Annotated in this window: 108 protein-coding genes and 1 other annotated feature (1 of these 109 running past the window's edge); of the genes, 77 read left to right on the plus strand and 31 right to left on the minus strand. The window is 29.1% G+C overall.

The features are described 5' to 3' along the window. Positions 1–296: 296 nt before the first annotated feature. From G324_RS07830 to G324_RS0102015, 12 genes are all read left to right on the plus strand, one after another. Positions 297–443 carry an IS3 family transposase gene (locus G324_RS07830; protein ID WP_084027067.1) on the plus strand — a complete coding sequence of 49 codons (147 nt, stop codon included), beginning with the start codon at positions 297–299 and terminating at the stop codon, positions 441–443. A gap of 686 nt (positions 444–1129) precedes the next feature. Further along, a complete protein-coding gene (locus tag G324_RS07940; RefSeq protein WP_156921267.1) occupies positions 1130–1297 on the plus strand; it encodes a hypothetical protein in 168 nt (55 codons plus the stop codon). A 213-nt stretch (positions 1298–1510) separates the two neighbouring features. Further along, complete coding sequence (locus tag G324_RS07835) at positions 1511–1837, plus strand: ATP-binding cassette domain-containing protein (RefSeq protein WP_281172281.1); 327 nt, start codon at positions 1511–1513, stop codon at positions 1835–1837. Positions 1838–1853: 16 nt separating this feature from the next. After that, the gene (locus G324_RS07100) at positions 1854–2126 is read left to right on the plus strand and encodes an ATP-binding protein (protein ID WP_162146815.1); all 273 of its coding nucleotides are present in this window, start codon (positions 1854–1856) and stop codon (positions 2124–2126) included. A gap of 85 nt (positions 2127–2211) precedes the next feature. Beyond that, entirely contained in the window at positions 2212–2475 is a 264-nt protein-coding gene (locus G324_RS0101975) for a hypothetical protein (RefSeq protein WP_025724726.1), read from the plus strand. A gap of 562 nt (positions 2476–3037) precedes the next feature. Then, the gene (locus G324_RS0101980) at positions 3038–4018 is read left to right on the plus strand and encodes a hypothetical protein (RefSeq protein WP_162146816.1); all 981 of its coding nucleotides are present in this window, start codon (positions 3038–3040) and stop codon (positions 4016–4018) included. Continuing rightward, entirely contained in the window at positions 4005–4502 is a 498-nt protein-coding gene (locus G324_RS0101985; RefSeq protein WP_025724728.1) for a hypothetical protein, read from the plus strand. Before G324_RS0101980 ends, G324_RS0101985 begins: the two co-directional genes overlap by 14 nt. Continuing rightward, entirely contained in the window at positions 4492–4956 is a 465-nt protein-coding gene (locus G324_RS0101990; RefSeq protein ID WP_162146817.1) for a hypothetical protein, read from the plus strand. Before G324_RS0101985 ends, G324_RS0101990 begins: the two co-directional genes overlap by 11 nt. Positions 4957–5402: 446 nt before the next feature. Beyond that, a complete protein-coding gene (locus G324_RS0101995; protein ID WP_162146818.1) occupies positions 5403–6086 on the plus strand; it encodes an InlB B-repeat-containing protein in 684 nt (227 codons plus the stop codon). Positions 6087–6677: 591 nt separating this feature from the next. After that, positions 6678–7049, plus strand: a complete 372-nt coding sequence (locus G324_RS0102000) for a hypothetical protein (protein ID WP_025724731.1) — start codon at positions 6678–6680, stop codon at positions 7047–7049. A 336-nt stretch (positions 7050–7385) separates the two neighbouring features. After that, positions 7386–8111, plus strand: coding sequence for a phosphotransferase (locus G324_RS0102005; RefSeq protein WP_025724732.1), 726 nt, complete (start codon positions 7386–7388; stop codon positions 8109–8111). 554 nt (positions 8112–8665) lie between these two features. Further along, positions 8666–9346, plus strand: coding sequence for a DNA alkylation repair protein (locus G324_RS0102015; protein WP_025724734.1), 681 nt, complete (start codon positions 8666–8668; stop codon positions 9344–9346). Between the two features lie 394 nt (positions 9347–9740). On the opposite strand, the gene G324_RS0102020 is transcribed toward G324_RS0102015, so the two are convergent. Continuing rightward, positions 9741–11150 (minus strand): MATE family efflux transporter, encoded by a 1410-nt coding sequence (locus tag G324_RS0102020; RefSeq protein WP_162146819.1) that lies wholly within the window; start codon positions 11148–11150, stop codon positions 9741–9743. A gap of 173 nt (positions 11151–11323) precedes the next feature. On the opposite strand from G324_RS0102020, the gene G324_RS0102025 reads away from it, so the two are divergent. The 8 genes from G324_RS0102025 (at position 11324) to G324_RS07610 (ending at position 23108) form a co-directional block, all read left to right on the plus strand. Next, positions 11324–12358 (plus strand): M42 family metallopeptidase, encoded by a 1035-nt coding sequence (locus G324_RS0102025; protein WP_025724736.1) that lies wholly within the window; start codon positions 11324–11326, stop codon positions 12356–12358. 3 nt (positions 12359–12361) lie between these two features. Then, positions 12362–13621 carry a 23S rRNA (uracil(1939)-C(5))-methyltransferase RlmD gene (gene rlmD / locus G324_RS0102030; RefSeq protein WP_025724737.1) on the plus strand — a complete coding sequence of 420 codons (1260 nt, stop codon included), beginning with the start codon at positions 12362–12364 and terminating at the stop codon, positions 13619–13621. A gap of 201 nt (positions 13622–13822) precedes the next feature. Next, positions 13823–14188: an ArsR/SmtB family transcription factor gene (locus G324_RS0102035; protein ID WP_025724738.1), complete on the plus strand. Its 366-nt coding sequence runs from the start codon at positions 13823–13825 to the stop codon at positions 14186–14188. Positions 14189–14202: 14 nt separating this feature from the next. Continuing rightward, on the plus strand, positions 14203–16545 hold the full coding sequence (locus tag G324_RS0102040; protein ID WP_025724739.1) for a heavy metal translocating P-type ATPase: 2343 nt from the start codon (positions 14203–14205) through the stop codon (positions 16543–16545). A gap of 550 nt (positions 16546–17095) precedes the next feature. Further along, positions 17096–17482, plus strand: a complete 387-nt coding sequence (locus G324_RS0102045) for a hypothetical protein (RefSeq protein ID WP_025724740.1) — start codon at positions 17096–17098, stop codon at positions 17480–17482. Between the two features lie 215 nt (positions 17483–17697). Next, positions 17698–18186 (plus strand): GNAT family N-acetyltransferase, encoded by a 489-nt coding sequence (locus tag G324_RS0102050; RefSeq protein WP_025724741.1) that lies wholly within the window; start codon positions 17698–17700, stop codon positions 18184–18186. 597 nt (positions 18187–18783) lie between these two features. Beyond that, positions 18784–21738 carry a hypothetical protein gene (locus tag G324_RS0102055; RefSeq protein ID WP_025724742.1) on the plus strand — a complete coding sequence of 985 codons (2955 nt, stop codon included), beginning with the start codon at positions 18784–18786 and terminating at the stop codon, positions 21736–21738. Between the two features lie 14 nt (positions 21739–21752). Continuing rightward, positions 21753–23108 carry a DUF4886 domain-containing protein gene (locus G324_RS07610; protein WP_025724743.1) on the plus strand — a complete coding sequence of 452 codons (1356 nt, stop codon included), beginning with the start codon at positions 21753–21755 and terminating at the stop codon, positions 23106–23108. Positions 23109–23159: 51 nt separating this feature from the next. On the opposite strand, the gene G324_RS0102065 is transcribed toward G324_RS07610, so the two are convergent. Further along, a complete protein-coding gene (locus G324_RS0102065) occupies positions 23160–23651 on the minus strand; it encodes a GNAT family N-acetyltransferase (RefSeq protein WP_025724744.1) in 492 nt (163 codons plus the stop codon). 196 nt (positions 23652–23847) lie between these two features. Between G324_RS0102065 and G324_RS0102070 the strand changes: the two genes are divergently transcribed. From G324_RS0102070 to G324_RS0102090, 5 genes are all read left to right on the plus strand, one after another. Further along, complete coding sequence (locus G324_RS0102070) at positions 23848–24840, plus strand: diaminopimelate dehydrogenase (RefSeq protein WP_025724745.1); 993 nt, start codon at positions 23848–23850, stop codon at positions 24838–24840. 398 nt (positions 24841–25238) lie between these two features. Continuing rightward, entirely contained in the window at positions 25239–25508 is a 270-nt protein-coding gene (locus tag G324_RS0102075) for a rhodanese-like domain-containing protein (RefSeq protein ID WP_035357143.1), read from the plus strand. Positions 25509–25521: 13 nt separating this feature from the next. Continuing rightward, a complete protein-coding gene (locus G324_RS0102080; RefSeq protein WP_025724747.1) occupies positions 25522–27153 on the plus strand; it encodes an FAD-dependent oxidoreductase in 1632 nt (543 codons plus the stop codon). Continuing rightward, complete coding sequence (locus tag G324_RS0102085) at positions 27154–27459, plus strand: rhodanese-like domain-containing protein (protein ID WP_162146820.1); 306 nt, start codon at positions 27154–27156, stop codon at positions 27457–27459. Further along, positions 27449–27700, plus strand: a complete 252-nt coding sequence (locus G324_RS0102090) for a metal-sensing transcriptional repressor (RefSeq protein WP_025724749.1) — start codon at positions 27449–27451, stop codon at positions 27698–27700. The genes G324_RS0102085 and G324_RS0102090 overlap by 11 nt, the downstream gene beginning before the upstream one ends. Positions 27701–27808: 108 nt before the next feature. Here G324_RS0102090 and G324_RS0102095 read toward each other — a convergent pair whose 3' ends face one another. Both G324_RS0102095 and G324_RS0102100 read right to left on the minus strand, forming a co-directional pair. Continuing rightward, on the minus strand, positions 27809–28135 hold the full coding sequence (locus tag G324_RS0102095; protein ID WP_025724750.1) for a DsrE family protein: 327 nt from the start codon (positions 28133–28135) through the stop codon (positions 27809–27811). Positions 28136–28138: 3 nt separating this feature from the next. After that, positions 28139–28720: a hypothetical protein gene (locus tag G324_RS0102100; protein WP_025724751.1), complete on the minus strand. Its 582-nt coding sequence runs from the start codon at positions 28718–28720 to the stop codon at positions 28139–28141. Between the two features lie 561 nt (positions 28721–29281). Here G324_RS0102100 and G324_RS08175 point away from each other — a divergent pair. The 9 genes from G324_RS08175 to G324_RS0102145 all read left to right on the plus strand — a co-directional run bounded on the left by G324_RS08175 (position 29282) and on the right by G324_RS0102145 (position 37884). Continuing rightward, the gene (locus G324_RS08175) at positions 29282–29602 is read left to right on the plus strand and encodes a nuclease-related domain-containing protein (RefSeq protein WP_162146843.1); all 321 of its coding nucleotides are present in this window, start codon (positions 29282–29284) and stop codon (positions 29600–29602) included. A 349-nt stretch (positions 29603–29951) separates the two neighbouring features. Further along, positions 29952–31103: a leucine-rich repeat protein gene (locus tag G324_RS0102110; protein ID WP_025724753.1), complete on the plus strand. Its 1152-nt coding sequence runs from the start codon at positions 29952–29954 to the stop codon at positions 31101–31103. A gap of 131 nt (positions 31104–31234) precedes the next feature. After that, positions 31235–32437: a cation:proton antiporter domain-containing protein gene (locus G324_RS0102115; protein WP_025724754.1), complete on the plus strand. Its 1203-nt coding sequence runs from the start codon at positions 31235–31237 to the stop codon at positions 32435–32437. Between the two features lie 87 nt (positions 32438–32524). Further along, complete coding sequence (locus G324_RS0102120) at positions 32525–33622, plus strand: GGDEF domain-containing protein (protein ID WP_025724755.1); 1098 nt, start codon at positions 32525–32527, stop codon at positions 33620–33622. Between the two features lie 79 nt (positions 33623–33701). Then, positions 33702–34328: a peptidylprolyl isomerase gene (locus G324_RS0102125; protein ID WP_025724756.1), complete on the plus strand. Its 627-nt coding sequence runs from the start codon at positions 33702–33704 to the stop codon at positions 34326–34328. A 138-nt stretch (positions 34329–34466) separates the two neighbouring features. Next, the gene (locus G324_RS0102130; protein WP_025724757.1) at positions 34467–35285 is read left to right on the plus strand and encodes a ZIP family metal transporter; all 819 of its coding nucleotides are present in this window, start codon (positions 34467–34469) and stop codon (positions 35283–35285) included. 198 nt (positions 35286–35483) lie between these two features. Further along, positions 35484–35918 (plus strand): MaoC family dehydratase, encoded by a 435-nt coding sequence (locus G324_RS0102135; RefSeq protein ID WP_025724758.1) that lies wholly within the window; start codon positions 35484–35486, stop codon positions 35916–35918. Next, positions 35911–36840: a DUF561 domain-containing protein gene (locus G324_RS0102140; protein WP_025724759.1), complete on the plus strand. Its 930-nt coding sequence runs from the start codon at positions 35911–35913 to the stop codon at positions 36838–36840. The genes G324_RS0102135 and G324_RS0102140 overlap by 8 nt, the downstream gene beginning before the upstream one ends. A gap of 165 nt (positions 36841–37005) precedes the next feature. Next, the gene (locus G324_RS0102145; protein ID WP_025724760.1) at positions 37006–37884 is read left to right on the plus strand and encodes a cation diffusion facilitator family transporter; all 879 of its coding nucleotides are present in this window, start codon (positions 37006–37008) and stop codon (positions 37882–37884) included. Positions 37885–38006: 122 nt separating this feature from the next. Here the strand turns inward: G324_RS0102145 and G324_RS0102150 are convergent, their stop codons facing one another. From G324_RS0102150 to G324_RS0102160, 3 genes are all read right to left on the minus strand, one after another. After that, entirely contained in the window at positions 38007–38672 is a 666-nt protein-coding gene (locus G324_RS0102150; protein WP_025724761.1) for a LemA family protein, read from the minus strand. After that, positions 38673–40514, minus strand: a complete 1842-nt coding sequence (locus G324_RS0102155) for an MAG1210 family protein (RefSeq protein WP_025724762.1) — start codon at positions 40512–40514, stop codon at positions 38673–38675. 194 nt (positions 40515–40708) lie between these two features. After that, complete coding sequence (locus G324_RS0102160) at positions 40709–41548, minus strand: DegV family protein (RefSeq protein WP_025724763.1); 840 nt, start codon at positions 41546–41548, stop codon at positions 40709–40711. A 143-nt stretch (positions 41549–41691) separates the two neighbouring features. Between G324_RS0102160 and G324_RS07615 the strand changes: the two genes are divergently transcribed. The 7 genes from G324_RS07615 to G324_RS07625 all read left to right on the plus strand — a co-directional run bounded on the left by G324_RS07615 (position 41692) and on the right by G324_RS07625 (position 50294). Further along, entirely contained in the window at positions 41692–42279 is a 588-nt protein-coding gene (locus G324_RS07615) for a helix-turn-helix domain-containing protein (RefSeq protein ID WP_025724764.1), read from the plus strand. Positions 42280–42289: 10 nt separating this feature from the next. Further along, positions 42290–44077: an oligoendopeptidase F gene (pepF, locus tag G324_RS07120; protein ID WP_035357146.1), complete on the plus strand. Its 1788-nt coding sequence runs from the start codon at positions 42290–42292 to the stop codon at positions 44075–44077. 63 nt (positions 44078–44140) lie between these two features. Further along, a complete protein-coding gene (locus G324_RS0102175) occupies positions 44141–44353 on the plus strand; it encodes a hypothetical protein (protein ID WP_025724765.1) in 213 nt (70 codons plus the stop codon). Positions 44354–44446: 93 nt separating this feature from the next. Beyond that, complete coding sequence (locus G324_RS0102180) at positions 44447–45142, plus strand: DsbA family oxidoreductase (RefSeq protein WP_025724766.1); 696 nt, start codon at positions 44447–44449, stop codon at positions 45140–45142. 142 nt (positions 45143–45284) lie between these two features. Further along, the gene (locus tag G324_RS0102185; protein WP_025724767.1) at positions 45285–45923 is read left to right on the plus strand and encodes an HAD family hydrolase; all 639 of its coding nucleotides are present in this window, start codon (positions 45285–45287) and stop codon (positions 45921–45923) included. A gap of 1 nt (position 45924) precedes the next feature. Then, positions 45925–48063, plus strand: coding sequence for an ABC transporter ATP-binding protein/permease (locus G324_RS07620; RefSeq protein ID WP_162146821.1), 2139 nt, complete (start codon positions 45925–45927; stop codon positions 48061–48063). Further along, complete coding sequence (locus G324_RS07625) at positions 48060–50294, plus strand: ABC transporter ATP-binding protein/permease (RefSeq protein ID WP_025724769.1); 2235 nt, start codon at positions 48060–48062, stop codon at positions 50292–50294. The genes G324_RS07620 and G324_RS07625 overlap by 4 nt, the downstream gene beginning before the upstream one ends. Before the next feature lie 66 nt (positions 50295–50360). On the opposite strand, the gene G324_RS0102200 is transcribed toward G324_RS07625, so the two are convergent. After that, on the minus strand, positions 50361–50969 hold the full coding sequence (locus G324_RS0102200; RefSeq protein ID WP_025724770.1) for a nitroreductase family protein: 609 nt from the start codon (positions 50967–50969) through the stop codon (positions 50361–50363). Between the two features lie 84 nt (positions 50970–51053). Here G324_RS0102200 and G324_RS0102205 point away from each other — a divergent pair, with 84 nt between their 5' ends. After that, positions 51054–52061 carry an A/G-specific adenine glycosylase gene (locus tag G324_RS0102205; RefSeq protein WP_025724771.1) on the plus strand — a complete coding sequence of 336 codons (1008 nt, stop codon included), beginning with the start codon at positions 51054–51056 and terminating at the stop codon, positions 52059–52061. Here G324_RS0102205 and G324_RS0102210 read toward each other — a convergent pair. Continuing rightward, positions 52054–52545: a QueT transporter family protein gene (locus G324_RS0102210; RefSeq protein ID WP_025724772.1), complete on the minus strand. Its 492-nt coding sequence runs from the start codon at positions 52543–52545 to the stop codon at positions 52054–52056. The two genes, G324_RS0102205 and G324_RS0102210, sit on opposite strands and share 8 nt — an antisense overlap. 109 nt (positions 52546–52654) lie before the next feature. Between G324_RS0102210 and tgt the strand changes: the two genes are divergently transcribed. The 20 genes from tgt (at position 52655) to G324_RS0102310 (ending at position 72206) form a co-directional block, all read left to right on the plus strand. After that, positions 52655–53773, plus strand: coding sequence for a tRNA guanosine(34) transglycosylase Tgt (tgt, locus tag G324_RS0102215; protein ID WP_025724773.1), 1119 nt, complete (start codon positions 52655–52657; stop codon positions 53771–53773). Positions 53774–53828: 55 nt separating this feature from the next. Further along, on the plus strand, positions 53829–54965 hold the full coding sequence (gene ftsZ, locus G324_RS0102220) for a cell division protein FtsZ (RefSeq protein WP_025724774.1): 1137 nt from the start codon (positions 53829–53831) through the stop codon (positions 54963–54965). A 48-nt stretch (positions 54966–55013) separates the two neighbouring features. Further along, positions 55014–56111: a redox-regulated ATPase YchF gene (gene ychF / locus G324_RS0102225; protein ID WP_162146822.1), complete on the plus strand. Its 1098-nt coding sequence runs from the start codon at positions 55014–55016 to the stop codon at positions 56109–56111. Continuing rightward, positions 56108–56701 (plus strand): YggS family pyridoxal phosphate-dependent enzyme, encoded by a 594-nt coding sequence (locus G324_RS0102230; protein ID WP_025724776.1) that lies wholly within the window; start codon positions 56108–56110, stop codon positions 56699–56701. Before ychF ends, G324_RS0102230 begins: the two co-directional genes overlap by 4 nt. Further along, positions 56702–57028: a cell division protein SepF gene (sepF, locus tag G324_RS0102235; RefSeq protein WP_025724777.1), complete on the plus strand. Its 327-nt coding sequence runs from the start codon at positions 56702–56704 to the stop codon at positions 57026–57028. It begins immediately after the preceding gene. A 239-nt stretch (positions 57029–57267) separates the two neighbouring features. Then, positions 57268–59958, plus strand: coding sequence for an isoleucine--tRNA ligase (ileS, locus tag G324_RS0102240; protein WP_162146823.1), 2691 nt, complete (start codon positions 57268–57270; stop codon positions 59956–59958). Continuing rightward, on the plus strand, positions 59955–60686 hold the full coding sequence (gene surE / locus G324_RS0102245) for a 5'/3'-nucleotidase SurE (protein WP_025724779.1): 732 nt from the start codon (positions 59955–59957) through the stop codon (positions 60684–60686). Before ileS ends, surE begins: the two co-directional genes overlap by 4 nt. A gap of 28 nt (positions 60687–60714) precedes the next feature. Then, the gene (locus G324_RS0102250) at positions 60715–61575 is read left to right on the plus strand and encodes a hypothetical protein (protein WP_025724780.1); all 861 of its coding nucleotides are present in this window, start codon (positions 60715–60717) and stop codon (positions 61573–61575) included. Between the two features lie 20 nt (positions 61576–61595). Next, positions 61596–62264, plus strand: a complete 669-nt coding sequence (gene deoC, locus G324_RS0102255; RefSeq protein WP_162146824.1) for a deoxyribose-phosphate aldolase — start codon at positions 61596–61598, stop codon at positions 62262–62264. After that, the gene (gene deoD, locus G324_RS0102260; RefSeq protein WP_162146825.1) at positions 62245–62955 is read left to right on the plus strand and encodes a purine-nucleoside phosphorylase; all 711 of its coding nucleotides are present in this window, start codon (positions 62245–62247) and stop codon (positions 62953–62955) included. Before deoC ends, deoD begins: the two co-directional genes overlap by 20 nt. Further along, positions 62952–64169, plus strand: a complete 1218-nt coding sequence (locus tag G324_RS0102265) for a M16 family metallopeptidase (protein WP_025724783.1) — start codon at positions 62952–62954, stop codon at positions 64167–64169. Before deoD ends, G324_RS0102265 begins: the two co-directional genes overlap by 4 nt. Beyond that, a complete protein-coding gene (locus tag G324_RS0102270; protein WP_025724784.1) occupies positions 64159–65415 on the plus strand; it encodes a M16 family metallopeptidase in 1257 nt (418 codons plus the stop codon). The genes G324_RS0102265 and G324_RS0102270 overlap by 11 nt, the downstream gene beginning before the upstream one ends. A gap of 163 nt (positions 65416–65578) precedes the next feature. Next, entirely contained in the window at positions 65579–65926 is a 348-nt protein-coding gene (locus G324_RS0102275; protein ID WP_025724785.1) for a single-stranded DNA-binding protein, read from the plus strand. An 84-nt stretch (positions 65927–66010) separates the two neighbouring features. Then, positions 66011–66778 (plus strand): hypothetical protein, encoded by a 768-nt coding sequence (locus tag G324_RS0102280; protein ID WP_162146826.1) that lies wholly within the window; start codon positions 66011–66013, stop codon positions 66776–66778. A 55-nt stretch (positions 66779–66833) separates the two neighbouring features. Then, positions 66834–68210, plus strand: a complete 1377-nt coding sequence (pepV, locus tag G324_RS0102285) for a dipeptidase PepV (RefSeq protein WP_035357149.1) — start codon at positions 66834–66836, stop codon at positions 68208–68210. An 18-nt stretch (positions 68211–68228) separates the two neighbouring features. After that, the gene (gene thyA / locus G324_RS0102290) at positions 68229–69095 is read left to right on the plus strand and encodes a thymidylate synthase (protein ID WP_162146827.1); all 867 of its coding nucleotides are present in this window, start codon (positions 68229–68231) and stop codon (positions 69093–69095) included. Further along, a complete protein-coding gene (locus G324_RS0102295; RefSeq protein ID WP_025724789.1) occupies positions 69092–69559 on the plus strand; it encodes a dihydrofolate reductase in 468 nt (155 codons plus the stop codon). Before thyA ends, G324_RS0102295 begins: the two co-directional genes overlap by 4 nt. An 8-nt stretch (positions 69560–69567) precedes the next feature. After that, positions 69568–70362 carry a lysophospholipid acyltransferase family protein gene (locus G324_RS0102300; RefSeq protein WP_025724790.1) on the plus strand — a complete coding sequence of 265 codons (795 nt, stop codon included), beginning with the start codon at positions 69568–69570 and terminating at the stop codon, positions 70360–70362. Then, the gene (locus tag G324_RS0102305) at positions 70355–70666 is read left to right on the plus strand and encodes a hypothetical protein (RefSeq protein WP_025724791.1); all 312 of its coding nucleotides are present in this window, start codon (positions 70355–70357) and stop codon (positions 70664–70666) included. Before G324_RS0102300 ends, G324_RS0102305 begins: the two co-directional genes overlap by 8 nt. A 202-nt stretch (positions 70667–70868) precedes the next feature. After that, positions 70869–72206: an FAD-dependent oxidoreductase gene (locus G324_RS0102310; protein WP_025724792.1), complete on the plus strand. Its 1338-nt coding sequence runs from the start codon at positions 70869–70871 to the stop codon at positions 72204–72206. A gap of 118 nt (positions 72207–72324) precedes the next feature. Here the strand turns inward: G324_RS0102310 and G324_RS0102315 are convergent, their stop codons facing one another. From G324_RS0102315 to G324_RS07630, 3 genes are all read right to left on the minus strand, one after another. Further along, positions 72325–72678, minus strand: a complete 354-nt coding sequence (locus G324_RS0102315) for a hypothetical protein (protein ID WP_025724793.1) — start codon at positions 72676–72678, stop codon at positions 72325–72327. 13 nt (positions 72679–72691) lie between these two features. Continuing rightward, positions 72692–74017, minus strand: a complete 1326-nt coding sequence (locus G324_RS0102320; RefSeq protein ID WP_025724794.1) for a cation:proton antiporter — start codon at positions 74015–74017, stop codon at positions 72692–72694. Positions 74018–74206: 189 nt separating this feature from the next. Beyond that, positions 74207–74776 (minus strand): histidine phosphatase family protein, encoded by a 570-nt coding sequence (locus G324_RS07630; RefSeq protein WP_025724795.1) that lies wholly within the window; start codon positions 74774–74776, stop codon positions 74207–74209. 84 nt (positions 74777–74860) lie between these two features. Here G324_RS07630 and G324_RS0102330 point away from each other — a divergent pair, with 84 nt between their 5' ends. From G324_RS0102330 to G324_RS0102345, 4 genes are all read left to right on the plus strand, one after another. After that, positions 74861–75160, plus strand: coding sequence for a hypothetical protein (locus G324_RS0102330; protein ID WP_156921268.1), 300 nt, complete (start codon positions 74861–74863; stop codon positions 75158–75160). 44 nt (positions 75161–75204) lie between these two features. Next, positions 75205–76503, plus strand: a complete 1299-nt coding sequence (locus G324_RS0102335; RefSeq protein ID WP_025724797.1) for a thymidine phosphorylase — start codon at positions 75205–75207, stop codon at positions 76501–76503. After that, a complete protein-coding gene (gene rsmD / locus G324_RS0102340) occupies positions 76503–77048 on the plus strand; it encodes a 16S rRNA (guanine(966)-N(2))-methyltransferase RsmD (protein WP_025724798.1) in 546 nt (181 codons plus the stop codon). Before G324_RS0102335 ends, rsmD begins: the two co-directional genes overlap by 1 nt. 63 nt (positions 77049–77111) lie before the next feature. Next, on the plus strand, positions 77112–77330 hold the full coding sequence (locus tag G324_RS0102345; protein ID WP_025724799.1) for a YneF family protein: 219 nt from the start codon (positions 77112–77114) through the stop codon (positions 77328–77330). 1632 nt (positions 77331–78962) lie between these two features. Here G324_RS0102345 and deoB read toward each other — a convergent pair. From deoB to lepA, 5 genes are all read right to left on the minus strand, one after another. Then, the gene (gene deoB, locus G324_RS0102350) at positions 78963–80156 is read right to left on the minus strand and encodes a phosphopentomutase (RefSeq protein WP_025724800.1); all 1194 of its coding nucleotides are present in this window, start codon (positions 80154–80156) and stop codon (positions 78963–78965) included. A gap of 1 nt (position 80157) precedes the next feature. After that, positions 80158–81057, minus strand: a complete 900-nt coding sequence (gene xerD, locus G324_RS0102355) for a site-specific tyrosine recombinase XerD (RefSeq protein ID WP_025724801.1) — start codon at positions 81055–81057, stop codon at positions 80158–80160. Further along, positions 81054–82145, minus strand: coding sequence for a radical SAM family heme chaperone HemW (gene hemW / locus G324_RS0102360; RefSeq protein ID WP_162146828.1), 1092 nt, complete (start codon positions 82143–82145; stop codon positions 81054–81056). The genes xerD and hemW overlap by 4 nt, the downstream gene beginning before the upstream one ends. A gap of 130 nt (positions 82146–82275) precedes the next feature. Next, positions 82276–82443, minus strand: coding sequence for a hypothetical protein (locus G324_RS07945; protein WP_156921269.1), 168 nt, complete (start codon positions 82441–82443; stop codon positions 82276–82278). Positions 82444–82736: 293 nt separating this feature from the next. Continuing rightward, positions 82737–84569, minus strand: a complete 1833-nt coding sequence (lepA, locus tag G324_RS0102370; RefSeq protein WP_035357152.1) for a translation elongation factor 4 — start codon at positions 84567–84569, stop codon at positions 82737–82739. 166 nt (positions 84570–84735) lie between these two features. On the opposite strand from lepA, the gene G324_RS0102375 reads away from it, so the two are divergent. Then, positions 84736–85695 carry a hypothetical protein gene (locus tag G324_RS0102375; RefSeq protein ID WP_025724804.1) on the plus strand — a complete coding sequence of 320 codons (960 nt, stop codon included), beginning with the start codon at positions 84736–84738 and terminating at the stop codon, positions 85693–85695. 110 nt (positions 85696–85805) lie between these two features. Here the strand turns inward: G324_RS0102375 and G324_RS0102385 are convergent, their stop codons facing one another. The 4 genes from G324_RS0102385 to G324_RS0102400 form a co-directional block, all read right to left on the minus strand. Further along, the gene (locus G324_RS0102385) at positions 85806–87161 is read right to left on the minus strand and encodes a hemolysin family protein (RefSeq protein WP_025724805.1); all 1356 of its coding nucleotides are present in this window, start codon (positions 87159–87161) and stop codon (positions 85806–85808) included. A 170-nt stretch (positions 87162–87331) separates the two neighbouring features. After that, the gene (locus G324_RS0102390) at positions 87332–87844 is read right to left on the minus strand and encodes a glutathione peroxidase (RefSeq protein WP_025724806.1); all 513 of its coding nucleotides are present in this window, start codon (positions 87842–87844) and stop codon (positions 87332–87334) included. A gap of 35 nt (positions 87845–87879) precedes the next feature. Then, a complete protein-coding gene (locus tag G324_RS07950) occupies positions 87880–88047 on the minus strand; it encodes a hypothetical protein (RefSeq protein WP_156921270.1) in 168 nt (55 codons plus the stop codon). 5 nt (positions 88048–88052) lie between these two features. Further along, positions 88053–89258 (minus strand): ABC transporter ATP-binding protein, encoded by a 1206-nt coding sequence (locus G324_RS0102400; protein ID WP_025724807.1) that lies wholly within the window; start codon positions 89256–89258, stop codon positions 88053–88055. A gap of 295 nt (positions 89259–89553) precedes the next feature. On the opposite strand from G324_RS0102400, the gene G324_RS0102405 reads away from it, so the two are divergent. Then, positions 89554–91122, plus strand: a complete 1569-nt coding sequence (locus G324_RS0102405) for an alpha-amylase family glycosyl hydrolase (RefSeq protein ID WP_025724808.1) — start codon at positions 89554–89556, stop codon at positions 91120–91122. Between the two features lie 58 nt (positions 91123–91180). Here the strand turns inward: G324_RS0102405 and G324_RS0102410 are convergent, their stop codons facing one another. Next, the gene (locus tag G324_RS0102410; RefSeq protein WP_025724809.1) at positions 91181–91540 is read right to left on the minus strand and encodes a hypothetical protein; all 360 of its coding nucleotides are present in this window, start codon (positions 91538–91540) and stop codon (positions 91181–91183) included. Continuing rightward, on the minus strand, positions 91540–94494 hold the full coding sequence (gene pulA, locus G324_RS07635; protein ID WP_051457514.1) for a type I pullulanase: 2955 nt from the start codon (positions 94492–94494) through the stop codon (positions 91540–91542). The genes G324_RS0102410 and pulA overlap by 1 nt, the downstream gene beginning before the upstream one ends. A gap of 313 nt (positions 94495–94807) precedes the next feature. On the opposite strand from pulA, the gene G324_RS0102420 reads away from it, so the two are divergent. The 7 genes from G324_RS0102420 (at position 94808) to G324_RS0102450 (ending at position 105090) form a co-directional block, all read left to right on the plus strand. Continuing rightward, positions 94808–95287 (plus strand): RDD family protein, encoded by a 480-nt coding sequence (locus G324_RS0102420; protein WP_025724811.1) that lies wholly within the window; start codon positions 94808–94810, stop codon positions 95285–95287. Beyond that, complete coding sequence (locus G324_RS0102425) at positions 95287–96102, plus strand: DUF1189 family protein (protein WP_025724812.1); 816 nt, start codon at positions 95287–95289, stop codon at positions 96100–96102. The genes G324_RS0102420 and G324_RS0102425 overlap by 1 nt, the downstream gene beginning before the upstream one ends. A 195-nt stretch (positions 96103–96297) precedes the next feature. Further along, entirely contained in the window at positions 96298–98478 is a 2181-nt protein-coding gene (locus G324_RS0102430; protein ID WP_025724813.1) for an immunoglobulin-like domain-containing protein, read from the plus strand. Positions 98479–98489: 11 nt separating this feature from the next. Next, a complete protein-coding gene (locus tag G324_RS0102435) occupies positions 98490–99878 on the plus strand; it encodes a sugar ABC transporter substrate-binding protein (RefSeq protein ID WP_025724814.1) in 1389 nt (462 codons plus the stop codon). Between the two features lie 87 nt (positions 99879–99965). After that, entirely contained in the window at positions 99966–102410 is a 2445-nt protein-coding gene (locus G324_RS07640; RefSeq protein WP_025724815.1) for a carbohydrate ABC transporter permease, read from the plus strand. A 3-nt stretch (positions 102411–102413) separates the two neighbouring features. Beyond that, complete coding sequence (locus G324_RS07645; RefSeq protein WP_051457515.1) at positions 102414–103805, plus strand: sugar ABC transporter permease; 1392 nt, start codon at positions 102414–102416, stop codon at positions 103803–103805. Positions 103806–103809: 4 nt separating this feature from the next. Then, a complete protein-coding gene (locus G324_RS0102450) occupies positions 103810–105090 on the plus strand; it encodes an alpha-amylase family glycosyl hydrolase (RefSeq protein WP_025724817.1) in 1281 nt (426 codons plus the stop codon). Between the two features lie 50 nt (positions 105091–105140). On the opposite strand, the gene G324_RS0102455 is transcribed toward G324_RS0102450, so the two are convergent. Beyond that, positions 105141–106943, minus strand: coding sequence for a glycoside hydrolase family 13 protein (locus G324_RS0102455; protein WP_025724818.1), 1803 nt, complete (start codon positions 106941–106943; stop codon positions 105141–105143). A gap of 123 nt (positions 106944–107066) precedes the next feature. Here G324_RS0102455 and G324_RS0102460 point away from each other — a divergent pair, with 123 nt between their 5' ends. Together G324_RS0102460 and malQ are read left to right on the plus strand one after the other, a co-directional pair. Continuing rightward, positions 107067–108758: a glycoside hydrolase family 13 protein gene (locus G324_RS0102460; protein WP_162146829.1), complete on the plus strand. Its 1692-nt coding sequence runs from the start codon at positions 107067–107069 to the stop codon at positions 108756–108758. Continuing rightward, positions 108755–110224, plus strand: coding sequence for a 4-alpha-glucanotransferase (gene malQ / locus G324_RS0102465; RefSeq protein ID WP_025724820.1), 1470 nt, complete (start codon positions 108755–108757; stop codon positions 110222–110224). The genes G324_RS0102460 and malQ overlap by 4 nt, the downstream gene beginning before the upstream one ends. A gap of 47 nt (positions 110225–110271) precedes the next feature. On the opposite strand, the gene msrB is transcribed toward malQ, so the two are convergent. The 7 genes from msrB to G324_RS0102500 form a co-directional block, all read right to left on the minus strand. Then, entirely contained in the window at positions 110272–110682 is a 411-nt protein-coding gene (gene msrB, locus G324_RS0102470; RefSeq protein ID WP_025724821.1) for a peptide-methionine (R)-S-oxide reductase MsrB, read from the minus strand. Between the two features lie 12 nt (positions 110683–110694). Beyond that, the gene (locus tag G324_RS0102475; RefSeq protein WP_035357155.1) at positions 110695–111513 is read right to left on the minus strand and encodes an oxidoreductase; all 819 of its coding nucleotides are present in this window, start codon (positions 111511–111513) and stop codon (positions 110695–110697) included. 212 nt (positions 111514–111725) lie between these two features. Further along, entirely contained in the window at positions 111726–112364 is a 639-nt protein-coding gene (locus G324_RS0102480; RefSeq protein ID WP_025724823.1) for a formate/nitrite transporter family protein, read from the minus strand. Between the two features lie 97 nt (positions 112365–112461). Next, entirely contained in the window at positions 112462–113208 is a 747-nt protein-coding gene (locus G324_RS0102485) for an amino acid ABC transporter ATP-binding protein (protein WP_035357157.1), read from the minus strand. Continuing rightward, positions 113198–113875, minus strand: a complete 678-nt coding sequence (locus G324_RS0102490) for an amino acid ABC transporter permease (protein ID WP_025724825.1) — start codon at positions 113873–113875, stop codon at positions 113198–113200. The genes G324_RS0102485 and G324_RS0102490 overlap by 11 nt, the downstream gene beginning before the upstream one ends. A 2-nt stretch (positions 113876–113877) precedes the next feature. Beyond that, positions 113878–114687 carry a transporter substrate-binding domain-containing protein gene (locus tag G324_RS0102495; RefSeq protein ID WP_025724826.1) on the minus strand — a complete coding sequence of 270 codons (810 nt, stop codon included), beginning with the start codon at positions 114685–114687 and terminating at the stop codon, positions 113878–113880. Positions 114688–114908: 221 nt separating this feature from the next. Continuing rightward, positions 114909–115114, minus strand: a binding site (T-box leader). 62 nt (positions 115115–115176) lie between these two features. Beyond that, positions 115177–115343: the 3' portion of an acetate uptake transporter gene (locus tag G324_RS0102500; protein ID WP_035357159.1), read on the minus strand. The gene runs 382 nt beyond the window's last position; 167 of the gene's 549 nt are visible here — the last part of the coding sequence; the start codon falls outside the window, past its right edge; its stop codon occupies positions 115177–115179.

Raw genomic sequence — 115343 nt, forward strand, 5'->3', positions numbered from 1 at the left:
AAGCATAGTATTTATAGGCTCGATATTTAGATTCTAAATTTTTTTGCAGTTTTCACGGGGTGCTAATATATCTAGCAAGGGTGCTAAAGAATATGATGGGGTGCTAATTTGTATTAAAATAGGTAGCATCACACATATTAGCACGACAGTGTTGATACAATGTTATCAACTTAATAGAATTTGAAAATAGGGAGATAATCCCTTTTTTCTTTCGATAACACTAGTTTTTGAATCACTTTATGTATGTTAGTTCAGAACTTTTTAATTTTCATAGTCAATAAAAACACGAAAGGTCAATAAAAACACAAAAGGTTAAATCATTATCTGATTTAATAAGAACAATTGATGAGTATATCTATTGGTATAATCACGAAAGAATAAAATTAACTCTAGGTGGTTATTCACCTATTCAATATAGGTTAATGAATCAACAAATGATATAATAACTACAAAGAACATAAAGTACAAGAAAATGGTATCAATTCACCATTTTCAAAACACTATTGACAACTACATAGCTCAAGAAATAGAACTTGACGCATTCGCATTCACTAAGTACTATCTTGAAGAGTTTGAAAATATAGAAGTAGTTAATAAGATAGATAAATTGGATTTTTATATTTTGGAGTACATAAAAAGGTCAAAGGATTTATTGTAGAGTTTCGTGTAAGATTAAAGAGGTGTTTCAATGGATGAAGCTGTTATAAAACTTATTAAAGTTCTTGTTTTGGAATAGTGGCATGGGCAATATCAGATATAGTTTTTATATTCTCATCTAAAAAGCAAATTGTCTTCAAGTATGCGCTTTTATTAGTTCTTAAATTGAGGTATAATTATAAATATAAATATGTAATAATTCAAAAAAATGGAGGGGAAAATGAAATTAATAACAAAATTTGTTTTGCTACTGGGCATTTCTTTATTTTTAGTTTATGAATCCATAGTTACCTTAAACGATGTAACTACAAATTCTGTACAATATGGGAATCTATACACAAAGTACTTATATAACTCAGTGTTACAATTAATCTTTGCAATAGCGATTCCGATTTGTTTGTCAATCATATATGTTAGTCTCAGTGTAGAATCTATAAAAGAAAAAGTCAATTTATTTAGATTCGGATTGATCATGTCATCTATATTATTGATTACATATATAGCTGGATATTATTACATTAGATATAATCAGATTGAAGCATGGAATGCTATATTTATTGGTCTTTTAATATCAACAGCTTTTCCTATTGCGACGTTTATAACTCAGTTATTAGTAATAAGTCAAAAATCTAGAAATTAATCAAATAATCGATTTTAAAGAATAAAATAGATGTGTTACTCTATAAAACTGCAGTCTTAGATTGCAGTTTTATAATATAATGTAAAAGTAATACAAAGTATAATAAGTTGATATTATTCAAAGATAGAGGTAAAACATAATGATTGATTTATCAAATGTTTAAAAAGCTATATAAATCAAACGAGAATTTCTAAAGGTATAGATGATATATCTATAAAATTTAATATTGGTGAATTTATAGTAATCTTTGGTCATTCTGGAAGCGGAAAGTCTACCCTTCTAAATATGTTAGCAGGATTAGATTATCAAACTGATGGAAGTATGTATGTTGATAATTTTGATACGCAGTATTTTGATGATGAAGATTGGAATAAATATCGTAAAGAAACAATTGCTCTGATTAGTCAAGATTATAATCTTATTGAATCTCAATCTGTTTATGAAAATATAATGTGGGGAATGAATCTTAATAATTCTGATAATTACAAGTTAAAGAAAAAAAGAGTCACTGAAACTAGAAGGTATAAAAACACATCTTGACAGCTACTTAAGCTTAATGAATCAAGGTAATAAAACTACGATAGATGCACTATATGAGTTAACAGAAATTGAAATAGATTTAAGAACGAAAAGAGCGATGACAGCCTGTGTTCGTGTAGCAAACTTTCCATTTATAAAAACATTTAAAGATTTTGACTTTACATTTCAACCATCGATTCATAAAGAGCAACTCATAACTTATCAATATCTGAAATTTATTGAACAAAAAGAAAATATCGTATTTGAATTGATACCATTTCCTTTCAAAAAACAAATGAAAATAAACTGATAAAGATGTTTTAAGGAATTATGAAGGAAATGGCTATTCAAACCTTTTTTATAATCTCTATTTTGGTACTAAAGATGGAAAAGATATGATTTTCTTACACCACTTAGGAAAGCCATATGATATTTTAATTTTTGATAGCAATTTAGATTATAGTTTTCAAAGTATAATCGATGATTTTGAGCTACAATCTGGAATAGCTCTAACAAATGAATTTTTACTTTCTAGTAGATTAGATTCAACGAATAAACAAGTTGGTGGAATAATCATATCATTTAATGAAATTGATGGTATATTACAACCTTTATTTACATCATTTATTGATAACAAAACATATATTGTTTCAAAATAAAAATTGGACTGTATAGGGTAAATGCAACAGTCATTTTCGACAGTTCCCTTTGTTAAGCCATTTTTATAGGGTTAATTTATTTTCTTAAGGGTACGAACTTTTTCTTGGGGTACGAAATTGTATCAAATCAGTCGCCCTACCACATTAGACAAGCATTGGTCTGATACGATAAGTATTAGACCTTTTTTTGTGCTTAAATTTAGCGAAAATAGTCGAGATATGTCAATTTTTAGTCGATTTTCAGAGATATTAGCCTGATGACCTAAATTTGGAGCTGCTAAAGCTAGACAGTAATTTATATCTTCAACTTCAGCTTCTACACGATATGAATGAAGGGGGCTAAAATTCTACACGATATGACACTAGGGTGCTAAAATTTTTACACGATATAAAGAGGGGGTGCTAAAAAGTTACACGATTACAGAATAACGTTTTTAAGACCATTGAATCTCACAATTATTATAAACAGATAATGTGTTATAATTTTAAATATATACTGCATTCTATTTGAACATTTGAAAATGATATTAAAAAGTCTTATTGAGATTGGAGTGGTAAAGCTATGAATTTTGTGTTTTGGTTTATTCTATCAATCGATTTTTTGATTATGATTATGCATTACTTATACTCAATTGAAATGGTTAAGAAGAACAAACTTTTTTCAAAAATAAAAGAAAGAAACGATAAAGTAAGTAAAGACATGGAAGACAAGGTACCGAGCAGTGTGCTTGGGAAGGTTATTTATGGAGTTCTTACATTAATTGTAGTTATCTTATTAATTGCCTTTCTAACATCTATCATTTGGCTTCCAATTATCATGTGGATTATCTTTAATTGGCAATCTGGTCTAATCGCATTCATGCTAATCTCAGCTATATTGTCACTCCTGCTCATATTTATATATGTGAAGCTTGTCCCTGGGTATGTTATAAAAGAAGGAGCTATAGTTAAAGAGGCAATATATGTTTCTTTCTTCATTCTTTTGAGTATTTTTGTTAAATACGGATCCCCTTTTCCTTTAGATCAAATGGTGGAAACTGTATACACACAATCCAGTGTATTTAATTCAACTTTAAGTGTACTAGTGCCTGTATTGATTATCGGGCTAATGACGACCAATATCTATCTATTTATCAATGGTTTAGCCTATACTGTTGACAAGTCAAAGAAGATAGTTAAAGCACGAACCAAAATCATCGACATTCTAACGATATTTACTTTCAGCTCATTTTTCGCATTATTTTATGTGGTAGACAGAGATTGGTCTTTTTTAAACAACTTAAATTCAACAAGACATTACGAGACAATTGATATATTTAAAAACCTATTAGTTGCTGTACTAGTTCCATTAATTTTGTCACGATTTATAAGTACGAATTCTAAGGATTTTCCAATTTCCTCAAATAGTACTTCTGATAATGTTATTAAAGTAGAAAAAGTAGAAACTGATAGTTCTTTAAGTTCAGTTAAAGATATTGAAGAACCTAAAAATGAAAGCAAAACCAAAGATCGAGAAGAGATTGTAACAAATGAAAAATATTGAATATAGATATCCTTATTCTAGAGAACAGTTTATTGAAAATTGCAAAACAGTGTACAGGGAGCATCAAGATAAATACCTGATCAAGTTTAACGGAGATGACGAGATATTATTTGGTGTTGAACGAGCGGGTCATTCTGGAGGATACTGGTTCAAATCGAGATTAGTAGAAAGAGAAAATGGACTTCACATTATTGGAGAAATGATCCTTATGGATTCTGATAATAAGAAAATTGAGTTCTCAAAGAAAGATAAAATTAAAGAGACTCTATTTATGATTATCTTCATCATCTTAACTTGGTGGCTTATCATAATTGTTTGGTTCATTAAAGCAACTAATAAATTATATAACAAGATTATTGGAAAGAAATTAGAGCCACAGCTTACAAAAGAGGAAAAATTAGATAGATTGATGATCAATTTGCTATGCTGCGAAAAAGTACAAGATTTATTAAACGGAGAAATTAAAAATGAAAATGAATACTAGCATATCTGGTTTAGATTATAAAGAGCCCAGCATAAAAATTAATTGGGAACTCAAAGAAGCAGAATTAGTTAGGTTTTTAAAGTGTGCGGAGAATGAGTCACATGCGTACACCTTTGAGGCAAAACTTTCTCCTGAAAATATTGATGTATTTAACGTCGTTACATTTAATGAAAAAGGATTCAAACTCGAAGTAATCGTTTCTCAAACAAAGGTTGAAAGACTACAGGATTCAAAATTAATCTACATTGATGAAAGCAATAATAATACTTTAAAAGAATATTTAAAAGATAGGTTTGGGCAACCAAAATTCTTCTCTAAATTGTTTTCGATACTCAATAAGCCGTTTTATATTCATCGATGGTCATTCAACAATTTGAAAATAACTCATAAATATCAAGATTCTGTTGGTGGATTTTATGAATCTCTTATTCTCGAAGTTATTTGGACAGTTTAGTTTAAATTCAATTGACATTTCAAATGCTTCCCTTTGTTAAGCCATAATTTAGGGGTGCTAAATTTCTACACGATTTAACGTAAGGGTGCTAAAAAATTACACGATATGACACTAGGGTGCTAAAATATTTACACGATTTGAAGGTAGGGGTGCTAAAATTGTATTAAACCTCACAACCTTAGACATTTAGAAATTATAGGTTTGATACAAAAGCGAATTACAATTCGCTCTAAGTGTCAGACCTTTTTTATTTAAATTTACTCGGTTCTTTTTGAAGAGATTTAATCAAATCATAAAGATATGCTATAATTAAGTAATTAACCTAAACATCAAATTATCAAATTCTAGTCCAAGTAGATTTTCCTAGGAATTACGAATAATAGATAAGATTTTAAGTAACGCATCACCTAAGTTATTATAAGATAAATTATAAGAGGGGATTTGAAATGAAGAAAATCATGATTTGTTGTTTTTCGGTATTAATTATTGTTCTTTCAGGTTGCAGTCCTAAAGAAAATTTATTGGAGTCCGAATTGTTTTTTTATACTCTATATGCCGAGGAAGTTACAATTATGGGGTTAACAGAGGCTGGACAATCATTAGAGACACTCATCATACCCATTGAGATAGATGGTTATATGGTAACTAGCATAGGTAAGGAACCATCATTTATGTCAACTGGAGGAGGAAGATTAAGTAGCAAAACAGTTAAGCGAATATATATACTTGGTAACATCTATATTTTTAGATATTCCTTGTCTTTAGAAAACATTGACTACATATTTAGTAATTTTTATTTACCTCACTCAACTTACGATACAGGATATGATGGTAAATATATTGATATATTTTTTCCTAGCTACGTTAAACCAGATTTAGATTTTATAAATCGAGCTAATGTTCAGTTTTTTTACAATCTCTTTGAGGATCCAAGTGAGGACATATATTTAATCGATTATTATGAGAATCAACACATTGAGTTTATCCCTGATGATCCTAAAATTAGCGATAAAACGTTTATCGGTTGGTATAAAGATAAAGAGGGTTTAATCCCTTGGGATTTTACAAATGATATAGTGGTTTATAATGAAGATGAACCTGTATTAAACCTCTTTGCCAAATGGTCATAACAAAAAATACCTGTTTAATGCCAATCTATCTATCGTATAAACTGTTAAACAAGAAACATTCTTATAGTGACATATATAATAGTTACTATAGATTTAATCATTGAATCAATCATTGAGCACAAATAATCATTATTTATAGCCTTGTTAAGCCGTTTTTACAGGGGTACAAAATAAATTGTAGGGTGCTAAAAATCTTGATGAGGTTCTAATTTGTATCAAAATAGTCGCCATAACAGATATTGAATGCATAGGTTTGATACAAAAGTATCGAGCCTTTTTTCATGCAGAAAGGATGAAATCGCTTGTTTTCAAGTTATATAGTGTCATTTGAATGACGAAAACCTGTACTTAGTGTAAACTAATATATACAAGAGGTATCAGATGAAAGACAATATGAAAAGATTGAAAAAATAAGATCAGAATGTCATTAACTTGAATAAAATGCCTATTGTTAAGTTATTAAAAAGTTGCAACAGACGTACCTTTACAAGTTGTAGATTCTAAAGATAGACTACCTAGAGTAATATAAAAATTAGAAGTTCGACTCATATTAGTGATGATTAAAATTTTATTAAGAAGAGGAGATTTAATATGAAGATTGAAGTTATGTTTCATTGTGGGAATGCGCCAAAAATGGAACGCGTTATAAACTTAACTATCGCACTATCTAAGAAAGACATAGATGCGGTTAAGACTCATGTACGAGAAGATTTCACATGGCGAATTGTGGGTGAGAATCATATTGTAAAATTAGATCAGTTATCTCAAACTTTAATGACTAAACCACAAATATTGGAGTTAACAGTTGAGAATGCATTAAGTCATGGAAAAGGAGCTATGAGCGAAGGTGTAATCACTTTTGATAATGGATTAACTTATGTCTTTTGCAATATTGTTCAGTTTGTGAATACTGCTAGTGATGCACTCATAAAAGAAGCACATACTTATTTTATAAAAGTATAAGAAAATGGTATCAATTCAAATAAAAGCAAAAATATGACGATTTGGGTCCGTTTAGGATATCGAAATTGTCTTTTTTGTTAAAAAACTATATAGTATGTAGATATATATAGGTACAAACTAAGAATATTTGACTTTAAAAAAGTAAAAATATTCATTAACTAGTTGCGCGTTTTTTAGAAATCAATAAGAGACTAAAAACAAGGACACGTTAATGTTATTTCAGATTGTTTTACGATTAGTTCAATAAATCTTTGTTGATAAGTGTTATAATATGACTTGTAAACTGCAGGATTTAATTTGAAATTGATTGAATTCGTTGCGATTTAAGGAGTATCCATGAACAATAATCAAAAAGTCCTAATAGGACAGGGCAAAGTATCTAAAGTATATTTAATCGAAGGTGCTGCATATAAGTATTTTCCAACATCTTATCCCCTAAGTTGGATTAAGCATGAAGTGACTATACAAAATGAAATCGTTTCAAAAACTAAACTACCTATATTGAGTTATGATTATGTGAATAATTCGCGTGAGATAAAAATGCCTTACATCAAAGGTGTTGATTTAACTTACCGAATTCGAGTAGAAAAGTATAAAACAGGACTAGAAGATTTGATAGGATTGCAAAAACAAGTCTATGAATATCAAAATCTTAATCTTTTACAAGCACATGATGTGTTTTTTGAAACCTTAAATAAATCAAATCTAGACGAATCGATAAAAAAAATAGGGATTGATGCACTTAATGAAGTCGATATAAAGAATAATCTTTGTCATTTTGATTTACATTTTTCGAATATAATGTATGATCGCTACAATTATTTTATTATTGATTGGGCAAATGCGAAACTAGGAAATCCTATCTTAGATATCGCAAGAACGTATGTGGTTTTGAGACAGTATGCATTTAGATTATCAGATAAGTACTTAAAAATGATTTCAAAAGAGTTGGATATCGAACTAATTTCATTAACCCAAGCAATCAAAGCAATGGCTGTTTTAAGATTGATTGAAATGAGTGACGATGAACCTAAACAAAGGATTTTAGATTTAATTCTATAATACTTTATAATAAATGTTTCGCTTTTATATTTACAGTGAGATTAATTTATTCGGTATAAACAAAAGTGAAGCCGATTGAGAATCTATATAAAAAAAGATGATGTTGTAAGGGAATTACCTTTTTTGTTTTTTTCCTGCGTCAACAGCTTTAAATACTCATCAGGGTTGGGAATATTTGGAGATGCAAATATGACATTAGTTTCATGCGATCCCTCCTGCATACACTTATATTGTATCAAAGTACAGGTTTTTGGTATCAGTTCAAATTCTATATCTATCGCCATATAATGCACCATTTTTTTTAAGCATAATAAACAACTCCTTGTCGACTTTATTGTAACAAATAAAATTAACTAATCAATATTTGATTGATTTATAATGATAATTAATAGATTATTTGAACTATTAAAATAAGTGCAAACATCAACATTTCAGGCTCCAAAGGCAGTTATTAGAATATTAGTATAAATGATAAGTATATATACAATAATGAATATCTGATCACACATTAGTGGGATGAATACTTAATATCAATAGAATATAAGGAGGTAAAAATGTCACCAATTCAAAAAGATCTTTTTACATTACAAGATTTAGAATATAAAGCTTTTAATGCTAGATTAATCCCAACGATTAAAAAAGAAACAATTATCGGAAATAGAGTTCCAGTTTTAAGAAAATATGCAAAAAATAATCAGTTAAATGAAGATTTTAATCTATTTATTTCATCTTTGCCTCATGTCTATTTTGAAGAAAACATGCTACACGCAATTATTATTTCTTCAATGAATGAGTTTGAAAAAGTAATATACAATATAGATAGGTTTCTTCCATTTGTTGATAATTGGGCTGTATGTGATACACTTTCACCTAAAATTATGATAAAACATCGTGATAAACTAATTCATCATCTAGACAAGTGGCTAAATTCCAAACATAATTATACTCAACGCTTTGGTATAAAAATGTTGATGGAACATTATTTGGATGATGATTTTAATGTTGAATTTTTTGATAAAGTCATTTCAATAAAATCAGATGATTACTACGTTAAAATGATGATTTCTTGGTATTTTGCAACTGCATTAGTTAAACAATCCAATCATGCAATGAAAGTGATAGAAGAGAATCTACTTGATCATTGGACACATAATAAAACTATACAAAAGGCTATAGAAAGTTATAGAATCTCTTCAACTAATAAGGAAATCTTAAAAAAATACAAAAGAAAATAAATTTGAAACAGATTATATAAATTGTTTGGAGATCAATATGCAATTTCACTTTTATAGAAATCTTATAGAAACATAGTTTCCATTTCTTAAAGAAGATGTGCGAAAAGGAACAGAAAAATACTATGGTGTACCTGTCTATAGATATAAAATGATTTTATGACAATAAGTCCTTATGAAAAGGCAATTACATTTTCTTTTAGAGAAGTAAAAAAATAGTGATAAATACAATTTACTTAAAGGTGATGGTAATAAAACACTAAATTTAAGAGTATGTCATATTGACGATTATAGTTATGATGACATGAAATATAGTAAATCATGTTTAAATCATTTAAATAAATTTCATATTAAATAAAGATGTTAGTCTATTTAAATTAGACTAACATCTTTTATTTCATGAGACTTTTAATTGATTATCTTCTAATGTTAGATTGTTTAACCATGTGCCTTTTTTCATAATATGGTTAGCAACAATTAATTTTACAATATCGGTTGATTTACTTGCTAAGAATATTGTAAGAATATCTATACCTAAAAAATTTCTGTAAGCACTTAAAATAATTACAACTGGTAGACCTACCAAGTATGTTGGTAATTGATCTAATAAGAATGTTCTTACAGAGTCACCACCCGCTCTTAGTGCATAATAACTCATTGCATTATATCCATAAATAGCAATGAATATAACATTGATTAAAATCAGTTTATAAGCTAACCAATACATAGAATTAACAGGTGTAAATATTAAAAGTATAACGGGTGATAAACCAACAATTAATACCATAATTATAACATTGGTGAGCATCATAATTCCACGTAGTTTTATTAAATAGTCTTTAGCTTTTTCAAATGAATTTTCTCCGAGTGCTTGTCCAAGTATGACACCTGATGCAGTAGCCATACCAGAATAATAAACAAAGAATATGTCAGTAGCATTTTGAGAATATCCATAAGCTGTTACCCATTCATAAACACCACTTGTAATAAACATTGCATATAAAACCATTGCAACAGACCATAAAACTTCATTAATTATAATTGGTCCACCCTTTAAAATATACATCTTGACTAAACGTTTAGTTATTAAAAAATCTTTTAATATATCACTAGCATAATTTTCTTCACTATAAAATATAGCAACTATAAGTAAAACGATTAGTTCAGCAACTTTAGATATGACAGTTGCCCAGGCAGCACCGATTGCCCCCATTGCAGGAAAACCTAAAAAACCATAAATTAATATCATATTTAAACTCATATTTATAATAATTCCAATAACACCAGCTAGTAAAGGTACTTTAGCTCTACCAATTGATCTAAAGTAGGTTGAAATCATAAAAGAAGTTAAAAAGATAGTTGCACCAAAACCGATAATTTTAATATATTGAATTCCAAAGGTGACAGCTTCTAATTGTTCTGGATCATTTGTTGGTAAAAACATTTTTATGACTACAGGGCCTAATGTTGTAATTATAACACTAGATAAAATTCCAAACATGATAGATAAAATTAAACCTAGTTGAAATGTTCCTAAAATACCTTTTTTATTTTTGGCACCAAAATATTGTGAGACAAAGACACTTATCCCAGCAGTTAAACCAATCCAAAAAAAGTTTATGATAAACATAAAACGGTTAGCTGTTGATACACCCGTATAAGCTGTTTGTGAAAATCGATTGATCATGAAAGTATCAATAAGACCTGCGATATTTAAAATCATTTGTTGAATAATGACAGGTATAATGATTGCCAGTGCCATTTTATAAAATGCTTTATCGCTGAAATACTTTTTAAATTTACTCATAATAAAAACCTCAAATTCAATTGTAGCAAACTAAGTATAAAAAGTATATAAAAACTTATGGTTTCAAGATAATATAAGAATTTATGTTATTTACATGATATTACTTTTATGAGATTAATAAATTAATTTATTTTCTTGGTATAATTGTTATATTAATAAGGAGATTTAAACATATGATTTTATTTGATAAAGATTACTTTAAGAAAATTTCAGAAGAAGTTTTTAAAACAGATTCCCCAACAGGATATACAACAAATGTTATTAATCTAGTTAAAAGATATATTGATTCTTATGGTTATGAATCAAAAATATTAAACAGTGGTGCTTTAGAGGTTTCAATAAAGGGAGAAGATTCTTCTAAACTTGTTGCAACATCTGCACATTGTGATACTTTAGGATTAATGGTTAGATCTATTAAATCTAATGGAAAATTAGCACTTACACCATTAGGTGGACCAAGCACACCAACACTAGATGGCGAGTATTGCACAATTCATACAAGAGAGGGGAAAAAATATACTGGTACAATATTATCAACATCACCTGCTGTACATGTATTTAAAGATGCGAATACAAAATCTAGAGAAATTGATGAATTAGAAATTAGATTAGATGAAGAAGTGTTTTCTAAAGAAGATGTAGAAAAATTAGGCATTCAAAATGGTGATATCGTAAGTTACGATACGAAGTTTATAATCACAGACACAGGATTTTTAAAATCAAGATTTGTTGATGATAAAGCTTCAGTTGTCATATTATTGATGCTTTTAAAATACACATCAGATCATAATATTAAATTCAAGCATGATACGAAAATATATTTCATAGTTTATGAAGAAGTAGGTCATGGAGCATCTATAATTGATAAAAATATTTCAGAGTTTGTAACACTTGATATGGGTACGATTGGTCTTGATTTAGCAGGTAATGAATATGCAGTATCTATTTGTGCTAAAGATTCTGGTGGTCCATATGATTATGAACTTACAACAAAACTAATTCAGATGGCTAAAGAAAATAATCTATCATTTACAGTTGATATATTTCCTTTCTATGGAAGTGATGTGGGCGCTGCAAGAAGAGCAGGCATTGATTTTAAAGGCGCTTTAATTGGTAGTGGAGTTAGTGCATCTCATGGTATGGAAAGAACACATATTAAAGGTGTTGAAAATACATTAAAATTAATTTATGCATATTTAGTTAAATAACATATGAATATAAAAGTAATAACAAGTGACCTTGACTATCAAGGTCAAGGTGTAACTAGAATAGACGATAAAGTTACCTTTATTAAGGGTATGTTTCATGATGAAGTTGGTTTAATTGAAATACTAAAATCAAAAAAACATTTCCAAGAAGCAAAACTTACTCAACTCATAAAAAAAAATAAAGATAGAACTTCAGATTTATATTTTGATTATGCCCCGCTATATGGTTTGTCTCTAGCTGCTGAATGCTTATGGCAAGAAAAGATTACAAAAGAAACCATTAAAAAAATCACAGATCTTGATGTACATGTTCATAAAACAATCACAGATGGAAATAAATTAAATTATAGAAATAAAATAACATTACATGTTAAAAGAATAGGTGATTCATTAAAGATAGGTACCTTTGAAGAAAAGTCTAACTTTCTTCAACCAATTACAAGTCATAAACTTGCTTTACCTATCATAAATGATAAGATAAATTTTTTAAATAATTGGATTAAAACCACTCATATAAATAATAGTATAATAAAAAACTTTACACTTAGAACCAATGGTAAAGAAGTTATGTTAATTATAGGTGTTAAATCATCATTTGATGAACTTGATGATATAATTTATCAATTAAAAAATGAATTTCAATCGATCTATATAAATCTAGAAAAAAATAAGTTTGATAATCTATCTGATGAATCTATCCACCTTTATGGAAAAGAAACTTTAAAAATGCCATTTAATCATTTGGAGTTTGAACTTGGACCTGAAAGTTTTTTTCAGGTAAATAAAGAAGTTGCGATTTTAATGTATGAGGAAATAAAAAAACTAACCCAAAATCAAATAGTAATTGATGCATATGCTGGCATGGCAAGCATTGGTCAATATATTACATCAAAAAAAGTATATTCAATTGAATCTAATTTAGATTCAGTCACACAAGCAAATAAGATGCTTATAAATAATCAAATAAAACATCTTGAACTTATTCATGGTAATGTTGAGGAAAAATTAGGATTATATATTAACTTAGCAGATACAATTATCTTTGATCCTCCTAGAAGTGGCTTAACAGAAGATATAATACATTTGGTTAAACTACATAAGGTCAAAGATATCATCTATATATCTTGTGATTTAAAGTCTTTATCTAGAGACATCAATGGATTAAAAGATTTATATGATATTAAAAAAGTAATTCCAGTGAGAATGTTTCCATCAACAATTCACGTTGAAAACATCGTATTGCTTTCTTTAAAAACGGCTTAACAAAACCATTCATATAATAATAGAAGAAGTATCTAACCTCTTAAATCAGGGTTAAATACTTCTTTTTTACTTTTTGCCCAATGTGGAAACATATCGAAATCAATGTGGAAACATCTAAAGAAGTTGTTCATATTGACTCCGTAGTTTATTGTGATACAATATATCTATATGAATGAGCGCTCATATAGATAGGAGATTAGTATGGATCAAAAAGATATAATAGAGTTTTGTGAATGTAATGTTCTTCACCCTGAAAAAATAGAAATAGCCCATAAAAACTTACTAGATAATGAATCTATTTCACTGCTAACTTTGTTCTTCAAAACATTTAGCGATCCCACAAGAATGAAAATCATATTGGCATTAAAAGAAACCGAGTTGTGTGTGTGCGATCTGTCTGCTGTGATCAATGTCAGTCAATCCGCTGTCTCACATCAATTGAAAACCTTAAGAGAGAATCGTTTGGTTAAATACCGAAAAGAGGGGAATGTTGTTTATTACTCGCTTGACGATGACCACGTCCACGTGTTAATAACTCAAGCAATGAATCATCTAAAACATAAGTAGAATGGAGAAAAAACATGAAAGAGATTAAATATAGTTTATCAGAAATTAGCTGTGCGAGTTGTGCAGATAAGATTGAACAAAAGATAAAGAAGTTAAACGGAGTTGAGGAAGGTTATTTAAACTTTGTTACAAAAGAAATCAAGGTACAAGTTGCGGATTCAACTGATACTGCAAGACTATTTGACACGATTAAAAAAATTGTGAAAGATGAAGAGGGTGATGTCGAGGTATGTGAACTAACCCCAAATGTCATTTATGCAATAGATGGTTTAGACTGTGCAAATTGTGCGGCTAAGATTGAAGAAAAATTAAACAAAACCGAAGGAATTTTAGGTGCCAACGTTGATTTTATAGCAAAAAAACTGACACTTCAATTCAAAAATTCGCTAGATCAAAAACGTATAGAAGAAAAGGTTCAAAAAATTATTGATAAAATTGAACCTGGCGTAACGATAGCACAATCAAATGTGAAGAATGAAGATCACGTGGATGAAGAATCATCAATGACGAAAGATTTAATCATCTTCGGTATAGGTATCTTACTATTTATTGGAGGATTATTGATTGCTGAAGGAACGGTTTTTCGTTATGTATTACTTATACTAAGTTATTTCATCATCGGTGGAGAAGTTGTACTGAAGGCAGTCAATAACATATATCGAGGTAAGGTGTTCGATGAAAACTTCTTAATGACGATAGCAACTATGGGTGCATTTGCTATTGGAGAGCATCCTGAAGCAGTTGCAGTTATGATTTTTTATCAGGTCGGTGAATTTTTCCAAGACGTAGCAGTCAATCGATCCAGAAGATCCATAAAAAAATTGATGTCAATCAGACCTGATGTCGCAACGATTAAAAAAGGCAACACTTCTGTGGAAATGCGTGTTGAAGACGTTCAAACTGGAGAGATAATGATCATTAAACCAGGCGAAAGAATTCCGCTTGATGGTGAAGTGTTGTCAGGAGCTTCCACAATTGACACAAAAATTCTAACAGGAGAATCTGTGCCTGTAAATGTTACAAAAGGTGAGATGGTACTCTCTGGTTGTATTAATATCAATGGTTTATTGACCGTTAAAGTTACCAAACTCGCAAGCGAATCAACTGTTTCTAAGGTACTTGAAATGGTTGAAAATGCAACCAGCAAAAAAGCACCAACCGAGAATTTTATCACTAAATTTGCACGAGTATATACTCCAATTGTCACTTCGTTGGCTGTTTTGATTGCGGTAATACCACCACTCGTTATACAAGGTGCAACTTTTGAGGAATGGATCTACAGAGCACTTATATTCTTAGTTATTTCGTGTCCATGTGCACTCGTTGTATCGATTCCGCTTGGTTTCTTTGGTGGTATTGGAGCTGCATCAAGAAATGGTATCTTAGTTAAAGGTGGAAACTACCTAGAAGCATTAAATAACATTGAGATTGCAGTTTTTGATAAGACTGGCACATTGACTGAGGGAACGTTTACAGTGACTGAAATCAATACAGCTAATGGTGCAACACAAGTAGAGTTGCTCGAAAAAGCAGCTTATGTGGAAAGTTTTTCTAATCATCCTATCGCTGTCTCAGTCGTCAATAAATACAATAAAGAAATAGATCAAAGTTTAATAACTGATGTTGAAGAAATATCTGGACACGGTGTAAAAGCAACTTATCAAAATGATATCATTGCAATCGGGAATGCTAGATTGATGAAAAGAGAAGGTGTTGAATTCAAGGAATCTGTTTCGTTGGGTTCAATTATATACATCGCTATCAATGGAAAATATGTTGGAAATATTGTTGTCTCAGATCAGATAAAGAAAGACTCAAAAGCAGCTATCAAAATGTTGAAATCATTAGGCATTAAAAAAACTGTCATGCTAACTGGTGACAAGAAATTAGTTGCTGATACAGTTGGACAAGAGTTAGATATCGATGAAATTCATAGCGAATTGTTGCCTGAAGATAAGCTCAATATTGTAGAGAAGTTATTACTCCAAAAATCGAGCAGAGGGAAGCTGTTCTTTGCAGGTGATGGTATCAACGATACACCAGTATTAGCGAGAGCTGATATTGGAATTGCTATGGGTGGACTCGGTGCCGATGCAGCCATCGATGTAGCTGATGTTGTGATTATGAATGATGAACCTTCTAAGATAGGTACTGCGGTCTTTGTGGCAAAGAGAACCAGAAAGATTGTTTGGCAAAATATATACTTCGCATTAGGAGTTAAATTCCTGTTTTTAGCCTTAGGAGCTATCGGAATTGCAACTATGTGGGAAGCCGTGATTGCTGATGTAGGAGTATCATTATTAGCAGTACTAAATGCAATGAGGGTACTCAAATATAACTATAAAATAAATAATTAACTTAAATTATACTAACTTATTAGTGTTTATTCAATTTACGGTTATGTTTTTTAACAAGTCTCTAATAAAAACAGCTTCATTAAGCCATTAATTAGGGGTACTAAAAATCTACACGATATGACACTAGGGTGCTATAATATATACACGATTATAAAGTAGGGGTGCTAAAATTGTATTAAACCTCTGTACCTTAGACAGTCGAGTAAAGGGGATTTAAACCCAATTGAATATTCTTGGGGTTAAAAGATCAATGATGGTGTTTCCGACAAGATAATTTCAAAGTAAAATCCAAAAAATATGTTGCTTTGGTATTTTAACCACCTGTCTAACCATGTAAGGGGAAACATATTTTAGTCGTTTTTGATGTTACTTCAATACACACAGGGTTGATTTTGCAAGCAATATGGTTTTTTCAACGCATATGGAAACAATTACCTTACTTTCTTTAAAAACCTAAATTAAAACTAGTGGTATCAATTTCAACATTATCATCTATTTGAAAAGGAGCATACTCAAGCTATGATTACAGTATTGAGTTTGATAAATATTCATGCCTACTAAAAAAGAAATAAGAAAACAGTTAAAAGAAAGATTTAATTCGAGGCTTGCAAGTATCTTAGACCTTAATGAAATTCGTGGAGATAGATTTAAGCAACATAGCGCATATAATCATGAGCATATGGACTTAATTGATGTCACAGAAGGTACGATTTATAACACATGGAAAGAACTTATAAATCGCTATGATATTTTTATCTTTGACAGTGAAGAATCCAAAATGATCGATGATTATAAATATGGAGAAAATGATGGTTATACATGTAATTTTCTAGTTGTTGAATATGATGAGCATGATGTGATGACACAGTACTTTATCTGGAATCGTTACAGTAATATTACAAGAAAATTACTTAAGATTTTGTCGACAGAAGAATAAGATTATATGATAAATCCTTGATTCCTTGCGCAACTGCAATGAATTAAGGATTTTTTCTTTTAATATGATAAAAGACATTAGGATATCAATACAAAAATCACTTTGCCTTTGTATCATGTGCATCAGTTCATACTTAGATACATATTGATAGTATTTATAAAAGTTTTGCTATAATGAGTATAAACCAAATTAAAATAATATTAATGGAGATTATAATGAATTTTAACAATATTATTATAGATTATATTAATGTGCTTAACTCCGAACAAATAAAGATGTTAGAAAGATCAGACGTCAGTGAAAATTTTGTAGACTCCTTGGACTCAATTAAAGAATTTACAGATTACAGTTTGGAAAATAATTTAAAAGGACACACATTCATTATCAAGTATAAAAGCGATCTTGTAGGTGTTTTATTAATTGTAGAAGGTATCCACTGGGAAACTGATCCAAAACAATTATATAATATACCGTTTTACCGAATAATGGATTTTATTATTAATAAAAATTATAGAGGTTATGGCATAGGTTCTTATGTATTAGAAGAAGTAATTTCAAGAGTCTATAATGAATTTGGTGAACGTCCTGTAGTATTAGGTGTACACAAAGATAATATTGAAGCTGAAAAATTTTATTTAAAGCACAAATTTATTAAAACTGAATATATGGACGGGGATGATTATTATTTCATCCGTTCAATTTAAAGATAATTAATAAACTGTAGATATTATTTTCTACAGTTTTTTTAATAAAGAATATTTAAATTTTATTTTATTATTGTCTAGAATCAATATATCTTCGCTAGATAGATTAAAATCAACTTCCTTATTCATCATGATTCTATTCTTATATGTTTATTTTTGTAATAGAGCACTACCTTTTTCTAAACAGTAACAAACACATATTTTAAGAAGTTGAAATACTTTATTTATTTCTCATTTATTGTTGGATTGTCAAGTAGACATGCTGTTCCATGTGGAGAATAAACTTCAATAAAGATATTGTATATTTTAAGTGATTCATCACCATCTTTGATTTGCTATGTTCCAAAGCTTAGTTTAAGTATTTTTATAGCGTTAATGAGCGTATAATATTTATTAATTATGTTCATTTAATCTACTCTTTATATTTTCCCTATAATATATGTGAGTACATGATTAATTGATTCGAAAATAATATAGAATTTAATTCATTTAATAAAGTATAGACAAGTAAGGGTTTTCACTTGACTATATAAGTAAATATAAATATAATGAATATGAAATAATTATTAAAATTTAACATATATAAAGGGGCTTTCAATGAAGAAATTAATCGTATCATTATTTTTGATAACAATATTTTCACTTATATTAGTAGCTTGTACACCAAAAGATGATAGTCAAAAACCACCTACCGATCTCAATCCAGATGATAAAGAACCGAATATTGTTGATAATAATGCTCCAATATTTGTTGATGCAGTAGATGGTTTTTTAATTCCAATTGAACACCTGCAACATGTTTATGAAGATCTACTTAAAGATATTATTGTAACAGATAATTATAGTAAAAGTGAGGATATAAAGTTAATAGTATCTGATTTTGGTGGTTACAATAAAGATATTTCTGGACAATATACAATTACTATTTCTGCAACAGATGAATCATTAAATACTTCTTTAATAAAAAGAAAAGTGATAGTCGCTGAAAGTTTTAGTATAGATGAAGCGAAACTATATTTAAATAATAAAGTTACAGCCCATAGTTTTAATGAAGTTGATGCTTTATCATACCAAGCATCTGGTACTAAATTTAGAAGTAAAGATATGATTCAAGTTATGTCAAAATCCTTTTTTATCGAAGAGTTTAATAGACATAAATCAAATCATATAAATAATAACAGTATTCCTTATTTTCCTAATGGCGTCATTATAGTAGTTGATATGGCATCCAATATTAAACATGTTAGATTAGCTATTGGTAAAACTGCTGAAATTAATAGTTTAAATGAAATGAGAACAGGTGATGATCTATCTTGGAAGGTAGCACTGGATGGTGTAAATGGCGGTGGTATGTTCAAAGACTTTGTTCCAAGATTAGACGAGTTTATACCAGATGATGGTTTTATTATATTTGTTGGAACTGTCGGACAAGAGTTAGGAAGAAGACTACTAACGAATACTATTTTTGACAGTACTTATATTACTGGAGCAATTGAATATGAAAAAAGAAACGTTGATATTAGAGATATAAAAATTAATGTAGAGATCACAAAAAACTATTTACCTTTACCGGAAAGATTAACGGCACCACAAATTAATATAGAAAGACATATATTAAGCTTTAAACCTGTTATAAACGCCAAAGAATATATTATTTTAGTTGATCAAAAAGAGGTTTTAAGAACATCTCAAACATCTGTTGAACTTGATAAATTAGATTTAGAATTAACACCATCTGAAGATGCAGGTTATTCAATTGAAGTTATTGCAGTATCAAATGATATATATAAATGGGCATCTTCTTTAAAATCTAACAGTTTAAATTATAAAAAAATAAATATTTTAGATTTAGAAAAACCAGTTATATCTGTAAATGAGAATATATTAAAATGGAATAGCATAGAAAATGCAACATCTTATGAAGTTATTTTAAATGTACTTGGAAATGAAAAAGTAATACATCATACAACATCTACAGAACTTGATTTAAATTTATTTGGTTCATTTTATTATGGGACTTCTGATATATATATTAAAGCGATCGGAAATGATTTTTATAGGGATTCTTTATCATCAAATACAATTGAGGTTTTTCTTGGTGAAGTTGAAACATTTGAAATCGATGGATATATGGTTGATATAATTAGAACCTCTGCATGGAATTATTTTGCTAGAAGAGGAGAAAATTATACATCAAGCAAAAAAGGATTTGCTGCTTCACCCTACTTATTTTTAATAACAGATGCAGTTTCATTACTTGATCCGGAATTTGAACTTGAAGTAACAGAATTATTTAGTACAATCATTCTACTTGAATCAAATGGAAATACAAAAATGATTAACTCTATCTCGCCACTTAAAACATGGAATCTACTTGATGGATGGTATGAAAATAAAGAATATAATACAAACACTCAGCAAATTCCAAGTTTTATGTCCTCATTATATGAAGGAGATATGTTGTTAATTGGGAAAAATGGCAACAAAGTAAATGTTGCAACTCCAGAAAAAACATTGTTAACTGATATAGGCGCAAGAGATTTTCTAGCACACTTCTACATTAAGAAAAATCTAAATAATGATTTTACATTAGAAGCATGGCGTGGTGAATTAAGTACATATTTAGACCCAATCAATGTAAACTTTGAAATAATTGAAAGGTTTGAAATTAATGCAGAAAAACTACCTGCACCTGTTATTACTATAAATGAAGAGCAAATCTCCTGGCAATTAGACACTAGAGTAAAAAATTACATGATATTTGTTGATGAAGTCTTTTATATGTATGCAGAAGGTGAATTTATTACATTAGAAAATCTTAATTTAACTGGTAAAGCAGAAGGTAGTGGACCATATAGTATCTATTTAAGTGCAGTGCCAGTTAATCAATTTGAGTGGGCTATATCAGATATTTCAAATAAAGTAGAATATGAAAAATATTCAAACAACCCAGATCCGATTGATCCGGAAGAACCTCATAAAGAAACATTTGATACTTTAAAAATAGGGCAAAATCAAGTACTTATTAGTTTTAATGCAACTGGAATTTTAAATCATACACCCTCTGGCGCATCATTTAGATCTAAAGAAGTTATACAAGTAATGAGTAAAACACATTTTATTACAGAATACACAGAAGCCAAAACAGCTACAGGGTATCTTTCAAACGGATCAGAAGTATTCTTCCCTAATGGTGTTTTACTAATTGTAGATAAAAGTTTTAATGTTAAACATTTACGCATGGGTGTGGGATCAGCTGTAGAGGTTGATGGTAATAATACCGTTAAAACTTCAGGTTTAAAATGGACTAATGCAACTCAAAATGCCACCACAGGTGGTGGATTATTTGCAGGTCTTCTTGGAAATGTATTAGATGAAATTATTCCAGATGATGGTTATATTATATTTGCACCGGCAACCACTTCAAATACTTCTAGAACTTTCTTAATGAAAAACACTTTTGAAAGTGCTTATGTATCAGGTGGATCTAATGCTTCTAAAAAGGATATTGATATTAGACAAATAGATCTTGAGTTATTAAAAAATACCTAGAACTTGGAGAAATTATGAAAAAAATAATAATTATAGTAACTTTAGTATTAGCTTCATTTATCCTGACTATGAAAATAAATAATGTAAATTACAATATTGTTCAATTTGAAGATAGTAAAATAATTTTAAACGCAGTTACACCAAATGCTATAAACCCTAAAACTACAGGAACTGAGATACCATTAGATCATACTAGATCATTAAAAGTTCTAGCAATAGGAAATAGCTTTAGTGATGATGCATTAGAGTATTTTTGGGAAATCGCTAATGACTATGGAATTAATGAGGTTGTTGTAGGGATTGCTTACATGGCAGGTGCTAGGTTAAGTCATCATATTGAAAACATTCAAAGTAATCCAAATGCCTATATATATAGAAAAGAAGTAAATGGTGGTTGGGTAAATAAAAATGATACATCAATTGAATATGCCTTACTAGATGAAGACTGGGATATAGTTACAATACAACAATCAAGTGGCTATAGTGGCTTATCAAATTCATATCAACCAGATTTAAGTAAGTTAATTGAATATATAAGAACTACAACTAATAATCAAAATATAAGAATCTATTGGCATCTTACATGGGCTTATCAATCAACATATAGTGCAGCTGCCTTTTCTTGGTATGATAGAAATCAATTGAAAATGTATAACGATATTGTAAATGCAGTTGATACGCATATTATTCCAAATGAAGAAATCTATGGAATTATTCCCGCAGGTACTGCTATTCAAAATGCTAGAACTAGTTTCTTAGGCGATAATTTAACTAGAGATGGATATCATTTAACCTATGATTTAGGTAGATATGCTGCTGCATTAACATGGTTTCACAAATTAACAGGTTTTTCACTTGATAATATTAGCTATCGACCTAAAGGTGTCACGATTCTAGAAAAAGAAGTATTTGCTGAAGCTGCTTATAATGCTGTTAAAAATCCTTTCAAAGTTTTAAATTCAACTTATACATCAAGAATTCCTGATACTACAAAATATGAAAAAATTCAGCTAGATTATCAATTAGGTTATTGGAATCCTTTAAGCCTAGAACCAAAGATAACTTCAGATGATCGTTTTGGAAAATATTATGTAACTATGAGTACTAGACTTACTAAAGATATGTTACCTGAAGGATCAATTATAAGTTTTAATGACGAATATAAACTTAAAATTAATTTATGGTCCAAATCAGGTAGTGGCAAACAATCTGAATTTATTAGAGATAAAGATATCCTTATAACAAGTGATATTTGGCAAGACTTTGAATATATTTCGTTTAATTTCGCTGCAGATTATGGAATAATTAATCTAACAAATAAAGTTATTGATGTTTCAAATAATATTAATATTTACTCTCCTAAAAGATAAATAAAAAGGCCATTGGTTAGTGTTAATTTAATAACACATCCAATGGTCTTTTTATATATGTTTATGATAAGCATATCTTAATGAATCTATATCTGTTTTAACATGAACCACACCACATTTAATAAAACCTTGACGCTCTAAAGATTTAATCATTGGTAAATTTTTGGGGTGTGTATCTATTCGAATATCTCTAATATTAAAATATTGGAAAACGTAATCTATCATTTTACTTGTTAAGTTTAACCCGACATAATCATTAGATAGGGCAATTCTATGTATCGCTTTATAAGGGTTGTCATTTAGCCACTTTCCAATAATATCATCATAAACGCTATCTATCGAAAAAACGCTCATAGTACCCACGACTTGTTGATCCATAATGTACACATATAAATGATTATGTGTGATATCTTCTTTGATTATGTCAATGTTTGGATAATTGTTTTGCCACTGAGTCATACCACTATTTTTCATTCTTAATTGCGCTTGCTTAATTACACCCATTATTTGATTTAAATCATTAAAAGTTCCTAAACGTATCATAATTACACCTCTATAAATATTATATCAATAAATAGATTAAACAAAGTTTAATTGATATATACTAACAATGTTAGAATTATACTTTTAAAGTGTTATAAATGTAGTGTAGTGTTTTTTTTTGTATAATAAGAATATCTTTAAAATATAAAGAATTTATCAGTATATTAAACGTATTAAGAAAGTAAGGTATATAAATATGCAAAATAGAATAAAAATAGCAATTATAGGATATGGTAATTTAGGTAAAAGTGTAGAGTCATCTATTTTACAAAATTCAGATATGGAGCTTTTTGGAATTTTTACAAGAAGAGATCCTAAATCTTTAGTACCACTGACAAAAACTGCACGAGTTTATCACCTAGATGATGTTGAAAAATTTAAAGATCAAATTGATGTAGCTATTTTATGTGGAGGAAGTATGTCTGATCTACCACATCAAGGACCATTTATTGCTAACTTAGTAAATACAGTAGATGGATATGATAACCATGCATTAATCAATGATTACTTTAATAGTATGAATATTGCATCATTAAATTCAAATAAAGTAAGTATAGTTGCTAGTGGCTGGGATCCTGGAATGTTTTCAATTAATCGTATACTTGTAGAAGCAATACTACCTATTGGTGAAACATACACATTTTGGGGTAATGGAGTAAGTCAAGGGCATTCAGATGCTATTAGAAGAGTTAAAGGTGTTAAGAATGCAGTTCAATATACAGTGCCTAAAACTAGTGCAGTTGATGCTGTTAAAAGCGGAAAAATGCCTCAATTAACTACTAAAGATAAGCATAAAAGAATTTGTTTTGTGGTTGCTGATGAAAATGAAGATTTATTACGTATTGAAGATGAAATTAAGAAAATGCCAAATTACTTTGAACCTTATGAAACCGAAGTAAATTTTATAACTGAAGAAGAATTGAAACTTAATCATAGTGGATTACCACATGGTGGATTAGTTATTAGACATGGTAAAACAGGTATAAATAAGGAAAATAATCAAATAATAGAGTATAAATTAAAATTAGATTCAAATCCAGATTTTACTGCAAGTGTGTTACTAGCATATGCAAGAGCTGCTTACAGATTAAATAGTGAGGGTGTAGTGGGTGCAAAAACTATAGCAGATATTGCACCAGGATACTTAATTAATAAATCAGCAGAAGAAATTAGACGATTATTAATCTAATTATATATTCTAAAGAGGATAATTTACTACTCTTAATAGTATATTTAAAAATGATGATGTACTATAATATTTTTTTAAGTCTTATAATAAACGGCCCTTTAAAAAATTATGTGGTATACCACACTATAATGGATAGGTATATTGTTACCACACAATAATTTATATATCTATAATTTAATGTACTTAAATGTGTTACTAAATAGACTGATTGATATGATACCTCTAAAGTAGACACAGGAAATAATATAAAGAAATATATATTATTACTGTTAATACTTGGAGGTATTTTTTAATTTGTTAAATTTCTTTTAATTGTTGCATAAATCAACCATACCCCTAAGGGTATGTGTTATAATCAAGCATTGAATAAGATAGAAGAAGTTAAATAGGAGAAAATAATGTTTTTTACAAAATCAGTTCAGTGGAAAGATATTAAATATACAGACTTAGTTATAGATGTTAGAGAGCCTCATGAATATCATGTATACAATCATAAGGGATCAAAAAACATACCATTATCTCAAATATCAAAGTACAAAACAGATAAGAAGGTCTTTGTGACATGTCAATCAGGAATGAGAAGTAGAATAGCTGTTGGTATATTAAAGAAAAATGGTGTTGATGCTGTAAATATTAAAGGCGGCATGATGAAATATTATACAAGATAAAGGAGTTTTTAAATTGAAAAAAATAATAGTAATTGGTGGCGTAGCAGGTGGCATGAGCTTTGCTACTAGATATCGTAGATTGAACCAAAATGATGAGATGATTGTTTTTGAGAAAGGACCATTTGTTTCATTTGCTAATTGTGGGTTACCATATTATATTTCTGGTGAAATAGATAGTAAAGATAAATTATTAGTCGCTAAAGATACCATGTTAATAAATAGATTTAACTTGGTCATTAAACAAAATCATGAAGTCGTAAAAATTGACAGTGATAATAAAATAGTAGAAGTTTTAAATGATGGTATATTACATAAATTTAAATACGATAAATTAATTATTTCAACGGGAGCTAAACCAATCATACCTCAAGTAAAAGGCTTAGATAAAATACCTTATTTTACACTAAGAAACATACCGGATCTAGATTATATTATGAATTTTATTGAAACAAACAACCCTAAAAAAGTTGCTATCATCGGAGCTGGATTTATCGGACTTGAAGTAGCAGAAAATTTAAAAAAACTTGGACTTGATGTCATAATTATTGAAAAAGCGAGTCAGGTATTAACACCACTTGATTATGAAATGAGTCAATTTGCAAAAGATGAGTTGGAAAAAAATGGTATCAGTGTTTATACTTCTAAAGAGCTACTTGAAGTTAAAGAAAATAGACTTATTTTAGACGACTTAGAGTTAAATGTAGATTTTCTAATTAGTTCAATTGGAGTTATGCCTGAATCAAATCTTGCACTTGATGCAGGTATAAAACTAGGTTATAAAAATGGTATTGAAGTAAATGATAAATTTGAAACCTCAATAGAAGATATATATGCTGTTGGTGATGCAATTGTTGTAAAAAACTATATAACAAATGAAGATACATTAATACCTTTAGCAAGCCCTGCAAATCGTCAAGGTAGACAACTTGCTGATATTTTAAATGGTTTAGAAGTAACTTATAAGGGTACACTAGGAACATCAATTGTAAGAATATTTGATCAAACCTTTGCAACTACTGGTTTAAATGAAAAACAACTTGAAAATAGAAACTATAAAGTTATACATCTTCTAGCAAATGATCATGCAGGATATTATCCAGGTGCGACCTCGATTAATTTAAAAGTTATATTTGATCCTCATACTGAAGAAATACTTGGTGCACAAGCAGTTGGCAAAAAGGGTGTTGATAAAAGAATCGATATTATAGCAACCGCTATAAAATCAGGATTAAAGGTAAGTGATCTACAAGAGTTAGAACTTACTTATGCCCCACCATTTGGTAGTGCTAAGGACATAGTTAATTTAGCAGGATATGTTAGCCAAAACATTATTTTAGGACATTCTAAAACTTACCAATGGTATGATGTTGAAAGACTTAAAAGCGAAGGAGCATTATTTGTTGATCTAAGAAGTAAAGAAGAGGTTTTAGCACTTGGAAAAATACCTGGATCAATAAATATAGCTATTGATGAATTGAAATCAAGAATAAATGAAATACCTTTAGATAAAAAGATAATCTTATATTGTCAAAGTGGAACTAGAAGTTACAATGCAGAACAAACTTTAAGACCACTAGGTTATAATTGTTATAACCTAGATGGCTCATATAGTATATATAGTAAAGTGTATAAGGAGGTTAAATAAATGTATCAATCAATTATTGCTCATGAATTAGAACAACTTGTTAGAAAAGAAAACGTTAAAGTAATAGATGTTAGAGAAACATATGAATTATCAATGGGTCATATTAAAAATATGATTCATATGCCAATATCAGAATTTGGAAAACATCTACATAAAATAAACAAAAATGACCACTATTATGTAGTATGTTTAAGTGGTTCAAGAAGCCAGATGGTATCTAATTTTTTAGCTCAGCAAGGTTATAAAATAACAAATGTATTAGGTGGCATGAGTGCCTATAATGGAGATTTAGTTTATGAAGTGTGATATCAGTATCGTTAATCGATTAAAAAGAAGTCAAGGACAGATGAATGGTGTATTAAAGTTAATAGAAAATGAAGCAACATGTGAAGAAATTGTTATGCAACTTAAAGCAATTAGATCAAGTGTTGATAGAATCATCGGTTTAATTACTACATCAAATCTTGTTCAAAAAATAGAACTTGAAAATCAAGTAGATTTAAAGGGCATTGATGAAGCTTTAAATCTGTTAATTAAAAGTATATAAAAAATAAAACCATCAATTTTGAACAGCCCCTTGTCAAGTAGACACGGTAAATAATATTAAATTAGATAGCCATATACCTATATTCTAAAGGTGTGTGGCTTTTTAAATCTATACTTTAATATATAAAAATCCTTCATTTTGTAGTAATGCCAATTTAAAGACACCACTTGCTGTAATTTTAGTACCAGATATTACTTTATTAATATCGATACCATATGAATTTAAACTGTTATTACATAAATAGTATGTAGCGTTCGTGTTAATTTTAATGTTACTATTATCAACAGTAAAATTTCTAACTGCTTCACCATTAATAACTATATTTATAACATTACTATCATCTTCTTTAAGTAAATTGTTAATATTATTTTGCATCCTATTTATTTGATCAATGTTACTTACATGTAAAACGACTTTTATTATATTATCTTTCAATTATTAAACCTCCATTTTATCCTTTTTTAAATCATAATCTTTTAATGCTAAATTTAAATATATACCAACTATAGGCATAAAGCCTAATAAATAATATCTACTAACAGGTTTTAATATTAAAGGACTAATAAATATCATAAATATGAAATCAATGGTCATAATATGTATAAACGAATCATTTAAAAATGCATTTAAGTAGACTTGAAAATTACCCAATATAAGACCAAATATAATGATTATTATAGTAGTAAACATTAAAATGAATGAAGTGTATTTAAACACTCTAATATTTCTATATTTTGGGTTTTTTTTATAAATAAAATAAGGTGCAACAGCAAATCCACCTAAAACAAATCCTAAAAATAAAAATATAAAATCAACTTTATTGAGTTTATTTGTAGTTATAGCAAATAGTAAAAAGGTAAGTGGGAACATACCTAATAAATTAAATACTGCAAGTATAAGTGGATCTACATTCATTGAAAAAATATCAGATAATAAGTTTAGACTAGAGTATTTAAATACTAGATGATAAATCGTATATATAATTAGCAAAACATAACTAAAAGTTATTATTTTTTTCATTTTATACCTCCAAGTATTAATTTAATGATACATTATATTTGTTTATTAAAATCGATTAATGCCTTTATATCATACATAAATATTATATAAAAAGACATAATAAGAGTACATGCTATAATATTATATAATATCCTGTTTAAATAACAGCAATGAGGTTAATTATAGAAAATTAAGAAGAACATATAGAGTATTGATAATTGGGTTTATATTTGAATTCATTTTACTGATGATTAAGCAGCTTGTTATTTATTACTACAAATTAATTATAAGTTTTGATTTATTATTAATAGTGAATGTTCAAATACTTTATTTATAAGGGCTGTTGATATGATTGATATATTTAATTTTATATCGGATTTTAATTTAATAGAACAAAATTTTAAGGCAGATGCAGCCAAGACATCGAAGTTTTACTTCCAAAAAAAATTTTGACTCAAATCGAAATATATATGTAGCTTCTAGTCGGTTAAGGTAGTGCTGAAAGGAGTTTTATTTTACTGTTGTAAAAATTGAATAAAATATCATGAAATATGATGAAAAAGTACAAAATATAAAACAAAAATCAGGCAATGGTTTTTTAAAACTTACTTTAATAAAGGTAATTATGGTGAATTCAAACTATATAAAAAAATCATAAAAACATTTGGTACCAACTATTTTTTTACGAATCTATATTTAGATAATATTAATACTGAGCATACAGAAGTTGATGTTGTAGTAATTTCTAAACATGATATTTATGTTTTTGAAATGAAAAACTATTCAGGTTATATATATGGTTCAAAAAATGATCAATACTGGACTCAAGTATTAAATCGATTTTTAAAGCATAAATTATATAATCCATTTAGACAAAATTATGCTCATCTAAAATCCCCTTGAAAACTATTTAAATATTAGTTTGAATAAATTAGTTCAAATAATTTTTTTTCAAATTATTCAAAAATAAAAGTAAACAAAGATGATTCATTCAATTAGGTACAATTAAAAAACGTAAATAAATATATAAAAATGCATATAAAAAATAACTTAGAAGTTTTTACAAATGAGGAAATTAAACAATTTTCACAATTATTAATTTTGCGTTCCAATATGACAGATGAAGTTAAGAATAAACATATCCAAGAGGTTATGATCAATAAAAAAAAATAAAACTTAAAAGTTCATATTTCTGTTTTATGTAGTCATGATATAATTTATATGGTACAACAAAATTTAGGGGATAACAGCAATGAAAAAAATATTAATACTAATAATAACAATACTGTTTACTGCAATATTAGTTTCTTGTATGGACAAAGAAAATAATCTAAAACAATATAAATTAGAATTAGACTTAGATAATAATTCTTCAAATAAAGTTTTATATACAGATGTTCAATCAATTCTTACGGATCCTGTTATACCAACTAAAGATGGTTACATATTTTTATATTGGGAAAACACCAAAACTTTAAAAAGATTTGATTTTCCAAACCAAATCAACGAAGATACAAAACTAAAAGCCATTTATAGGAAACTAAATATCTATACTGTGACCTTTAATCAATCAAATTTTATGACACAAGAAATTATTGAAGGAAAAACGGCAGTTAATCCAGGTAATGTTGAAATACTTAACTATAAATTTATAGGGTGGGTATATGATAAAACCAATGCTATTTTTGATTTTGATAAGGAAATTAACAATAACTATGTGTTAAATCCATTATGGGAACAAGAATTCAATACTGGTTTAAAATATAGCATGATTTCTACTGATTTTGGTAATTATTATTTCGCACAATTAGTCGATGATGGGCCTAAAAAACTTATTATACCTAATATTTACCAAGGGCATTATATAAATGATCTCATCTCAAGTAGTGGTGGAAGTGGTATTGAATCGATTTTTATACACAAACATGTAATTTCAATTGAAAATAAGTTCTTTTCATCTGCTGATAGCTTAAAAGAAATTGTTGTTGATGAATCAAATACATCTTTTTATAGTCAAGATGGTATATTATATACTAGATTTTATGATGAACTTAAACTTATGTTTTATCCTATTAATAAGGAATCACTATTATATTTAATAGATAGTAATGTGACAACCATTGAATCTAATTCATTTATGAACAATAAAGGTATTCATACATTAAATCTTATAAATGGAAATTTAAAGGAGATTAGGTCACATGCATTTAATTTTTCAAATATTAAAAATATTGTGGTCCCCAAGAATGTTTTAATTAATAATTCGGCATTTTATTTATATGAAAATGGAAATATATTTATTGAGGACGAATCATATAGTTTTGAGGTTCAAAAATCTACAAATGTTTATACTAAAAATCAGTGGATAATGACTCCTGATGGACCTGAAATTATTAGTAAATAACCAACTAACTATTTTGACTGGTTTTATTTGAACTGATAAATATATATAAGTATAACTTAATAAATTAATATAAAAATGATGTCTAGAAATGTAATTAATTAGTACATCATTTTTATAGAAAGTTGATAATTATGGAATTGTTAAGTATAGGAGTTATTTTAATATTAGGTTTTTTAGCGGGTATAATTTTTGATAAAATTAAACTGCCTAAAATAATAGGAATGATTGTTGTAGGCATATTTATTGGTCCATCTTTTTTGAATATAATTGATGACTCTATTTTAAACATATCCACTCACTTAAGGATGATTGCTTTAATAATCATTCTTACCAGATCTGGGTTATCATTGGATATTAAAAAGTTTAAACAAATTGGTAGACCAGCAATTTTAATGTGCTTTGTTCCTGCAATATTTGAGATTATTGGTGTTGTAATATTTGCTACTTTACTACTAAATATTAATATCTTTGAATCTATTTTGCTTGGATCTGTACTTGCTGCTGTCTCTCCTGCAATTGTTATACCTAGAATGATTGATTTAAAAAATAAGGGATATGGAGTAAGTAAAAATATTCCAGAACTTATCATGGCCGGTGCATCTGCTGATGACATTTTTGTCATTGCACTTTTTTATGCTGTATTAAATTTATTAAAAGGTGGTAATTTAAGTTTAATGAATATCATTAACATACCAATTTCCATTATTTTAGGTATACTTTTGGGTATTATAATTGGTTTTATTCTAAGTACATTATTTACTAAATTTAAATTTGATATTATATTTATAACTTTAATCGTTTTAAGTACGTCTTTTATAATGATTGGGGTAGAAATATTGTTGGTGGATTATTTAAGTATCTCTGCACTCTTAGCTATTATTAGTTTAGCTATGACTCTATTTATAAAACATGAAAAACTTGCAGTAAAATTAGAGATAAACTATCAAGGAATGTGGAAATTTTTTGAAATATTATTGTTTGTCTTAGTTGGAATATCAGTGGATATCAACTATGCACTTAGTCAAGGGTTCACACCAATTTTAATTATACTTATAGGTTTAACATTTAGAATGATTGGTGTATATGTTTCATTACTTTTTACTGATTTTAATTTTAAAGAAAAAATGTTTATTATGGTTTCATATATTCCAAAAGCTACAGTCCAAGCATCCATTGGTGGACTTGCTTTAGCTAGTGGACTTCAAATAGGTGCTTTAGTACTTACAACAGCTGTGTTATCTATATTAATTACTGCCCCACTGGGTGCATTAATAATTGATAACACGCATCATATAACATTAAATAAATTATCATACGATGTCGATTCATTATAAATGAAGTTATTTTTTACATATGCTATAATTTATTTATTCACAATAAATTATAATTAAATAGTTTATCGTAATTAGGGGAGACTAATTATGAAAATCAGTCAAGAGATGTTAGATTTATTTTTTACTGATAATAAAAAGAGTTTATATTTTTCCAATCTAAAGATTATCAGAGGAATGTTATTTTTTTTAATGATTTTTATTTCAATGTTTTCATTTGCTTCATTTCATCTATTAGAAAATCAGTTTAGAGTTAATCGTTTATTAATTATATTTTTGACTGTTTTTATATTTTATTTAAGTATATATATATTAATTATAAAATTAATTAAGCATAATATAAATATAGAGTTTCTAAATGTAATTATCAATTACACCATCATTTTAACTTTACTTGCATCAATAATAATTATTGCAATTTTTATTGCACCAATTACTACAAGACCTACATTTTTTTTGTTGATAAATGTATTAACGCCTTCAATGTTTATTTTAAGTAGAAAAGAAATTATATCCATTAATCTTGTTACTTCATGTGTATTTTTATTATTATCATATTTATTTAGGCAAGATGCCTTCATTGATGATTCATATATAGCTATAGGAAGCATTGTTATAGGTTTACCATATAATTTATTATTCTATAGAATAAAAATGGAAGATGCATATATTAAAAAATTATATTATTTACAAGCTTATCAGGATACTTTAAGTGATTTACCGAATAGAAGAGCATTTTTAGCTAAAATTCAAACTTCACTAAATAATTTTAATGATAACACCTTATTGTTTGCTATATTAGATTTAGATAATTTTAAAAATATTAATGATAAATATGGGCATACATTTGGAGATTATATTATTAAAGAGTATTCTTTAAGACTACGTAATTTTTCTGATGAAAATCAAATTTTTGTATCTAGAATCGGTGGCGACGAGTTTATTTTATTTGGTCTAAATTATCCTGAAAAAAAGGCTAAAGAACTCTTGCAAGAAATTGTTGATAGAACAAGATTGTTTTCGTTTAATAATGATGTCAAAATTTCAATTAGTATTGGATCTTTTTTTACAAGAAACCCTAAAAAATATGTATTTGATGAAATATTTAATATTGCAGATGAGTCTTTATATAAAGTAAAAACTACAACAAAAAATAATTATGAAATTATAATTGATAAAACAGATTAGATTAATTGATCTGTTTTTTTTAAAATATGAACTTTAATGTTATAATTTAGAAAGACAATATTTATAGAGGAAAAAGCGCATGAAAAAGACATTAATTTTATTATTTATTTTAGGAGTATCACTCATACTTATCGGTTGTGATAATAAAGAAATCGAAAACCCTGATGATTTAAGTAATTTAGAATATTATAACTATTTAAAGGATACAAATCCTGTGATTACTATAACTGTTAAGGATTACGGTGTTATGAAGGCTCAACTTTTTTATGAAGTTGCTGAAAACACTGTGAATAATATGATTGATTATATTGCAGATAACTCATACGAAAACAGTAGTTTTCATCGTGTGATTAAAGATTTTATGATTCAAGGTGGTATGATAGAATATGTAAAAAATCCAATTAGGGGAGAATTTTCACTAAATGGATTTGAAAATGATTTAAAACATACAAGAGGGGTACTATCGATGGCAAGAACTGGAGAAGTCAATAGTGCAACTTCACAATTTTTTATAGTACATAAGGAAACTGATTTTTTAGATGGTCGATATGCATCATTTGGTGGTTTAATTTATGGTTTTGATGTACTTGATAAAATAGCTAATTTAGCAACAAATTCATCAGATTCTCCACTTAATAAAGTTATTATCGAAAATATTACAGTTGAATATAATGGATATGTACCAAAAACTGTAATATATAACTAAATGATAAGTTTAATTATAACCAGTAAGTCACTGGTTATTTTTATTTAAGTACGAATTAAAAAATATTTTAAGTTTAGACTTAACAAATTAATTATAATATGGTAATATAGTTATATACAATGAAACGAGGTATTTACTATGAACTGGTTTATGTCTTTAGATTTATGGATTCAAGCACTCTTGGGTGGATTATTTACCTGGTTTGTAACAGCTTTAGGTGCAAGCTTAGTATTCTTTTTTAAAAATATTAGTAAAAATATATTAGGAATGATGTATGGTGTAGCGTCAGGAGTTATGGTTGCTGCAAGTTTTTGGTCATTACTATCTCCTGGTATTGAAATTGCTGAATCACAAGGAAAAATTGCATGGTTGGTTGCAGCAATAGGTTTTGGACTTGGAGGCTTGTTTTTGTTTGGTGCAGATAAAATAATTCCACATATGCATTTTGGTAAAGATAATGTTAGAGAAGGCTTAACAACCAAAATGAAAAGGACTATTTTATTAGTTTTTTCAATTACTTTGCATAATATTCCTGAAGGACTGGCTATTGGTGTTGCATTTGGAGCAATTGGTTTAACAACAGGATCAGTAGAGTCAGCAACTATTGCAGCAATGGTCTTAGCTTTAGGTATTGGTATTCAAAACTTTCCTGAAGGGGCTGCGGTATCTATTCCTTTATCACATGAAAAAATGGGACGATTTAAGGCATTTATGTGGGGGCAAGCTTCTGCATTAGTGGAACCATTATTTGCTGTTTTAGGAGCAATTTTAGTAACACAAATGACAGTGATTTTACCATATGCACTAGCATTTGCTGCAGGTGCGATGATTTATGTTGTAGTCGAAGAGCTTATACCTGAAGCTCAGGAAAATGCAAATTCAGGTACACATTATGCAGTTTTTGGATTTATGGTAGGTTTCATCATTATGATGATACTTGACGTAGCTTTAGGTTAAAGGTAAATTATTAATAATCAACCAAAATATATTTTAAAAAAGGACATCAAAAAGATGTCTTTTTTTATCTAAAATAACTTTATATGAACATTTATTCATAATTACTATAACTTTGCTTGACAAACACATTATTAAGTCTTAAGATAGATGTGTAAATACAATTCAAACATAAAAATTAATAGAAGAGGAATGATAAAAATGCATGGAAAAACAATTGATGAAATGTATGTTGGTCAATTTGCTTTATTAGAAAAAAAGATTACAGATGCCGATGTATATATATTTGCTGGAGTTACTGGTGATATGAACCCAGTACACTTAGATGACTTATATGCGAGTTGTTCTATTTTTCAACAAAGAATAGCTCATGGAGGTTTAGTTTCAGGTTTATTTTCGACAGTTTTAGGAACAGTTCTACCGGGAATAGGAACTATTTACTTAAAACAAGAATCTAAATTTGTAAGACCAGTTTTTATAGATGATACAGTACATATTAAAGTTGAAGTAACTAGTTTAGATCCTATAAAAAACAGAGCAACGCTTTCTACAATAGCTACTAATCAACATAATGAAAAAGTAATCATAGGTGAAGCTGTTGTGATGCCACCTAGAAAGGAAGAAAGTAATGAATAATATAAATAAACTATTAGGTATTAAATATCCGGTTATACAAGGTGGAATGGCTAATATCGCAACAGCAGAACTTGCTTCAAGTGTTTCTAATGCTGGGGGACTAGGACTTATTGGTGCTGGTGGCAATGATGTGAACTGGGTACGAGACCAAATACATAAAATTCGAAAGTTAACGGATAAACCATTTGGAGTAAATATCATGTTAATGAGTCCACACGCAAGTGATATTGCACAAATGTTAATAGAAGAAAACGTAAAAGTAGTTACAACAGGTGCAGGAAATCCTGTACCATACATGGAAGCATGGAAAAAAGCTAATATGATTGTTATTCCAGTAATTCCATCTGTTAAACTTGCGATGAGAGTTGAAAAAGCAGGTGCTGATGCAATCATTGCTGAAGGAATGGAAGCGGGCGGGCATATTGGAAAACTTACAACTATGGCTATGATTCCTCAAATAGCTGATGCTGTAAATATACCAGTAATTGCTGCAGGTGGTATTGCAGATAAAAGAGGTGTACTCGCAAGTTTTGCATTAGGTGCTAAAGGCGTTCAAATTGGTACTGTTTTACTGGCAACTAAAGAATGTCCAATACATGAGAATTATAAAAAATTAGTTGTTGATGCAACAGATACAGATACGATTATTACTGGTCCGGAAAAAGCACCAGTTCGTGTCATTAAAAATCAAATGGCTGTAAGTTATGTTAACCTTATTAAATCTGGAGCTAGTTTTGAGGAGTTAGAAAATTTAACATTAGGTTCTCTTAAAAAGGCAGTTTATGAAGGTAATATTGAAAATGGTTCTTTTATGGCTGGTCAAATTTCTGGTTTAGTAAAAGAAATAAGAACTGTTAAAGAAGTCTTAGATGATATGTTTTTAGAAGTAGATAAGTATAAAGATAGCTTACATGTACTCTAATTTTCCATTATAGTTAAAATGCACATAATTTAAATAAGTTTGTTTTGGTAAAGTAATTATTAATTTAATATGATAGAATATGAGATGTATTAGTAACATAGCTACTATTAAATAAAAATGACTGTAAGTACTTAGTGCTTACAGTTTCTTTTGATAAGAGGATTTATGAAAAAAAATGCTATTCGACATGTAGTCATAATAAGTTTGATAGGAAATATCATACTAACATTAATTAAATTAATATTTGGGTATTTAGGCAATTCGGAAAGTTTAATTAGTGATGGAGTAAACTCATTTGTAGATATATTTATTAGTTTAATGCTACTTGTAATATTAAAGGTTGCCCATAAAGATGCAGATGATAACCATCCATATGGTCATCAAAAATATGAGGGAATTATTTATTTACTTTTGAGTATAATCATTATAATTGTAGGTTTTTTCTTAGGTTATAGTGGATTAATCAATTTGATAGATTATATTAAAGATCCATCTTTATTTATAATTCCTAAATACTTTTCAATATTAGCAGCTAGTGTTTCACTTATAATTAAATTATTTTTATTTACTATCAACTATAAAACTGCAAAGAAATATCAATCTGTTGCATTATATGGAGATAGTAAAAATCACCTTTTTGATATTTTTTCAACTTTAATTAGTTTAACTAGTATTATTTTTGCTGTTTCAGGTTTTATTTATTTTGAATCTATCGCTACTATGATAATTGCGATGTTTATACTATATTCAGGTATTAAAATGATCAAAGAAGCAATTTCATTTTTAGTAGATGAAGCACCTAAAGAAAATATTGTAGAATCAATTTATGAACATATAATAAAATGTAATGGTGTTATTAAAATTGATGATTTAAAGGTTAGGAAACATATGAGTGAATTGTATGTAGATGTTGAAATTGCAGTGGATAAGAATTTAAGCTTAAAAGAAGCACATAATATTGCAGAGAATGTGCATGATCATATAGAAAGTAATTTCGATGTAATTCATTGTATGGTTCATGTAAATCCTTATAAATCAAGATAAATTACATTAATAATAATCCTCAAAAAATATATACATTTTATATTTGATGTATAATCTTAATTTGAGGATTTTTTTATAAAAAAAACTCATATTAGTTATGAGCTTTTTTATTAAATATTATATTAGAAGAATACAGAACGTGCTTGTTCTTTAACTTCTTTAGAAGCTGAAAATGGAATTCTAGTTGTATAATTTGATCTAGCAGCTACAATCATTTTAGTTGGCCATGCAAATATATCTGCATTCCATCTTAATACTGTATCATTATAAAGTTCTCGTGCAGCGGTAATTTCTTTTTGTAAATAATTATTTTGTTGCATTGCATCAGCAAGCGCACGATGAGCTTTTAAATCAGGATAAGCTTCAAATGCTACATTGATTGAACGCATTGCACTATCGACATTACCTTGAATTTCATTTCTATTTTCTTCATTTGGATGTACACCACTACGAAGAGCTGCTACAGACTTCATAACATCTTTATCTAAATCAATAGACTTTTGAACAATACCTACAACGTTTTGTAGAACTTGTACTCTTTGTTCTAGGTAGTTATCGATTTGTGATGCATTGTGTTGAAGACGTTGTTGTAATTGGTTGAAATATTTTTTAGCATTAATTTTCATAAATAAGAAAATTAAACCTGGAATAATCCCCAATACCCATAATACGATTTCAAAAATTAATGAACCAACCCCAACCTTTACAGGAAGTTGTTTTTCAATAACATTGATATCACGTCCGTCTGGATTGACTGGACCTTGTAACTCATCTAATTCATTTCCCATTTACTTTATTCCTTTCGTTTCTTTTATTTTATCATTTTTTTTATCATTTAATATGGTTGCAACAAAATTTTTCATTATAAATAGATCTTTTGTATCTATTTTTTTATCTTTAAGGTCTGTTATGATTTGTTTTACTCTTTCTGCATGTGTTAGAGGTTTGTTTTCAATATTAACTTTCACATTGACCTCAGAAGATTTTTCTACAGGAATATATTCATCCCATGGAATAGGTATAGTATGCATTCTACCATCTCGACCTAGTCTAGTTTCATAACTTATTCTAGGAATTGATTTATAACCATAAGCAGTAACTTTTATAATGTCTTCAGCATTTTTACTTTCTGAAACTGAAGTTTTTAATATGTTTCTTGTGACAGACTCACTATGTTTAAACTGATTAATATCCATATTATTAACAATACGTTCATGTTCGAAAAATGAAACATAACTATCATATAAATCTTTATATATATATTCTTGTGTGACTGTTTGTTGATATAAAGGTATAGCTAATAATGGAGCAAATGCAAAGTAGATATGTTTAAAATAAGCGTTTTGATAGTTTTTGAATTTTTGAATAATATCATCAATATCGTAACTAGAATAATAAGATGTTGGCATATTAAGCTTAATTGTTGATAATTGTTCAGGTATAACGATGTTTATTTTTTTATGCTTGATAAAGTTAAAATCATCACCAAAACCAATATTTTTATCTTTCATTAATTCAAGTAACTCGGTTTGAGCAAGTGGAGTGAATAATAGTCTGAACTGAACTTCATGGTTTCTGTCGATTGCATTAAATAAAACTTCAAATTCAGAATTACCAAATACTGTATAATTTGTACCTTGACTTAAACTTTTTCTGGATTTTTTCTCTAATTTTTTGATACTTTTATTAACATGCTTATCAATTTGCTTTTCACTCATATTTTCAGCATCTGAATCTTGTCTAGAAAAAATTAAATCAGGTGCCGCATCATTACCATAAACCAAATAGGACTGTTCAGTATAATATGGATAAGGTTTCGTAATCGAAGCGCTTAATACTTGAGAATGATGATTAGTAACGGTTCTACCATTAACAGTAGAAGTAGTCGTCCAATGTATTGTAATTGATCCAGTATATGTTTTGGTGCCTAATTTATGAACTAGATCCTCAGCAATATAATATGGATTTCCTTTTAAATCACCAGATTGAACATAGAGTGTAGATCTATTATAGTCTTCTAATTCGTCTAATCCAAATTTAGTAACTAAATAGTCAAGCCTTTTTGAATCAAACATAGCATCCATCTTAATGAGTGGTATAGTTTGCTGAAAAAGTTCTTGACTAATACCTTCATAAAAGGAATTATTTAATGGAGCCATTTGTGCCCAAGCCTCATCATATAATAGTTTTATTTTATCAACAATAATTTGTTTATCTGCCTTTAAAGATTTAATAACAGGATTGAGTTTAGATTTAATAATAAATATAAATACTACAAAGAGTATAACTGATGCAGGAATTATGGACCAATAAATAATTGACTGTGTATCAATTGTTAACTGATATATAGAAATAATCATTGCTACAACTAATAAAATCATTAAAAATATTAAAAATGACTTTAATCCTTGTTTTTTACTTATGGATCTAGATAAATTTTCTTTTACTTTTTCCTTAGCTTTTATATCTTTAACAGTTAACCTGTTTGCATCAACATTTACACCAGACTTAAGTATTAAGGAATCTAGTTTTTCACTTACATGCTTTTCATGAAGTGATTTATAGATGTTTTTATATTCATCTAGAGGGTGATTAATCATTATTTGATCTTGGTCAATTGATTGTGCCATAAATTGTACCTACTTTATATAAATATAGTTTAAATATAGTAATTATTAATTTAAGTTTACACCAAAAGCCGTTAATGTCAAATGATTTAAATATATAAAAAAACTAACATGGCTATCTAACTTATATAAATATCTAAGTTATACATTTAATATAATAAAAAACTCGATACTTTTAGTAACGAGTTTTGTAAAAATTATTTATGAAAAAAACAAAGGGATACAGCATCTAAACCAATATGTGCGGTCATAACACTTGCAATACGACCAATTCTTAAATTATTATAACCTTTATTATTTAGTAATTTAATCATACTATTAAGTAAGTTCTCATTTGCAGAGTAGTTAATACCTACTTCAGTATTTTTATTAGGTGCATTTTTTTCTAAATATAGAACTAATTCATTTAATGCGCGTTTAGTTCCAATTGCGGTCTTTACTGATTTTATGCCATCTTCAGTAATTTTTAATAGAGGTTTAATTGATAAAGCAGAAGATATGATTGATTTTACAGTACCAATTCTACCACCTTTTCTAAGTTGAGTTAAATCTTCTAACATCACTACATGATGCATGTTGTTTGCAAGTTTTTCTGCATATGCAATAATCTCATCAAAATTTTGATTTAATTTTGTAAATTCAATGACTTTTTCTAAAATCATAGCATTAGCAAGACCGCCATTTTTAAGATCAACAACAGCCATTTGCGTATTGTAATTTTCTTTTAATTCTTTAACTAATATATTAGCAAAATTGTTTGTACCAGAAAGTGACTTAGAAAATGAGAAGAATATAAATGGTTGATTATCTTTTGCATACTTTTCAAAGATGGGTTGTATATCATCGTATGCTGGTAGCGATGTTTTTATATCAGAATCTTTTCTAATATGGTCATAAAGTGTTTCAATATCCATTTCTATTCTGTCTTTATAGTTTATATTATTTATTATAACTTGAAGTGGTATCATATCAATATTATTTTGTTTAATTTTAAGGTCATCTAGATCACAAGTTGAATCTATAATTAATTTTATCATTTTGTATATACTCCTAACTTTTTCTAATTTTATTATAAAATGATTAGCATAATTTTCCTAACTATTGTTTTAAATCACACAATAGAGTAAAAATTGATGATTCTACCCGTAGTAGAATCATTAATTTATGATAATATATTAATATGGAAAATAAAAAAGAACTAATATCTAAGCAATTAGCTGATAATATCTCATATTATCGTAAAAAAATGAATCTTACCCAATTAGAACTTGCAACGAAGTTAAATTATTCTGATAAATCAGTATCGAAATGGGAAAGGGCAGAAGGTGTTCCAGATATTTTTGTAATTAAAGAATTATCTGATTTTTTTGGTGTATCGGTTGATAGTTTAATATCTAAACGAACAAAAAGATTTTCGCTATTTAAGTATAGATATATGCTAGCATATTTTTATGCTTCAATTGTTTGGTTAATTGCAGGAACCAGTTTTGGAATTATGTCTATTTTAAATACTAATTATACATCTTGGCATTTACTTATTTATGCTATTCCTGCATCTACACTAGTTTTATTATTCTTTTTCTTTTTTTGGAGACAAATTAAATATGTAGTCATTATTTTTACAATATTTATTTGGTCTCTTGCATTTTCAGTTACTTTAATGATTAACGATCCAGCAAATTATTGGATTTATATTATATTTTTACCAGTATATCTGTTTGTACTATTTTTACTATATATTATATATAAACCTAAAAAGATAAAATAAGGAGTATCAAATGAAAAAACAATTACCAAAAAGAAGTGAAGTCAATAAACTACATACATGGAATGTAAATTCTATTTTTGAAGATGAACAAACTTTTGAAAATGCATTAAAAAACTTATCTAATAATGTTGAAGTATTTGTAAAAGCTTTTGAAAATAAGTTAACTACTTCTAAAATAATTGTTCAAGCACTTAATATGTATGCAATAATACAGGCTCAAATTGTCAAAATAAGTGCATTTGCATCATTACAATCAAGTGCTGATGGTAGTGATGAGATAAACCAAATACGAAGTGGAAAAACATCAATTGCACTTCAAAAAATATATAAAAAACTTGATTTTTTTACTAACGAGTTAAAAAATACAAGTGATGATATATTAAGAAGTGTAATATCAATAGATGAATCATATAAAGTATATATAGAAGATATCATTGACAATAAATTACATAGCTTACATCCTGAAGCAGAAAAACTTTTAACAAATTTATCCCCTGTACTAAATGCACCTTACCAAAGTTATAATAGATTTAAATTAGTAGATATGAAATTTCCATCATTTGAAGCAAATGATAAGTTATATCCAAATTCATTTACATTATTTGAAAATGAATATGAATATGAAGAAAATGTAGTTGTAAGAAGAAAATCTTATGAGTCATTTTATAATCAATTAAGCCAGTACCAAAATGGATTCGCAAGTCAATACTATGCACAATTACAAAAAGAAAAGGCTTTAGCTGATGCAAGAGGTTTTGATTCTGTTTTTGATTATTTACTTTATAATCAAAAAGTACCTAAATCATTTATGGATAGACAAATAGATGTTATTATGGAAGAATTATCTCCGATTATGAGACGTTATGCAAAGTATCTTCAAAAAGTACATAATTTAGAAGAAATGACTTTTGCAGATTTAAAGATTGCTGTTGACAGTGAATTTGAACCGAAGGTAGATATTGAAAGTTCAAAAGAATTGCTAATGGATGGACTATCAATATTAGGAGATGATTATGTTAACCTAGTTAAACGTTCATTTGAAGAACGCTGGATAGATTTTCCTCAAAGTGTTGGTAAATCAACAGGCGGATTTTGCTCATCTCCATATGGGGAAAATTCATTTATATTAATAAACTGGAATGGTCAAATGGATGAGGTTATGGTACTTGCACATGAAATTGGTCATGCGGGTCACTTCCAATATGCAAATCAGTTCCAAAATATTTTTAATACAAGACCATCTTTATATTTTATTGAGGCACCATCAACAACCAATGAACTTATCATGAGTCGTCATTTAATTAGTAAAGCTAAGGATGAACGTACAAAACGATGGATTAAGTCGGTAATGATTTCTAGAACATATTATCATAATTTTGTTACACATTTATTAGAGGCTGCCTTCCAAAGAGAAGTCTATAAAAAAATCGATAATCATGAACCAATATCTGCAAATGTATTAAACAAACTCAAACTCGATGTATTAAAAAAATTCTGGGGAGATGCAGTAATCATACCTGATTATGCAGGATTAACATGGATGAGACAACCTCATTATTTCATGGGACTATATCCCTACACATATTCAGCAGGATTAACTTTAGGAACTGTCGTATCTAAACAAATATTTGAAGGTAAAATTAAAGCAAACGACTGGATTGATGTTTTAAAAGCTGGTGGTACTAAAAAACCGTTAGAACTAGCATTAATGGTTGGTGTAGATTTATCTACTGATAAACCACTAAAAGAAGCGATAGAATTTATCGGTCAAACAGTAGATGAAATTATAAATTATTAAAACATTATTAATATACATTTATTATTTTTATAGTAAAATATAATAAAATATGGAGGTTTTATAATGAGAAGATTAATTGGACTTGTTGGTTTAGTAGTTTCAGGAGTCGTTTTTGCATCACTATTCTTAGGATCTTTTGATGCCTATATTAATGCATGGGAATCTAGTTCGGATTTATGGACGCAGGTTCAAGCGGTTGTTAATGTAATATGGAATACTGTTTATCAACCACTATTACTACTCATTGTAAGTTTGATTGCACTAGAAGGTAAATAATTTCACATAATCAGAAGTTACCCAAGCCTGGGTAACTTTTTATTTTATTGGACATGTTAAAATGAAATATATTAATGAAAGAAGGTATATAAGATGAAAATAGAAATATGGAGTGATTTTTCTTGTCCGTTTTGTTATATTGGTAAAGAAACTTTTGAAGAAGTTTTAAATGAATTTCCAAATAAGGATAAAATAGAAGTAGTTTATAAATCTTATCAATTAAATCCTGATGCTCCAATAAATACAAATCTCGATAGTTATACAATTTTTTCACAATTAAAGGGTATAAGTCTAAACCAAACAAAACAAATATTTATGCAAACAGTTGAGCGTGCAAAAACTATTGGACTAACATATAACTATGATGATATGAAAATGACTAATACATTTAAATCACATAGACTTGCAAAATGGGCAAGAACTTTTAATAAAGAAGGCGAAATAAGCAAATTATTGTTTGATGCATACTTTACAAAGGGTAAAAATTTAAATGATAATGATGTATTACTTAACATAGTAAAATCACTTCAATTAAATGAAGAGATTGCATTAAATGTATTAGAATCTAATTTATTTGAAGATGAAGTTAATAACGAAATTGATGAAGCAAGATCAATTGGAGTTACTGGTGTACCGTTTTTTGTTTTAGATAGAAAATATGCGGTATCTGGTGCACAGCCTAAAGAAGTATTTAAACAAGCACTCACTCAAAGTTTTAAAGAGCATCAACCATTTAAAACCTTTGGAAATAATGATGATTCATGTGGTCCTGAAGGCTGTGACATATAATTTAATAATCATTTTATGCGTATTTTAATTAATAAAATACGCTTTTTTTTATTATAAACCCCTATATTATTTAAAAATCAAAGATATAAATCACTCTATGTTATAATCAATTTGAAATGAATGATAAAATAGAGGATGCTAAATGAAAAAAACAATAATTTTTGACTTAGATGGTACGTTACTAAATACGTTAGATGATATTACTAATTGTGTTAACTACACACTAAATAAGCTTAATTTAAAACCTGTTGATACGCTTGAAGTAAGAGGCTTCCTAGGTAATGGGGCTAAAGTTTTAATACAAAAATCACTCAAAAAAAATGCGCACCTAATTGTTGAAGCACTAGATATATACCTACCTTATTTGGAAAAAAATAGTATGATACTTACAAAACCATATCCAAATATACTTAATATATTAAACAAATTAAAAGAAAAATATAATTTAGCAGTTGTATCAAATAAACATCAAAATGGTGTAGATAAAGTGATTAATCACTATTTTCCAAACATATTTGATTTAGTAATTGGTGAAAGAGATAACTTGCCAAAAAAACCAGATCCCAAACCACTTTTATATGCTGTTGAAAAACTAGAATCAACAATTGAAAAATCAATTTTTATTGGGGACTCAGAAGTTGACTTGCAAACTGCAAATAACGCTAAAATGGACGTTATTGGTGTTACTTGGGGATTTAGAGATAAGAATGTATTAATGAATTATAATCCGAAGTATTTAATAGATGATCCACTTAAAATACTTGAAATCTTGGGGGAATAATATGCCACTAATTAAACTAGATAATATTAGTAAATTTTATAAATCAGGTGAAGGTGTTTCAGTTGGTATGCAAAAAGTATCTCTGGAGTTTAATTATGGAGAGTTTATTGCAATTACTGGTGAATCAGGAAGTGGTAAGTCAACACTTTTAAACGTCATATCAGGATTAGATACTTATGAAGATGGTGAACTTTATATTAACGATGAAGAAACATCGCATTTTATTGTTAAGGATTGGGAAAATTATCGTTCTAAGTATATAGGTTTTATATTTCAATCATACAATATTATTGATTCATATACTGTTTATGAAAATGTAATGCTTGCTTTAGAAGTTCAAAACTACCCAAGAAAATTAAGAAAAAAACGTGCATTAGAACTTATAGAAAAAGTTGGATTACTTAGCCATAAAAACCATAAAGCTTCTAAATTAAGTGGTGGTCAAAAACAAAGAACAGTCATTGCAAGAGCACTTGCTAAGGATTGCCCGATTATTGTTGCTGATGAACCTACAGGTAATTTAGATAGTGAATCAAGTAAACAAGTAATTAATTTATTGCGTGAAATATCTAAAGATAAACTAGTGATCATCGTAACACATGATTATGATCAAGTAAAAGACATTGCAACAAGAAAAATTAAGATGCATGATGGTCAAATTGTTGAAGATAAATTAATTAAAGAAACAAGGTTAGTAGATAAAAAAATAGAACCCAAAATAGAGCCAATGACACTTCCTACAGTCATGAAGTTTGCATTAAGAAATCTATTATCAAAACCTAAATTACTCATCTTTTTTACAGCCTTACAAGTTATGATTATCTTAGTATTCACAATTACTTATAGTAATGTCATGCACTCTGCAAGAAATATCAATATAGGTTTTGATTTGGGTTTATCATTCTCACAACCATATTATGATTTTAATAAAAATTATATGTCAGATAATCGAATGAACATCTTAAGAAAAGATGGTAAAGACTTTACCACTGCTGATTATGAATATTTATCTAATCTAAATGGTGGTGACCATTACATATACAAAGATGTTATCTCTATTGATAGTGAAATTGTATATAATATAAGCTATGAGTCAAATGGAAGATATTATTATCCCTCAGGCATAAAATTTGATACCTCATATCATATAGAACATAATCCACAATTTTTAATTGATGGATCATTTAACATAGAAAATATGAATCAAGTTATTGTTTCTAATGCTTTTGATATTCAAGTTGGAGAGCATGTAAGTATGTACCATCAAGCTTATGTAACAATGGTTTTTGATTCAATTCATGAAGGAAATTATATATATACTATAACGGGAAACAATAAAGAATATTTTGATTCTTATACTTATGATGTATATTTTTTAGATGAAAGTGTCTTTACTATTCCAAACTACTTCGATGGTACAATTGATCTTACAAATTTTATAGCAACTGATAAATTACCAATGATTGACTATGTTAAAATCACCACCACTGAATGGAAAGGTGAAGATAGACTTTATGAAGTAGTTGGCATTTATAATGATGCAAATAGGAATGTTATTTATTTTTCTCATGATGACTTAATACCTACAACAAGTAGTTCAAATACATTCTCCCTTTCTGCAAGTAACAATGTGACAGCTAAAAGACTATTTAATTCAATTGATAAATCAGAGTATAGAGTGATTTTTCCAAATGAAGAAGCTGATATAGTCAAAAAGATACTTGCACCATTATACTTTTTATTCTCATTATTGTTTTATTCATTCATTTATTTATTTGCATTATTCTTATACTTTATATTATATTCTGTCATGAAAAATGTAATGAATTCAAGAAAAAAAGACTTTGCAATATTTAGATCAATTGGGACAAATGAAGGTAAATTAGGGCTGCTTGTCATATTCGAACAACTATATATGGTATTAATTGCATTTATAATAGCAATGATCACTTTAAATATTATAAGTTATTATGATTATTCTATGAATGTTATCCTAGAACAAATAACAATTATTGATTATATTGTCTTATTACTTACTTTTACATACCTTTCATTCTGGTTAGCAAGAAGATTTAATAAAAAGACATTTAGAATATCAATTATTGAAAATCTTACTGAAAGTAGAGAAGAAACTATATGATAAAGGTAAGAAATTTAGATAAACATTTTAATCGCGGAAAGAAAAATAGCATTCATGTTCTAAATGATGTTTCCTTAACTTTTCCGGAAAAAGGACTAGTTGTTTTACTTGGACCTTCAGGATCAGGTAAAACTACACTACTAAATGTAATTGGTGGACTAGATAAAGTCCAAAAAGGTGAGATGGAAGTCTTTAATCATCATATCAAACATTACAACTCACAATTTTGGGATAAAATTAGAACAGAAGAAATTGGTTATATTTTTCAAAACTATTATCTACAACCCAATTTAAATGTTTTTGATAATATTGCATTTGTTTTAAAAATGCTTGGTATTTATGATAAAGAAGAAATTAAAAAACGTGTTGATTACATATTAAAGCAAGTAGGTATGTACAGATTTAGAAAGAAATTGAGTACACAATTATCAGGTGGACAACAACAAAGAGTAGCAATTGCAAGAGCGTTAGTTAAAAATCCTAAAGTAATTATTGCTGATGAACCAACAGGAAACCTTGATAGTAAAAATACTTTAGAAATCATGAATATTATTAAATCGATTTCATTAAATAAACTGGTTGTACTCGTTACACATGAAAAAGAAATTGCTCAATTCTATGGTGATAGAATCATTGAATTAAAAGATGGAAAAATCATAAACGATACCACAAATCAAAGTAATAATGATCACGATTTTACAAATGATAACATTATTTACTTAAAAGATTTAAAAAACATTTCAAATTATAAAGATAATCAACTTAGTACATCACTATACTCAGATTCAAATGAAGAAACAAAAACAGAAGTACGCTTAATAATTAAAAATAGAACACTCTATCTTGATATCAACTCTGATATTGACAAGATACAACTTATTAATAATGACTCACATTTAAAAGTTCTAGATGAACATTTTACTAAAAAAACAAGAAAAGAAATGCTTGAAACTACATTTGATGATACCGTACTTGATCATAATAATGTAAATAAGAAAAAGCGATTAACAATTAGTATTAAAAACAGTTTTTGGATAGCTTTTAAAAGACTACTTAACTTTGGTAGAAAAGGTAAGTTAATGATGGTTATATTTGCATTAAGTGGTATGCTTGTTGCATTTTCTACAATAAATATATACTCTATTTTAAGACGTGATTACCATGACATGCTAGTTATCGATGAAAGATATATTGAGGTTAAAAAAGACGAATTTTATTCAACAAATGGGTCAACAAATGGTATATTAGCACAACTAGATAACTTTAATGAACCATATAAAATAGCCTCAAACAGAAATCTTAATAATGCTGTTGGTATTTATTTAGGTAATGGCTACTATAAAGAATTACCTTCTTCAATTAGAATTGAATATGCAGAACAATTAACACTCAATGACTTATACTATGGAACTTTACCTGTAAATGATGATGAAATTGTTATAAGTTATGGCATTTATAGTCAAAATTCATTTCAAGATATGAATTATCAAGAAATCGGAATATGGAGTGCAAAAGATTTTATAGGTGAAAAGATTAGCTATATGAATGATTCATTAGCTATCCTAAAAAACTATAAAATTGTAGGTATTTCTAAAGTAAATTATTTAAGTATTTATACGAATAGTTATAATGAAGCTCTAGACTTAATTGATAGAAACATTAGTTTAACAGAAGAACAGATTGAACCTTACATAATAAATTCTAATACACAATCCGTATTTATATTTACAATAAATAATCATAAATTGTTTAATAGTCTAAAAACAACCGGCTATGATGTAGTATTAACTTCTCAAAATGCAATTGATACGAATAATATGCTCATTGCTCAAGATCTTGCCTCTAATATGTTTATGTCTATTTTCTTAATAGGTGGTGGATTATTAGCATTTTTCTTCGTGATGCGTTCAAGTATGATATCTAGGATCTATGAGATTTCTGTTTATAGGGCACTAGGTGTTAGAAAATATGAAATATATAGTTCCTTTAGTGTAGAAATAGTATTATTAACTTTTGTTTCTTCATTTGTTGGATTTATTTTTATGACTATCATTTTAGGATCTATTTCTAATTCACCTTTAGGTTCATTTTTAAAGTATCAAATTGATTTTATAGTCATTATACTAGGCACCTTATTCTTATTTGCCTCAAATCTAGTTATTGGTTTACTACCAATGGGATTATTACTTAGAAAAACACCGGCTCAAATTATTAGTTCTTACGACATATAATAAAAAAACACTCATTCATACATGAAAATGTATTTTGAGTGTTTTTATTTTATATAAATTATTTAGTTAATCAATAAACTTTGTGACTTCATCAGCACGTAATCTAATGGAGTCATAACCACTTTCATCAGCCTTACCAATAGAAATTATAAGTACTGGAACATAACGTTTATCAATATTTAAGGCATCATTGATACTTTTTTTATCAAATCCACCAATTGCACATGTATCATAACCATACATTCTAGCAACAAGCATTAAATTCATAGAAAATAATCCCGCATCTAGATTAAGTGAATTTAAAAATGCAGTATCATTAGGATCAGCATTAACATTTTTAAAACTCTCTAAGTTTCTAGTTCTGACTTCATGTGGCATTTTTCCAAGTTCTACTGAACGATCAAAAATTATGTGTGCTTCCTCATATTTTTTTGTATCTGCTGTCACTAAAATTAACTGAGATGCTGTATCTAACTGAAGTTGATTGCCAAATAGAGTTGGTCTTAATTTTTCTTTTGCTGATTGGCTTTCAATAACAAAAAGTCTTACAGGTTGTAGATTACGACTAGAAGGTGCACGTAAAGCGTCATTTAATATTTCATCTAATTGATTTCTAGATATTTTATAATCAGTGTAACGTCTAATTGAGCGTCTACCTAAAATAGTATCTTTCATTTTATATAAGTTATCCTTTCATACAAATCATATTGTAGCATCAATAAAAATTAATTTGATAAAATAGACTTTAGGTGATTAATTATGGAATATTTACGACTTTTTAATTGGTATTATGATAATAAAAGGGATTTGCCCTTTAGAAAAACAAACGACCCCTATCATATATGGGTATCAGAAATAATGCTTCAACAAACACAAGTGGATACAATGTTACCTTTCTATGAAAGGTTTTTAAGAATTTTTCCAACTATAGAATCACTTGCTCATGCAAATATAGAAGAAGTTTTAAGAGTTGTTCAAGGTATTGGCTATTATAAACGCTTTAGAATGCTTCATAAGGGTGCTCAATATGTTATTAATAATCATTATGGCAAACTTCCAGATGAGTATCAAGCAATTATTAAAATTCCAGGAATTGGACCATATACAGCCGGAGCAATTTTAAGTATTGCTTTTAATAAACCATTCGCTGCAACAGATGGCAATGTGATTAGAGTACTATCCAGAAAATATCAAATAGATGATGACTTTAGAGTAAATAAAAACAAGATTAAACTAGACAAGTTTAACCAATCATTAATTGAGCAATCTAATGATCCTTACACATATACACAAAGCATGATGGAACTAGGTGCAATGGTTTGTAAACCTCAAAACCCACTATGTAAAACATGTCCATTTGGAAATGTATGTTTAGCAAATCTAAACAATGTTTGGAAAGACTATCCTAAAATGAGTAAACTTAAAGAAAAAAAAGAAATCCATTATTTTGCATTTATCATTAAATCAAAAGACGGATTTCTAATGAGAAAAAGAACAGAAGATCTTTTACACGGATTCTATGAATTTATACAAGTAGAGGCAGATAGTTTAAATGGTGCTTTAAATCAACTGTATGATATTGGCCTAGACATTCAAATCGAAGAAGAATTAAATCCAGTTAAACATATCTTTACTCATCTTGTGTGGCATATAAAACTTTATAGAGCTTTTTTAACTAATAAAACAGATTTATTTGAACGTGTATCCGATTTTAAAACGGTACCAGTGTCTACGGTTGTTAAGAAACAAATTGTTCAAATTAAGTAATATATGGGTGTAAAACACTTGTCTTATCAAGAGATAATTTAAATGGTATACCAAATAATGCTACAACAACTAGTTCACCTAGTAGAATTGTTAAGAAATTAAACCAATAAACATTAAATGTATCAAAATGATAAGATATTTCAAATGAAATAACAAACCCATTGATAATTCCAGGTATTAGAAGTAGTGCTAATAACCATTGTTTTCTAAATGTATATAACAATATACATGTAATTAATGTAGCAAGTGAACCATAAAGGGCATCAATTAATCCAAAGGCACCAAAATAATTGGCTAAGAACGTACCGAAAACAATTCCAATGGTATGTTTTTTATTAAAGAAAACCAAGACCAATAATATTTCAGCAACTCTAAATTGAATGGCTTCAAAACTCATAAAATAAAATACAAAGACTAATACAACATAAATAGCTGCAATAGTCACTTGTATGACTAAATCACGTAACGTTAAACTATTTTTCATTTTTAAACTCCTTGTTTTGTTAAAGCGGGTATTTTCCTAGGCTACCGCTTGTTTTACGTTTCTAATTTTACCATTTTATGGTATAATTTCAACCACGGAAGGTGGTTTTATATTGATTAGATATGAAGTCTTACATGTTTGTAAGCAAAGTGGTGCAAGATTAGGTAAATTAACCACACCACATGGTGTCTTTGAAACACCGATTTTTATGCCTGTAGGTACACTTGCTACCGTAAAAACACTATCAGTTGAAGAAATTAAAGAAGTTTCTGAAGGATTAATTCTGGCTAATACATATCACTTATGGCAACAACCAGGTGAAGATATTGTAAAAGATCATGGTGGTATTCGTGGATTTATGAATTGGGATGGAGCACTATTAACTGATTCAGGTGGATTTCAAGTCTTTTCTCTAGCTAAACTTCGAGATATTAAAGAAGAGGGTGTTTATTTTAAACATCATAAATCAGGTGCACCACTATTTTTAAGTCCTGAAGATGCTATAAGAATACAAGAAGACTTAGGCGCTGATATTATTATGTCTTTTGATGAATGTCCACCACCATATGAAAGTTATGAATATATGAAAAGTTCAGTAGAACGTACAATTAGATGGGCAAAAAGAGGTAAAGAGGCACTTAAAACTGACCAAGCACTTTTTGGAATTGTCCAAGGCGGACTAAATAAGGAATTAAGAACTTATTGTGCAAAAGCTTTAATTGACCTAGATTTTCCAGGGTATTCAATTGGAGGCTTATCTGTCGGTGAAACTAAAGCAGAAATGTATACCATGACAAAACATTTAAATCCAATATTACCTTTTGATAAACCTAGATATTTAATGGGCGTTGGCGCACCGGAAGATTTACTTGAAAATGTTATAAACGGAATTGATATGTTTGACTGCGTATTACCTACAAGAAATGCAAGACATGCAACTGCACTAACAACAAACGGAAAAATCACAATTAAAAACAAGAAATATGAAAAAGATATGACACCGCTTGATCCTAATTTAAATACAAATGTATCAAAATATACAAAAAGTTATATTAGACATTTATTTAAAGCAGAAGAACAACTCGGTCAAAGACTTGTAACTATCCAAAATCTAGCCTATTTAAAAGATTTAATGAAGGATATTAGACAAGCTATTAAAGAAGATAGACTACTTGATTTTAAAAAAGAATTTTACGAAAAAACGAATTATCCGAAAGTAGATTATTAAAGGCTTTATTTTTTAGTGAAAATAGATTACAATTAGTATGAATAGGAGTGATATCATGGTTTTTGGATTTTCAGAAGAATTTAATCAAAAGCCCGTTATCAAAGTCATTGGCGTCGGTGGAGGCGGAAACTCAGCTATTAACCGTATGATCCAAAATGATGTTAAAGGGGTTTCCTATGTTGCAATGAATACAGATGCTCAGGTATTAAAGGTTTCAAAAGCTGATGAGCGTATTCAACTTGGGAAAAGATTAACACGTGGCCTGGGTGCAGGAGCTAAGCCAGAAGTCGGAAGACAGGCAGCACTTGAATCAGAAGAAGAAATTAGAGAAGTATTATCTAATGCTGATATGGTTTTTATTACAGCAGGTATGGGTGGTGGCACAGGAACAGGAGCTGCACCAATAGTTGCTAAAATTGCAAAAGAAATGGGAGTTTTAACAATTGGTATAGTTACAAAACCTTTTGTTTTTGAAGGAAAACTTCGTATGAGTTATGCAATTGAAGGATTAGAGGCTCTAAAACCAAATGTAGATACTTTAATTGTCATTCCAAATGAGAGGTTATTTTCGATTGCTGATCATAAAATGCAACTTTTAGATGCTTTTAGAGAGTCAGATAAAATTCTACGTCAAGGTGTACAAGGTATTGCTGAAATCATTGCTGTACCAGGAATGATTAATGTTGACTTTGCTGATGTGAGAACTGTAATGGAAAACAAAGGTACGGCACTCATGGGTATTGGTATGGCATCTGGTGAAAACAGAGCAATTGAAGCTTCAAGAAAAGCAATTCATTCAAAACTTTTAGAAGTATCAATTGATGGTGCAACAGATGCAATTGTAAATATATCAAGTGGGTCAGAAGTGACTTTATTTGAAATAGAAGCTGCATTAACAGAAATTAGAAATGCAACAGAATCAGACTTAAATGTCATATATGGCCATACTGTAAATGATGATTTAGGTGATGAAATGATTGTTACAATTGTAGCAACTGGCTATGAATTACGTGCAAAAGAAACTGAAGTTGAGCATTTAGCAACGCAAATATTTAAAAAAACTGGATCTGAGCAAGTAAGAATTACTAAAACAGGTTTAGAAACACTTAAAGATAAAAATGAAGAATCAGAAGAACCTGTCAAATCAGAAAAAAAGAAACACAATATACCTGATTGGCTAACTCGTAAATAATTATATAAAAAGGCGATTACGCCTTTTTTATCGAAAGAAGGAATTAAAATGTTAAGTATTGGAATTGTAGGTTTACCAAATGTTGGTAAATCAACGTTATTTAATGCAATTACAAAATCTCAAGTTGTTGCAGCAAACTATCCATTTGCTACAATTGATCCAAATATTGGTGTAGTGCATGTAAAAGATGATAGGTTAGACAAATTAGCCTCAATTTATAAATCTGGTAAAATTATACCTACAACAATTGAATTTATTGATATTGCAGGATTAGTTAAAGGTGCTTCAGCTGGTGAGGGATTAGGAAATCAATTTTTAAGTCATATTCGCCAAGTTGATGCTGTTGCTCATGTAATTCGCTGTTTTGAAGATGATAATATTACACACGTTGAAGGAAAAGTAAATCCGTTACGTGATTTAGAAATTATTGAAATGGAATTAAGACTATCAGATTTAGAATCGATAGAAAAAAGACTATCTAGGCTTGAAAAACAAGTAAAGGTAAAAATCAAAGAAGCAATTGTTGAACAATCAGCACTACTAAAGGTAAAAGAAATGATTGAAACTGATGGTAATGCAAAAGATTTGATTTTTACTGATGAAGAAGAAAAAGTAATAAAAAGTTTTAATCTCTTAAGTTTAAAACCAAATCTTTATATTGCAAACCTTTCAGAAAATGATTTGCATAATCCTTTAGATAATCCCCATTATATAACACTAAAAGAAAAAGCAGAAAAAGAAGGTATTGAAATCATTCCAATTTCTGCACAAGTAGAATATGAAATATCTACACTTGATAAGGAAGAACAAGATATTTTTATGGAAAGCTATGGTTTAACACAATCTGGCTTAGATACTGTAATACAAAGTGGGTATAGACTACTTGGATTAAAAACCTACTTTACTTGTGGACCAATGGAAGCACGTGCATGGACCTTTAAAAATGGTACAAAAGCTCCTGAGGCTGCAGGAATTATACATACTGACTTTGAACGAGGATTTATTAAAGCAGAAGTTTTATCTTATAATGATTTAATTGATAGTGGCACACCACTTTTAGCTAAAGAAAAAGGTAAAGTTCGATTAGAAGGTAAGGAATATGTTGTTGAAGATGGCGACATTATTCTATTTAGATTTAATGTATGAGTTTTCTAGATTATCTAGATAAAACAGTGGTGGCTTCCAAATATTTTTCTACAGATGAGATGGAAAAAATATATAATTTAGGAGCCAGACATTTTGGTGAAAATTACGTTACAGGTTTATTAACAAAAAAAGAAAAATTAAAAGATCATAAAGATATAAAATGGCATTTAATTGGACATCTTCAAACCAATAAAGTAAAAAACATAATAAATGAAATTGATTATCTACATACACTTGATAGAGAAAAACTAGCTATTTTCATCCAAAAATATAGAAATACACCACTTGATTGTCTAATTCAAGTTAATTTAGAAGAAAACCCACAAAAAGAAGGCATATTTTTGAAAGATTTGCCTGAATTTGTACGAACTATAAAAAAATATGATAAAATTAATTTAATCGGGTTTATGACAATTGGTGCAATTGATGACGATAAAAAAACAGATATTATTTTTAAGACCTTAAATGAATTAAAAAATAATTATCATCTTCAAGTAACATCAATGGGTATGAGCGGTGATTATCAAATTGCTTTAAAATATAATAGTGATTTCCTAAGAATTGGATCATTATTTAAAGGAGTAATATAGATGGCCTTTTTTAGAAAAAAGAAAAAAGATAAAGATTTAGTTGAAATTAATACTGCAGACCGCATTATTATGGAACAATTAAAAAATGATGATGATGAATATATTACGGCACTTGCTAAACAGATGATCAATGGTGCGCCGCTTATATTAAATTTTGAGGCATTACATATTGATAGAGCAAATAAGGCGATTGCATTTATTTCAGGTGTTGTTTATGCAATTGATGGACACATTGTTGAGATTAATGAAACAACTTATTTGTTTGGTAATCAAAAACTCTATGATGATGGCACAGTAGAAACCTGGTTAAAAGCAAATCTAAACTAAATATTGCTATGATTAGAACATAGTAACTTTGTAAAGGTTAAAAGCGAGTAAGGGATGGTGTAAGCCTTATTAACAAACACAAATGTTATGATCAACTATGAGCAAAATATAAAAAACTATAAGTGCGTAATTTTTTTAAATTTACGAACTAAGGTGGTACCGCGAATATTTAACATTCGTCCTTAGATTAATTTTTAAGGACGTTTTTTTATTAAAAACCTGACAGGAAGGAAATATATATGGATTATAAAGACACATTACTCATGCCTAAAACTGACTTTGAAATGAGAGGTAAACTCGGAGAAAGAGAACCACTTATTCAAAAAAGATGGGAAGAAATTAAATTATACGAACAAGTATTAAATAAAAATAAGGATAATGAACCTTTTGTATTACATGATGGCCCACCTTATGCAAACAATAATATACATATTGGCCATGCATTCCAAAAGACATTAAAAGATTTTGTTTTAAGATATCAAACAATGATGGGAAAATACACCCCTTATGTACCAGGTTGGGATACACACGGACTACCAATTGAGAATGAAGTTACTAAATCAGGGGTTGATAGAAAAGCACTAACACGTGCTGAATTTAGAAAAATATGCCGTGAATACGCACTTAAACAAGTTGAAGTACAAAAAAACCAATTTAAACGTATTGGTATTTTAGGTGATTGGGATAATCCTTATTTAACTTTGGATAAATCTTATATTGCAGACCAAGTTAAAGTCTTTGCTGGTATGGTTGAAAAAGGTATTATCTATAAGGGATTAAAACCAATTTATTGGTCTCCATCTTCAGAATCAGCATTTGCTGAGGCTGAAATTGAGTATATGGATAAACAATCAAAGTCAGTCTTTGTAGGTTTTGATTTATTAGATAATAAATATCCAAATACACGACTCATAATATGGACTACAACCCCATGGACATTACCTGCTAACTTAGCTGTATCCGTTCACCCTAGATTTGACTACGTATGGTTTAAGGTTGGTGAAAAAAATTATATCGTAGTAAAATCATTACTTGAAAAAGTAACTACAAAACTAAATTTTGGAAATGTTGAAATACTTGATACCTTCAAAGGTGAAACACTTGAAAATATGATATACCAACATCCGTTTTTTGATCGTAAGGGACCAATTATTTTAGGTGAACATGTAACTGATGAAGATGGTACAGGACTTGTACATACTGCACCAGGACATGGTGAAGATGACTATTTTGTAGGTAAAAAATATAATTTAGAACTATTATCACCAGTTGATGAAAAAGGTCATATGACAAGTGAAGCTTTTCAATATGAAGGACTATTTTATGAAAAAGCAAATCTTCAAATTGTTGAGGATTTAAAAACAAGTGGTCACTTACTTTTTGAAGAAACAATTACGCATTCATACCCACATGACTGGCGTACTAAAAAACCTGTAATATTTAGGTCTACACCTCAATGGTTTGCAAGTATCTCAATGATTAAAGATAATCTACTTGATGCTGTAAAAGGTGTTAAATGGCATACATCATGGGGTGAACTTAGATTAACTAATATGTTAAAAGATAGAGATGACTGGGTCATTTCTCGTCAACGTGTATGGGGGGTACCAATTCCTATATTTTATGATGCTGATGGAAATCCAATTTTAGATAAAAAATTAATTGATCATGTTGCTAATATTTTTGAAGAACATGGCTCTGATGCTTGGTATGAATGGGATGTAAAAGATTTATTACCAAATGACTATCCTTATGATGAAAAAATGAGTAAAGAAGTAGATACTATGGATGTTTGGTTTGACTCAGGAACATCTTATTCAATATTAAAACGTCGTGGTCTTAGTTTCCCTGCTGACCTTTATTTAGAAGGTTCAGATCAATATAGAGGTTGGTTTAACTCAAGCCTTACAACATCAGTAGCTGTAGATAATATATCGCCATATAAAGAAATAGTTTCACATGGCTTCGTATTAGATGGTAAGGGAAGAAAAATGTCCAAATCACTTGGTAATGTTATTGATCCACTTGTACTAATGAAGGAACAAGGTGCAGATGTTTTAAGATTATGGGTAGCTTCAGTTGACTATGAATCCGATGTACGTATTTCCAATGAAATGATGAAACAAGTTTCGGAAAGTTACAGAAAAATTAGAAATACCTTTAGATTTATGCTTGGTGTTTTAGATGGATTTAATCCATCAAATGACTATATTGGATGGTCAATGCGTGGTCAATTAAATCGTGTTATGACAGATAAATATTACGAATTAGCAACTAAAGTTAATAAAAGTTATGAAAATTATAAATTTTTAGAAGTAACTCGTGAAATCATACCTTTTGTAGTTAATGACTTATCAGCATTTTACTTAGATTATACAAAAGATAGTCTATATTGTGATTCGGATAATGATTTTGAAAGACGTGCAATTCAATCAACAATTTATGATATCTTATTGGGATTACTAAAACTTTTAACACCTATAATTCCTCATACTACATCAGAAGCATACCAAAGTTTACAATATAAAAATTATGATGATGTATATTTGGAAAAAATGCCTTTAGGTGGTAAACTAAAAGAACCTAAACTACAATCTAATTTTGATCATTTCGATAAATTACGTACGAATGTATTAAAACATCTTGAACTTGCTCGTGATGCCAAGTTAATAGGTAAATCATTAGAAGCGCATCTAGAAATTAAAGTTGACCAAGTAACTTTTGATGCATTAGAATATCTAGATATATTAGATAAACTTGATAAAGTATTAATTGTATCAAGTGTTCATGTAACATTATCAGATAAAAATGAAGTAAATGTAACTAAAGCAGATGGTCATGTTTGTGCAAGATGTTGGAATATTGTAAAAGAAGTAAACTCAAACGATGTATGTAGTCGTTGTCAAAAAGTTCTGGAGGGTCTTAAATGAATATATTAATTGTGAATGATGATGGCATTGATGCAAATGGTCTTCATATACTTACCAAAGCTGCAAGTCATTTTGGAAATGTATTTGTAAGTGCACCAAAAGTGCAACAAAGTGCTAAATCAGCAGCAATTACATACTATGGAACCATCGAAATTGAAGAAATAGAACCATTATTTGGCAGCATTCGAACAATTGTAGTCGATGGATCACCGGTTGATTGTGTCAGAGCTGGCGTCAAAGTATTTGAAACGGAATTTGATTTGGTATTATCAGGAATTAACCATGGAGTTAATTTAGCAACTGACATACAATATTCCGGAACTGTTGCTGCAGCGTTTGAAGCATCAATCATGGGATATCATGCAATCGCTTTTTCTGCATCAAATATCAATTTACCGTATATATATGATGAAACAGCAAAATTACTTGATGAAATCATTGAAAACGAAGTTTACAATGATACAGATATTTTAAATATTAATTTTCCCCATCAATCATTTAAAAAGGTTATTGGCACACGAATTACAACGATGGGAAATAGAATTCAACATTCTGAATATATTAAAACGGATAAACCTAATATCTACCGAATTATAGGTTCAAATATCATCTTTCAAGAAAATGAAGATAGTGATATGAATGCACATAATTCGGGATATGTTAGTATCACACCACTTAGATTTAATCGTACAGATGAATCAAAAATAACAAAACTTTTTAAAGAGTAAATAATAAATCCAGATAGGGGGATTTAAGTTGAGCAATTTCTATATACATTTTTTTAAAGAAAAAAACAGAAGTTTAGACATGGTTGAGGTAATAGATTTTTTTGAAAGCCTAGAAGGATTTGAAATAGAAATGGATGAAAAGTCAGTTAGATTTATCTATACACATCCTAAACTTGGATACCCATGTGCTTTCTATATTACGCCAAAATCTAAAGTACCAAATATACAACGTTTAAGCCCGCAATATCTGGAGGTTAATTTTCATCTAGAATTACCAATACTTAGTCCAAACTATTTTGTTAAATCAATCATTCAATTAGTAAAGAAAATATGTGATCGATTTAATTTCTATGTTCTATCTGAGATGTTTGAAGATGTATTAGTTTTCAATGCTGAAAGAATATTTAGAGTTTATAGAATGGTCAAAAAAGCTTACCTAGAAAAATATCCAGAAAAAGAAAATGACTATCAATTCATAAAAGAAGATAAACTATCTGATATTTTAAGATACATTGATGAAAAAGATGGTTTACAAAGATATTATGATGATTTAAATACTTTGGTACCTAAATATTACTTCTTAAAAGATGAACAAAATATCTCATATATTGCTACAGAATGGAAAGAACATGATACAATTGTATTCCCACCGCATTTAGATTATATTTTGTTTCATGGAGAACAAGGCATTGTTAAAGTAATAGATTATAAACTTTTTTTAAACAAGTTTGGTAAATATTTACTTGATGTGCCAGGTTTCTTACAAGATACAAAAGTAATTCCACCAAAACTAAGCAAAAAATTAAATCGTAAAGTTAAAAAATATAAATGGGAACCTGTATCAAAAAACTTTACTAAACAAAATCTACATGTATTAATGGATATTTAAAAATAGAAAGGATTTCAAATATGAAATTAAATCAATATATTGATCACACAAAGCTTGGACCTTTAGTCACAAGAGCTGATATTGAAAAACTATGTCAAGAAGCACGTGAATTCAACTTCAAGAGTGTATGTGTATCACCTATTTGGATTAGTCTAGCAAAAGAATTATTAGAAGGATCTAATGTGTTAGTATGTACTGTTATTGGATTTCCATTTGGCACACACCTACCAAAAGTAAAAGCCTTTGAAACTAAAGAAGCAATTAAGCTAGGCGCTGAAGAAATTGATATGGTAATTGATATTGATGCAGTTAAAGCTCAAGATAGAAAACGTGTCCTTAAAGATATCAAATCAGTTGTTAAAGCAGCTAATGGTAAAGTAGTCAAAGTAATTATAGAAACTGCATATCTATCAACAAAAGAAATTACATTTGTTTCTAAAATTGCAGTTAAAGCAGGAGCAACATTTGTTAAAACATCTACGGGTTATGCAACACGTGGTGCAAGTTTTGATGATATTGTAACAATTAAAAAAGCAGTTAAAGAAGATGCATTAATAAAAGCAAGTGGCGGTATAAGAAGCCAAGAAGATGCATTTAAAATGATAGAAAAAGGTGCTAACAGATTAGGAACATCTAGTGGCATCAAACTAATTAAAGGAGAAAATACAAATGGCAACAGCTCATATTGAGTTAAATGATAAATCACTAATCGCTAAAACGGTATTAATGCCGGGTGATCCACTACGTGCTAAGTTTATTGCAGATACATATTTAAAAGATGTTGTACAAATCAATGGTGTACGTAATATGTTAGGTTATACAGGAACATATAAAGGAAGAAAAATCACAGTAATGGGTTCTGGAATGGGAATGCCAAGTATTGGAATCTACTCATATGAATTATTTGAATTCTATGATGTAGATAATATTATTCGTATCGGTTCTGCTGGTGCATATACTGATGAATTAAACTTATATGATGTAGTTTTAGTTAAAAACTGCTTTAGTGAATCTACATATGCTAAAACAATGGGCGTATCTGGCCGTAAAAAACTACCTGCAACTAAAGCACTAAATACTAAAATTAAACGTAGTGCTCAAAAATTAAACATTAAGATAACTGAGGGTACAATCCACTCATCTGATGTATTTTATAGAATGAATCCAGATGAATATAAAGAAATTTATGAAAAACATGGTGCATTATGCGTTGAAATGGAAAGTTTTGCATTATTTGCAAACGCAATTGCAACAGGTAAAAATGCTGCTTGTATATTAACTATTTCTGATTCACTTGTCACTAAAGAAGCTACATCAGCAATTGAAAGACAAGAAGCATTTACAAAAATGATGGAGATTGCATTAAACACTAAATTATGATTTTTTTACCAACAAAACAATATCAAACGATACATTTATCGCTTTATTTTATCGATAAGATAGAAGTCGATGCATTTTTGTATCGTTTTTTATTGAGTAGAATTCTAACTTCACAAACAGACAAATATGTGACTAAACAATTACTTGCAAAAAAACTATATAGCTTATATGGTACCTTTGTAACAAGTCATCTTTTTGTTATTGGTTCATACCATATCATGCGTTTTAATGTCGTTTTTCCTAATCCTAATGTCTTAGATGACCAAGCAATAATTACAGAAATTATTGATATTATTAAATCGATGTTTTTTGATAGACAGATTTTTCAAGAAAACATATTTAATGAGGCTAAAAGATATACAATCAATCAAATTCTTACAAGAAAAGACAGAAAATTTGAATATGGTAAGGAACAATTATTTAATTATACATTTTCAAATTCTGCTTATAGTGTACCAATTACAGGTACATATGAAGATGCATTTAATGTAAGTCTTGTTGAACTATATAACTATTATAAAAACTATTTTTTAAAAAATATAATAAAAATTTATGTTTCAGGTGACTTAAATGAATCATTAATTAATGAGTTTAACGTATTAAGCGACTATGAAAATAATAATAAATTAAACGTATATGAAACTCAAATAACACCAAAAAGAATGACAAATCACAAAGAAATACTTCAAATTGGTCAAGCTTATATCTATTTATCATATTACATACCAATTAATAGATCACATGAAAAATACATGAGTGTCCAATTAGCAACAATCCTTTTAGGTGGATATCCTGAATCCAAACTATTTAAAACAATTAGAGAAAAACATGCATTAGCTTATGATGTGGAAGCGCACTATGAACACGATAAAAACTACATTTTTGTCTATGCTGGTGTCAATTTAGAAACTCAAGACGCAGCATATAATTTGCTAATTGATACTGTTAACAACTTTATATTTGATGGAACTACCATCGATCAGCTAAATGAAGCAAAAGATTATTTAAAAAATGAAATATATTCAAGTATGGATTTTCAAGATAGTCTTATTCCAAGGCGTTTTGTACTTGATTTATTTGGATTAGATGAGTCGATTGATAATTTAGTCGATCAAATTAATAAAGTGAGTATTGATGACATAAAGTATGTTTTATCATTAATGCAGCTTACTACAACCTATATACTAAGTGGAGGCTCAAGTTATGAAGAGTAATGCCTTTGACTTAAATCCGGTATTCATTAAAATGAAAAACGGACTTAATGTGCACTTAATAAAATCTGAATCACTTCAAACATATGTACAATATGATATACCGGTTGGATCATTTAATACAAAATATAAAATCGGTAAAAATATTTATGAAATTAAACCTGGGACACACCACTTATTAGAACATATGATTTTCATGATGGAAGATAAAGATGCATTCGAATATTTTCATAAAATGGGTGTGGTGGCAAATGCAATGACTACCTATAGGCAGACGAGCTATAGTTTAATTGGTCATAAAGATATGATAGATGCAACGCTTTATCTGATTAAAATGCTTGAATCACCATACTTTGATCCGCATAAAGTTGAAATGGAAAAACAAATCATCTATGAAGAGATTCAAATGTATGATGATGAAATCGAAACGCAATTATTTCAAAAAATGTATCACCAATTAATACATACACACCCATTAAAAAATGAAATTACAGGTACTAAAAAAGAATTATCGGATATTGATTCTGATGATTTATTTACGTTATTTAATCATTTTTATTGTTCAAATAATAGACAAATTATTATCTATGGTCCAATCGACATAAAAGCATATATAGACGTTTTAGAAAATTATGAATCAAAAATTACTAAGACAATTAATCCGATAATTATATCAAATAAAGAAATAAAAACTGTCAAAATTAAGGAAGGTAGATACAATTTAGATGTAACTACTCCAATTTTCGCATTTGGTTTAAAAATTATCCTAGATACACAAGATGAAAAGATAATTTACAAATATGAAATTATCATGTTATTCATTGGTCGTTTATTATTTGGTAATCAATCTAATTTTCATCAATATTTACTAGATAATCATCAAATTATTGATGGCTTTAATTTTCATATTACAATTGAAGATGATTTATTAGTTTTTATGATGGATTCTGAGACATATGACACCGATGAATTGAAGAATAGTATATTAGTACATCTGAAAAATAAAGATATCGCAGATTTTAATGAAGAAACTTTTAAACTACTAAAAAAAGCATACTTAGGACACTTTATTATGGCGTTAGATGATATCGAAAATAGAATTTATATCTATGGTAAATATAACCTACTTGGTTTAAGTTTGAAAGAAGCATTAGAAATTATTAAAGAAATACATTTTGGTGATCTCTTAGCTCTTTATGATAGTTTAAATGAATCAATGATGAGTTTTGTACATGTTTTACCAAAATAAGGTTATTTTAATCAATAATAAGTTTTAGTAAATAGTGATAGCACCTGCTATCACTATTTTTATTATATTTATTTAAATATTGTCATTGTAGTTTTAATTTGGTAGTTTTACATTCATTACATAAATAGTTATTATATGTTTAAAAAGAAAGGTAAGAAATAATATGACATTTATAAATATGATAGGAAGAATTGTAAGTTTTGATTCAAAGGAAAGTGATTCAGGAACTAAATACACAGACTTAAGGGTATCTGTGATGAGACCATACAAAAATTATGAAGGAAATTATGAAACTGATTACTTTAAAATATTCCTTTTTGAGAACAATCACAAGAAGGCACAAGATCATTTTAAAAAAGGTATGGGGATAGCTTTAAAGGGGCGTCTTGAAGTAAGCAAATGGATTGATGATAATGATTCAAAAAGAAGCAATATTAATATTATTGCCGAACAAATTGTATTTTTACCAAGGGAGATAGAAAATTATCAAAATGAGGCAACTGATGCTTAATATATATTAAATAATCTTAAGTAAGCCTAAAAAAAATGATACAATATGATATAATATATTCAAGTAAAAAAGGAGGGAACATTCATGGTATTTTGGACTTTATTGCTCTCTGCACTATTTGTAATGAGTATATTATATGTTTTATGGGGTCCTAAAAAAATATGGGCTACTTTAATTAGTTATTTAGTATTAGCTGTTATAACCATAATAATTATTAAAACCAATTTTTCTGGTCTATATACTCTAGATTTAATTGCATTTATAATTCCAAACATGTTTGTAATCCCAATACATTTTTTTGTTGTAAGTATTATTAAAAATTATGTAGTAACAGATGATAAACATATGTCTAAATATTTTATAGCTATCTATAATCGTGTGTTAATAGGTCTTTGGAGTGTATTTTTTGTACTTATATTAGGCATTGGACTAGCCATTATGGATGGATTCTTAACTAGTTTTGATCCTGAAAACATATGGAGTATTTCTGTAACAGGTGTGTTTGCAGTTATAATATTTATAGGTATAATAAGTTTAGGATATAAAAAGAAGTTTTCCTATATTTTGATTCTAGGCACCAATGTTAGAAAAGTATTTGTCTTATCAACTACAAAATCTAGAGTTTTGGTTAATAAAATAATTGGGTTAAATGAATTATATCCTAGAGGCATTTATCAAGAATTTAATCAGATAAAATACTTATATTATATTAATCAAGATTTAGACTTAAGCAATTCAGGATTTATTCCATATGATTCTGAATTATTTAATCACTTAAAAGATTATGCTGAAAGTTATCATATGTTAGAAGTGGCTTATAATGAATATATTGAGAAAAAAAGCTCTATTTGATAGAGTTTTTTTCATATAAATGATAGAATTGTTATTAATAAGGAAAGGTGATTATATGTCAATAGATTTTAAAGCATTGGTCTTAAAGTATAAAGACCAATTTATTAAGGATACACAGGAATTACTAAAGATTAATTCAGAACTTACAACATTTGATCAAAATAGAATAGGTGCTCCATTTGGTGAAGGTAATAGAAAAGCTCTAGAGTTTATGCTTGATTTGGCTAAAAGAGATGGATTTAAATTTGAAAATGTAGACGGTTATGCGGGTCACATTGAATTTGGTGATTCCAAAGAATACATTGGCTCTATAGGTCATTTAGATGTCGTACCTGCTGGAACTGGATGGACTTATCCACCATATGGAGCGGAAATTCATGACAATAAAATATATGCTCGCGGTGCTGAGGATGATAAGGCACCAACGATGGCAGTGTATTATGGTATGAAGATATTAAAAGAACTTGGTGTTCCACTAAAAACTCGTATTAAATTAATATTAGGTCTTGATGAAGAGTCTGGTTGGAAATGTGTGGATTATTATTTTAAAAAACATCCTGAAGTACCAGTGGCTGGATTTATTCCTGATGCGGATTTTCCTTTAATTTATGCAGAAAAAGGAATAACAATGACAATTATCAGGGGTTCATTTGATAATTCACAATTAATTTCAGTTGAAGGTGGATTACGTGCAAATATGGTTCCAGAAAGTGCAAAAGCAACTTTAAAACCTGATTTAGTATTAAAACACAAATTTCTAGAATATCTAACTAAAAATAAATACGAAGGTAAAGCAACAATTGAAAATGATTTATTAATATTAGAGGCTTTTGGTAAATCAGCACACGGTTCCCTTCCACAGGATGGGTTAAATGCACTTTCTATATTATTTGAAGGCCTAAAAGAAAGTGGTGTTAATAATGAGTTTGTATCATTTGTTAATAAATATCTAACCTTTGATAATTTTGGACATAAACTAGGCGTTGCATATAAAGATAAAGAAATGGGCGATTTAACTATCAATTTTGGTTTAGCTACAACAGCCGCTAATCATTTTGAAATCGTATTAAATCTACGTTATCCAAATGGTGTGAATTATGTAGAAGATGTATTTAATCATATCCAAAAATTATTACCAGATAATTACTCATTAGATGTTGATCATCACCAAAAATTACTTTATAAAGATCCAAAATCAGATTTAATTCAAACATTGATGAAGGTATATCAAAAACATACTGGAGATATGACACCTCCAATTTCTATTGGTGGAGGAACATTTGCAAGAGCTACTGATAATGTTGTTGCATTTGGCCCTCACTTTATTGATAAACCAACCTATATACATCAAAAAGACGAATTTATTGATATTGATGATTTGATGAAAGCACTAGCGATTTACACAGAAAGTCTATACGAATTAGCAAAATAATGATTTAAGAGGTACTTTATGAAGCAGTATTTAGATTTAGCAAGGCATATCATGTCAAATGGTATAGAAAAGTCAGACCGTACAGGTACAGGAACAAAGTCAGTATTTGGTTATCAAATGCGTTTTGACTTGAGTGAAGGTTTTCCACTAGTAACAACTAAAAAAACGTTTTTAAAGGGTATTATTCATGAATTACTGTGGTTTATAAAAGGAGATACCAATATCAAGTATTTAGTTGATAACAATGTTGGTATCTGGACGGATTGGCCATATCAAAATTATCAAAAGTCACCTGAATATCAAGGTGAAACAATAAAAGAGTTTGCAGAAAAAATTAAAAATAGTAGTGAATTTGCACAAAAATGGGGTGACTTAGGGCCAGTTTATGGCTCTCAGTGGCGTAATTTTAATGGTGTAGATCAAATTGCGTATATAATTGATCAGTTAAAAAATAATCCTGATTCTAGAAGGATGGTTTTATCTGCGTGGAATCCTGCAGAAATTAGTAAAATGATGTTGCCACCATGCCATACACTTATTCAGTTTTATGTTGTAAACAATAAAGTTTCACTACAACTTTATCAAAGAAGTGGCGATGTATTTTTAGGAATACCTTTTAACATCGCATCATATGCATTATTTTTAATGATGGTTGCACAGGTTACTAATTTAGAGGTTGGAGAATTCATTCATACAATTGGTGATGCACATATATACTCAAATCATTACGAGCAAATTGAACTTCAATTATCACGAACACCTAGAAAATTGCCAAATTTAGTTATGAATAAAAATGTAAAAAACCTTGAGGATTTTGTTTTTGAAGACTTTATATTAGAAAATTATGATCCATATCCTCCAATTAAAGGGAAAGTTGCTGTATGATTTACTCTATATGGGCAATGGATGTAAATTGGTTAATTGGGATTGATAATAAATTACCATGGCATTATAAATTGGATTTGGCATATTTTAAAGAAAAAACAACAGGTAAAACTGTATTGATGGGTGATGCTACCTATCGTTCTTTAAAAGGTTACTATAAAAATAAACCCCTACCATTTGGTAAAATGTATGTTGCAAATCTAATTAATACCGAATACGAAGATGCAACTTGTATCACAGATGTTGTAGAGTTTGTGAAGAGTTTTTCTGATGACTTATGGATTATTGGTGGGAAAGTTATTTATAATCTTACATTACCATATGTGGATTATTTACTCATTACACATATACTAAATTTCCATCAAGGAAATGTATTCTTTACAAAATTTGAATTATCAAAATATGAACTTGTTGATAAAAAATTAGAAGAAAATCTTATTTTCGCAACTTATAAGAAAAAGTAGGTTATTATATGTTTACATCATTATTTTTTATATCTTGGATTTTATTTAGTAGTTTGATGTCAATTTATGTACTAAGTAATTACTGGATAATTCTTTGGATATTCTTAGGATATTTTGTGGGTATCACAACACTTATTTTAGTTTTAATAATACATATTTATTCATTTAAATTTACATCATTAATGAATAAGTATAAATATTATGTATTTCAAAGTACAGCATATTTCCTATCAGTATATATCTTTAACCTGAAAATAAAGATAGTAGGTATGGAAAATGTACCAAAAGATGGTAAATTAGTAGTATATACTAACCACAAATCGTATTTAGACCCAGTAATAGCAATCCAGGCAATCAATAGACCAATGTCATTTACGCCTAAGTCCACCTTATTTAAAATACCGATATTAAAGTCTGCAATGAAGGCAATGAATGCGATGCCAGTTTATCGTGATGACAATAGGAAAACAGCAAAAGCACTCATACAAACTATTAAAAATATCGAACAAGGCTTTACTATGGCAGTTTTTCCAGAAGGTGGAAGAAAAAACAGAGATCAAGACACTGTATTACAAACACGAGCTGGCGCATTTCAAATAGCAGTGAAACCTAAAGCTGATATTTTACCAATGACAATTATTGGTAATTCAGAAATTCAGAATCGTGCACCTTTTAGAAGAACAAACATTAAAGTCATTATTCATCCTGCAATACCATATGAAAATTATAAAGATTTATCAACAACAGAAATAGCTAATCAAGTTGTTGAAATTATAAATTCAGGAATGAAGTATAATGATTAAAATTATTGATATTCATGATGATGAAACCTCTATAGCTTTGAAAAATGTAAGACAAGCAATTGACACAATAGGGAAAAATATACTAGTTATTATTCATGGATATGGTTCATCTACTAATTCATATAAGAAACTAAATGAAGTAAGAAACATAGGACGATCAAGAGTAAAAAAAGGACAAATCTCGATTTGTATATCTGGGCCTGATTTAAATGATCCTATAAATTCAGCTAAGTTTGATTATGATGAGTTATTACAATTAAGAAAATTTGTAGTTAATAGTGGTGTAACTATTTTAAAAAAATAAATAATCTAGAAGTTATTTAATGTATACATATAAAGTATATAAAGTAGCTTCTGGATTTTTTTATTTATGGGAATATTCTGAAATTTTTATTGCGTAAAACGTTTTCAAAAGCATATAATAACAAACTTATTTTATAAGATTTATAATTTGTGTGGCTAATCAAACTGCTTAAATAAATAGAAAGAAAATTAGAGGTCAAAATATGAAAGTCATCGTAATCGGATGTACCCATGCTGGTACATCAGCGGTTAAAACTATGTTGCAAACAAATAATAATTTAGAAGTTAATGTCTATGAAAGAAATGATAATGTTTCATTCTTATCATGTGGTATTGCTTTATATGTTGGGGGTATCGTTAAAGATGTGAATGGATTATTCTATTCAAGTCCTGAAGAATTAAAAAGCCTAGGGGCAAATGTATTTATGGAATATAATGTAGAAGCTGTTGACTATGAAAATAAAACAGTAACAGTTAAAAATCTATTAAATAATGAAATTACCATTGATACATTTGATAAACTTGTTATATCAACAGGTTCATGGCCAATAATTCCAAGAATACCTGGCATAAATTCAGAAAATGTTTTATTGTCTAAAAATTTTAATCAAGCTAATGAGATTATAGAAAAATCTAAAGATGCACAAAAAATCGTTGTTGTTGGTGCCGGATATATAGGTGTTGAACTTGCAGAAGCTTTTGAACTTATGGGCAAAGAAGTTATCCTAATTGATGGAGAATCTCGAATTATGCCAAAATATTTAGATGAAGAATTCACAAATATTGCTGAAAATACATTTAAAGATCACGGCGTGAAGTTAGCACTTGGGCAAAAGGTTGAAAGTTTTGTTACAAGTGGAAATGTTGTAACGCATATAAAAACTGATAAAATGACATATGAAACTGATTTAGTAATTATGTGTATAGGTTTTAGACCAAATGATACACTATATAAAGGTATTTTAGAAACAACACCAAACGGTGCACTCATAACTAATGAATTTATGCAAACATCAAATCCTGATGTTTTTGCATGTGGTGACTGTGCAAACATAATATATAATCCCACTGAAGAAGTAAGATATATTCCTTTAGCAACCAATGCTGTACGTATGGGAACATTAGTGGGATTAAACATCGCATATCAAAAAATACCTTATGTTGGCACACAAGGCACATCAGGAATCAAAATTTATGATTTAAATATATCTTCTACAGGTCTTACAGAAGAAGTTGCTAAATTGTATAAATTAAATTACAGTACAATAATTATAAATGATCATAACAGACCAGAGTTTATGCCAGAATATGAAGATGTACTTTTAAAATTAGTCTATGAAAAGGAAACAAATCGTTTATTAGGTGGTCAAATTCTTTCTAAATATGACCTAACAGCGCAAATGAATATACTAAGTTTAGCAATTCAAAATAAAATGACTATTCAACAACTTGCTTTTGCAGACTTTTTCTTCCAACCACACTTTAGTAAACCATGGAATTTACTTAATACTGCTGCATTACAAACCTTACTTAAAAAATAAACTTCTATAAAAAATGTGGAGATAGACCCCAAATAAATTATTGGATATCTTAAACCTCCAAATATGTTATATACCTTAAGTAAAAAGCTCATATCAAATCATGATATGAGCTTTTAATTTAATTTTTAGAATGAATTGGATAAATACCTGAAACTGGTAATGTAAACATAAAACCTATTACTTTTCTTTCTGATTGTTCTAGAATCTTTCTAACTTCTTCAATTAGATTTTTCTTATCGAAAGATTCAGGAATTACAGTAAAGATAGTTTTTGAATAATTTTGATCTCCAACTAAAGATTTATAGAATGGACCTGAGAATAATGCGTGTCCAGAGCCTTCTTTTTCCATAATTGCTGATGCCATACCTTGTGTATCAACAATTGTAGCACCTCTTACATTGAGTTCTAAGAATTTGTCTAAAATATCATCCATAAAACTCAAATCGTTTAATACGATTACTAAAGCTTCCATATTTTAATCTCCTTTAATTTTCTGTATCTTCAGCAAACATTGTTTCATTTAAATTATCAAGACTATAAAGTTCATTAGATTTTGTTAATGCAAATTTCGCAAAAATTGGACCCATTGTTTCATAAACTAAAATCGATAACATAATTACGGCTGCAATTACTGGATAAAGCTCGGTCATTTGTACAGCTACAATAGTAAGTAAGCCAATGGATACTCCACCTTGTGGAAGTAATGCCCAACCAAGATATTTCTTTATATTTGGATGGGATTTGGAAATCATGGAACCAACCATGATACCTAATATTTTACCACTACCACGTGCAATAATATAGACTCCAGCGACAATTAATATAATATAATCTTGTTTTAAGATTGCTAAATCAAGTGATGCACCTGCTAATGTAAAGAATATAATATAAAATGGTGTAGCTAAATCGTTAATTGATGAGAATGTTCTATTCGGTTGTTTTACGACGTTAGCAATAACAGAACCAATCATAATATTTGCTAGTAATGGTGAAAGTGAAATGCCTAAAGATTCTGTGTACTGATTTATTAGCGTTAAGCCACCAACTGTAATTACAATTGAAATTAATGCAAGCACCTGAATATCATCGGGTATTTTATCAAATCTTTTGGCCGCATATGAAAGTGCAAAACCTATAATTATTCCAATTCCTAGTGATCCAAATACTTCAATAAATGGTTTAGAAAACATTAACCATGTAGGAATTGGGTCACCTTGAGGTAATAGAAGTTGTGCAAAAGATAAGAAAAATCCAAATACTACAATTCCAAAAATATCATCAAGTGCGGTAATTGGGACAATTGCTTTAGTAACTGGTCCATTTGCACGATATTGTCTAATTACCATTAATGTAGCAGCTGGTGCAGTTGCAGCAGACATTGAAGCTAAGATTAATGCAAAAGCAATACTTGGCTTTTCAAATGGTGCAAATCCTGCAACTATAGCATCTGGTTTAGGAATGAGTAACATAGCAACAAATACTACAACCACTGCTCCAATAACCTCAAAAGTTGTTAATGTGATAATTTCCTTACCCATTTTTTTGATTCTTTTTATTGCAAATTCACTACCTATTGAAAATGCAATAAAAGCTAATGCAATTTCACTAATGAATTTAAAAACATTTTGATCACTTAAGGTAATAAAACCTTTATAACCAGGAAAAATTAAACCTAAAGATGGCCCTAATAATAATCCTAATACTAAGTAACCCGAGACATTCGGTAACTTAAATTTTCTAGCAATTAAACTACCGATAAAACCAACTAATAAAATTACTGCAACCTTAGTTAACAATAATCCTAAATCCATGCTATTCCTCCGTTCAAAATTTAACTCTAGATATAATTTTACGCTATATTTTTTATAAGTCAAATATATAATAAATCAATATTAAATAATGCATATTCAACAGTAAAAGTGGCTTTATTACGGTAATTGGAACAAATTTTGACGGAAAATAAAAACACTAGAAAAATTAAAATTTCTAGTGTCATATATTTATAAATCGATTTGTTTTAATACTTTTATTTTATTAGGTTCAATATCGAAGTATACTATACTTAGATTTCCTACAAAATGATTGAAATAATCATATTTATCGAAGTCAGCTAATATCAAAAGTGACTTGATAACATGAGCGTGAGCAACTACCATAACTTTTTTATCATGATGATTAGAGTAAGTTTTATTTACAGCATCACTAATTCGTTTGATTAATTGTTCATTATCTTCATAACCCGCTTGTCTAAAGTTATGTTTAGTAATTATAGGCAATACATCTTTTACTACGCCACCTTCAAAAGGGCCAAAATTTCTTTCTAGATAATCAGAGTTTATTTCTGAGATATCTAAATCAATGTATTTACCGACGATTTGAGCAGTCTTTTGAGCTCGAATCAAAGGAGAACTAATCAAGTAGTTAAAACGCTCATTTTTCTCCTTTAAATAACGTCCTAATTTATGTGCTTGTTCAATGCCTGTTTCATTTAATGGATTATCCATATTTCCTTGTACTAAGCGTTTTTTATTGTAATCGGTTTCACCGTGTCTTACCATTGCTAATATCATTTTTATCACCTTTGGTATTATAACAAAATAAACACTTTAAAACAACTTAAAAATTAGGTATAATATCAATAGAAAGAAATGGTGATGAAAATGAACAGCGAAAGTAACTGGCAAGAAGTATTGTTAAAAACTTGGGAAACAATTGTTTCTTGGTTTGAATCAGCTACAGGTTGGTTAGATCCTTTACTAAAACCTACAACAGATGGTTGGTGGCAAGCAGGATTTAATTACTTTGATAGTTTTCCAGTAATGCTTCAATTAATATTTGTCGGATTTTTAGGTTTACTTCTAATAATGGGCGTATTTTCACTAATAAAAAAATCATTAAAATTAGTGGTAGTCATTGGTGTAATTGTATTAATATTTATGGTGTTAAACGGATAGACGAATTAATTTTCGTCTATTATAATCTTGGGAGGATATGAAAAATGCAAATGGTTGATTTAATAAATAAGAAAAAATATGGTGATGAATTATCTCATGATGAAATCAAATTCATTATTGATGGGTATACAAAAGGTTTAATTCCTGACTATCAAATGTCAGCTTTTTTAATGAGCGTTTACTTTAATGGAATGACAACAGATGAATCAACAGCTCTAGCTTTAGCAATGAGAGATAGCGGTGATGTTTTAGATTTATCTGATATTACTGGTACTAAAGTAGATAAACATTCAACCGGTGGAGTTGGTGATAAGGTAAGTATCGTACTTGCACCACTAGTTGCCTACCTTGGTGCAAAACTTGCAAAAATGAGTGGTAGAGGCCTGGGTCATACCGGTGGTACAATAGATAAATTAGAATCGATTCCTGGATTCCAAGTAGAACTTCCACTCGGAAAATTTAAAGATCAGGTAAATGAAATTGGTTGTGCAATTGTAGGCCAAAGTGGTGACATAGCCCCAGCAGATAAACTTATATATGCACTTAGAGATGTAACTGCTACAGTTGATTCAATACCACTAATTGCCTCATCAATTATGAGTAAAAAATTAGCATCTGGTGCTGATGCAATTGTGCTTGATGTGAAGGTTGGTTCTGGTGCTTTTATGAAGACTCTAGAAGATGCAAGAAAACTTTCAAAACTAATGGTTGAAATCGGAAAGAAAGCAGGTAAGAAAGTATCTGCAATTTTAACCAGTATGGAAGAACCACTAGGTTATAAAATAGGTAATGCATTAGAAATTTATGAATCTATTGAAACACTCGAAGGACATGGTCCGGAAGATTTAACGGAAATTGTATGTGTAATTACAGGTCATTTATTAAAGGATTCTGGCGTTGTAAAAGATTATGAAGCAGGCTATAAATTAGCTTATGAGACATTAAAATCAGGGGCAGCTTTACCTAAGTTTTATGAGTTCGTAAAAGCTCAAAATGGGGATGTAAATTTCCTAAAAAACAAAGATGAAATATTAACCAAAACAAAGCAACATAAACTCTATGCAAAAGCAGATGGATACTTAGAAAAAGTTGATGCTTTAAAAGTTGGATTAGCTGGAATGAAACTTGGTGCTGGTCGTGCAACAAAAGAAGATAAAATTAATTTATTCGTTGGTATAGATCTACATATTAAGATTGGTGACAAGATTAAAAAAGGCGACTTGATTTGCACATTATATCATGATGAAAAAGGACTAGTTGATGCAATTGAATTAATCGAATCTTCATACATTATTGGACCAAATAAACGTCATTTAAAACTTGTTGAAGAGATGATAGTGTAATGCGAATTATAGCAGGAAGACATCGAAGTAGAACACTAAAGATGGTTCCTAGTAATGATACAAGAGAAACATCTGATAAAGTCAGAGGTGCAATATTTAACTCCTTAAGTACGAGTGTTGTAAATGCAAATGTTCTAGATTTATTTGCAGGATCTGGCGCATACGGATTAGAGTCAATATCAAGAGGTGCATCACATGTCTGGTTTAATGATGTTAAACCAAAAGCCATTGAAACAATTATTGAAAATATAAAGTTATTAAATGAACATACGCATGCAACCGTTTGGAAATATGATTATAAAGAAGCTATAAATAGAATTAAATTAAATGAATTAAAACTTGATTTAGTATTTTTGGATCCACCTTATGAAATGAATATATATGCTGAAATTTTAGACAGTATTTATGAAAATTTAAATGATGATTGTTTATGTATATTAGAGATGCATAAGGAAAACTCAGTTAACTTAAATTTAGAAAAATATGAAATCACAAGAGAAAAACTATATGGCATCAAAAAGATAATAATGTTAAGAAAGTTATAACATTGTATTATTATAAAAAATAAAGTAAAATAAGATTGTATAGAAAAGGAGTTGAGACATATAATGGAATGGTATTGGGTATTAACAATTGGATTGGGAGCATTAATACTAGGTGGCGTATTAGGATTCTTTATAGCAAGAGCATGGTTCAAAAAATATCTTGAAAAGAACCCACCAATTGATGAAAGATCTATTAGAGAAATGTTTAGACAAATGGGAAGAACTCCATCTGAAAAACAAGTTCGTCAAGTTTTATCATCAATGAAACAAGGTCAAAAGTAATTAATAAAGTGCCTACCGGCACTTTTTTATTTATAATGTATGTTTACCTATATTAAACACTGTATATTAATATTAAACATACAATTATTACTAAGTTTATATATGATAAACATAATATTATGAAGATCATAATTGAAATAAATAATAAAAACATTTTTAACTGGTTAAGTTTTAAAATAATACTTAATTAAAAGACTTTATGTTCAGAATAATTTGAGTACAAAAAATAATAGAAAATACATAGGTAATAGTAAAGTAGTAGAAGAATAGGCTTATTATAAAACAGGCCTTTATTATTGAATTAACGTCATATGGATCAATTAGCGGCTGAGACATACATTTATATGATTGAAGATGTCTCGATGTGTATTTTACATATCTCAAAATACTTTATTATAGTCATTTGATAAAAATGATATATATTATTATAATTAATAGCCACAAAATAAGTCATTAATCATAATCATTTAACTATTGATACATACATTTAAATAGTAGTCTCATCAAATTATATTTAACAATTGGTTCCTATAATGTATATTATGTTAACCAAGTAATGTGAGCCTTACTGAGCCGTCAATTGAAATAGTGTGGAAAAGTTGTATTTAAAATTACTTTGATTTTCGGCATTCTTGGATTGTGTTGCATGTGTGTTGTTAGAAAACGATTAAATAGTGATTGGTATTTGATTAGTGCTTAATATGAAACATCTGATGCACTAATTTTATGTAAAATAGTCTTTAAGATAGAAAAACTTAATAGATTATAATGTTTTTTACAGCTTATGAAAGCTTTAGATTCTCTCTATTTCCTATATCTTTTATCTGCCATAATACGATGAATTTTATTAATCTTCATTTAGATAATTAGATATATAGTAAAACAAATAATAAGTTAATTGTTTAAATTGATTTGACATTGTTTATATTTGGTAAACATAACTTTTTAAAAATTTTACATTTTTTTAGTTTATATATTTTTTTATACTTAAAAAAATGATCAATTACTTGCTAGGTTCTTTGTTACTATGTAGCATAGTTTATTCTGATTACCAAAAAAAGTTAAAAAGAATACTAAAAATAAAATTTCAATAATTCATGAAAATATCTAAAGTGATTATGCACTTCGTTTTTTATTTTACTAATGTACATTTTCTTTTTCATATGCATTATTAAATTAAATTCCATTTCATATATACAAAAATTGATTAATATCTAAGTTTACTAATAATAATCAGTGTAATTATATACTAAACATACATATATTTTTAACTATAACAATACGTACTGCTATTTTAAGAATAATTACGTAAATGTGAGGCGCGTTTTGAGCGATTGAGATTGATGTTATATTATTAATCCCTCGTTTGAATCCTTATAATATGACATTAAATCCTATTATTGATTTAATTATGAATATACATTTTTCACTACTAAGTATTCATATATAAAAAAATATGATTAAATAAATTCAGCCATTATTTTATATGTGTTAGTTTGTATATATAATTAGGTATAAATTATAGTCCTACATTTAATTAAAAAGATGAATATATGTTTCATCTATATTTAATTTTATGTATAAAAAAAGTGCAGTAATACTGCACTTAGTTTAAAAATACTAAACATACATTTATTTAATTTTATTTAAAAAACTCTTACCATAATTGGGTTTATGAGTTCCAAAGTTTTCATTTATAGTGTATCCTATATCAGAAAATGTATTTAATATTGGAAGTTCACCTGATGATTTAAATGACTTAGAATATGCAATCATTGGTACAAATTCTCTAGTATGGTCAGTACCTACATAGGTTGGGTCATTACCATGATCTGCAGTTAAAATTAATAAATCATCTGGATTTAAATTTTCTAATAATTCTGGTAATTGAGAATCAAATTCCTCTATTGCTTTTCCATATCCGATTGGATCTCTTCGATGTCCATAAAGTGCATCAAAGTCAACTAAGTTCAAGAAACATAATCCGGTAAAATCAGTTTTAGCTGTTTGAATTATTTGATTCATTCCATCATAATTTGATACTGTTTTAGAAAACTTATTTATACCATAACCATCAAATATATCATTAATTTTACCTAATGCTATGACGTCAAATCCTGATTCGTCTAGGTAGTTTAAAGTTGTTTTTTCATGTGGTTTTAATGCATAATCATGGCGGTTTGAAGTACGCTTAAATGTGTCTTTATTTGACCCTAAAAATGGTCTTGTTATAACACGTCCAACCTTCCATTCAGGTCGCATGGTAATCTCTCTTGCAATCTCTGAAATTCTGTATTGTTCTTCTATAGGAATAATCTGTTCATGCATAGCAATTTGTAGAACACTATCTGCTGATGTATAAACAATCAGATCACCTGTTTTCATGTGATGTTCACCAAGTTCAACTAATATTTCAGTACCTGATGCAGCTTTATTTCCTACAACTTTTCTACCTGTTTTTTCTTCAAGTTCACGGATTAATTCTTGGGGAAAACCATGATCTGTAAAGGTTTGAAATGGTTTTGTAATATACATTCCCATCATCTCCCAGTGACCTGTCATCGTGTCTTTTCCTAGTGAAGCCTCACTTATTTTAGTTACATAAGTTTGGTTTAAATCTACTGAATTAATACCTTTTAGGGATACAATATTTCCAATACCTAGTTTTTCTAAATTAGGTATTGTTAAGTCCATTTTTTCAGCGATGTGTCCAAAGGTATTAGCCCCTATATCACTTTGACCTTCATTGAAATATAAGTTTGCATCTGGTGCTGCTCCGACTCCTAATGAGTCCATTACGATTAAGAAAACTCTTTTAAATTTCATATTATTCCTCCTTAGCTCTTGGATGAGTTTTATTGTAAACTTCTTTTAATCTGTGTTGTGAAATATGTGTATAAATTTGTGTTGTAGAAATATCTTCATGTCCTAGAAGATTTTGTAAACTTCTTAAATCCATTCCATTTTCTAATAAGTGTGTTGCAAATGAATGTCGTAAGGTATGTGGCGATACCTTAGTTTCATCGAGTCCACTATCTTTAGCTAACTTCTTTAAGACCTTAAAAAACCCTACTCGTGATAATGGTTTACCACTACTGTTTAAAAACAATAAATCATTTTTTGACTTTAATAATTCTTCCCTACCATTAATAAGATAGTTTCTAATTGCAATAACTGCCATATCAGAAAGTGGAACCATTCTTTCTTTACTACCTTTACCTACTACGATAACATATGCTTGACTCATATGGATATCGGTGAGCTTTATATTTAATAGTTCTGAAACTCTTAGTCCTGATCCATATATCAATTCTATTAGCGCTGTATTTCTTAAGCCTAATGACGTTGATTTATCAATGTTTTCTAAAAGGTTTACAACCTCATCAATACTTAATATAGTTGGTAGATTTTTTTCTATTTTAGGACTTTCAATTTCTTTTGTAACATCAACATCAACTTCATTTTCTAAGATTAAAAATTGATGAAACGATTTAATAGATGTTAATTTTCTGGATAATGATTTTGCAGATAAACCTTTGTTTTTTTGACTTTTTAAAAATCCTTCAACTTGTTTTTGAGTTATTTTATCTACATTTTTTACATGATGATATTTAGTTAGAAAGTCTATATAACTTTCTATATCACGTCTATATGCACTCTGTGTATTTTTTGATAACCCTTTTTCATGATTAAGATAATATATAAAATCATTTAATAAAAAAATCATATAAATAACATAAACACTTGATTACCAAGCATTGTACCTTTCTTAGTTAACCTAATATAGTCATTATTTATTTCTACTAGTCCTAAATCAACTTTTTCATGAATTTGAGGATACTTATCATAAAAATTAATCTTGTATTTTTTCTCTAACTGTTTAATGTTTACACCTCGTGTTAATCTTAAGCCAAATATTAGTTCATCTTGTAGTTTTAAATCATCGGTTTGAAATGTCTTTTCCTTTAAGAAATGATCCATATATTGACTCATTCCTCGTTCATTATAAGTTCTATAATTATCAATAAATCCGTGTGCTCCTAGACCAACACCAATATATTCTCCAAGAGTCCAATAAATATTGTTATGCAAAGAATATTGATTCTTTCTAGCATAATTACTTATCTCATATTGTTCATATCCATAAGATGATAAATAGTTCATAACATATTCATACATTATAGCTTCATTGTCTTCGTCCATTGGTGTGAAATTACCTTTTAAATACTGGTGATAAAAATATGTTTTATCCTCTAATATTAAAGAATAATATGATATATGATTAATATCTAGTTTAATAAACTCATCAAGATCATATTTGATATGATCTAAAGTTTGTCCTGGTATTGCAAAAATAAGATCTATTGAGATATTATTTATACCTAATGTTTTTAAATCACTAATAATCCAAGCAATATCTTCTTTTTTATGACCTCTATTTAAGTATCTTAAAGTATCATTATTAAAACTTTGTACACCCATAGATATTCTATTTAAACCATATTTTTTGAATAGTTTTCCTTTTTCATGGGTATAACTTTCAGGATTCAGTTCAATTGTATACTCAATAGGTTTTATACGTATAAGTGAATCAAATAAATAAGTTAACTGATCAACAGTTAACATCGATGGTGTACCTCCACCAATAAAAATCGTTTCTACCGAATCAAAGTGGGATTGATAAGAATTAATTTCTTCTCTAAGTTTAATTAAATATGTATCAATCATATCTTGATTTTTAGGTACACGTTTTACAAAGTCACAATAATGACAAATATATTCGCAAAACGGTATATGTATATATAAACCTTTCATAGATGCTTTACCTACCTTAAATTAATTATACCACTTTCTATTTATCTTACAAAAGAGAAAGGGAGTATCTACCCAACATAGACACTCCCATAAGAAGAGATGATTTATTCGCCTATTTAAGGCACATTATTTATTTCTTTTTTTTGTTTTTCTTAGGTGTGACAGGAAGACGGTCTAAGATTTCATCTCTATGATGATCTCTAACTTCAAATTGATAACGTATGTTACCAGTATCAGGATCTTTTGTTGCGTATTTTACATCTGTTAAAACCTTGATGTTATAATTTGCTAAACTCATATTTTTTCTCCTCCTTGGCATAAAAAAAGGTACGAATATATAATATCCTACCTTGAATTTAAGTTATATAAAAAATATTGTAAAACCTTACCCTTAACAATTGAACTAATATGAATATTGTAGACAATTCTTTTAGTCATTTAATTCCCTCGCATGTTCAAATCTGCCACACATATATGATATCATGTAAGCGCATACAAGTCAAGTAGTATTTATTATAATTTATAGTAATAATGATAAAAAAATATACATTAGTATCTATTAAAATACTCATGTATATTTAGGTTCTTATCTTAATCATCTGAGTTTGATAAAATAGCCATGAATGCACTTTGAGGTATTTCTACCCTACCAAAGGTCTTCATTCTCTTTTTACCTTCTTTTTGTTTTTCTAATAATTTCTTTTTACGAGAAATATCTCCACCGTAACATTTAGCTAGAACGTCTTTACGCATCGCTTTAATGGTTTCTCTAGCTATGATTTTCCCACCTAATGCAGCTTGTACAGGAATTTCAAACATTTGTCTTGGTATAAGTTTCTTCAACTTTTCAACAATTATCTTTCCACGACTATATGCAAAGTCTTTATGAACAATAACTGATAAAGCGTCTACAACTTCTCCATTAAGTAAAATATCCATTTTACGTAACTTAGATTCGATATAGCCGTCAAGCACATAATCAAATGATGCATAGCCTTTTGTTCCAGATTTTAACTTATCAAAGAAATCATAAACAATTTCTGCAAGTGGTAAACGGTATGTTAACATTACTCTTGTTTGATCTAAATAGGTCATATCTAAGAATGTTCCACGTTTGTTTTGGCATATTTCCATAACTGTTCCAACATAGTCTTTAGGACACATTACGGTAGCTTTAACAACAGGTTCTTCAATCCGCTCTATTTTTTGAACCTCAGGTAAGAAACTTGGGTTATCAACTCTAATTTTTTGACCATCAGTTAGATAGACATCATAGATTACTGATGGGGCTGTTGCAATTAATTCAATATTAAATTCTCTAGATATTCTTTCCTGGATAATATCCATATGAAGTAAACCTAAGAATCCTGTTCTAAATCCAAAACCTAGAGCTTGTGATGTTTCTGGTTCATAAACTAAAGATGCATCATTTAATCTTAGTTTTTCTAAAGCTTCTTTTAAATCCATATATTGACTAGGATCAATTGGGAAGAACCCACAAAAAACTACAGGATTTAATGTTCTATAACCTGGTAGTGGTTTTAAAGCTTTATTTTTAGCATTTGTAATTGTATCCCCAACCTTAACATCATCGATAGTTTTAATACTTGCAGTTAAGTATCCTACATCACCAGGTCCTAAAATATCAACAACTTTTTGTGATGGAGTATAAACTCCTACCTCAACTACTTCAAAAGTTGAGCCTGTGGCCATAAATTGGACGGTATCACCTTTTTTAACTGAACCATTGATTATTCTAATTGTTGGAATTACCCCACGATAAGCATCAAAATAAGAGTCAAATATTAAAGCTTGAAGTGGTTCATTTTCATCACCTTCAGGTGCTTTAACATCAGTAATAATTCTTTCTAAAATATCGATGACACCAATCCCTGATTTACCACTTGCCATAACAGCTTGGCTAGCATCAATACCAATGATTTCTTCAATTTCATGACGAACTTTTTCAGGGTCAGCACTTGGTAAATCGATTTTATTTAAAACCGGGATAATTTCTAATTCATTATCAATTGCTAAGTAGACATTAGCTAAGGTTTGTGCTTGTATTCCTTGCGCTGCATCTACAACTAAAATAGCGCCTTCACAAGCAGCAAGTGATCTTGAAACTTCATAAGTAAAGTCTACGTGTCCTGGTGTATCGATTAGATGCAAGATATACTCGTTACCATCTTTGGCTTTGTACGTTAATTGAACAGCATTTAACTTGATTGTGATACCACGTTCACGTTCAAGATCCATACTATCTAAAAGTTGTTCTTTCATCTTTCTTTTTTCTACACTGGATGTCATTTCTAATATTCTATCGGCCAAGGTCGATTTGCCATGGTCGATATGGGCAATAATAGAAAAGTTTCTTATTTTCTTTTGTCTTTCATTTAATGTATTGTTTTTCAAATTATTCATACCTTTCATGCTCTTAATATTTTATCATACTTTATGTAATGTAAGCAATGTAAGAATTTTCACATAAAATAAAATTTCTTTTATAACTTTCTTTGACTTATTTTTTTTATTGAACTATAATGTTAATGAAATAACGATATCTCATAAAAATTAAATGGAGGAAATTATGAAAAAAGGATTTTTCGTTGTGCTTATTTTATTTGCTGCAGTTATATTAACTGCATGTGGACCTGCAGAATCAGAGTTTTATTTTGCAAGTCAAACACCTACAGATACATCTAGTTGGGTTTACTGGGTAGTTATCGAAAAGAAGGGTGACAAAGTGGTTGATGCTGAATGGAATGCATTCAATATCGAAGGTGATGCTAACACATTATATAAAGGTTTAGATAAGGTATCTGCATCTGAGCAAGAAATTTATAATATGAATTCAACTTTATGGTGGCATGAACAAGCTGATTTAGTTATTGATAAATTCATCAAGAACAATGGTGATTATAATGATCAAATACCAGCTCCAGCAGGCGTTTCAATTACCACATCAGATTTCTATACTTTAGCTGAGCTTGCACTAGCAAGTGATCCTGTTGAAAAAGGTGAATATAAAGATGGTTATCATTTTGTTACATTAAAAGATAATGCTGAACCTCATGCTGAAGTATTATATTGGAATCCTAAAACTGAAGCTGTAGTATCAACAGGTGCTTGGGATGCTTATTCATTTGGTTCAATTGTTGTTGTAAATGGTCGCATTGTATTAAGTTACTTCAATAATGTATTCTACGGATACAAAGCTGTTGTAGAAAATGGTGCAGTTAAAAAAGTAGACCATGACTCAAACCCAGAAACTCCAGCAATCTCAATAATGGCTGATTATACTACTGAAACACCTAAACTATTAAAAACTAAAAATCATTTAGGTACATCTTATGGTATGTTAGGAACATCAAGTAAAATTGGAATCGGTAAAGAATATTTCGAACAAGCTGCTGCAGCTGGTCAATATTTAATTGCTAATCAATCATTCCCTGAAACTAATCAAGATGGAGATTTTGATGGTGTAGCGGGTGTATCAATTACTGCAACTGATTTCTTTGATTTATGGAAGTTAGTACCAACTAAATAATTATAATAAAAAGGTATTCTATTAATCATGGAATACCTTTTTTATATATTTTTTTAATTTGTTTGCTTAATGATAGAGATATAAGTTTATAAAGAAAAAACAGATGCTTACTACGCATCTGTTTCCTCTAAGTTTAAAGTGTCAGTGTTATTTTCACTATTTTCAATACGTGTAACTAATACACGTTCAATAATTTTGTCTAAGTATTTTAGAACCTCAAATCTATAGTTATTAAAGACGACAATTATTGCCTCATCTTCATCTGGAAAACGTCCTAATTGACCTAAAATGAATCCTGATAATGTATCATAATCATCAACTGGTAATCCTGCAGATAACAGATCTTCAACATCGTCTAAATCTATTAAACCATCAATCTCATACTGATTTTCATTTAATACTTGAATTTCTATATCATCTTCGTCATATTCATCTGAAATATTACCTAGAATTTCTTCAATTAAGTCTTCTAATGTGATAATACCAGCAGTGCCACCATATTCATCTATTACAATAGCAATATGTGTTTTGGTTAATTTCATTTCTTTAAAGAGTTCTCTAGTATTTTTAGATTGAGGTACAAATAGAGGGTCTCTTAATATCTCGTGTATATTAAATATATTTGGATCTGGATTTTCTCTTAAGTATTTTAAAAGATCCTTAACATGAAGTGTACCAACAATTTTATCTAAAGTTTCCTCATAAACTGGAAATCTAGTGTATTTCTCATTTGTAACATACTCTATGAGTTCATCACGTAAAGAATTTACATTAATGGCCGATACTTCAGTTCTATGGGTCATAACTTCTTCAACTGTAGTTGAATCAAACTCAAAAATATTTTGTATCATCTCATTTTCTGATGAATCAATAAATCCTCTTGACTCAGAAGCATTTAATTCTAAGATTAATTCTTCTTCTGATAATGTATCATCATCATCGCTTGGATTAATGCCTAATAACTTCATAACAAGGTTTGCTGATGAGGTTAGTAATAATACAAATGGCCTCATAAATAAGGCGATTACTTGTAGAAAACCTACAAATAAATAAGCAACTTTAACAGGTGCTTTCATAGCTATTCTTTTTGGTACGAGTTCACCGAATATGACTTGAAAGTACGTTAAGATTAATGTAATAAAAATGGTAACAACTGGTGTAATAAATTGGATATTTATTGATGTCCAGTTTGCAATTGAATTTGAAATTATGCTGGAGAATGCATCAGCAGCTATAACACCATTAATAAATCCAAACATCGTAATTCCAATTTGAATTGTCGATAGAAATTTTGTTGGATTTTCAATAAGCTTTAATACAACTTTTGCTTTTTTACCTTTTTTACCACTAGATTCAGCATCTTCCTGAACCTCTCTTCTATTTGCAGAAACTAGTGCAATTTCACTTGCTGCAAATATTCCATTTAAGACAATTAGGAATATAATTAAAAATATTTGAATGCCCATTATAAGGTTACCCCCTCATAAGGTTCATCACTTAAATTCCTATGCCCGCTACTCGAATCTTCCATATTAACTTTCTTTCCTCCGTGTTATTTCTATTTTTAAATAACAGTATAATATTATCATAAAAACCATCAAAAAGTCAAGAAATACCATAAGAACGCAGTTGATTTTTATAGTAATTCTTCTAAATATGTGATTATTTGATTTGGTTCAACTTTAGGTGCAAACCTATATAAGATATTACCATTACGATCAATTAAGAACTTAGTGAAATTCCAACTTATTTTATTCTTAGGTTTGCCAGTAGGTACTAATTGATTATTTTTTAAAATGACTTCATCAGGACCATTTTCTTTTAAAAACTGGTATAAAGGGTGTGCATTTTTAGTATTTACTTTAATTTTGTCATATAAAGTAAATTGAGTTCCAAAGTTTAGTTGGCAAAACTCATTTATATTTTCAATTGAACCAGGAGCTTGACCTAAAAATTGATTACTTGGAAAATCAAGTATCTCAAAGCCATTACTTTGATATTTTTCATATATTTCTTGTAAGGACTCATATTGAGGTGTGTATCCACACTTAGTTGCGGTATTAACAATTAATAATACTTTCCCTTTAAATTCTTCTAAATTAGTGACTTCACCATTTGCTTTAGTTACTTCAATATTATATATACTCATTTTCTCTCCTTAATAAAAGAGAAGAAATCTTCTTGCTAGATTTCTTCTACTTCATGTTTTGTTTGTTTTAATTTTTTACGATTATAATTCTTTTTTGATTCTTTAATTGTCATCTTGTATTTTAATTTTTTATCAATAAAATCTTTATCTCTTACTTTAATTTCAGAGCGTTTAATGACAATTCTCTGATTCTTTTGTGACATTTATATTATTTTTTTGCAGGTTTTTCTTCTACTTTAGTTGCTGGATTTTCTAAACCTGCAGCTTTAGCAGCTTCAACAGCAAGATGAGCTCTTGTCTTAATATTTGGATCAATTTCTAATCTTAATTCTGTTTCAGGATCGAAGAAATGTAATTTATTTAAGTCAAATGCTAGTTTGATTTTATCACCAATATTGATATTTGTACGAGCATCAACCTTAGCAATAACATTTGAACCATTGATGTCCATATAAATGTTAGTTTCAGCACCAAGTAACTCAGCAACATCAACTTCAACATCTAATACACCGTCTGGGTGAGCTTGCATAACTAATTCATCATCATGAATATCTTCTGCACGAATACCTAATACGATCGGTTTATCAATAAATTTATTTTGAACAACAACTTCTAATTTATCATTTGGTAATTTAATTTTGTATTTACCAGCTTCGAAAATACCTTTTTGATTTACTACACCATTAATAAAGTTCATCGGAGGTGTACCAATAAATCCTGCTACGAAAATGCTTGATGGTCTATCATAAATTTCTTTAGGTGAACCAACTTGCATGATGTAACCTTTATTCATAACAACAATACGAGTAGCCATGGTCATCGCTTCGATTTGGTCATGGGTAACATAAATTGTAGTTGTATCTAATTGCTTGTGAAGTTTGATTAACTCACCACGCATTTGAACACGTAATTTCGCATCTAAGTTAGATAGAGGCTCATCCATTAAGAATACTTTTGCATCACGTACGATTGAACGTCCTAATGCCACACGTTGTCTTTGTCCACCGGACAATGCCTTTGGTTTACGATCCAAGTATGGAACTAAACCTAAAATTTCCGCTGCCGCATGTACTTTTTCTTTGATGATAGCTTTAGGAACTTTACGTAATTTTAATCCAAATGCAATATTATCATACACAGTCATGTGTGGATAAAGTGCATAACTTTGGAAAACCATTGCGATATCTCTGTCTTTTGGAGCAGTATCGTTCTTGTATTCTTCATCAATGTATAACTCGCCTGAACTAATGTCCTCAAGGCCCGCGATCATACGGAGGGTTGTGGATTTTCCGCATCCACTTGGTCCGACAAATACAATAAACTCTTTATCTTCGATTTTCAAGTTAAAGTCAAAGACTGCTTGAACACCGTTGGGATAGACTTTATTGATGTCTTTTAATTCTAAAGTTGCCATATTTCCCCCTAGGAATTATATTTTGATTTATTTTGGATAGATGCAAGATTTCTATCAAAGTAATTGTATCATAAAACCAGTACTCAATGCAAACGTTTTCAACTTTTTAGTGTTTTTACAATCCTAAATTATGTGAATTATTAATATAGTTTAAAAGTAATTGATTCAAATTTGTATAATATTTTATAGGATTTACACCTGATAAATTAAAAAGTAAACCGTTTACATTTATTATTTAATGTTAAAATGTAATTAGAACATATTTCACAATACTAAGTGAAGAAAAGGTGTAAAAATGAAAAAAATATTATTCATAATCACAATTTTGCTTTCCGCTGTCATATTAATTGCCTGTGAACCAAAGGTTGACATTAACCCTCCGATTGAAACAACAGATTTAAGATTAGAAAATCCACGAAATGATATATATTATCAAATTTTTATTCGTTCTTTTGCTGATAGTAATGGTGATGGCATTGGGGATTTTAATGGTGTAACGAATAACCTTGATTATTTAGAAGATCTTGGTATTACAGCTATATGGATGTTACCTTTTAATGATACTGACAATGATTTTGGTTCCCATCATGGATATAGAATTAAAGATTATTATAATGTAAATTCAGAATATGGTACTATGGAAGATCTTGAAAACCTTATTTCAGAGGCTAATAAAAGAAATATACGAGTAATGATGGATTTAGTTATCAACCATACATCAGATACCCATCCTTGGTATATAGATGCTAAAAACAACACCAATTCAGAATTTAGAGATTACTATATTTGGACATCAGAAAATAATGCTTTTGAATCGTTTTCAGGTGGTATGAAAGATTTAAATCTAAATAACGAAAAAGTTGTAGAAGAAATAAAAAATATCATTGAATATTGGATAAATAAAGGTATTACAGGATTTAGATATGATGCCGCTAAACATTTTTTTATAGGTGATCCTAACTCAAATCCTGCAGTAATGACAGTGAAAACCCATCAATTTATAAGGGAACTTCAATTGCATGCTCGTTCAATTAATGAAGATGTATATTTTTTAGGTGAGGTTTTTGAATATGATTATAACTTCTATAAAGATTATTACATTGGCTTAGATTCCTTATTTGATTTTTATACTGCAAGAGAAATATGGCAGCGTGTTGGTAGTGGTAATGATAAAAGACTTTTTGTATCAAATTTAGAAAGAGCTTATGCCACTTATAGACCATATAATCGAGATTATGCACCATCTATTTTTATTAGCAATCATGACTTAGATAGAGTAGCTTCCATGTCTGAATTTGGTGGTTTAAATGCTTTAAATAAATTAAAATTAGCAGCAAGTGTTACGTTAACATTACCTGGTTCTACTCATATTTACTATGGGGAGGAATTAGGTATGAAAGGCATACGTTATGAAGGACTTCAAACAGATCAAGGTACTGTTTATGATCAATATCGTCGTTCACCATTTTTATGGGGTGAGCAATCAAAAATGACTACATGGTTAAATCCGTATGCAGAAAGTCATTCTACCAAATCAGTATTAGAACAAAGCTCGGATGAAAATTCTTTATTAAATCATTATAAAGCGCTCATAGACATAAGAAAAAATAACCCTGCTTTAATGTATGGAAACTATTTTAAGGCTTGGAAAGATAATACTTCTTTCCTTCAAGGATATGTAAGACATTATGAATTTGAAGATATTAATCAAACTATTTTAGTAATTCATAATATGACCGATTCTCAAAGAATTGTTGATTTAGCGGATGAAACTGTTTTATATGGTGATTTAGAAATCAAACCATATGGAACATTAATATTAGAACTAGATTCAAATTTGATAGCTAATTATATAAATGAGTAAACACTTTCATTAATCATTGATTAAAAAAACCACCGGATGGTGGTTTTTTCATTTTGATTTAACTTAAATTATTTCCGATGTAAGTTAATCCGGGATTATCATTAGAGTCATTTACCTTATAAGTTATTACACCTAAGGCTTCACTCTCACCCTTTTTATAAACTGTGAAATATAATGTATATGTTTGGGTACCGAAATCATCTTTATAATCGTCATAAACTAAATTGATTGCAGAATGTATTAATTCGTACATTTCTAGTTCTGATTTATATGATGCTAGAATTGTAAGGTCTGCTTCAAAACGTTTTGAAGATATTTCAACATTTGAGATTAATGCTGTATCTCCTGTATGTTTGGTATCACATGCAACTAATGTTAAACTTAAAAGCATGATAAATGCGATTAATATTTTTTTCATTAGGATTTTCCTCCTAATATGTGTGTAAATGAGCCACCTTTAACGACTACATTATAATAAAGATTTGTTGTGTTACCTAAATAATCAGTAACTTGTACAGTAATAACTTTAAATCCTGGAATTGTTGTATCAATTTGAGTTACATTAACTTTAGCACCGCTTGGCACATTAACATTACTTAGAGGATTAAAGTTAGAATTTAATTGAACTTCTACTAAAGACTCTTTTATAGTAGGTTGATCAGACGATTTTACTTCTACAAAAATTGCAGATGTAGAACGAGTAGGAATATCAAATTTTTCACTTCTAGTTACTAAACCTTTGGAGACATTATGTAAACCAAGTGCTCCAGCACGCGAAGTTAATTGCATATATGTTTTTCCATCATTTAACGTAACTGATGTCATTCCATTTGTAATACCTGCATGAATGATTAACAATTTAGGATCATCTGTAGTTCCTTCGATTGTATATGCTAATGCTCTAAGAGATGCATCTTGGGTTGTTGGTACAAACTTAAATCTGGCATTTATCTCAGTCATATTATCCATTCTTAGTCCAGAATAATTTTTTCTAATGTGAATAAGAGATTTATGATATTCAAAGACGTCATTAAACTCAATTTTTCTATCCCATCTTAACTGGTTTACACTATCTGGAGATTCATAAGAGTTATGATCATATAGTCCACCATCTAAAGGTTTAGAACGTAAAAATTCTGTTCCTGCATGTAAAAATGGAATACCCATTGATGTTAAGACAATCGCATTTGATTGAACTTGAACATGTTTAACTTCATTAATCGATACACCTGAGGTTCTTAATTTATCATGTAGCGTTAGGTTATCGTGGGCTTCTCCATAAACTATGTTTTGAAGAGGGGAGTTGGTAAACTGATCTGTTGCACCCATAATACCTTTTTTTAAGTCATCAAGTCTACCTTGATCAACAACACCTTGAACAAATCCACCTTCTTTACCATCAGGGACACCTTTTAGTGCATTTCTATATAGATCATTAAATGCACCGACACCACTATCTAATTTTCTAATTTGTGTTCGATCCCAATTATTAGTATCAGTCATACCAGCAGCATCTTCACCTTTAATTAAAGTAGCAGCAGCTGCCCATGGTTCACCATATATAATAATTGTTGGATCAATTTCATTTAGCGCTTCTCTAATTGCATTCATTGTTTCTATATCATGTAACGACATTAGGTCAAATCTAAATCCTGATAATTTGTATTCTTTAGCTAAAAACACTGTAGAATCTACCATAAATTTACGTACCATGCTGCGCTCTGAAGCTGTTTCATTACCAGTTCCAGAACCATTTTGGAAACCACCTGACTCATTTAAACGGTGATAATATCCGGGAACAATCTTATGGAAGTTTGAACCTTCAGATTCTCCTGTATGATTATATACAACGTCCATAATCACGCGAATATCTTTTTCATGGAATGCTTGAACTGTTTTCTTAAACTCATTAATTCTAACGTTTCCATCAAATGGATTTGTAGAATAAGAACCTTCTAAAGTATTGAAATGATAAGGCATATATCCCCAGTTAAAAACATTTTTTGTATTAGGGTTTTTAAATATTTCTACTTCATCAAGGTATCCAAAGTCAAATATTGGTAATAAATGTACAGCATTGACGCCCAATTCTTCTATATGATCTAAACCTGTTGTAACCGTTACATCATTTTTTGTATAAGTTGTACCACTTTCAGCTAAACCTAAGAATTTACCACGGTTTGTTTCATTTCCTGTCCATGATGAATGACTCGTTAAATCTCTAACATGTAATTCCCAAATAATATAATCTGTAAATGTTTTAATAGTATTTGGTCTTGTGCTAAACTCCCAATATGCTGGATCTGTTGATTTAAAATCAACAACCATACTACGGAGCCCATTTGCACCAGTAGAGTAGCTATATGGGTCTGTAACTTCACTAATTATATCGTTATTATTCACACTAAAAGTATAATATTTAGAAGCGTAATCACCACTTAATTTAACTTCCCATGCACCATATTCTATTTTCGTCATAGGGTGTGTTGATTTTGGATCTTTTTCTAATGAATCTTCACCTTTTCTATTGTATAAAGGATGTCCTTGTTCATAAATATTTAAACTTACTGATTTAGAAAGTGGTGCCCACAATCTAAATGTTGTTTCATTAGATGTATATATTGCTCCAAGTTCACCATTATAAGTGTAATTTTCTTCAAATTCTGGTGTGTCATATAAATTTTGTAAAGATACATTTTTTCTTGATTTAGAATCTTCAAAATCAACTTCTACTTCATATATTTTTGATATATCTACAGTTATACCTTTAATTGTTTGATTTAATTTGGCATCTGCAAATTGACCAGTTTTAATAGATACTCCATTTTCATAAACTGTATAATTTGTTGCAGGATTTGATAAATTTAAAGTAATATCTTTATTAGCTGCAAATGCAGTAAATAAAATACTTGGTCTGTAATCAGGTATATTGTTTTCTAAATCTGCATTTGATTTTCCATAAATGACTTGCCCTTGAACAAAATACACGTGTGCCACCCCATTAATAACTTCTAGTTCATTTAATGTAATATATCTATTACCACCAGGTTCTCTTTCACCATCCCATAGTCCAGGACCTGTTGCATGTTTAATAATAATGCCAAAAACTGTTGCGGTAGGATAGTCTTTAGCAAGATCTATTGTATATTTTACACCTTGATTATCTAAAGTCGATATGTCAAAATTAAAGTCAGTTCCCGCAGAATCTTTGGGTTCAAATTCCCAAAAATGAAACCATTTGTTTGCATAATCCTCATTATATCTATAATAATGAATAACTAAAGTATGCGGTTGGGTATTTGCATAAGTTATGGATAAACCAATCACACCTGCAAATAAAAGTGTGAACATAAATAATAATAATTTTTTCAAATTAATTTTCCCTCCTATATTTTAAATATAACATAACAAATCATCTATTTTTTTAGCTATGATAGCGTTTCCAATAAGGTAACGTTTGCATAATATTCATCTTTTCTTTCTTAGCAGTTATAGTTATTATAAATTTATGGTATTTATAAATGAAGTATACCATAATGATATTTATATTTCGGTGTGGAATCGTTTGCATAATGTAATCGCTTACAGTATATAATATAATATCTAGACTATTAAAATTTTTACAACCAAAAAAACTAGACGTGTTATAATAAAATGACATCAAAGCGAAAAGAGGCGTTCACATATGGTTCCAAGATTTGAAAAAAGAGTACGAGCATTTGCAGCCGATATCTCTGGATTAGTTATAGTTTTTATATTGGCTGCATTCGGTTTGGCTGATTTCGACTCAAGTATTCGTGCAATTATACAAGTAACTGCACTTATACTAACATTCTTTTTCTTAATAATTTTTCCACATTTAATCAAATCAAAACAAACCTTTGGTAAGAGAATTCAAAAAATAAAAGTTGTTAATTTAGATGGTACAGAAGCTACAAAATTTAAACTAATCCTTAGAGAATTATTTAAATACAGTGCATCAACTCTAACTTTTGGTCTTTATTTAGTTATTGCATACTTTGCACTTACAGAAAAACAAGTTTCAAGAACAATTCATGATTATATATTTAAAACAAAAGTAATTGATTTAGATACTTCACCTAAAAATAGACAATATACAGACGCAATAAGAACTGATACAATGAAGAATACGAGATTAGAATAATGTTTTTAGTAAGTTATTTTAAAATGGGATTTCAATTTCCTAAACTATTAGAAAATAGTAGAAAAGTTTCATTTATTAAGGTTTTTATATACTTTATTCTATTAACTTTTATAGCTAACTTTCCTTTAACTTGGCTAACCTTTGAAGAACAAGGTTCAAGAATCAATTTTATTGAAGAAAACATTAATTCAAACATCCCTAATTGGACAAATCTTCCCCCAGGAATGATAAGTTCGGGCGGTATTAATGAATCTATCCTTAATGGCTCTAGTTATACGAATGGTGATTTTATATATTACTTTGGCTATAATGAACAGATAAATGAATTAATAGATAAAAATATCATAATTTTTCATACAGATCATATCGAATATTTGCATACTGATGGAGCAAAACTTATCTCTGATGGTTATAGTGGATTTAAAGATCAAATATTACTTAGTCAGTTAAACTATTCTGATGGTCTTGAAAGAACTGAAATTTATAATTTATTTGCTCGATCAATTGAAAAATCCTTTTCAACACAAATAATATTATATACAACCTTAAGAAACCAAACGATTCAGTTTGTAGCGTTCTTTATATATATAGTAATATTGTCAATTATTATACAACTATTTAGATTTGGTTTCCAAAACTTCCTAAGTTTTAAAGAAGGACTAATTTTCATTATATTATCCTCTACTTTACCAAGTGTATTATCATTAATATTCGGATTAATATTACCTGGGTTTGCACCTGTTGTTTATAATTTAAGTCTAGGAATTACTGTAATGCTTATCTTACTAATATTCTCGAGGAAAAACTTTTCTTAATTTAATAAGATTTAGACCTTCATATTTTTTGAAGGTTTTTTTTTATTTAGTTTTAATCATATTATAATGATAGCGTTTGCAAATAAGAAACCGTTTGCACAAACTCTCGTTATGTAAACGCTTTACATTTAAATAATACTTTATGATATACTTGACTTGTAAGATGATTCAAACAATACTTTTTAGGAGGGTAAAATGAAAAAGATTATCTTATCTTTATTGTTTTTAGCTACCGTCCTTGTTGCTTTGCCGCAATTATTTGCTGCTGAAGACGCAACAGGAAATTTAGTAATTCATTTCAAAGCATGGGATGAAAATTATACTGAACTAGGTAGTTACGGATTTGAAGGCTTAGATGGTAAAACTATCTATGACTCTATTGATGATTTTGGTGCAGTTTTCAATTACAATAACATACCTGTAGTTGATGCTGAAAGTACTGCTCAATTCGGCTTTATCGCTGTTAAAAGACCTGGGGGCGGGGATCCTGACTGGAATAATGGTAAATTGACTGCAGATATTAGAATTGATAAAACAGTTGTTAAAGCTGGTGAAACTGTACATATTTATGTCGTGCAAGGTAATGCGAACTCATCAAAAGATGATCCTAGATACTTTGTAGCGGATAATAGTAAATTTAATATGTTCCTTGTTTACTTTGATGCATCAGGTTCATATGAAGAGAACTTAGGTATTCACCACTGGAGTGGTTGGGATCTACCAGGTTCTGAATGGAATGTACCAGTTGATGTATTTACAACTGGAGGTAATACAGCTTCAGGTTCACCAGTAAAAGTTGCTATGTTATCTGCTGACCAAACAGTAGTTGATGATGTACCAACTGGTAATGCACCAGATGCTGGATTCTTAATCTATTTCGGTCAAGGAGATGGATCTAAGAAAACAGGTGATGTTAAATTATTATCATCATTAGGTGAAAATCCTGTTTTAGGTGATGTTGGATTTGCCTATGTTTATTCAGCAGGTAATGGTGTAACAACTGGTGATAACGTTTATTACGGAAATGCTAACTATGAAGATTATGCATTGAATGCATTCTCATTTAGATTATTAGCTCGTACCGTTGATCCAATATCTGGTGCTGCATCAGGTACGTTTGCTGTAAGAGACAATCAAATTATCGTTAAAGCTTCTTCTCAATTGCAAAATCCACATAAATTAATCGCTCCAAATAATGAGCTTAATTTATTATTAGCGAAAAATGATTTATCAATTGATTTAGAAGCAAGTAAAAATTATGCATTACCGTCTGAAGGTTTACATGATACTACAATTACTTGGGCATCAGATAATGAAACAGTAATTAACCCAACTACTGGAGTTGTTACTAGACAAGCTACTCAAACAAACGTTAAACTTACAGCTACAATTGCTATTGGACAAGAAAATGTCTCTAAAGAGTTTAATGTTGTTGTTCCAGCTTCTTCTGCAGTTGCCTCTAATACATTTAGCTTAACTGTTAATGTAAAGGTTCCGGAAACTACACCAATGACAGATGACTTATATATCGTAGGTAGTTTTCCTAATTCTGTAATTCCTAGTTGGACACCAGATGCTCCTGCTGGTAAATTAACAAGAGTTGATGCTACAAATGCTTCAATTACAATTAACTTTACAGAACTTACTGCAACAACAAACCTTGAATTTAAATTTACTAGAGGTTCTTGGGACTTTGAGCAAGTTCAATTTGATGGTTCAGGTGTTGCAAATATCAAATACTCAATTTCTACTCTACTTGCATCAAATACAGTGGAGTACACAGTCGAAGGGTGGAAAGATCAAGATTCAACATATGTTGAAGCTCCTGATCAACCATTATATACTGAAGCTGAAGCTAAAGCATTAGTTGAAGGTTGGTTTGCTATTAAACCTGTGGTTACTGCAGCTACTGAAACTGTTCCTGCTGTTTATGGTACAGCATTAGAAATTGAACGTGTTGACTATGCAATCGGTAATGATACATTTGCAGACTTCGTTATCGTATTAAAAGATGGATCTAAGTTAGATATTACTAAAGAATATGTTCTATTCTTTGATAATGGTTTAGACACTTATGAAATAGATGTAGATATGGATACAGAAGGGCCAGTAATTACATTCCCATTATTACCAGCTTCAAAAATTATTGAAGTTGAATGGGGTAAACCATTTAACTTGGCTGACTTCCCAATTTATAATGCTACTGACAATAGAGATGGCGATTTAACTAGAGCGGTATTCGTGCCTGCTGGTCCAAACGCAATCTTAGATACTCGTACAGTTGGCGACTATGTCATTAAGTTACAAGTAAGTGATGACTGGGGTAATGTTACTGAAGAAACATTCACCTTTAGAGTCATTAAACTTACTGCCTAAGGAGGTTTGACATGAAAAAATTATTCAGTTCATTAATGCTATTAATGTTAATCTTATTTGTGGTGGCATGTACACCTAAAGAAGATGATAAAGATCCAGACCCAGATCCGGATCCAGTAAATAATGGTCAACAATACGATTTCTCTCAAATTTATAAAGAAAAAGAAACAATTCGTGTATGGATTGATGACCAAAATGGTGAATATATGCAAGCTGTTATTGCTGCATTTAATAACACACCCGAAGGTAAGGATATCATTGTTGAACATCAACATATGGGTACTGTAGATGCACGTGAAAGACTAAAAACTTTCGGTTTAACTGGTAATGGTGCGGATATTTTCCAATTTCCACATGACCATTTAGCTGCAGCTATCTTAGAAGATTTAGTTTATGCATTACCTTCAACAGTAGCTGAACGTGTTGCACAACGTGCACATCCACTTGGTATGGAAATTGCTACACTCTTATATGATGAAACAACAAAACAATTTGGTCCTGGTGCAAATGCAACAGAAAACTTATATGCTGTTCCTATGTCACTAGAATCTGTAGGTCTATACTATAATAAAGATTTAGTCACTACTCCTGCTGCAACAATGGAAGAATTATTAGCTGCTGCAGATACTTGGAATAAAGCCCTTGCAAATGATGGATCTGGTTTAACTAATGCTGATAAAGGTTGGTATTACTTAGGAACATCTTCTCACTGGGCAGATTCATACTTCATGCAAACATTCTACTCTGCATTTGGTTTCCAACCTTTTGGTGAAAACTTAAATGATGCAAGTGCTGTAGGTTTTTCTAAAGCAGTAAATGCTCTAACTTGGTTTAGAAATTCATTAAAACCTGCTACAACTGGTAATGGTACTTATGATTCTGTTGGTGCTGGTGCTAACTTCGAAGAAGGTAACATTCCTTATATTATTGCTGGTCCATGGAATATAGAATCTTATGCTGCTGCAGAAGGTTTAAACTTTGGTATCGCTCCACTACCATCAGTTAATGGTAAAAATGGTGCTCCTTTTGCTGGTGCTCAAATGGCAGCAATCTATAAATACTCAAATAATAAACAAGCTGCAACTAAATTCTTAGAATTCTTAATGAGTGATGTTGCGATGGAATTACAATTATCAATGAAGAATAAATTACCTGCATTAAAGGTAGATTTACTACCTAATATTGAAGGATTTAGTACTGATCCTTATTTACCTGCAATTTCTCAACAATTAGAAAGCGCTATTCCAATGCCTACTATTCCTGCAGTTCAATACTACTGGGGTCCAGGCGAATCAATGATTAAAGCAGTATGGGATAACCCAGCAACTGTAATTGCTACTGCAGCAGCTGCTGCTGAAGATGCATATCGTGCACAAGCTGGATTAGGTTCACAAAATTAATTACAGATATTATATTAAATGAGGGCGATAGGTCTTGACCTGTCGCCTACATTTAATTAAAGACACAACAAGTAAAGAGGTGTTACAATGAAGGCATGGAGTGTTATTAAAACAATACTTTCAGGTTTTATATGGGGTATTGGACAAGTCTTTAATAAACAATATATTAAAGCTTTATTTTTCTTTATTTTCTTTGCTGTTTTTGTTACATTAGAGTTAGTTTCCTCTAATTATTTTTATGAAGAAAAATATGAAAATGAAATACCTTTAAGTAAAATTAAGGGGAATTCTTTAGGGGAATGGTATCATAAAGCGCTTTTTCAACAATATGATGTACAAATACTAAATAATAATCGGATTGAATCATTTGATAATTTTTTAGAAGAAATTGGTGTTGAAGAAAAAGATCCTTTTGGTTACTATGCTGGTCCTACTGGTAGAGATAATCCAACTGCAAAATTATTTACTGAAGATAGATTTATTGAATTTTTTGCAAAAGACTTGAAAGAGGCTTCTTTTTTAAGATATACAGAATTTGGAACTACAAATGTAATCAGAGCTGAAGACTTTAATCGTAATGATGCAAAGCGTTTAATCACTTTAGAAAATACAGAGATTCTCTGGGATGAAATAAACAATAAGTTTTACTTACCACTAACTAATCAAAATATTCCTGGTCAAGAAATAACAGAATATTTTGAAACTAATCCTTTAACACGAATTGATAATCCTAACACTATTAATAATATAGAAGGTTTATCAAGATTTAGAAAAACTGGTAAATTATTTAAAGAAGGTACTACTTATTATGTTGAAGTGTTTGTAAATACTGAAAATAGAATGTTTTTAGAATTAAATTCAACTACTTTTAATTTAGTAGAGCCATCTCCTACTTTTGTACCGATTGAAGTCACTAACATTTTAGGACAAGTATTTGAATTAAACGGCGTTTTATATGAATATTATGAACCAGGTTTAATTCATAATGGTGTTAGAGCACAATATAAACAAACACCCTTTTCTAATCTTTTTAGAAGAGCGATGGTACAAGGTAATGAAATCAATCCAATAAATGATGATGATTATGTTAAATTAATGGTTAGAGTTTACATGGAACTGAATCCAGAATTTAAAGCTCAATATTTTAAAGATTTTGATAACTTCTTCTATGACCATGCAGGTATGTTTTTAAAGGGATATTGGGAAGTAATTACTCTAGGTCAAGCCAAAGGAATTAATTTAAACAATCACTTGGCACTAGCTGATGCTATGGTTGGTAGAAAAGGCGAACCTGCCGTATCAAATATGGGTCCAAATATAACTTATGAAGGTGAAGTAACTGTAGGTGGTCACGTTTCTACATTACTATTACTTGATGGACTTATAATGGTAATATTATCCTTATTCTTCTTTATATTTGGAATTTGGTCCATGATTGATACTTGGAAAGTTTCTGAAGAAAAACGACTTTCTAAGAAAACTATGAATACTAAAGAATACTTTAAATCTGTATGGGATAATGGTTTTGAATATATTATTCTTTCACCTGCAATGTTTGTTTTAGCCTTTATTTCTATAATGCCAATTGTATTTGGATTTATTTTAGCATTTACATCTATTGGTGGAACACTATCCATGAGGGGATTATTTGATTGGGTTGGTTTTAGAAATTTTTTAGTTGTATTTGATCCAAACTCAGTCTTAGGTCAAGGTTTTGGTACAGCTTTTTGGAGAGTACTAGGATGGACTTTAATTTGGGCAATCTTGTCTACCGTTACAGTCTTCTTTGGTGGTTTTTTCCAAGCACTTATTCTAAATGCAGAGTCTGTTGTTTTTAGAAAACTATGGCGTACCTTATTAATATTACCTTGGGCAATTCCAGCATTACTTTCTCAAATGGTATTTTCAGTTATGTTTAAGGAAACTGGTTACATAAACCAACTTCTTATGCAAATGGGTATATATGATATATTTAAAGATTGGGGTATATTAGGAAAGGCATATAATCAAGTCGAAGGTTTTGCCAAGTATTTTTGGTTGGGACATGACAATATCATGTGGTTTACTAATGAAAATAATCCAAACTTTGTTAAAGGTGTAATTATTGTATTAAATATTTGGTTAGGATTCCCATATTTTATGGCTTTAATGACTGGTATTATGACTGCAATAGATAAATCGCTTTATGAAGCTGCTGATATTGATGGTGCTACTGGATTCCAAAAACTTAGACAAATTACAATGCCACTTGTTCTTTATTCTACAGCACCAATTTTGATTATGACTTTCTCAGGAAATTTCAATAATTTTGGTGTAATCTACTTTATTACAGGTGGGGGACCAGGTGATCTAAATAATGTTAATAATGGATTTGCCGGTCAAACAGACATTTTAATTTCTTGGATGTATAGGTTAACTACAGAACATCAAATATATAACTTAGCTTCCGTATTCTCAGTTTTAATCTTTATATTTGTTGGAAGCATAACAGCTTGGAACTTATCAAGAACCAAGGCTTTCCAGGAGGACTAAGATATGGAACTATTAATTTTACTAATTATATTCACAATTTTATGGGCTTTAATTACAAATTACTTAGTAGTTCATGATATTGCTAAGAAAAAAGGCTATGAATTAAATAAAAAAGTTCAACTAATCTCTTTTATACCAATATATGGTAAAAAATATGTTGATAAACTAGTTAATTTAAAACCTAATGTTACAAAAGAAGAGTTTGATTATTTATTATCAAAAGAAATTATCTTACAAAAAATAGGCTTAGTATTTGTAATACTACTTATTGGATTCCTAATTTTCATTCCAATTGCATTATTCTTATATGTAGCATATAAAAACAATTTTAGTAGATCACTACTCTTTACTTTTTTAATTGTATTAATACTTCTAGTTCATCAAGGATTAGTTGTTGAGTATGCATCTAAAAAGGGGTATGAAGGTATTAAACCAGGACTTATTGGACTAATCCCTATTTATGGCTTTATTTATTACAAACAATGCGAAAAACGTAGAAACACTTCAAGTCTTTCCATTAGAGCAACGTTTACAATTAAAAATATCTTAATCAAAACCCTTATAAATGCAGAACTAACATTACTAGTAATAGTAGTACTTGTACCTGTTATATACATATTTGGGATGGCGTTTTCACAGGGTACCAATTCTATTCCCAATACTATTTGGCCTGCAAATCCATCTTGGAATGGGTTTGATTATTTATTCAATTCACCAGATTCAAAATTCGGTAAATGGTATAGTAACACCTTAATAATTGCAGTAATTAACATGGTTATTGGGACAGTTATTATAACTGGCGCCTCCTATGTATTTGCCCGTTATTCATTTAAAGGTAAAAAATCCGGATTACTTGCTATTTTAGTTCTTCAAGCATTCCCATCATTCATGGGATTAATCGCTATGTATGTATTATTTTGGAAATTCGGACTACTTGGTCGCCCAGTATATTTAACTATTTTATACATTGGTGGAGCAATTCCTGGAAATTTATGGTTAATTAAAGGTTTCTTAAGTCAAATTCCTAAAGACTTAGATGAGTCAGCTATGATTGATGGTGCATCAAAATTAAAAATATTCATCCACATTATTTTACCGTTATCTGTTCCTATCTTAACTTTCGTAGCAGTATCAATGTTTATGTCTCCATGGATGGATTACATGTTACCTGGTTACTTACTTAATGTACCTGCAACAGGTAACTCACTTTCTCAAGTCCAAGAACAATGGACACTTGCAGTGGGTATCTTCTCCTTCATTAATGGTCAATATGATTTAAACTACCCAGCTTTTGCAGCTGCATCTTTAATAGTGGGTGTACCAATCGCTGTTATATATATGGTTTTCCAAAAATACCTAATCGAAGGTATTATGGCTGGAGCAACGAAAGGATAATTTTATGGCTAAAAACACCTCACACACATTAAAAAATAAATTTATTTATCAAGTATTTACTAGACAACACTCTAAAAGTCAAGATTTCCAAGGTATCATTGATGATCTAAACCGAATCAAATCTATGGGGGTAGACATAATCTACCTCCTGCCTTTTCATCCAATAGGGAAAAAAGATAGAAAAGGTGAAATAGGCTCTCCATATGCTATTTATGATTATTATGCAATTGATCCACTACATGGAACACTTGATGACTTTAAACGTTTAGTCACTGAAGTTCATAGCCGTGGAATGAAATTAATGATAGATATAGTCTTTAACCACACCTCTAGAGACTCGATCTTAACTCAAATCCATCCTGAATGGTTTTATAAGAAAAGTGATGGCACATTTGCTAATAGAATTGGAGACTGGTCAGATATAACTGATTTTAACTTAACTGCTCATCCAGAAATCTGGACATATTTGATTGATGTACTAAAATACTGGGCACAATATGTTGATGGATATAGATGTGATGTTGCACCTCTTCTACCACTTGAATTTTGGAAACAAGCACGTCAAGAGCTTGATAAATATCGTCCAGATCTAATTTGGTTAACAGAATCAGTTGAGTATGGTTTCATAAAATATCTACGTGATATGGGTTATGATGCATCAACAGACTCACAAATGTATGAAACTTTTGATATATGCTATGATTATGATATTTTCAGCTTCATGGATGGTTATTTATCAGGTAAGAATTCATTAGAACGTTATCTATATGAATTATGGCGTCAAGAAGTTACATATCCAAAAAACTACGTAAAATTGCGTGCATTTGAAAATCATGATCAAGAACGTATTGCTAATAAAGTAAATAACCCAACAAAGTTGATACAAATGACTGCATTACAATTTTTCTTAAAAGGTACACCTATGATATACGCTGGCCAAGAACACCAGGTTAGTGTAAGACCTTCATTATTCGAAAATGATTTGGTTCCTTGGAATGAAAAGTTATCTATTGAAAATCTAATTAGAAAATTATCAAAAATAAAAAAACTAGATATAATGTCTAAGGGTATATACGACTTTATAAATACAAAAAATATTGCACACTTGCAATATAAATTTGGAAATGAGTTACTTATTGGAATATTTAATCTAGAAAATCAGACTCATACATCAATTGATTTGCCAAATGGTAAATATTTGAATGTACTAAGTAATCAACTATATGAAGTTAAGGATGGTATGATTGAATTATCTGATGAGCCTATCATCATTCATATTCAATAAATAAAATAAGTCCTTAAAACTTAAATTTTAAGGACTTATTTCTATATTAATTACAATCTTTTAAGCAGTTTATATCCAAACTTTGGTAATTTAATTGTTTCTTCAATAACTAAAGTTACATCATTTAGTAAATCATGACATTTACCTTGAAAATCAGTAGGAATATTCACGACTAATGATTTATTTGAATCATTTATTAGAATTAAAATACTTTCGTTTTCATCTTTTTTAATTAAAGATAAGGAATTAGCATCTATAAAATGATAGTCGCTTGACATTAATGATTTATGACTTTTTCTTAATTTGATTAAACTTTTAATTAAGTTTCTTAAGTTGTGATTCCAAGTGCTTTCATCCCAATTAAAACATCTTCTATTATCAGGGTCATGTTCACCAGATAGACCAACTTCACTACCATAATATATATTTGGTGCGCCAGCACTAATAAACATTAAAATATATGCTATTTTTAATCTATCATCATTGTCTTTAAGTCGGCGTTTCATTCTTACCGTATCATGCGTATCCAGCTGATTAAACATATTTTGCATAACATTCTTAGGTGTCAATGCTGTATAGCTAATTAGTTCATTTTTGAATTCATGAAGATCAATTTTATTATCAAAATATTGCCAAATTGGTATAGATAAATCATAATTCATAACACTATCCATTTGATCACCACGCAACCAAGGCATTGAAGAATCCCAATTTTCTCCAAAGATAAAAGTATCTTTCTTCGCATTTTTAGAGACTTCTTTGACTTTTCTAAGAAATTGGTGGCTCACTTCATTTGAAACATCTAATCTCCACCCATCAATATCATACTCTTTTATCCAATATTCAATTGAATCCAGTAAATGCTTTTGGGTTAATGGATTTCCTGTATTCCATTTTGGCATATGAGGTGTATAGGCAAAAGTCCGAAAATTTGGTCTTAAATTCCCGTGATATTTTGGATTTCCATTTTTATCTATATCAAAATTAATTATAGGATCCTTATCAAGAAAAAAACAATCAGCATAAATTGAATTTCGTCCATTTTTAACAACATCTTGAAAATATGGATGATCCCAACCACAATGATTTAATACTGCGTCTAAAACAACTTTTATATCTAACTGATGAGCTTTTTCTACCAAAAGTTTAAAATCATCATTTGTACCAAATTGTGGATCGATTTTAAAATAATTTTTAATGTCATATTTATGTGCCGTCTTGGATTCAAAAATAGGTGTAAAATAAATACCTGAAACACCAAGATCTTTTAAATAAGGTAGTTTATCAATCACACCTAATATATCTCCACCATATAGTTCATGATTATTTACAGGTAGTTTTCCCCAAGGTAAATTAGACTTTTTATTATATGAATAAAATCTATCCATAAATATTTGGTACCAATAAGTATCTTTAACCCAACTTGGAGTATCTGCTAAATCTTCTTTATTCAAATATGGATAATTAAAGTAGTTTGATAAATCATAAAAACTTCCTTCTTCAAACTTATTGCTAGGTAATTTATTCAATTTTTCTAACCTCTTGGAACCAAAAAAATAATGTTCATTATTATTTTCAATTAAAAATGCGTATTTACAGCGATAATCCTTAGGTTCAACTTCAATAAAGTAATAATCAAATAAATCAGTTTGATAACGTTTAGTCATAGATACTAATTTGCTATTCCAACTTGCTTTATTATTTGAAAAAGTCCAATCAAATGGATCTCCAAAGGAAAGTTTTACACTTTCAACATCATTTTTTGCTGTTCTAAATAAAATATGTAATTTTTTTTCATCATAGGCATAACTATATTCAGATTTAGCTTGATGAAATAATGCGTGTATATTCATTGTCTATCAACTCCATATTTTCATTATAGCACTTCACTGATAGATAATTAAATATGTAAACGCTGTCATCTTTATCGGTATTATTAATTTTGGTAAAATATAATTGTAAAGGACTATTAAGAAATGAAAAAATGGTGGATGGAAGCCATAGGCTACCAAATATATATAAAAAGCTTCAAAGATGGAAATAATGATGGTATTGGTGACCTTAAAGGTATTACAGATAAATTAGACTATCTACATCTACTTGGAGTTAACTTAATTTGGATTACTCCATTTTACGATTCACCAATGGATGATAATGGTTATGATGTTAGAGACTACTTCAAAGTCGCTGATTGTTATGGTTCTATTGATGATTTTAAAATACTTTTGAGTAAAGCAAAAAAATTAAATATTAAAGTTATACTTGATTTTGTCTTGAATCATACCTCAGATGAACACAATTGGTTTTTAGAATCTAGAAAATCTAAAAATAATCCTTATAGAGATTATTATATTTGGCAAAAACCAAAAGTTATCGATGGTATGAACCACCCACCTACTAATTGGGGTTCTTTCTTTGGTGGTTCTGCATGGAAATATGATGAGATTACTAATGAATATTATATGAAAATATTTTCCGATAAAATGCCCGATCTAAATTGGAAAAATGATAAAGTCATAGAATCAATGATTGATATTGGTAAGTGGTGGCTTGATTTAGGTATTGATGGATTTAGACTTGATGCAGTATCACATCTTTCAAAAGCACCATTTGAAGATTCTAAATTTTCTAATGATATTGTACTAGACTGGTTTAAGTTTTCTAATCTTCCCAATAATCATACGTATCTTAATAAAATGTATGAAGGACTTTTTAAACCTTATGATGTCTTTACAATCGGTGAAGTAGGTGGTCAAGCTAGTATAGATGAGGCCATAAAATATTCAGCATTCAAATCAAATGAATTATCTATGGTATTTAATTTTGATCATAATTGGCATAACAATATTCACGATATTCTTGATTTAAAAGATTTAAAGGTAAATGTTTTAGCACTTAAAGAAACGCTTAATAAGTGGCAAGAAACCTTTAAAAAGATTGGATGGTTGCCACTGAACTGGTTAAATCATGATCAGCCTCGTTTGGTTTCACACTATGGTAACCAAAACTATCATAATGAGTCTGCAAAAATGCTTGCAACTATTATGTATTTATCTAGAGGAACACCTTTTATTTATCAAGGTGAAGAAATTGGTATGACAAATTTCCCATTTAACGATCTGTCACAAATAGATGATATATCTACACTAAATAGTGTAAAAAATCAAATTAGTAAAAATCCTGATAACTCACAAGCAATTATAGATAAAGCTTTAATGACAACTAGAGACCATCCACGCACAATGATGCAATGGGATGATACTAAATTTGCAGGTTTCTCAGAAGTAAAACCTTGGTTTCATGTAAATCCAAACTATAAAATAATCAATGTAAAAGATCAAATGAATGATTCTTCTTCCATTTGGAGTTATTATCAAAAATTATTTAGTCTAAGAAGATTTTCTAAATATTCAAATACACTAATATATGGAACATATGAAATGATTCATAAAGATGACCCTAATTTATTCATATATCTGAGAAAATCTGATAATGAAAAAATATTAGTAATGGGTTCATTTAGTTCACAAAATCAATCATTTGACACAAGTAATTACCCTATTTTAGAAGTTATTATTCAAAATTATGATGATATTTCAATAGAAAATCAAATTATAAATTTAAGACCTTATGAATCAATCTCATATAAGGTAAAGGAGCAAAAATGAGAAAAGCCGGTATTTTATTACATATATCTTCACTACCATCTAATTATGGTATAGGTACCTTTGGCGCTGAAGCATACAAATTTGTTGATTTTTTAAAGTCAACTAATCAATCATATTGGCAAATTCTGCCACTTGGACCAACATCATACGGAGATTCACCATATCAAACTTTTAGTGCGTTTGCTATGAATCCTTATTTTATTGATTTAGATTTTCTAATTAAAGAAAAACTACTTAAAAAATCTGAAATAATAGATTCAACTACCTCTATTGATAATGTAGACTTTTCACGTCTTTACAATGAAAGATTCAAGGTTTTAAAAATTGCATTTGAAAGATTCAATTTAAATGACACATATTTTAATGAGTTTTTACGTAATGAAGGCTACTGGTTAAATGACTATGCACTCTTTATGGCAATCAAAGAAAATCAGGAAAACAACTCCTGGGAAACATGGCCAGATGCTTTAAGAAAACGTGAATATCATGCGATTGAAAAAGCAAAAATGGATTTTAAAGAAGCGGTTAACTTCCATTCATTTTTACAATATCAAGCATATAAACAATGGTATAATTTAAAAACTTATGCCAATAAAAATGGAATAGAGTTTATTGGAGACATGCCTATTTATGTCGCATATGATTCATCCGATGTTTGGACTAAACCTCAATACTTTCAATTAGACGAAAACAAATTACCTATATTAGTTGCAGGTGTTCCAGGAGATAATTTTAGTCCTACTGGTCAACTCTGGGGAAATCCTTTATATAATTGGGAATTATTAGAACGTGAAAATTATGCTTGGTGGATGGACCGTGTGCGTGCTAATACTTCAATGTTTGATATTTTAAGAATTGATCATTTTATTGGATTTGTTCACTTTTATGGTATACCATATAAAGACTTAACTGCTGAAAATGGTAAATGGTATAATGGTCCAGGTTATAAGTTTTTTGAAGCAATAAAACATAATTTAGGTGAAAAACGAATTATTGCTGAAGACCTTGGAATGATTACTGATGAGGTACGAGAGCTTCTTAAAAAAACTGGTTACCCAGGAATGAAGTTATTACAGTTTGCATTTGATTCTCGTGAAGAATCAGACTATATTCCACACTTATATCATGAAAATGTAGTTGCTTATACTGGTACGCATGATAATGAAACAACTGCACAATGGTTTAGTAATTTAAATTCAAAAGATTTAAAATATGCACTCAATTATATTAATCATCAAAAAGGATCAAAAACTGACTCACTTATAAAAGCAACACTAGCAACTGTTGCCAAAGATGCAATTATACCAATGCAGGATTATCTAAATTTAGGTAAAGAAGCAAGGTTTAATATTCCATCAACTTTAGGTGGTAATTGGGTTTGGAGATTACAAAAAGGTCAACTTGATCTTAAGTTAAAAAATAAAATCAAGTCATTTACTCATTTATATGGTCGTTCAAATAAATAATTATATAAAATAAGGTAACCAAAATCATATTGGTTACCTTATTTTCATTATGTAAACATACTTTTATATTCACCATAACCAGCTTCATCTAAATCTTCATAAGCTATAAACTTTAAACTGGCTGAATTCATACAGTATCTAAGTCCACCTTTATCTTTAGGTCCATCAGGAAAGACATGACCTAGATGTATATCTGAGGCCTTTGTTCTTACCTCAATTCGAGTCAAAAAATGTGATCGGTCGATTTCATTTACTATGTTACCTAAATTAATAGGCTTAACAAACGATGGCCATCCACATCCAGCATCATATTTATCTAAAGATGTAAACAATGGTGTACCATCAGTAATATCAACATAAATACCTGGTTTAAAATTATTCCAGTATTCATTTTTAAAAGGTGGCTCTGTGGCATTTTCTTTGGTTACTTTGTATTGAAGTTCTGTTAGATCTTTCATTTTATAAGTTCCTTATCTTTTTAATAAAAACCAATCAAGTACTTTATCAGGTAAAATTCTTTTGCTAAATAATGCAATAAAACTTAATCGACCCATTCTATAGCGTGTCTTAGGATGTCTTGATTTAATTGCTTTATGAAGACTTTTTGCTACAACAATTGGACTAGAGCCCACACTTCCTTTAATATAGTCTTTTTCAGCTTGCTTCATTACATATTCAATCGTTTCTTTATATGCTGTATTTTCATTTAAATTTTTTGCATGTTCAAATGTGTTTTGCATAAATTCAGTTTTTATTAAGCCTGGTTCTAAAAGTACAACTTTAATGTTAAACTGTTTGACTTCTAATCTTAAACTATCGCTTAATCCTTCAAGAGCAAACTTTGATGCATGATACCAGCCACCTAGTAGTGATGCAACTTTACCTCCAATACTAGAAGTACTGATAATTTTTCCAAAATGCTGTTTTCTCATAATTGGTAAGACATGTTTTATCATATTTGCTACACCAAATAAATTAACTTCGAATTGATTTCTTGCATCCTCTAAAGAAAGATCTTCAATAGGACCGTATAGTCCATATCCAGCATTATTAAATAACACGTCAATTCGTCCTTCTTTTTCATAAATATCATTTATCACTTTATAAACTAGTTCATTATCTGTTACATCTAAATACATTGTATGAATACCTTTTGATTCTAAATATTTTAATTTATCTAATCTTCTAGCTAATGCATACACAATATATCCTTTTTGTTTAAGATAAATCGCACTTGCTCTACCTATTCCAGAGCTTGCCCCAGTTATAACAACAACTTCTGCTTTCATTATAAATCACCTCTTAAGTTTATTTTATCAAAATACCAACACATAATGATTTTAAGACTTTAAATTGTAGTGAATTTAAAAAAAGTCTACTTTTTATTTTCTTGCGATTGTAATTGTAAAACAATAGCCATTCAAATAATCTTTCTTAGACTTTTAACCTTGTTTTGATATAAAAAAACCTCCATAATCTAAATTATAGAGGTATTTATGAATTATTCAAATTTTGTTTTCCCTAGTTTTTCAATACCATTTAATAAAATTGCACCCAGACCATTACCTAATATCATAATAATATATGCAATAACCATATACCAAGACCACTGATTTGCTAGATAAAAGTAAAATATATTTGCAATAGAATGTTCAAAACCTAGTATAACAAAAATAGCTACAGCAAATATATTTATAACAACTTTTGCTGTGTCATTTTTTGCTCTTTTATAACCATCAACACCTAAGTACATCATCATTCCACAAAGTATTGATAATCCAAAAATTTCTAAAATGTTTCTAGATAATTTTATATCAACAACTGCTTTTGCTTGATCAATAATTACTTGATAATTAGATAAGTATAAAATACTCGCAATAAGTAATCCACCAATCATATTACCTAATATAATCAATAAAATTTCAATCATATACTTTTTATCATTATCGATGAGATAACCAACTCTCCCAGTATATAATTTAAAATTTAATGATACTACCGTTAATAATCCAAATCCGAATAAGAATGCTCCAAGTATGCCCTTTCCATCAGATTTTAAGAATAAATAAATAGTTCCAGCTATTGCAATTAAAGAGCCCGCCATTACAGCGCTTAAAATAGTTTGTATGTGTTTTTTCATAGTAAATTAAACCTCGCAATATAATTATACGAGGAATACAATTATATTCAAGTATAACTATAATAAACTAGAAGTTTATGTGTTTTATAAAGATATTTTAAGACAATTTATGTTCAATTGACTCTAGGAAATCACTTGTACGTTTTTTAGTCGGATTTTCAAAGATAACCTGAGGTGTACCAATCTCAACAACTTCGCCTTTATCCATAAAAACTATACGGTTACCAAAGTTTTTTGCAAAATCCATTTCATGTGTTACTACAACCATATGCATACCTAAACCAACTAATTCTTTCATAACAGACAACACTTCTCCAATCATTTCAGGATCAAGTGCTGATGTGGGTTCATCAAATAAAATGACTTTAGGTTCCATACATAAAGCACGGGCGATTGCAATTCTTTGTTTTTGTCCACCACTAAGTTTATTTGGAAATTGATCTTTTTTATCTAATAATCCAACTTTTTCTAAATAAAATAATGATCGATTTGTAGCAGTTAATTTATCAAGATGTAAAACCTTTATTTGTGCTAAATTTAAGTTTTCTAATACACTAAGGTGAGGAAATAAATTAAAACTTTGGAAAACCATACCTACATCTTTACGATGATGATTGATGTTTATTTCCTTAGAATTAATATTTTTATTATTATATATAATTTCACCAGTAGTTGGTTGTTCCATTAGATTTAGAGTTCTTAGTAATGTAGATTTGCCACTTCCTGATGGACCAATAATCACAGTAATACCTTCATATATATCTAGACTAATGTTATTTAAAGCGACTGTGCCATCATCAAATTTCTTATACAAATCTTTAATTTCAAATAATTTATTTTGCATCTTGAAGTCTCATCCTTTTTTCTAATTTAGTCATCAACTTAGATGTTGTAAATGTTAGTACAAAATAAAGTAGAGCAGTAATTATATATACTTCTTTTGTTTGGTAAGTAGCAGTTTTTACAATTTGAGCGCTATACATTAGTTCTGCAATACCCAAATACATAAATATCGATGTTTCTTTTATTAATGTTACAAATTCATTACCAAGTGCAGGCATAATATTTTTAATTGCTTGAGGAAGTATTACATAGATCATTGTTTGATTTGTTGTCATACCTAAACTAAGTCCTGCTTCTTTTTGACCACGATCAACAGATAAAATACCAGCTCTTAATGTTTCTGATACATATGCACTACTATTAATTAATAGTGCAAACATACCTAGTAAAAATGCCCCAAAATCCATTCCAAGCACAGTCATAACTGGTAATTGAACCATTGCATATATTAACATCACTTGAACCAGTAGAGGTGTACCACGAATAACTTCAACATATGATGAACCAATAATGTTTAGTACTTTATATTTAGATAATCTAAAATATGTAGGAATAATAGCAATTAATGTACCAAAAATGACGGCTATTAAGGCAAATATAATTGTAACCATTAATCCTTGTAAAAGTGTTTTTAAATAAAATAAATCAAATATAAATGAAAAGTCCATGATTAACTATTTAATAAAACATTATCAGCTACAAATTGGTCCATTTTTCCAGATGATATAAGTTCATCAATTACATCATTGATTAAATTTAATAATACTACATCACCTTTTTTAACTGCAACTGCAGAACCGTCTTCAGGATTCCCAATTAAAAATTCTGCTATAGCAAGACCACTTACATTATTTACATAACCTTGTGCTACTGGTTTTTCCAAAACAACACCAGATAATTGATTTTCTGTCAGCCCCATTACTAGATTAGGAACAGCTTGAATGAATTGTTTTTGTGCTTTAAGAAATAAATCTTCTACATAATCTTGTTGAATTGAGCCTAATTGTGCACCAATTCTAATATTAGATTTATCTAGTGATTCAATAGAGGTATATGTTGCTAAGTCAGCTTCTTTGATTAACATAACTTGGGTTGCCATATAATATACATCAGAAAAATCAACTATCTTTGCACGTTCTTCTGTTGGTGTCATAGCAGAAATGACAAAATCAACTTTACCATTTTTAAGATCTTCTAATAAAAAGTCAAAACCCTTATTAATAACCTTTAAGTTTTTACCAAGAGCTTTAGCGATTTCTTTAGCAATCTCAATATCTATACCTACAACTGTTTGATTATTGTTACCATCATTGATTAACCATTCATATGGTGCATAATCTGCTGATGTTCCCATTGTAATATAAGAATCATATGATTCATCAATTACGAATGTAAATGTGTTTGAACTGCCCATATCACATCCAATTAATAAAGCTACCAAACTTAATAATACCGTTAAAACTATACTTTTTTTGATCATTTTCTTTCTTCTCCTTTTTTTAAATGACAAATAAAATAAAAACGTCCCATAGATAAAACACTATAGGACGATTAAATAAACCGTGGTACCACCTAAATTCTAACTTTTCTTAAAATCAAAAAAATTAGCACTTAAAAACGTTAACGCCGTTATTTACGTTTAAACCTAACTTAATGAGAGTAATTGTACCTTATAAAATAAAATCCCTAGACAATAAAATGTCTAAGGACGAATTAATCGCGGTACCACCTTAGTTCTAGAATAAATCTAGCACTTGTATCGTTAACGCCGAACTACGTTTAAACCTCATCTAGTTTCGATTTAAAAGCTCCAAAGCACGTTCATTTACTACTTTTACTGATTTACACCAACCATCAGCTCTCTTTAAAAAGAAACATAAATTACTACTCTTTTTCATCGCTTGTCAAACATTATAATGCAAGTTATAATAAAATGCAATACCAAAATTATATTTTATTTATTTACCTGTTATAATGGGAAAACTTTTTTGCCAAGTTCTTCATTAACAATTTGGCCAACAGCACTATACATAGCAAATAAACCTGTAATAATACCAACGTAACCAGCAACCATCGTAATAAATGAAATACCTGTGAAATCACCAAGTGCTAGAAGGTAAAATAACAATGCTAATG

This window comes from Acholeplasma granularum ATCC 19168 (assembly GCF_000526235.1).
GTDB lineage: Bacteria > Bacillota_I > Bacilli_A > Acholeplasmatales > Acholeplasmataceae > Acholeplasma > Acholeplasma granularum.

What these genes read in the sequence shown, in the direction of transcription:
- G324_RS07940 (WP_156921267.1), top strand. Translation starts at nt 1,130, where the DNA reads ATGTCATCTATATTATTGATTACATATATAGCTGGATATTATTACATT.
- G324_RS07100 (WP_162146815.1), top strand. Translation starts at nt 1,854, where the DNA reads ATGAATCAAGGTAATAAAACTACGATAGATGCACTATATGAGTTAACA.
- G324_RS0101975 (WP_025724726.1), top strand. Translation starts at nt 2,212, where the DNA reads ATGATTTTCTTACACCACTTAGGAAAGCCATATGATATTTTAATTTTT.
- G324_RS0101980 (WP_162146816.1), top strand. Translation starts at nt 3,038, where the DNA reads ATGAATTTTGTGTTTTGGTTTATTCTATCAATCGATTTTTTGATTATG.
- G324_RS0101985 (WP_025724728.1), top strand. Translation starts at nt 4,005, where the DNA reads ATGAAAAATATTGAATATAGATATCCTTATTCTAGAGAACAGTTTATT.
- G324_RS0101990 (WP_162146817.1), top strand. Translation starts at nt 4,492, where the DNA reads ATGAATACTAGCATATCTGGTTTAGATTATAAAGAGCCCAGCATAAAA.
- G324_RS0101995 (WP_162146818.1), top strand. Translation starts at nt 5,403, where the DNA reads ATGAAGAAAATCATGATTTGTTGTTTTTCGGTATTAATTATTGTTCTT.
- G324_RS0102000 (WP_025724731.1), top strand. Translation starts at nt 6,678, where the DNA reads ATGAAGATTGAAGTTATGTTTCATTGTGGGAATGCGCCAAAAATGGAA.
- G324_RS0102005 (WP_025724732.1), top strand. Translation starts at nt 7,386, where the DNA reads ATGAACAATAATCAAAAAGTCCTAATAGGACAGGGCAAAGTATCTAAA.
- G324_RS0102015 (WP_025724734.1), top strand. Translation starts at nt 8,666, where the DNA reads ATGTCACCAATTCAAAAAGATCTTTTTACATTACAAGATTTAGAATAT.
- G324_RS0102020 (WP_162146819.1), bottom strand. Translation starts at nt 11,150, where the DNA reads ATGAGTAAATTTAAAAAGTATTTCAGCGATAAAGCATTTTATAAAATG.
- G324_RS0102025 (WP_025724736.1), top strand. Translation starts at nt 11,324, where the DNA reads ATGATTTTATTTGATAAAGATTACTTTAAGAAAATTTCAGAAGAAGTT.
- rlmD (WP_025724737.1), top strand. Translation starts at nt 12,362, where the DNA reads ATGAATATAAAAGTAATAACAAGTGACCTTGACTATCAAGGTCAAGGT.
- G324_RS0102035 (WP_025724738.1), top strand. Translation starts at nt 13,823, where the DNA reads ATGGATCAAAAAGATATAATAGAGTTTTGTGAATGTAATGTTCTTCAC.
- G324_RS0102040 (WP_025724739.1), top strand. Translation starts at nt 14,203, where the DNA reads ATGAAAGAGATTAAATATAGTTTATCAGAAATTAGCTGTGCGAGTTGT.
- G324_RS0102045 (WP_025724740.1), top strand. Translation starts at nt 17,096, where the DNA reads ATGCCTACTAAAAAAGAAATAAGAAAACAGTTAAAAGAAAGATTTAAT.
- G324_RS0102050 (WP_025724741.1), top strand. Translation starts at nt 17,698, where the DNA reads ATGAATTTTAACAATATTATTATAGATTATATTAATGTGCTTAACTCC.
- G324_RS0102055 (WP_025724742.1), top strand. Translation starts at nt 18,784, where the DNA reads ATGAAGAAATTAATCGTATCATTATTTTTGATAACAATATTTTCACTT.
- G324_RS07610 (WP_025724743.1), top strand. Translation starts at nt 21,753, where the DNA reads ATGAAAAAAATAATAATTATAGTAACTTTAGTATTAGCTTCATTTATC.
- G324_RS0102065 (WP_025724744.1), bottom strand. Translation starts at nt 23,651, where the DNA reads ATGATACGTTTAGGAACTTTTAATGATTTAAATCAAATAATGGGTGTA.
- G324_RS0102070 (WP_025724745.1), top strand. Translation starts at nt 23,848, where the DNA reads ATGCAAAATAGAATAAAAATAGCAATTATAGGATATGGTAATTTAGGT.
- G324_RS0102075 (WP_035357143.1), top strand. Translation starts at nt 25,239, where the DNA reads ATGTTTTTTACAAAATCAGTTCAGTGGAAAGATATTAAATATACAGAC.
- G324_RS0102085 (WP_162146820.1), top strand. Translation starts at nt 27,154, where the DNA reads ATGTATCAATCAATTATTGCTCATGAATTAGAACAACTTGTTAGAAAA.
- G324_RS0102090 (WP_025724749.1), top strand. Translation starts at nt 27,449, where the DNA reads ATGAAGTGTGATATCAGTATCGTTAATCGATTAAAAAGAAGTCAAGGA.
- G324_RS0102100 (WP_025724751.1), bottom strand. Translation starts at nt 28,720, where the DNA reads ATGAAAAAAATAATAACTTTTAGTTATGTTTTGCTAATTATATATACG.
- G324_RS0102110 (WP_025724753.1), top strand. Translation starts at nt 29,952, where the DNA reads ATGAAAAAAATATTAATACTAATAATAACAATACTGTTTACTGCAATA.
- G324_RS0102115 (WP_025724754.1), top strand. Translation starts at nt 31,235, where the DNA reads ATGGAATTGTTAAGTATAGGAGTTATTTTAATATTAGGTTTTTTAGCG.
- G324_RS0102120 (WP_025724755.1), top strand. Translation starts at nt 32,525, where the DNA reads ATGAAAATCAGTCAAGAGATGTTAGATTTATTTTTTACTGATAATAAA.
- G324_RS0102125 (WP_025724756.1), top strand. Translation starts at nt 33,702, where the DNA reads ATGAAAAAGACATTAATTTTATTATTTATTTTAGGAGTATCACTCATA.
- G324_RS0102130 (WP_025724757.1), top strand. Translation starts at nt 34,467, where the DNA reads ATGAACTGGTTTATGTCTTTAGATTTATGGATTCAAGCACTCTTGGGT.
- G324_RS0102135 (WP_025724758.1), top strand. Translation starts at nt 35,484, where the DNA reads ATGCATGGAAAAACAATTGATGAAATGTATGTTGGTCAATTTGCTTTA.
- G324_RS0102140 (WP_025724759.1), top strand. Translation starts at nt 35,911, where the DNA reads ATGAATAATATAAATAAACTATTAGGTATTAAATATCCGGTTATACAA.
- G324_RS0102145 (WP_025724760.1), top strand. Translation starts at nt 37,006, where the DNA reads ATGAAAAAAAATGCTATTCGACATGTAGTCATAATAAGTTTGATAGGA.
- G324_RS0102150 (WP_025724761.1), bottom strand. Translation starts at nt 38,672, where the DNA reads ATGGGAAATGAATTAGATGAGTTACAAGGTCCAGTCAATCCAGACGGA.
- G324_RS0102155 (WP_025724762.1), bottom strand. Translation starts at nt 40,514, where the DNA reads ATGGCACAATCAATTGACCAAGATCAAATAATGATTAATCACCCTCTA.
- G324_RS0102160 (WP_025724763.1), bottom strand. Translation starts at nt 41,548, where the DNA reads ATGATAAAATTAATTATAGATTCAACTTGTGATCTAGATGACCTTAAA.
- G324_RS07615 (WP_025724764.1), top strand. Translation starts at nt 41,692, where the DNA reads ATGGAAAATAAAAAAGAACTAATATCTAAGCAATTAGCTGATAATATC.
- pepF (WP_035357146.1), top strand. Translation starts at nt 42,290, where the DNA reads ATGAAAAAACAATTACCAAAAAGAAGTGAAGTCAATAAACTACATACA.
- G324_RS0102175 (WP_025724765.1), top strand. Translation starts at nt 44,141, where the DNA reads ATGAGAAGATTAATTGGACTTGTTGGTTTAGTAGTTTCAGGAGTCGTT.
- G324_RS0102180 (WP_025724766.1), top strand. Translation starts at nt 44,447, where the DNA reads ATGAAAATAGAAATATGGAGTGATTTTTCTTGTCCGTTTTGTTATATT.
- G324_RS0102185 (WP_025724767.1), top strand. Translation starts at nt 45,285, where the DNA reads ATGAAAAAAACAATAATTTTTGACTTAGATGGTACGTTACTAAATACG.
- G324_RS07620 (WP_162146821.1), top strand. Translation starts at nt 45,925, where the DNA reads ATGCCACTAATTAAACTAGATAATATTAGTAAATTTTATAAATCAGGT.
- G324_RS07625 (WP_025724769.1), top strand. Translation starts at nt 48,060, where the DNA reads ATGATAAAGGTAAGAAATTTAGATAAACATTTTAATCGCGGAAAGAAA.
- G324_RS0102200 (WP_025724770.1), bottom strand. Translation starts at nt 50,969, where the DNA reads ATGAAAGATACTATTTTAGGTAGACGCTCAATTAGACGTTACACTGAT.
- G324_RS0102205 (WP_025724771.1), top strand. Translation starts at nt 51,054, where the DNA reads ATGGAATATTTACGACTTTTTAATTGGTATTATGATAATAAAAGGGAT.
- G324_RS0102210 (WP_025724772.1), bottom strand. Translation starts at nt 52,545, where the DNA reads ATGAAAAATAGTTTAACGTTACGTGATTTAGTCATACAAGTGACTATT.
- ftsZ (WP_025724774.1), top strand. Translation starts at nt 53,829, where the DNA reads ATGGTTTTTGGATTTTCAGAAGAATTTAATCAAAAGCCCGTTATCAAA.
- ychF (WP_162146822.1), top strand. Translation starts at nt 55,014, where the DNA reads ATGTTAAGTATTGGAATTGTAGGTTTACCAAATGTTGGTAAATCAACG.
- G324_RS0102230 (WP_025724776.1), top strand. Translation starts at nt 56,108, where the DNA reads ATGAGTTTTCTAGATTATCTAGATAAAACAGTGGTGGCTTCCAAATAT.
- sepF (WP_025724777.1), top strand. Translation starts at nt 56,702, where the DNA reads ATGGCCTTTTTTAGAAAAAAGAAAAAAGATAAAGATTTAGTTGAAATT.
- ileS (WP_162146823.1), top strand. Translation starts at nt 57,268, where the DNA reads ATGGATTATAAAGACACATTACTCATGCCTAAAACTGACTTTGAAATG.
- surE (WP_025724779.1), top strand. Translation starts at nt 59,955, where the DNA reads ATGAATATATTAATTGTGAATGATGATGGCATTGATGCAAATGGTCTT.
- deoC (WP_162146824.1), top strand. Translation starts at nt 61,596, where the DNA reads ATGAAATTAAATCAATATATTGATCACACAAAGCTTGGACCTTTAGTC.
- deoD (WP_162146825.1), top strand. Translation starts at nt 62,245, where the DNA reads ATGGCAACAGCTCATATTGAGTTAAATGATAAATCACTAATCGCTAAA.
- G324_RS0102265 (WP_025724783.1), top strand. Translation starts at nt 62,952, where the DNA reads ATGATTTTTTTACCAACAAAACAATATCAAACGATACATTTATCGCTT.
- G324_RS0102270 (WP_025724784.1), top strand. Translation starts at nt 64,159, where the DNA reads ATGAAGAGTAATGCCTTTGACTTAAATCCGGTATTCATTAAAATGAAA.
- G324_RS0102275 (WP_025724785.1), top strand. Translation starts at nt 65,579, where the DNA reads ATGACATTTATAAATATGATAGGAAGAATTGTAAGTTTTGATTCAAAG.
- G324_RS0102280 (WP_162146826.1), top strand. Translation starts at nt 66,011, where the DNA reads ATGGTATTTTGGACTTTATTGCTCTCTGCACTATTTGTAATGAGTATA.
- pepV (WP_035357149.1), top strand. Translation starts at nt 66,834, where the DNA reads ATGTCAATAGATTTTAAAGCATTGGTCTTAAAGTATAAAGACCAATTT.
- thyA (WP_162146827.1), top strand. Translation starts at nt 68,229, where the DNA reads ATGAAGCAGTATTTAGATTTAGCAAGGCATATCATGTCAAATGGTATA.
- G324_RS0102295 (WP_025724789.1), top strand. Translation starts at nt 69,092, where the DNA reads ATGATTTACTCTATATGGGCAATGGATGTAAATTGGTTAATTGGGATT.
- G324_RS0102300 (WP_025724790.1), top strand. Translation starts at nt 69,568, where the DNA reads ATGTTTACATCATTATTTTTTATATCTTGGATTTTATTTAGTAGTTTG.
- G324_RS0102305 (WP_025724791.1), top strand. Translation starts at nt 70,355, where the DNA reads ATGATTAAAATTATTGATATTCATGATGATGAAACCTCTATAGCTTTG.
- G324_RS0102310 (WP_025724792.1), top strand. Translation starts at nt 70,869, where the DNA reads ATGAAAGTCATCGTAATCGGATGTACCCATGCTGGTACATCAGCGGTT.
- G324_RS0102315 (WP_025724793.1), bottom strand. Translation starts at nt 72,678, where the DNA reads ATGGAAGCTTTAGTAATCGTATTAAACGATTTGAGTTTTATGGATGAT.
- G324_RS0102320 (WP_025724794.1), bottom strand. Translation starts at nt 74,017, where the DNA reads ATGGATTTAGGATTATTGTTAACTAAGGTTGCAGTAATTTTATTAGTT.
- G324_RS07630 (WP_025724795.1), bottom strand. Translation starts at nt 74,776, where the DNA reads ATGATATTAGCAATGGTAAGACACGGTGAAACCGATTACAATAAAAAA.
- G324_RS0102330 (WP_156921268.1), top strand. Translation starts at nt 74,861, where the DNA reads ATGAAAATGAACAGCGAAAGTAACTGGCAAGAAGTATTGTTAAAAACT.
- G324_RS0102335 (WP_025724797.1), top strand. Translation starts at nt 75,205, where the DNA reads ATGCAAATGGTTGATTTAATAAATAAGAAAAAATATGGTGATGAATTA.
- rsmD (WP_025724798.1), top strand. Translation starts at nt 76,503, where the DNA reads ATGCGAATTATAGCAGGAAGACATCGAAGTAGAACACTAAAGATGGTT.
- G324_RS0102345 (WP_025724799.1), top strand. Translation starts at nt 77,112, where the DNA reads ATGGAATGGTATTGGGTATTAACAATTGGATTGGGAGCATTAATACTA.
- deoB (WP_025724800.1), bottom strand. Translation starts at nt 80,156, where the DNA reads ATGAAATTTAAAAGAGTTTTCTTAATCGTAATGGACTCATTAGGAGTC.
- xerD (WP_025724801.1), bottom strand. Translation starts at nt 81,057, where the DNA reads ATGATTTTTTTATTAAATGATTTTATATATTATCTTAATCATGAAAAA.
- hemW (WP_162146828.1), bottom strand. Translation starts at nt 82,145, where the DNA reads ATGAAAGGTTTATATATACATATACCGTTTTGCGAATATATTTGTCAT.
- G324_RS07945 (WP_156921269.1), bottom strand. Translation starts at nt 82,443, where the DNA reads ATGAGTTTAGCAAATTATAACATCAAGGTTTTAACAGATGTAAAATAC.
- lepA (WP_035357152.1), bottom strand. Translation starts at nt 84,569, where the DNA reads ATGAATAATTTGAAAAACAATACATTAAATGAAAGACAAAAGAAAATA.
- G324_RS0102375 (WP_025724804.1), top strand. Translation starts at nt 84,736, where the DNA reads ATGAAAAAAGGATTTTTCGTTGTGCTTATTTTATTTGCTGCAGTTATA.
- G324_RS0102385 (WP_025724805.1), bottom strand. Translation starts at nt 87,161, where the DNA reads ATGGGCATTCAAATATTTTTAATTATATTCCTAATTGTCTTAAATGGA.
- G324_RS0102390 (WP_025724806.1), bottom strand. Translation starts at nt 87,844, where the DNA reads ATGAGTATATATAATATTGAAGTAACTAAAGCAAATGGTGAAGTCACT.
- G324_RS07950 (WP_156921270.1), bottom strand. Translation starts at nt 88,047, where the DNA reads ATGTCACAAAAGAATCAGAGAATTGTCATTAAACGCTCTGAAATTAAA.
- G324_RS0102400 (WP_025724807.1), bottom strand. Translation starts at nt 89,258, where the DNA reads ATGGCAACTTTAGAATTAAAAGACATCAATAAAGTCTATCCCAACGGT.
- G324_RS0102405 (WP_025724808.1), top strand. Translation starts at nt 89,554, where the DNA reads ATGAAAAAAATATTATTCATAATCACAATTTTGCTTTCCGCTGTCATA.
- G324_RS0102410 (WP_025724809.1), bottom strand. Translation starts at nt 91,540, where the DNA reads ATGAAAAAAATATTAATCGCATTTATCATGCTTTTAAGTTTAACATTA.
- G324_RS0102420 (WP_025724811.1), top strand. Translation starts at nt 94,808, where the DNA reads ATGGTTCCAAGATTTGAAAAAAGAGTACGAGCATTTGCAGCCGATATC.
- G324_RS0102425 (WP_025724812.1), top strand. Translation starts at nt 95,287, where the DNA reads ATGTTTTTAGTAAGTTATTTTAAAATGGGATTTCAATTTCCTAAACTA.
- G324_RS0102430 (WP_025724813.1), top strand. Translation starts at nt 96,298, where the DNA reads ATGAAAAAGATTATCTTATCTTTATTGTTTTTAGCTACCGTCCTTGTT.
- G324_RS0102435 (WP_025724814.1), top strand. Translation starts at nt 98,490, where the DNA reads ATGAAAAAATTATTCAGTTCATTAATGCTATTAATGTTAATCTTATTT.
- G324_RS07640 (WP_025724815.1), top strand. Translation starts at nt 99,966, where the DNA reads ATGAAGGCATGGAGTGTTATTAAAACAATACTTTCAGGTTTTATATGG.
- G324_RS07645 (WP_051457515.1), top strand. Translation starts at nt 102,414, where the DNA reads ATGGAACTATTAATTTTACTAATTATATTCACAATTTTATGGGCTTTA.
- G324_RS0102450 (WP_025724817.1), top strand. Translation starts at nt 103,810, where the DNA reads ATGGCTAAAAACACCTCACACACATTAAAAAATAAATTTATTTATCAA.
- G324_RS0102455 (WP_025724818.1), bottom strand. Translation starts at nt 106,943, where the DNA reads ATGAATATACACGCATTATTTCATCAAGCTAAATCTGAATATAGTTAT.
- G324_RS0102460 (WP_162146829.1), top strand. Translation starts at nt 107,067, where the DNA reads ATGAAAAAATGGTGGATGGAAGCCATAGGCTACCAAATATATATAAAA.
- malQ (WP_025724820.1), top strand. Translation starts at nt 108,755, where the DNA reads ATGAGAAAAGCCGGTATTTTATTACATATATCTTCACTACCATCTAAT.
- msrB (WP_025724821.1), bottom strand. Translation starts at nt 110,682, where the DNA reads ATGAAAGATCTAACAGAACTTCAATACAAAGTAACCAAAGAAAATGCC.
- G324_RS0102475 (WP_035357155.1), bottom strand. Translation starts at nt 111,513, where the DNA reads ATGAAAGCAGAAGTTGTTGTTATAACTGGGGCAAGCTCTGGAATAGGT.
- G324_RS0102480 (WP_025724823.1), bottom strand. Translation starts at nt 112,364, where the DNA reads ATGAAAAAACACATACAAACTATTTTAAGCGCTGTAATGGCGGGCTCT.
- G324_RS0102485 (WP_035357157.1), bottom strand. Translation starts at nt 113,208, where the DNA reads ATGCAAAATAAATTATTTGAAATTAAAGATTTGTATAAGAAATTTGAT.
- G324_RS0102490 (WP_025724825.1), bottom strand. Translation starts at nt 113,875, where the DNA reads ATGGACTTTTCATTTATATTTGATTTATTTTATTTAAAAACACTTTTA.
- G324_RS0102495 (WP_025724826.1), bottom strand. Translation starts at nt 114,687, where the DNA reads ATGATCAAAAAAAGTATAGTTTTAACGGTATTATTAAGTTTGGTAGCT.